Source organism: Haloprofundus marisrubri, from assembly GCF_001469955.1.
Lineage (GTDB): Archaea > Halobacteriota > Halobacteria > Halobacteriales > Haloferacaceae > Haloprofundus > Haloprofundus marisrubri.
The window spans coordinates 1-113,494 of the sequence record NZ_LOPU01000011.1 but is presented as its reverse complement, the minus strand read 5'-3'; the positions used below and the strand labels follow the sequence as shown (position 1 = coordinate 113,494).

Genomic DNA, 113,494 nt, shown 5'->3' with positions numbered 1-113,494 from the left:
GCCCTATAAGAATCACGTTTCGTACCCGCGGAACCGACTGCCTTCGAGGCGTGAGGGTCGTGATACCGTTGCACTCGGGCGGTCGCCGGGAGCGCCGGGGACGACGGGCGCGTACGCGACCCAACAGTCGACAGACGGAACCACGCCGACAGCCACGTTTTTGGGTCGAACGGTCGAATCCCGCCTATGTACGAGGTCGAACTGAAAGTCCGCGCCGACCACGACGACGTTCGAGAGCGACTCGCAGCACTGGACGCGGAGGAACTCGGCGGCGTCGCGCAGGCGGACACCTACTACGACGCGCCGCACCGCGACTTCGCGGAGACCGACGAAGCGTTCCGAATCCGACGGGAGCGCCGGACCGACGCGATGGCCGACGAGGACGCCGCCGAGACGGCGAAAGTGACGTACAAAGGACCGCTCGTCGAAGCCGAGTCGAAAACGCGCGAGGAGTTCGAAACCGGCGTCGACGACGGCGAGACGATGGCCGGTGTGCTGGAGGGACTGGGCTTCGAACCGGCGGCCGTCGTCGAGAAACAACGCGAGTACTTCCGCGTCGACGAGTACACCGTCGTCCTCGACGACGTCGACGGCCTCGGCGAGTTCGTCGAAGTCGAACGCGAAGCCGAGGAGTCCGAGGTCGAATCGGTTCGCGAGGGCGCAACGGCGGTGCTTCGAGAACTCGGACTCGACCCCGACGATCAGATTCGGACCTCGTATCTCGGACTGTTGCTCTCGAAGCGGGAGTAAAATGCCTACTCAGGCGTCGAGGACGTCCTGTAGCGCGTCGCCGAAGACGCTGAGCGAGACGACGGTGAGCGTCAGAAACACCACCGGAACCGTCGATACCCACCACGTCACCGTCGCCGCGCCCTGCGTGCCGCGGGCGATAGTCTCACCCCACGAGAGCAAGGTCATGTCGTTGAGGTTCATAAACGAAATCGCTGCCTCGACGAGGACGAGTAACGGAATCTGACGCGTCGCCGCGACGACTACCGTCTCGCGGACGTGCGGGAGGATGTGGTGTCGGACGATGCCCCACCGCTTCACGCCGGCGCTGCGGGCGGCGACCACGAACGGTTCCTCGCGCAGCGACAGCACCTCGCTGCGGACGACGCGGGCGACGCCGCCCCACCCCAACAGACCGAACACCAGCAAGAAGAGGAACAGACTCCGGCCGAACACGTAGATGGCGATGAGGTAGACGATGAACGCCGGGAGCGTCTGCTGAATGTCGACGTAGCGCATCGTCAGCGTGTCGACCCACCCACCGAGATACCCAGCCGATACGCCGACGATGGTGGCGATGGGGACGACGAACATCGACGTGACGAAGCCGATGACGACGGCGACGCGCATCCCTTCGACGACGAGCGTGAACATGTCTCGACCGTACGGTCCCGTTCCGAGCGGATGCTGGAGCGACCCCCGACAGAGTCCGTCCGTGGTCGGTCCCACACAGTTGGAGACGATGTACTCCGAGGCACCGAACCCGACCGGCGGTTGGAGAATTCGGGCCGGGTCCGCCACGGAGTCGAACAGAATCGGGCCGACGAGACCCAACACGAAGACGACGAGGAGATAACCGAAACTCACGACGGCGAGTCGGTTCTGTCGGAGTCGACTCCAGTACCGAGCAGTGCGCTCGCGGTCGGTCCAGAGCGGCACGACGACGAACAGTGTGAATCCGGCGAGCGAGGTGGCGAAGAGAAGGTCGACGACCGTCGGCCGCCACCCGGCGACGAGTGGCGCGTCTACCGGGAGCACCAGCGAGTCGTACGCGTAGATGGCGGCGAACACGACGGTGACGGCGACGAACGTGGCGGCGTTCCGCGAGAGGCCGTCGTCGGCGACTCCCGAACGAAGGTCCCAGAAGGTGTGGAGACGCGAGGCGTTCGAGACGTCCGGCGAGTCGTCGCTCGAAGGCATGTCAGACGACTGTCGCCGCAAGAAGCATAAACCATGGTGAACGATGCTGATGGAGTGATGCGACTCGCCCGCGACGAACACTCCCGACGATTGCCCGGACACCACACTGGCGATGACTAACTGGCTTCGGGTCGCTTCGCGCCTCGGGTTCGCGTTCTTCACCGTCTACCTCGTCGTCTCGTTGACGTTCGCCGTCGTCACCCTCACCGGTGACCCGAACACCGCCGCAGTGCGGTGGGGCGTCGCCGCGGGCGGGGGAGACGCCGCCGCCCAGCAAGCCGCCGTCGACGCGTATCGGCAAGCGCGGAACCTCGACGGGCCGGTCTTCGACCGGTACGTCCGGTGGATGACGAACGTTCTGACGCTCGACTGGGGGCAGTCGTACAACTTGGGCGCGCCGGTGACCACGCTCATCGTCGAGCGTGCGCCGTACACGCTGGCGTATCTCGTTCCCGGTGTTCTCGTCAGTGTCGCCGTCGGCGTCTCCGGTGGCGTGTTCGCGGCGTTCAGACACAACAGCCTCGTCGACCGGATAGTGACCTCGGTGGCGTATCTCGGGTTCGGGGTGCCGTCGTTCTGGTTGGCGCTGGTGTTCATCGTCGTCGTCGGTCCTGCACTGGGCTGGGAAACGGGATTCTCCACCGCGGAGGGCGCGTTGGGCGGCGAGAACCTCCGAGGCTACCTGTTGCCGACGGCCGTGTTTGCGACCGGACTGACCGCCGGGCAGTTACAGCACGCCCGCTCGCAGACGGTCATTCACCTGAACGCGACGTTCGTCCGCCTGCTCCGGGCGATGGGCGTCGGCCCGCGCGGGACGGTGAAACACGTCCTACGAAACGCGGCGGTGCCGCTTCTGACACTGTTCTTCTCGGATTTGTTGGGCATCGTCGTCGTCAGCGTCTACGTCGTCGAGTACGTCTTCGGCATCCCCGGCCTCGCCATGTTGAGCTACGACGCCATCTTCAACCGCGACCTGCCCGTTCTCTTGGGAACCACGTTCCTCGTCGTGTTCGTCGGCGTCGTGAGCAACCTCGTCCAGGATATGGTGTACCCTCTCGTCGACCCGCGAATCGATGGGGGCGACGGCAGTCGGTGAGCGTTCTCTCGGGTACTTCTGTCGGGTTACACAGCAGAGACTGGGCCGCGTGTGAGTGAGAGACAGTGCGATAATAACGCCCACACGGGATTACTACCGCAAGTTATAGCACCTGCGGCGAAGAACGCCGAACAATGAGCGAGCGGAACATTCGGGTCGAGGGTATCGACCGACTTGCAGTCGAAGACCAGGAAGTCGAAATCGTCGAACGAAAGGGTATCGGCCACCCGGACTCCATCTGTGACGGTATCGCAGAGAGCGTCTCGCGGGCGCTCTCGCAACTCTACTTGGACCGCGTCGGCAAGGTGCTGCACTACAACACCGACGAGACGCAGTTGGTCGCCGGAACCGCCGCGCCCGCCTTCGGCGGCGGCGAGGTCGTCGAACCCATCTACATTCTCATCGTCGGCCGCGCGACCAAGGAGTACGAGGGCGAGAAGCTCCCCGTCGGGTCGACGGCGCTGTCGGCCGCCCGCGAGTATCTCGACGAGAACATCCCGGAACTGGAGTACGGCCGTGACGTCGTCGTCGACGTGAAACTCGGCGAAGGCTCGGGCGACCTCCAAGACGTGTTCGGCGAAGAAGAAGTCCAAGTCCCAATGGCCAACGACACGAGTTTCGGTGTCGGCCACGCCCCACTCACGGAGACGGAGAAAATCGTCCTCGCGGCCGAACGCGAACTCAACGGGACGTACGCCGCCGACCACCCCGAACTCGGCCCCGACGTGAAGATAATGGGCAAACGCGAGGGTGACGAAATCGACATCACCGTCGCCGCCGCGATGGTCGACTCGTACATCGCCGGATTCGACGCCTACGACGCCGCGGTCAACCGAGTGCAGGAGTTCGTCACTGGTCTCGCCCGCGAGTACACCGACCGCGAGGTCAACGTCGAAGTCAACACCGCCGACGACTACGAGGAAGGCTCTATCTACCTCACGACGACCGGAACGAGCGCCGAGCAGGGCGACGACGGCTCCGTCGGCCGCGGCAACCGCGCCAACGGCCTCATCACGCCGAACCGGCCGATGAGCATGGAAGCGACGAGCGGGAAGAACCCCGTCAACCACATCGGCAAAATCTACAATCTCCTCTCGACGGAAATTGCCGAGAGCGTCGTCGCCGAAGTCGACGGCATCCGTGACCTCCAAGTGCGCCTGCTCTCGCAAATCGGGACTCCCATCGACCACCCACACGTCGCCGACGCGCAAGTCGTCACCGAAGACGGCGTCGCCGTCGACGACATCCGCGCCGACGTGGAGGAAATCGTCGACCGTGAACTCGCAAACGTGACCGACGTGACCCGGTCGGTTATCGACGGCGAGACGACGACGTTCTAGGCAGCGAGTTCGTTTTTACGAGTCCGAGACGAACCGGACAGTCGACGATGGGAGACAGAGAGACAGTACGGTCCTCGATAGACGCGGTCAGAAGTTCGAACAAGACCCGGTATCTCCTCGCTGTCGCCTTCATTCTCCAAGGGACGCGTACGTTTCTCCGCGTGGAGACCAGTGTCGGATATCTCATCGCCACGGTGACGCTACTTATCGGGATTCTCGCGGTGAGACACACAGTGCAAACATCGAGAGCCTGAGCCCGTCGGTCGATTTTACGAGTTCGCCTCCGCTCTGTGAACACCGCACATCAACCACCACTTGCCCTACTTGCAGGGGAAAGCACCAGAACGACCCGTCTGATTCCACTCTGTTATCGTGTCGAAACAGTCGGACAAAGCAGATACTCGATTCTCAATAAATGTCATTCGGGTCATACACGGACGGACTTCGGAGCACGACGACGGGGTTCTTCCAAAAGTACGGTCTCGCGTTCGTAATGGTCGCAAGCTACTTCGGTTCGGGGTCGGTGTTCATCGCCAGCCAAGCCGGAGTTCAGTTCGGATACGCGCTCATCTGGGCGGTCGTCGGTGGGTCGGTACTCGGATTCATCGGCCAAGACATGAGCGCACGGTTGGGAATCTCCGGGATGCCGCTGATGGAGTTTATCCGGTACAAACTGGGGACGACCGGTGCGACGATACTGGCGGCCATACTCACCATCGGCTGTATCGCGTGGACGCTCGAACTCACCGCTGCCGTCGGGATGGGAATCTCGATTCTGCTCGGCGGCGCTATCGGCTGGCAACCCTTGGCCGTGGTCACCGGCGTGCTCGCAATCCTCATCGGCATCATGGACTACGAGGGGATAGAGCAAGTCATGACGGTGATGATGCTCGGGCTGCTCGCCATCTACGTCGCCGTCGCGGGCGTGAGTTCGCCGTCGCTGACCGGCATCGCCGGCGGATTCGTCCCGTCGATTCCCGGCGGGTCGCTGACGCTCGCCGCAGCTATCGTCGGCACGACGGCGCTGTGGCCGAACTTCTTCCTCGAATCGAACCTCGTCGGCGAGAAAGGCTGGACGAGCGTCTCGGACCTGCCGGACGTTCGCCGTGACCTCGGTCTCGGCTACCTCGTCGGTGGTATCACGACCATCGCCATTCTCGTCGTCGCCGCGGCGATTCTCCGCCCGGCGGGCTACACGAACCTCGATACGTTCATCACGCCGGGTCGAGCGCTCGCGGACGTGCTCGGCCAGTGGGCGATGTACGTGTTCCTCTTCGGAACCATCGCCGCCGCGTTCAACAGCATCATCCCCATCATGTGGGCACCGTCGTACCTGTTCCAGCACGCTCGCGGTCGGCGCGCCGACCCGAGCAGCCGTGAGTTCAAACTCATCTACGCGGTCGGTGTCGGTATCGGGTCGCTCTCGCCACTGGTCCACCAGTTCGCCGGCCTCAGCGTCATCGACATGATAATCCTGTTCCCGGCGTACAACGGCATCATCAGCCTCCCCATCGCCGCAGTGTTCCTGTTCTGGGCGGTCAACGACCGGAAGACGATGGGCGAACACAAGAACAGTCTCAAGCTGTCCGTAGTGAACGCGGTGTTGGTGTTGCTCTCGATTTACCTCGCCGCCACCTCGCTACCCGGGTTCATCGAGAACCTGACCGGCGGCGGGTTCTAAGCGCCCCGGTCGATGCTCTCGACTTCGACGCTCGTACTGCTCGTCGTCGTCGCGTTTCTCGCCGGCGTCGGCATCACCGCCGTCGGCCCCGGCGGTATCTTCGTCACCGTCGCGCTGTTCGCCTTGACGGACGTGGGGTCGGCAACCGTCGCCGGAACCGCGCTGACGACGTTCGTCGTCACCGGTGTTCTCGGCAGTTACACCTACTACCGGTCCGGGGAACTGAAACGTCGGTCCGGAAAACGGCTAGCGACGCTCGTCACGGTTCCAAGCATGTTCGGGGCCGTCGTGGGGGCACTCGCGAACGCGATGCTCTCCGACGCCGCGTTCGGGTCGATGCTCACCGGCTTTACGGCACTCGTCGGCGCGAGCATCGTCTATCGTGAACGACGGGCGCTCGGGTCGTGGTGGACGGTCGACCCGGAACTGCCGGACGGCGCGGCGGCCATCGGTGTTCTCGCCTTCGTCATCGGCGTCGTCTGCGGCCTGCTCGGCGTCGGCGGTCCGGTCGTCACCGTCCCGGTGTTGGTGCTTCTCGGCATCTCGATGCTGGATGCACTCGCCGCCGCACAGGTGCAGTCGGTGTTTCTCTCGGCGTTCGCGGCGGCGACATATCTGATTCAGGGAGCGGTGTCGCTACCGCTCGTCGTTCTCGTCGGCGTTCCGGAACTCGTCGGCGTCGTCGTCGGCTGGCGAATCGCTCACCGAGTCGATGCCGGTCGGCTGAAAGTCGCTCTCGGCGTGACGCTGGTCGCGTCGGGTGTGCTCCTCGCGGCGACGTAGCCGGCGAGACCGGAACCAGTAGTCGAGAACTGCGCCGAGGTGCGCCGAGAGACAGGTGCGAACCCTCTTATCCTCCGACCGGATAGCGTCGCGTAGTGGCACTCGTGGTCCCCGAACGCGACACCGTCGTCGTCTCCTACGGCGAGATGGGCACGAAAAGCTCGAAAGTCCGCGGCCGGATGGAGCGGACGCTCGTCTCGAACCTCGACGCGATGCTCGGGTCCCGTGGCATCGACGCGGAGGTCGAACGTCGGTGGTCGCGGCCGTTGATTCGGGTTCGGAACCCAGAACAGGTCGGTGCCGCCGCCGCTGCCGCCGCGGACACCTTCGGCGTCGTCAGCGCGCGCCCCGCTGTCACCTGCGAACCGACGCGGGAGAGACTTCTCGACGTACTGACGTCGCTGACGGCCGAACACGAACCCGAGGAGTCGTTCGCCGTCCGTGTCTCCCGCGCCGGCCCGAAAGACGCCCACGACTTCGGCAGTCGGGAACTCGAACGCGTCGGCGGCGGGGTGGTAGAGAACCGAACCGGCGCGTCCGTCGACCTCGACAATCCGGACGTGACTTACCACGTCGAAGCCCGCGAGGGCGAGGCGTTCGTCTCGACGGCGGAACGGGCGGGGCCGGGCGGCCTGCCGCTCGGCACGCAAGGAACCGCAGTCGCGCTGGTCAGCGGCGGTATCGACTCGCCCGTCGCCGCGTGGGAGGTGATGAAACGCGGGTGTGTCGTCGCGCCCGTCTACGTCGACCTCGGAGATTTCGGCGGCCCGGACCACGAGGCGCGGGCGGTGTCGACGATGCGCCGCCTCGCCGACTTCGCGCCCGGGTTCGACGTCCGCCCTCGTGTGGTTTCGGCGGGTGGCCTCGTCTCCGAACTCGCAGAAGAGGTGGGCGCGACGCGGATGCTCTCGCTCCGGCGGATGATGCTCCGCATCGGCGAGGCGGTCGCACGGGAGATAGACGCGCACGCCGTCGTCACCGGCGAGTCACTGGGCCAGAAATCGAGTCAGACGGGGCCGAACTTCGCCGTCACCGACGCGGTCACCTCGCTTCCGGTGTATCGGCCGCTTTTGACGCGCGACAAGCCCGACATCGTGGCGCAGGCGCGAAAAATCGGGACGTACGACGATTCGACGCTTCCCGTGGGCTGTGAACGCGTCGCGCCGTCGCGTCCGGAGACGAACGCGGCGCTCGAAGACGTGGTGGATGCAGAGCCCGAGAAGTTGCTTCGACGGGCCGAGAAAGCGGCGAGAGCGGCGCGTATCGTCGATATCGACTGAGCTCGAAGAGTTTCACCTAGGTTCGGACCAGTTCTTCCGGCTTCACCACTGTTTTGTCATTTTCACATCACTTCATCCGACTTCAGAATCGACGGCGAGCGAAACCTCTCGTTGCGAGGTCCAGTTCCGGACCGCAATCCATTTAGCCGCTACCGGGTACCTACAGCCGTGACGCGGGTCTGTCTACTCGGCGCGCCCGAGGTGAACCTCCGGTACGAGTTGCTGTCGCGCGACACCGCGCGCGCGGCCCTTGCGACGTACGCCCTCCGCGAACCGTACCGCAACAGCCTCGAACTGGAGACGGTGAGCGTCGGTGCGGCCGTCTCGCTGTTGAACGACCTCAACTGGTATCTCGTCCGCTTCGTCGACGACGCACTCGTGCAGTCGCCGTCGGTGAGCGAGACGGAGTGGCTCTCGCGGAAGCTAGCGACCGCAGTCAGAGAAGGCGAGGTTCGCCCCGAGGAGACCGACCGCTTTCTGAAAGTGTACGGCGTCGACGGCGACGACCTGCTCGATCCGATGTATCTCGCCCGCGTCGACGGGCAACTGCCCGAGTACGACCTCTACGACGTCGACGAGACGCTGACGGTTCGCGTGACCGAAGCCGAGTTCGGCGAGTGAGTTCGGCGAGCAACCGCTGCGGACCACCCAGCAGAAACCTGCAGTTTCGCGCTCGAAATCGCCGGGTAAGCGCGACATAACCTTGGGCGGCCCCGATATACACCTGCCGAGAGCAAACCGTGAGCACGAACAGACGACAGTTCCTCCGACGCGGTACAGTGCTGACAGCCCTCGCGCTCGCCGGGTGTACGGACCGAATCGGTGTCGGTGACGACACCGCAGCGCCGTCGACCCAAGCCGAGAACACCGACCAGCCGGTACAGACGGAGTCACCGGCGCAGGCGACGCAGACCGCCGAGGAGATGAGTTGGTCCGAACTGACGCCGATGCCGGGTCCCGAGCGGACCGAAGTGGAGACAGTAGCGCTCAACGGCGAACTGTACGTTATCGGCGGCTACGTACCCGACGGCGTCACCGGCGCTGTCGCCGTCTACAACCCCGAGAACGACGCGTGGCGAAGCGTCGCGGCGCTGCCGCAGGCGCTGCACCACGTCAAAGCCGTCACCCACCAAGGGCAGATTCTCGTCTTCGGTGGCTACACCGAGGAGGAGAAGTCCGTGGCGACGACGTACGCGTACGACCCGCAGAACGACTCGTGGGAGAAACGCGCGCGGATGCCGACGAGTCGCGGCGCGCCGACGGCAGAGATGGTCGGTGGGAAGGCGTACGTCGCCGGCGGCTACACGAAAGGCGGCCTCGTCGGCGGACTGAAGGCGACACTCGAAATCTACGACCCGCAGGCCGACAAGTGGTCGAAGGGTCCCGACATGCCCACCGCCCGAAACCACCTTACCTCGGGTTCGACCGGCGGTAAACTGTACGTCGTCGGCGGACGCTCGGAGTTCGGCGAGGAGATGAGCGCCAACGAAGTGTTCGACCCGCAGGCGAACGAGTGGACGGAGTTGACGCCGATGCCGTCCGAACGCGGCGGCGTCAACGGCTGTGCGATGGGCGGGAAGATATTCGTCCTCGGCGGCGAGAAACCCGAGGGGACGCAAGCGACCGTCGAAGCGTACGACCCGCAGAGCGACTCGTGGGAGCAGTATCCGGATATGCCGGAGGGTCGACACGGCCTCGGCGTCGCCCCTATCGGCGGGCAGTTGTACGCCGTCTCCGGCGGCCCCGAACCGGGCAAAGAGTACTCCTCGACGCTGTGGCGACTGGCGGCGGAGAACTCGGCGTAGCGACGAGAGCAGCGAGAGTAACCGCGCCAACGAGAGCGACGAGTCGTCTCTCCTGTCGCCGCAACAGGTATCGCCGACACGGATGACCTAACGACATGGACGGACTCGACGCTCGGACCGTCGACGTCGACGGTACGCGGATACGGTGCTTCGTCGGTGGCGACGGGCCACCGGTGGTGCTGCTCCACGGCGGTGGTCTCGACTCGGCGACGCTGTCGTGGCGCGAGACGGTTCCCGCGCTACTCGATTCGCACACAGTCTACGTGCCCGACCTGCCGGGATACGGCAAGAGTGACGACCCGCCGTCCGGCGAGAGCGTCAGCATCGGCTACTACGTCGGCGTTCTCGCACGTCTGTTCGACGAGTGGGCGCTCTCGGAGGCGACGCTCGTCGGCATCTCGATGGGCGGCGGCGTCGCCCTCGGCTACGCGCTTGACTACCCGGAACGCGTCTCTCGCGTCGTCGCCGTCGACAGCTACGGGTTGGGCGGGACGATTCCGGGTGGAAAGGCGAGTACGGCGATGACTCGCGTTCCGTACCTGTTCGAGGCGCTCTGGTGGGTGCTCCGACGGAGTCGGTACGCGGCGAAACTGACCGTGTCGTCCATCGTGGACCGACGAAACGTCACTGCCGGATTCGTCGACGAGGTGTTCGCGGCGCTTCGAGCGCGGAACACCGACGCGTGGCAGCGCTTCCAGCGCGCCGAAGTCGGGTTCGACGGACTGCTGACGAACTACGTCGAGCGACTCCCGGAACTCCCGATACCGACACTTCTCGTCCACGGCGAGACTGACCCGCTCGTCCCCGTCGAGTGGGCGGTTCGCGCCGCGACGCTGATTCCTGACGCGGAGGTTCGCATACTGGCGGACTGTGGTCACTGGCCACCGCGAGAGCGTCCTAAACGATTCAACGAGCTACTACTGGGGTTTCTGGACGAGAATCGAGACTAGAAGAACGCGGGAGCCCACGAGAGCGGGAGAGCCTACGGCGACCCGCCGTCGTCGACGTCGGGACCGGTATCGAACATCCCCGTCGACATGTAGCGCTCGCCGCTGTCCCAGAAGACGGTGACGACGAGCGGGCAGTCGTCGTACGCTGCGGCCGCACCGCCGTCGGTTTCGATGCGGCGGGCAACGGCGTCGGGCATCTCGGGGCAGTTCAGTTCCGGCCGAGCGAGGCGTGCGGCGACCTGTTGGGCGGCGAGGTTCGACGCGCCGCTGGACTGGCCGACCAAGATGCCCTCTTCGCGGGCGAGGCGGCGACACTCGGCTTCGGCGTCGTCGAGCGAGACGGTAATCACGTCGTCCAAGAGGTCGGTGTCGAGGTTCGGGCTGACGAAGCCCGGGCCCATTCCTTGAAAACTATCGCCTTCGGGTTCTCTGCCCGAGAGCACGGCGCTGTCGTCGGGTTCGACGGCGACGACTTCCATCTCGGGGAACTCCTCGCGGAGGCGACGACCGATGCCCGACAGCGTCCCGCCGGTGCCGACGCCGGCGACGAGCGCGTCTATCTCTCTGTCTTCGACCTGTTCGAGAATCTCCTCGGCGGTGGTTCGGTAGTGTGCCTCCGGGTTCGCCGGGTTCTCGAACTGACGGAGTTGGACCATTCCTCGCTCCTGTTCGAGTTCGTCGGCACGGTCTTTCGCGTCCGAAATATCGCCGTCGACGAGTTCGAGGGTTGCGCCGTAGGCCTTCATGATACGGCGGCGCTCGGGTGACTTCGACCCAGGCATCACGATGGTGAGGTCGTAGCCTTTCGCGGCGGCGACGACGGCGAGTCCGATACCCGTGTTGCCGCTGGTCGGTTCGACGAGTTCGTCGCCCGGCGAGAGCGTGCCGTCACGTTCGGCAGCCTCGACCATCGCCAGCGCCGGGCGGTCTTTCGCCGACCCGCCGGGATTTTTCGACTCTATCTTCGCCGCCACCGTCGCCCCTTCCGGCGACTGCAGTTGTACCAGTGGCGAGCCGATAGTATCGAGGATGCTCGCGTCCATTAGCGTCGGCTAAGCGATTGTGACGTAAACCGATGGCGGACACCGGCAACGTTCGACGGGGTCTCGAACAACACGAAAAACGGTCGTGCGCGCAGAATCACCGCCAGCGAGGCGATTAAAAGCCTCCACCGCCAACGACCGGCCAATGAAACTGAACACGATGGAGCCGAACCCGACGTGGGGTCCCGCAGGCTACGAAGACGCGGTCGATGCACTCGGACAGGACGGATTGACGTTCAAAGTCTGGGGCGGCGACTGGTGTAAGGACTGCCGCCAGCAACTCCCGGATTTCGCGGCGGCACTGCGGGAGGCAGGTGTTTCCGACGAGAACATCGAGCAGTTCCCTGTGGAGAAAGGGGGCGACGGGAGCAAAACGGGACCGCAGGTCGACGAGTACGACGTCGAACTCATCCCGACCATCGTCGTGGAAAAAGACGGCGAGGAGATAGCGCGCTACGTCGAAGACGAACGGATTCCGGCCGCCGCGTACCTCGGTGAGCGACTCGAAGAAGCCGAACAGACGGCCTGAGTCACCTAATCGACTCTAGTTCTCGTCTCCGTTCTCGCTCCCGTTCTCCAGCGCCCACTCAAGCGCCGACCTGATGTCGGTCTGCGGCGGCGAGCAGGTGAAGTTCTCGCAGGCGTACACCGTCGGGTCGTCGTCGACGGCTTCGCGGCCGGCCCAGATGGGCGGTGCTTCGTCGAGTTCGAGCGTCTCCAGCCACGTCTCCAACTGGTCATCGGTTTTCGGCCGTCGGGTCAGAATCGTCGCCGGGAGATATCTGCTCGCCAGCGCCTCCCACCACTCCTCGGGAAGTTCGTCGGCGGCGACGGTGAGTTCGAGCGCTCCCCGACTGCGCTTCTCGGCGGCGAGAACGAGCGATCCGTGTTCGAGCGGACTTCCACGGAGGCGGTTCGCGTGCGTCGACAGCACCTGCTCGGCGATGTGTCCGAACTCGGCGTCCGGGGCGAAATGGTCCAAGTCGAGAAGAACGGAGACGGCGACGCCGAGACTCGACGGTGTCGACTGGTCACGGCGCTCCTGTGGCCGGGCGACGAGCGTCTCGCCGCTCTCGGGCGTGAAGTACAGCGTCTTCTCCTCGGAGTCCCAGAACTCGGCCTCGATGACTCGCGCGAGGTCCAGTGCGAACGCGAGGTGGCCGACGTCGCCGGTCGCTTGGTACAGGTCGAACGCGCCGCGGGCGAGGAACGCGTAATCTTCGAGATAGCCCGAGCCTTTCACGTCGCCCGACTTGAACCGCCGGGAGAGCCGTTTCTCGCTCTCGTCCCAGAGATGCTCGCGGACGAACGACAGCGCGTTCTCACCCGTCGTCGCGAGCGCCGGGTCGAGCGTCTGCGCGCCCGCCGCGAACCCAGAAATCATCAGACCGTTCCACCCGGCGAGTATCTTCTCGTCGCGGGCGGGGCGTTCGCGCTCCGTTCGCGCTTCGTAGAGCGCCGTTCGCGCCTCCATCAAGTGTTCCTCGACCTCGTCCTCGCCGAGGTCGTACTCGTCTGCGAGGTTCTCGACGCTCTCTGCGAGGGTGAGAACCGTCGTCCCGCCTTCGAAGTTCCCGCTCTTGGCGATGCCGTAGCGGTCGCAGACGAGGTCGGCGGTCGTCTCGTCGTCGACGGCCTCACGAACCGAGTCGGGCGTCCAGACGTAGAATTTTCCTTCCTCGCCCTCGCTTTGGGCGTCGAGCGTGCTGTAGAACCCGCCGTCGTCGTGCGTGAGTTCGCGTTCGACGAACGCCAGCGTCTCCTGTGCCACCGTCGCGTAGCGCGGTCGTCCGGTGAGGCGATAGGCGTCGAGATACACTCGGGAGAGTTCGGCGTTGTCGTACAGCATCTTCTCGAAGTGGGGGACGGTCCAGTCTCTGTCCGTAGCGTAGCGGTGAAAGCCGCCGCCGACGTGGTCGTACAGTCCTCCGGAGGCCATCGCGTCGAGGGTCTCGGTGACGACGGCCAGAGACTGGTCGCGTCCGCTTCTGGCGTACGCGCGCATCAGGAGGTCGAGACGGGTCGGTTGGGGGAACTTCGGGCCGCCGCTGCCGAACCCGCCGTACTCACGGTCCGCACTTCTGAGCGCCGCTTGGGCGGCCGACCCGAGCAGGTCGTCGGCGTCGTCGAGTTCACCCGGTTGGTCGGGGGTGTCCTCCAGTTCGTCGCGGACGGCAGCGGTCCACTGGTCGGCGCGGTTTTCGATTTCGTCTCTGTCCTCCTCCCACGACCGAGAGAGGTCCCGCAGCAGGTCCAAGAAGCCGGGCATCCCTTGGCGTGACTCCGGCGGGAAGTACGTCCCGACGAAGAACGGTTTGCCCTCGGGGGTGAGCCAGACCGAGAGGGGCCACCCGCCGCGACCGGAGACGAGTTGGCAGATGCTCTGGTAGACGCCGTCCAAATCGGGGCGTTCCTCGCGGTCGACTTTGATGGAGACGAACTCGTCGTTGAGCACCTCGGCGACGATGTCGTCCTCGAAGCTCTCGTCGGCCATCACGTGACACCAGTGACACGCCGAGTAGCCGATGGACAGAAAGATGGGGACGTCCCGTTCGCGGGCGGCGTCGAGCGCCGCGTCGTCCCACGGTTGCCAGTTGACGGGGTTGTCCGCGTGCTGCCGGAGGTACGGCGACTGTTCCTCGTCGAGGCGGTTTCGGCCCGTCGGGTCGGTCATACACTGGGGTAGGAACTACAGCGTGGAAAAGTCGTGTGCTCCGGCGAGCGACACTTTCTGTAGTCCCAAAACGAGCGCCACCTCGCCGAGTGATATACACAAATTCGCACAGAAACAGACGAATGAAGCAGCAAGGTTTACACTGTCGTGTGTAGCACATCGTCGTATGACGGAGACGGTACTTCTCATCGGTGGCGGCGGCCGCGAACACGCAATCGCCCGGTCGCTCGCGTCGGACTGCGAGTTGTACGCCTGCGCGAGCAACCGAAACCCCGGTATCGTCGCACTCGCCGACGGGTTCGAGCGAGTCGACGAGACCGATGCAGAAGCCATCGCCGACTACGCCGAGTCCGTGGAGGCGACGCTCGCTATCGTCGGCCCCGAGTCGGCGCTCGCGGCGGGCGTCGTCGACACGCTCGAAGACCGCGGCGTCTACGCGTTCGGCCCGAAGAAGATGGACGCCCGCCTCGAAACGGACAAAGCGTTCCAGCGCCGATTCATGGTCGAAAACGACGTTCCCGGCTGTCCGGAGTTCGAGACGTTCCACGACATCGAGGCCGCCTGCGCCTACATCGACCAGTACGACGGCGACGTGGCGGTCAAACCCGCCGGCCTCACCGGCGGTAAAGGCGTGAAGGTCACCGGCGACCAAGTGACCAAGGAGGAGGCGAAAAGCTACCTTCGGACCGAGAAGTACGAACAGGTCGTCATCGAGGAGCGGTTCGTCGGCGAGGAGTTCACGGTCCAAGCGTTCGTCGTCAACGGCACCGTTCGACCGACGCCCGCGGTCCAAGACCACAAACGCGCCTACGAAGGCGACGAGGGACCGAACACCGGCGGCATGGGCAGCTACAGCGACGCCCAGCACTCGCTGCCGTTCATGGACGACGACGACTACGAGGAAGCCGTCGACGTTCTCGAATCCGTCGTCTCGGCGCTGCCCGACTACCGTGGTGTACTCTACGGCCAGTTCATGCTCACCGCCGACGGCGTCCGGGTCGTCGAGTTCAACGCCCGCTTCGGTGACCCCGAGGCGATGAACACGCTGCCAGTTCTGGAGACGCCCTTTATCGACGTGCTCGTCGCCGCCCGCGACGGCGAGACGCTGCCTCCGCTCGACTTCGCGCCGACGGCGACGGTGTGTAAGTACGCGGTTCCGGAGGGGTATCCGACGAATCCCGAAGCGGGTGCGCGTATCGAAGTGGACGAGGAGCGCGTGGCGCAAGCCGGCGAGGGACTGCTGTTCTACGCGAGCGTCGAAGAACGAGAGGACGGCCTCTACACGAGTACGTCGCGGTCGTTCGCCGTCGTCGGACTCGGCGACACCATCGCGGCGGCGGAAGCCGTCGCGTCCGACGCGCTGGCAGCGGCCGGTGACGGCCTCCGGGTCCGACACGACATCGGCACGGCCGAACTGGTCCAGCGCCGCGTCGACCACGTGGGGGAGTTACGGAGTCGATAACACGGGCAAAGCCGGGTTGAACCGGTCTCGAATCCGAACCGTACCGTCGTCGTCGCCACCGGTAAGAGTGTACAACCATCGCCTCATGGACTCGATTACGTGGGGTACGTACGGCATAACAAAGCCCGTAGCTGTGAAATCCGAGGCTACATGGGACACGCATCGCCTCAAAGTAAAGTGACTCCAGCGGAAGACGGCTACATCGTTCGCCGGTACGTACCGGAAGACCGCGACGGGTTCCTCGCGCTCTACGAAGAAGTCTTCGGGAAGGCCCGAACGCCCGAGTGGTTCGACTGGCGCTACGGCGGCCCCAACACCGACGAGATTCGGATGTTCCTCGCGGAGAAAGACGGCCAAATCGTCGGTGCGGAGCCGTTTATCTCCTTCCAGATTCGCGGTGGCGACGAGACGGTGTCGGCGCTGCAGCCCGCGGACGCGATGGTCCACCCCGAACACCGACGCAACGGCCTCCTGACGCGCATCACCGAGGCTGCCATCGACTACTACACCGACAACGGCCCCTCGTTCATCTTCAACTTCCCGAACCAGGCGGCCATCGGCGCGTTCCTCAAACTCGGCTGGGTGGAGGTCGGTGAGGTGGCGACGGCATACCGCATCCAGAAGCCCTCCTCGTTCCTCAAATCCGACCGCACGAAGCGATTCGGTCCGGTCGCTGACGTACTCTCTTCGGCCGGCTACCGCGCCCGCGACGCCACGACGCTCGCCGCTGCTCGCCGACGCAGCGACGACGAAGTGACCGTGACGCGCCACGCCGAGATTCCGGCCAAGCGCCTCGCCGCGCTCTACGAGTCGGCAGTGCCGCCGCGTCTGCACGCCCCCCGAACCAAGGCGTTCTACGACTGGCGCTTCGGCAACCCGCAGTGGGACGTCGCGGCGTACTCGGCCAAGCGTGACGGCGAAATCGTCGCCAGCATCATCGCCTGCACGCAGGAGACTCGGGGCATCACGACGACGAAGATTCTCGATGCGCTGCCGATGGTCGACGCCGAAGCCGAGAGCGAAGCGTTCGACCGTATGCTCCGCGTCGCCATCGCCGACCACGAGGACGCCGACGCCATCGCCGTCGCCGAGGACACTATCCCGCCGAGCGTTCTTTCGCGACTGAATTTCCTGCGTAACGACCGCTTCCCGATGTCGATGGTCGGGTCGCCGACGCCGGTCGTCACCCGACCGCTCGTCCCCGAGGACGAAGCACAGTGGACCGTCGGCGGTCAGCATCTCGCCGACCGAAACGACTGGCGCCTCTCGTTCGCCGAGCAAGACACCAGCGTCTAAACGGCGACCGACGGGGACCGAGTGTTCCTACCGCTTTATTACTCGCCGACCGAAAGAACGCCGCGTGACAGACGAAGGAGCGGAAACGCGGTACGACCGACTCACGAGACACCCGACGCCGGGGCCCCGAAACTCCTTGCAGTCGTGGCCGTCGGCCCGTTCGCCGGTCGTCGTCGCGCGGAACTACGCCGCCATCGTCGCCGCTCGCGTCTCGCCGAGCCTTCGGGTGAAAACCTGGCTCCTCCGACGCATCGGCGTCACCGTCGGCGAGGGCGTCTCGTGGGGACTGGAGTCGACGCCGGACGTGTTCTGGCCCGACCTCGTCACCGTCGAGGACCACGCGATAATCGGCTACGACGCGACGCTTCTGTGCCACGAGTTCCTCCAAGACGAGTACCGGACCGGCGAGGTCGTCGTCGGCGAACGCGCGATGATTGGGGCGGGTGCGGTCGTTCTGCCGGGCGTCCACATCGGCGCGGATGCACAGGTCGCAGCGAACTCGCTGGTCGTCGAGGACGTGCCGCCCGGCGTCACTGTCGCGGGCGTTCCCGCCGAAGTGGTCTCGCGGGACGACGAAGCAGAGGAAGAGCGAGAGTCGGAGCGAGCGGACGAAAACGGAAGCGAGAGCGAGGAGACGAGTCGGTCGTAGCTGTCGGCAGTTCGACTGTCGAGTGGTGAATCGGTCGTAGACGCCTGAGTCAGTCGTAGACGCGGACGATGCCTTCCTCGAAGACGGCGCGGTTGGGGATGATGTACTCGCGGTTGTCCGTCTCGACGCGCGTCACCAGCATATCGACTTCTTGGACGATACCGGACTGTTCGCCGAGTTTGACTTGGTCGCCGATGGTGTACGGTTGGTTCAACAGCAGGTAGATGCCCGCCGCCGCCGACGAGAGCATGTCCTTGAACGCCAGCGACGCGAAGACGACGAGGGCGAAGGCGTACGCGCCGAGGAGGACGACGAGTGCGAGCGTGTTGATTCTGACCTGACTGAGCGCGACGAGGATGGCGAGGTAGAACACGCTGTACTTCGCAAGCGTCGGGATGAGCCCGATTTCGGGGAGTTTGACGCCGCGGAGTCGCTCGGCGACGAGCAGTTCTACCTTGTCGCCGATGAGGATGCCCACGATGAGGATGAGCAGCGCGACGAACAGTCGCGGCAGGAAGGCGACGAGTCGCGTCCAGAACGTGTCGGTGTAGCCCACGTCGGCGACGGTGAGCGCGACGACGATGGTGAGGCCGATGAGAAAGTACGTGCTGAGTTGGGCGACGATGGCGATAGTCGACGTGCCGAGCCCCTGTGCGAGGCGTTCGAAACCGGTTCCCTCGATGATACTGGGGAGACCAGCGCGTTCGAGCAGTCGGCGGTTGACCGCGCCGACGACGATGCTCAAGAGCACGCCGAGAACGAGTACGCCGAGCGCGAGCCAGATGCGCGGCGGGACGGCGTTGTAGAGCTGACCCAGCTGCGCCTGCATCTCAGTAATCCTCCGGGTCGAGTTCGAGTATCAACCGCCCGCCTTTGAACGCTCGAACGAGGCCGTCCGACTCCGAGAGCACGATGGCCGTCGCGTTGGTGTCGCGGGTTATCGCGCCACCGGCCATGTGGCGCGCACCGAGGCCTTTCGGGATGTCGACGCCCTCCGCGCCGGGTTCGAGATAGCGGTACGCCGAGACGATTTTCCCCGAGTCGGAGATGACGAACGCGCCGTCGAGTCGGGAAAACTCCTTGAGCATCACGTTGACGATGGGGTCGCCGACGTGGACGTGGCTCTTCTCGAAGGGATTGTAGCTCAGCGGCCGCGACTTGTTCATCACCTTACCGGCGTCGCCGACGACGAACAGCGCGCCGACGGGGCTACCTTTCTGCCCCTTCTTGCCCAGTTCGATGGCGACCTCGAACACGTCGCGGATGACGCTCGGGTCCGCCCGCGAGTTGGTGAAGAGGTCGTACATTCCCGAGTGCATCTTCTCGTCGGCGCGGACACGGAGTATCGTGTCGCTGTCGTCGCCGAAGGTGCCGAGCGCGCAAGCGACGACGTCGCCACTGTCGACGAGGTCCTCGTCCATCGCGCCTTCGAGACCGAAGCGCACCCGGTCGCGGACGTTCTCGAACTCCAGCGGAAGTTCGACGAACTGGTCGGCGCCGACGCTGTTCTGGGGGGCGACAACCACGAGACCCGTCTCGACGCTCTCGAAACGCTCGTAGAACGAACTGCTCGGGGAGAACAGAAACAGGCCGTCCACGTCGGCCACGAGGTCGTTCAAGAAATCAGCCAGCATTGACATTGCCCGATAACTCTCAAGGAGTGCCTATAGAAGTTGTGGCGCATGCCTACCGCCGTTTGGCGATTCGTCACATTACGTATCAAGAAATAACAGTGTTAAATTTCTTGGAGTGAGTTAATCGACTACTGGGGAGACTGTCGAACGCACAGTAGTGACACTGAATCGATAGTATTTGGCCGGTGTTTGGGAGGAATCTGATTGTGCGTGGATGAATCGAAGTAGGACGAACTAGCCCGCTTCTGTCGCGGTCACAGGGGGTGCGTAACGGGTCGTCAGTGAGGCGAACTGCCGCCGGAGTTCGTAAGTAGTCGTTCGAGTCCGATTGCCGTCTCAATAACGAGAACAGCACTCACAGCGATTCCAAACCCGATTGCGAGGAGCGTCTCCAACCGAAACAGTCCGACGCCAGTACCCCACGACCAAAGAGCTAACTGCCCTGTGGCCGCCGCCACCGCACACCCCAGAGATATTGCCGCTCGCATTGGCCGGCGAGAGAGCGAGTCCACGACATCAGCGACACCGTATCCGACTACTGCACCGCCAACGATAGCTACAGGGAGCGAAAGGAGCGGTACGGGAGTGAGTCCGTCCGAAGGACCGGCGAACACGCTGTACAGTGCGACCGTGGCGATGCCGTTCAGGAAAAATCCGACGTAGAGTAGTCCCCACGCTGTGAAAGACGGGGTTGAGACCATCGTTTTCCTCTGACCCGTCGAGAAGTCATAAACGTTCTAACTGGTATCGAACGCTCAGGAATCGAACCACCACCCCAAGCATCGGCGAGCGGTTCGGAGAACCCGAGCGAAGCCGTTCACCGAGCGCCGAAGGCGCTCGGGCCGACGAACGAATGGAAGCGCGGCTTGCCGCGCTGAAATAAGTGAGGAGTGCTTTTGGTCGAGCTTTTACCGAGCGAGAGCGCGAAGCGCTCTCGCGCAGCGTAAAAGGTCGTAGTGCGTGGGACCGGATTTGAACCACGAGGACATCGCTGCGCTCGTCCTCTGGGTTCAGAATCCGCTCTGGACGATTTTCGTCCTCGCTGCGCTCGGACAGAAAATGCGTGGGACCGGATTTGAACCGGCGGACTCCTACGAGACAGCGTCCTAAGCGCTGCGCCGTTTCCTGGCTTGGCTACCCACGCGCACCCTCCACTACTGGAAAGTACAGTAAGTAGCTGTCGTTCCGACAGAGTCACGCGGTCAGTTTATAGTCGTCCGGCAGGAACACAGAGCCATGTACCGCGCACGGGACCGCGTCGACAACGAGGAGTGGCTGGCCCAACTCGACCGGGCGGCCGACAGCCTCGAACTCGGCTCGGAGTCGCGGTCGAATGCGACCGACCTGTTTCTCACACACGTCCCCGACGAAGACCGCTCGAAACCCGCGACGGCCGCCGCGAGTCTGTACGCCGGCGCGCTCATCGCCGGCGAGGAACGCTCACAGACCGCCGTCGCCGACGCGATGGACGTGACTCGACTCTCGATACAGAAACGGTGGAAAGGAATCCTCGAAGACGCTGGCTTCCGCCCGCCGTCGTGGTGAGGTAGTCGACGGCGAACGACGACCGACAGCCGATTCGACTACTCCGGCGGCGTCTTGCCGCGGCCTTCACGCTCCGGCGTGAGGTTGCCGTGGCGGTCGATTTCGCCCGAGACGATACGTGTCGAAGAGATGCGCTCGCCGTCGTCGGCGGCGACGTGGCCGACGACTTCGATGTCGAGCGGGTCGAGGCCGCGTTCGCGTCGGATGTTGTTGACTCTCTCGCCGCCGCGTTCGGTCTCCGGCGAGACGATGAGGACATCGAATCCGGGTTCGGTGGCGATACCGGTCGGCTCCGACAGCTCTCGAACGTCGAACTCGCGGTCGTACTCGGCGGCCAACGGTTCGAGTTCGGCGAGTAAATCCCGCTTTCGGTCCTCGAACGAACGGACGTACCGCTCGACGTGGCGGGTCTCCGGTGCGAGTTCGTCGGAGGTAAGCCCGACGGTCAAATCACCGATCTCGAACGCGCGCTCGAACAGGGCGCGGTGGCCGTCGTGAACCGGGTCGAACGTGCCACCGAGCGCGACGTGCATAATCTCCGTGTCGGCGTCGGCTCACTTAAAAAGGTCGGCTTCGTCGGACGGTCAGTCGTCGGCGGGGTCGGCCGACTCGGCGGGGTTGCCGTCGACGGTAATCGTCACGGGCGTCGAGTCGTCGGGGGCGGAGTCACCGTCGACAGCGAGCTTCGAATCGAGGTTGAACACCATGTTCAACTCCGATTGAACCTGTTCGGCGACGCTTTGGACGAGTTCGCTTGGCGCGATGGCCTCGTACTCGTACGGGTTGTTGCCTGCACCGGCGCTCTCTCGTTTCTGTCGGGTGACACGCTCTTCGCCGTGAAGTTCCGCTAACGCCTCGCGGACGGTGCTTGGATAGAGACCGGTTCCCTCGGCGACTTCGTCGCTCGTGCTGTTGGGGCGCTGGCGGAGGTACACGTAGATTCGCGCCCGCGTTTCGGTGTCGAGCACCCACGCCAGCAGGTCAACGACGTTCTGGTCGAACTCGGTCGCAGCGCGGTCTGCACTGTCGCCGAGTCGGTCCCGTACCGTCGGCTGGTCTTCCTCCTCGGCCGCGGTATCGTCGCTCTGCGGCTCGTCGGGAGTGTTCTCAGCAGACATATGTCTCAGTTCGGAGGTCAGAACTACACGCGGAAAAAGCGTTTGGCTAGACGGACCACCGACAGTTCAGAGCCGCAGCAACGCACAGAGCCCGTCCATTCCTTCCTCGTCGAGAACCCGTCGCTGTCTGGACGCGCCGCTGTCGGCTTCGAGAACCGAACGGAGCCCCGAGACGCCGAGTCGGTCGCAGATGCGGTCGACAGCGGTTTCGAGGTCGACGACCGACTCGGCGTCGGTGTCGACGAAGGAGGCGTCGTGACCGTGTCGCATCGCCCGCCACTTGTTCTCGTCTAAGAGTTCCCGGCGGATGTCCGTACCGGACTCGCCGTCCTCGAAGCGTTCGGCGAGGTCGACGACCAGCGCGTGGACCGCCTCGACGAACGCCAACACCACCTCGGGGTCACGCTGGGCGTCGGGCGTCCGAACTTCGACGGTGCCGTGACCGGTGTGGGGGCGAACGTCGTACCAGAGTTCGCCGCGGTCGTTTATCGATTCGGTCTCGACCATCCGCCGCTCGAACCGTGCGTACGACTCGAAATCCGAAAATCGGGTGGGCATACCGGTGTTCGGCAGGCCCTCGAAGATTTTCGCTCGTGCCGACGCCAGTCCCGTGTCGAACCCGTCCCAGAACGGCGAGTTCGCCGACAGTGCGAGCAAGATAGGGAGATACCAGCGGAGTTCGTTGGCGACCCAGACGGCTTTGTCCGCGTCGTCGACGCCGACGTGGACGTGGAGTCCGGCGGTCGTGTTTCGGTGCTGCGGGTACTGAATGCGGTCGAGTTGGGCACGGTAGCGCGGTTTCTGGGCGTGGTCGAGTTCACGCCACTTCGCCGCCGGATGGAGGCCAGCGGCAGCGACGCCGAAGCCGTGAGTTTCGGCGTGGGTGACGAGCGCTTCGCGGACCTCGGCGAGCGCGTCCGCGGCGTCGTCGGGGCGCTCGATGAGCGGCGTCTGCGTCTCGATGGTGAACTGGAACAGTTCGTGGTCGAGACGGTCGCCGAGCGGTTCCGGGGGGTCGTCACCGTACACCAACTCGTCGATACCCGACGTGGGACGGCCGGCGTCGTCGACGATGAAAAACTCCTCTTCGATGCCGAGGGTTCCCATCCGGTCGAACGCCTCGCGCGTGCCCAACTCCTCCATTGCCCGTCTTTCGGAACCTCGAAGTAAATAGTTCGTGGAGTCGGTCGCAGACGCCGGGAGTGCGGCGCTCGCGCGCAACCGTTTTCGGGTGTTCTCGGTCGAGGCGGGTGAGGCCCGGGGCCCCACAGCGCGCTATTTCGGCCGGGCGACGATGCCGAGGTGGTCGCTGTGGAAGCGGTCCAATCGCTCGGTCTCCAGTATCTCGTAGGCGTCTTCGAGCCGAGAAACGACGCCGTCGAATACAGCACCGGGGTCGCTCGTCACGTCCTCGCTGCGGGCTTTCACGGCCATGAGCAGTCGCCCGTCGTCGGCGAGGAACTGCCGATTTCTGACTGCGACGTCAGCCTGTCCGCGCGTCGCCACGTCCTGGACGAGTACGTCGAGGTCCGATTCGACGACGTGCGTGTACGTCTCAGGTTTACGAGCGTCTTTCAGGAGTGGGAACAGGTTCTTCCGGTCTTCGGCGACGCCGACGAGGTCACGGACGGGTCGAGGCGCGAACTCGACGGCGTACGTCGGTCCGGAGAAGTCGGCGACGTGGCTTACTGTGGTACCTGACGCCGCGCCGAGATAGAGGACAGATTCGCCACCCGAGAGGCCGGTCCCCATGCCGAGTTCGAGCATCGCGCCGAGTTTCGAGCGCCCGGCGTCCCAGAGCCGCCACTCCCCATCGGTCGGTTCGCCGTACACCGTTTTCCCTCGTGTAGCGAGACGCTCACGGCCATCGAACGAGCGGCGTTCGACTCCCGTCGGAAGCTGGTTCTGAGTCATTCGTCGTCCTCCTCGGCGCGGGCACGAATCGTCTCGATTCGCTCGCGGAGTTCGTCGTGAATCTCGGGTCGTACGTCGCCGCTGTAGTGGTCGATTCGGGCGGCGATGGCAAGTTTTCCGGCGAGTGCCCGCGCGGCCGACCCGCGGTCCTGCGGGCGGGTTCCGCGAATGGCTTCGTGGACGTAGATGACGCCGTGTTTCGGCGACGACGCGCGCCCGGCGAGGTGGGCGAACAGCGCGTCCTCCGCGCCGAGTACCTGTACGGTTCCACTGGGTTTCTTCGCCAGCGAGTCGAGGCCGCCCGCCAGCGAGACGAGGCGGGCGGTGAGTACCGGACCGGCCATCTCGGCCATGTTCGGCGCGACTTCCGGGGCGCGGCGTTCGACGTACTCGCGGAGTGCGTCGCGTTCGTCGGCCAAGTCGGCCACGCGCCCGGCGAGCGAGACGACGCGCTCCTCGGTGGAGTCCTGTGGCTCCCGTTGGGCGAGTTCGCGGGCGGCGTCGACACCCATACCCGACTCCTCGAAGAGGCTTCCGGCCCACTCGCCGAGGCGTTCGGCGAGTTCGTTCGCGGTCCGCTCGGCGTCGTCCATCGCGCGGACGGCGTGCATCAGTTGCTTGTCGTCGGCGCGTTCGGCCTCCGCGGCGGCGGTTCTGGCGGCCTCGATACTCGCCGCGCGAAGGCGCTCGTAGTACTTGTCCTCGTCGGCGGCGAACCCGCTGTCGACGGCCGCGGCGGGCCAGTCGGCGGGCGCGTCGGCGCTCCCTTCTCGGATGCGCGACGCCGTCGCTTCGGTGTCGCCGGGGTCGACGCCGGCGAACCACGCGTCTTCGGTCATGCTCGGAGGTGGACGCCCCGGAGATTAAAAGGAGGCGACTCGGCGGAAACGGCGAGCCGAGACGTCGACCGAAGGGTCGTAAGAGGAACTGGAACCGGCCCTCGGCTTCAAATACGAAGACGCGACCACTCGGAACCGTGAGTTGACGAGTCGCCGCGGAGCGGTCGAGGCGGGTGTACGGCGTACCCTCCGCGTATCAGTGCTGTGGCCGTCTGTTCGCCAACTATTGGAGAGAGTCGTCTCTCAGCGTTCCGAGAGTGACGGGTAAACGTCGACACCGAATGGGGGGAACGTCTCAGCCGAACTGCTCGAACGGCTGTTCGCACTCCTCGCAGTAGTGCATCGACCGACAGAGGCCCGGCCCTTTCGGGTGGTCGCGCACCGTATTCGTCGATTCGCAGTACGGGCACTCGACGCCCGTCTCTTCTCCTCCGCCACGGGTGCTCGGGTCGAAGCGCATCAGACGCTCAACCCGAACTCCCGCAGGTCTCTCTTTCCGTCTTCGGTCACCATCTCGACGTTCCACGGCGGCGAGTAGCGGAGCGTCACCTCGGCGTCGGCGACGCCCGCGGCGAGCGCAGCACAGCGCACGTCGTTCAGAATCATGTCGCGTGCCGGGCAGCCGGTGTAGGTGAGCGTCATTTCGACGTGGGCGACATCGTCGACGACGCGGACGTCGTAGATGAGCCCCAAATCGACGATGCTGACGGGCATCTCGGGGTCCTCTACCTCGTACAGCGCGTCCCACACTTTGCGTTCGACGCCGGTCGCACTCTCGCCGGTTTTCGGGTACTGCTCGTGGGCCTCGCCGGACGAGTAGTCGGTGTAGGCGCACGCCTCCGACTCGAACTCCGAGCCTTCGAACTCGTCTGCGCTCACGCGCCCTCACCTCGAAGCGTGGTCGGTTTGTCGAAGTCGAGTTGACGGTACGTCGCCGTGAAGTCTTCGTAGAGGTCGAACCAGTCGTCGGTGTGGTCACCGTTGCGACCGGTGGTCCGCACGGGTTCGACTTCGTCGGGTTCCGGTACGTCCAAACCGAGTGATTCGAGGTACGGCACGACGATTTCGAGCCACTCCGTCCGGAGGTCCGACAGCGTCTCGGTCCGGAAGCCGAATTCGAGGATGTCCTCTTCGTGCGGACCGGGCGCAAAGAGCGTCAGCGCGTGCGGGAACAGGCGGTCGAGAGCGGCTTGAACGCGGGCGAAGCTCTCCTCGTCGCCTTCGTCTGCGAGACGGTCCAGCCAGTTCTGGGCGTGTTCGCGGTGGTACGACTCCTCGGCGAGCACCTTCCCCACTCGGTCACAGACCGGCGCGTACGACGAGTCGACGATAGCCTCCATTCGTAGTTGCTCGGCGGTGTCGTAGAGATACGTTCGAAGCATCGTGTCCGCCCAGTCACCGGACTCGGTTTCGAGTTCGACGAGCGTCGCGTGAGTCCACTCCTCTGGTGGACGCTCCCAGATGAGTTCTTCCTCCTCGTAGCCAAGGTCTTGAAGCAGGTCGTACCAGAGGCGGGCGTGGCCGTACTCGTCTTGGGCGACGTTGGCGAGCGCGAGGTCGGATTCGAGCGTCGGCGCGTAAATCTGCCACTCGATGTAGCGTTCGGCGGCGACGTACTCGTCGTCGGCCATCCGAAACAGCAGTGCTTCGAGCGCGTCTCGTTCCTCGTCGCCGAGGTCCGACGGCCCGCTGAACTGGCTCACGACTGCGCCTCCTCCTGTTTTTTCGCGGCTTCACGTTTCTTGGCCGCTTCTCGCTGTTCGTCCTCGCTCTCTTCGACTTCGGCGGCGAAACTGGCGTCGACGTTGTTGTACGTCATCGCCCAGCGGTACGCTTTGTCCGTCGTGCCGCCGAACTTGGCGTCCTCGGTGTCGACTTCGCCGATTTCGTCGCGCGGGACGACCCAGAGGCTGTTGGTCTGCATGCGGCGGCCGTGCTGAATTTGGGCGAACATCAGCGCCATGTCGCGGTCCGGCGCGTGGACGTTGCCGCAGTGCTGGTGGTACTTCCCGGGTTTCTCCTGTCTGAACACTTCCCAAATCATCTCAATCGGCCGCCTGCGGGGTCGTGCCCGCCGAGCTTTGCTCCCAACCGTCCATCGCTTCGCGCACCCACGACACTGCTTCGTGGCGCTGGCGACGCGAGCCGATCTGTTCGTAGCTGCCTTCGTAGTCGTTTTTGGCGATAGTCCAGAACTCGTCCCAGTCGAGGTCCTCCTCGACCACTCGGTACTGGCCGTTCTCCTCGTCGTACTCGATTCTCGGCTCGTCGGGGATTTCGAGGCCGTACTTCTCGGCTTTCGGGATGTACGCGTTCAAGAAGGCCTGCCGGAGTTCGGAGTTCGAGACCGTCTTCAGACCCACCTGCTGGGCGAAGTCGTTGTGCGTGCTCTCGCTGTTCATCGGGCCGAAGAACTGGAGAATGCGCGGCCACCACGTGTCGAACACTTCCTGGGTTCGCTCCTGGTTGGCTTTCGACGAGCGCATCAGTTCCCGAAGGATGTCCTCGCCGTGTTTGACGTGGAAGCCCTCCTCGAAGCACACCTTGTCCATCGCGTGTGCGTACGGCTCCCACGACGTACTCTTGAGCGTCGCCTGTCGGCGCATCGCGCCGCCGTCGACGAAGAAATCAATCATCGGCGCTTCGTACCACGAACTCACCGGGTAGTGAAAACAGTTGAGGAACTTCCCGTCGCCGCGTTCGAGTTCGTCCAACATCTCCTCGCGCGTCTTCACACCGAGCGTCTCGGCGGCGCGGTAGAGCAACTGCGCGTGGCCGATTTCGTCCTGCGTCTTCGCCGTGCAGGCGAGTTTCCGGTCGAGACTCGGGGCCATCCGAGTGAACGCTTTGTCGAGGTAACCGCCCATCACCTCGGAGTTCGCGTGGAACTGAATCATCCGCGTCGCCGCCTTCCGGTACTCCTCCGGCATGTCGTCTTTCGGGCTGAACTGCCGCGGTCCGGCCCGTGCTTTGACGGTGTCGAGGTCCATAGACGTTCGTTATAGATTCTCCGGTATACGCGTTCACCCGTCTATAGGCGGCATTTATATGTCGGTTCGGTTCGACAGAGAGTCGATGCGCGAAGAGTGTCTGGTCGTCGAGTTCCGCGTCACCGGCGACGACTGTCCGTTAGCGGCCGCCTCGCGGGCGACGAACACGACCATCGAGTGCGAACCGCCACAGTTGCGCGGCGACGGCAACGTTCTCTTGCGATTTGGCGCGGCGACGAACGACGAACTCGCGACGACGCTCGACGACGACGAACGACTGCGCTATCTCCACCGCGCGACTGCCGAGGGACGAGACACCTATCGTTGTCTCTCGAAACAGCCCTGCATCGTCCACGAACTGACCGACGTGGGCTTCGTCGCCGAAGCGCTGACCTACCGCGACGGTGAGGAACGGTTCACCGGTGCAGTCGTCGGCTACGACGTACTGCAGGGGGTGTTGGCCGCCGCGGGCGAAGCCGTCGGCGTCACGCTCGAACGGGTGTATCCGCTCGGGCCACAAGCGGAGTCGGCGGCGACACGATGGGACGTGACGCCCGCTCAAGAGGCGGCGCTGCGGACCGCGCTAGAGATGGGCTACTTTTCGGTGCCGAAGGCGACGACGGCGGCTGAGGTTGCCGAGAGATTGGGAATCAGCAAGTCGGCGTTTCTCGAACGGCTTCGGCGAGGGCAGGCCGGACTGCTCGGACAGGCTCTCGGAAGAAGTCGAGAGAGTTAGTCGTCTGTGGGCGTCGAACTGGGTTCAGAGATAGTCGTGTCCGCCGTTGTGGTCGTCTCGGCCACCCCGGCGTCCGCCTCCGCGACACGCCACTGGAGTGTCACCTCGTACGTCTGCCTGTCACCTTCGTCGTCCACCCCGTTCTCTCCCTCGTCGAACACTCGTTCAGTGACGTTGAGCGTCCCGGTTTCGGACATCCGAGGACGGCCGGGTGTTCCACCAGTTTCGGTCGGCTCCATCTCCTCGTAGCGGCGAGCGACGTCTTCGCGGAGTCGCCGCAGATATCTCGCCGCTTGGTCGCGGTTCAATCGGTCTTCACGCATCGTCTTCTCGGCGGTCGACGCTGTACCTCTTCCACCGCCGTCGACACGCGCGTCTCCGACGGCCGTACCTCCGACGTAGCCGCCGACGACGGCGTTGATAACCGCGCCGAGCAGTAGGAGCAGGCCGGCGAAGTACAGCCACGTGACGAGCAGAACGATGCCACCGAGGAGACCGTAGGCGTCGGTCTTCCCGGAGGCGGCGACGTACACCTGAAACAGCGCTTGCAACACCGCCCACCCCGCCGCGGCGGTGACGAGTCCCGGAAGTACGTTTCCGATAGAGACGTCGACGTTCGGAAACACGTAGTACAGCGGGAAGAACGCGACACTGAGTGCGACGACCAGAAACAGCGGATTCAGGATGCCGATGGCGAGTCGCTGCGCGAGTGCTGCGAACGCCGACCCCGTCGTCACCATCGCAACGACGGCGACCGAGAGCGCCGCGAAGACGACGAAGCCGTCGCGGAAGCGGTCGAACACGCTGTCCTCGTCGTCGGTTTCGTAAATCTCGGCGAACGCGGTGTCGAGGCCGCGGAATATCTTCAGCGTCCCCCAGAGGAGCACGACGATACCGACGAGTGAGAACCCGGTGCTGTCGTCGGCCTCGCGGAGCACCTCCCGCAGCGTGTCACCGACACCGGGAGCGAGATACGTCGCCGCGAGTTCGATGACCCGGCGTTCGAGCGCACCGCTGCCGACGACTGACACCGTGAGAACGAGCAGCAATAGGAGTGGAAGCAGCGAGACGAACGCATTGTAGGCGATGCTGCCCGCCATGAACGCGACGTTCTTCGCGCGGACCTCGGCGGCGACCTGAGAGGCAGTCGTTCGGATACGGGACCGGCGAAGACTCATCGCTGCCGTATCCAGAGGAAGCGGCAACCGATGCTCGAAACGGGGTCGGTCACCGCTTCGGAACCGTCGAGTGTCGTGCCACGCCCTTCATGTCGCGGCGTTTCGAACTCGGGACCGTCGAGTGCATCGTCGCCCGGCCGCTGGAGCGACCCTCGCCGCCGCCGATATCGACCAAGTCGTCGTCTTCTTCGGCTTCTTCCTCCTCGGTATCTGCTTCCTCTGTGTCGTCGACCGACTCCTCGCCATCGGCCTGCATCTGTTCGACGCTGGCTTTCAGGGAGTCCGCGGCTTCGTCGAGTTGCGACTGAAGCGACTCGGTCAGAAGCGACCCGACACCCGAGTCGTCCGCTTTCTCACTCGATTCGGTGTCCTCTGTCTCGTCGATATCTTCGGCGTCTTCGACAGAGTCCGGTTCTGCGTCGTCGTCATCGGGTTCGGGTTCTTCGTCTTCGTCCGCCTCGGCGGGTTCGCCCTCCGATTCGTCGGCCAACGCTTCGATGTCGTCGGTCAGTTCGGTGAGTCGTTCACGGAGGTCACCGAGTGCGCCCTCGTCGTCAGTGTCGGCGTTCGAGAGCGCGAGAACCGTCTGGAGGTCGAGTACCGACTCCTCGCCGCCGACGGCGAGGGCGTTCGGAATCGTCTCGACCTGCTCGCCGTCCTCGTCGGTGAGGCCGACGGCTTCGATGAGGTCGACCGTCTCCGTCTCGTCGACGAACGCCGCTGCTTCCTCGGCAAGTTCGCGGAGTCGGTCGTCGCGTTCGTCGTCGTCCGCCGAGAGTGCCGCTTTCACTCCGTCGAGCAGTCGGTCGACCGTCTCGGCGGCCTCGCTCATTCGTCGTCGCCTCCGTCGCTCTCGGCATCTTCGTCGCCGCTTTCGCCGTTTTCGCCGCTTTCACCGTTCTCGTCCGTCGACTCCGTCTGTTCGTCGAACTTGTCGACGAGATCTTCGACGAGTTCCTCGCGGCTCTGGTTGGCCTTGATGTCGGCGTCTTTCGCCATCGACTGCAGTTCGCGGTACGACACGGTTTCGAGCAGGTCGCGATACGTCTCGCGGCGCACGTCGCTGAGGTTGTCCGGCACGGCGTCGGAGGCGCGGGACTCGGCCTCGTCGGCGACATCTTCGGCCGTCTCCTCGGCGCTCTCGGCGGCGTCGGCGGCCTCGTCGGTCGCCTTCTCCGCAGTGTCGGTCGCTTTTTCGGCCGCGTCTTCGGCGGTATCTGTCGCCTCGTCTGCGGCTTGCTCAGCAGTATCTGTCGTTTCCTCTGCCGCCTCCTCGGCAGTGTCGGTCGCTTCTTCGGCGGTCTCTTCTGCCGTTTCGGATACTTCTTCGGCCGTCTCCTCGATTTGGCTCGGTTCCGAAACGGCGTTCTGAAGCATCTCGGCGCTCGATTTGACCGCTTCTTCGGACCCCAGCGAGTTCAGGATGGCGTCTTTGAGCGCCTGCTTGACGTCCGCGAGAATTTCGAACGGCTTCTTCCCGGCCTCGACGCCTTCGCTGACGGTGTCGTCGACCGTCCGGCCGAGGCGACGACCGAGTTCGCGGCCCAGTCGACTGCCGAGTTTTCGACCGACGCTCTCGCCGACTTGACGACCGTCTATCTGGTCTTCGACTTCGTCGGCGACGACGCTCTGTAGCGACGACGAAGACGACGAGTCACTGTCACTCATCGTCGTCACCTCCGAGAAACCGACCGAGTGCGTCTTCGACGACGCGCTCGCCGAGGAGCGCACCGAGTGCTGAGCCGAGAAGCGCGCCGAGCACTTCGCCGCCTCGGCCACCGAGTCGCTCCCCGAGTGCGTCGTCGTCTTGGATGCCGTTCCACTTGGTATCTGATAGTAACTCGTCGTAGTCGAGAGTGGCCAGCAGTTCGGTTAGATTGAGACGACCGAGAAGCGACGAGTCGCTCACGACTCCTCGTCCTCCTCGTCTGTGTCGTCCGCGGCATCGCTCTCTTCGCCGTCGCCCTCGTTCTGGCTTTCCTCGCTATCGTCCTCGTCTGCCTCGCTCTCCTCGTCTTCGTCGGTGTCCCCGAACAGTTGGTTCACCACCCCGACGATGAGTTGGACCGCAATCTCTTGGAGCGGAAGCTCCTTGGCGGCGGATTTGAGCGTGTTTTTCGTCGCGTCGGCCGCCGACGAGAGTGCCCCGCCTTCGCCGTCTTCGCCTTCGCCGCCGAACGACGGGAGCAGGTCGTCGAACTCCGGCAGCTCCGGCAGTCCCGGGAGTTTGTCGGTGATGTTGCCGAGACCGTCGTCGAGCAATCCGGCGACCGCAGCCAGTAGGTTTCCGACGAGGTTACCGTCGCCTTCCTCCGCCGAGAGGTCGAGAACGACGTCGTCGAGGTCGATTTGAAGTCCTAAGAGGTCGAGATGCAGACCTTCGAGGTCCAAGAACAGCACGCCGGTTTCGTCGTCGCCGCGCATCGCCTCTTGACGCTGGTCGGAGGCGTCCTTCTTCTCCTTGGCCGTCTGTGACGGGAACTCCGCGTCTTCTCCTTCAGCCTCTCTCTCCTCGTTCTCGCCTTCGGCTTCCTCTTTCTCTTCGGACGTCTCTCCGTCCTCGGTCCCTTCGTCGGTCGACTCCGTTTCTTCCTCCGTTTCCTCGGTGGATTCGGACGCGTCCGATTCGCCGCCCTCGTCAGTCTCTTCCGCCTCTTCGGCCTCCGCGGACTGTCCACCGTCCGGCAGTACTCTACGCTCGACTTCGTCCCTCGCAACCCCTCTGACTCGCTCCGCTGCGCGTTCCGAATCCATTGCTTTGTGAAAAGTCCACAGCGCCGTGTATGGTGATTCGGCTTGCCATAGCAAGCAACGCAAACCCGAGGGTTCTCGCTGGAAAACGAGCAGACAGCCGATGACGAACGAAGAGACGGTTTGGGCGCTCACCGCAGAACTGGTTCTCGATAGTCGGAAGCGGACGTTCGGAGTCCGGTCGCGCCCGAACGACGCCCGATTCAGGGTTCGGTCTTTATCATGAACTTCATGTCGCCGGCGAACACCGTCTCTCCCTCTTGATTCGTCATCTCCGAGTCGATGACGACGAGGCCGGCGTCGTCACGGCTCGAAAACGGCTTGGTCTCGACGACTTCCAAGTCCAGTGAGATGGTGTCGCCCATCTTGACCGGCGCGGGGATGTCCATGTAGTTCATTCCGAGGAAGGCGACGACGGTGCGTTCGAGAAAGCCACAGCGGAACACCAACCCGGTGGCGAGAATGAACGTCATCGGGCCGTGGGCGACGCGTTCGCCGAAGTACTCGTCGTCGGCGTAGTGGCGGTTCGTGTGCAGTTCGGTCCAGTCGCCCGACAGCGCCGAGTGCATGACGAAGTCCGTCTCCGTCACGGTTCGCCCGGCGCTCTCGAACGTCTGTCCGACCTCGTACTCCTCGAAGTACTGTGGTTCGTAGCTGTATGGCACGTCCCCAGATTCTCCTATCGATGATAAAAATTTGTGTACTATTACTTGCCCAACCCATGATAACATTTAACACAGTAGCGAAACCATTGGAGACGATGACGGAACGTTCAGTGTTCGTCTGCGAGCAGTGTGAGCAACGAGTGACGCAGCGCTCGTACTACGCACTCTGCCCGGAGTGCGGCGGTGGCCTCCGGTCGGCGACCACGTAAGCGCCCCGCGTCCCGGACGCGAGGCGCGCAAAAACGCCTATTGCGCTCACGCTCGAACTCTCCTCGATGACGCGCGACGACAGTGACGTGACCGAGAACATCGATGCGGCCGACGACCCTACACGTATCCGCTCTATCGCCGTCACGGGCGACGACGTCGTCGCCGCGTTGGAGGCGCGGCGTCGGAAAGGCGTCCCTGCCGTCCTGCGCGTGACGCCGCCGTTCGCCGGCCGGATGCGCGCGCGTCTCCACGTCGCCGGCGGCGAAGGAAACTACGGGGATTACGGTGAGACGACCGCTCCGATTCATCTCGGTCCCGAGCGGTTGGTGGCGGCGGTCCCACCGTTTCCGGACCCCGACGACACCGAAGACCGCCTTCGAGCGGCTGGCGAGTACTCCGTCGACGCTCACCGCACCGAACACGAAGCGGCGGTCCAGCGGTGGCGCGAGACGGCGAAGGAGGCCGTCGTCGATGCGGTGGCACTCGAACTCGACGAGGGTGAAGGTAGCCACGAAATCGCGGTGAAACGACTGGGCAGAGGGTGAGAAGAGGCGGCGTCGACTTCCGAGAGGGAGACAGGCTATTCGACCGGTTCGAAGCGGTGTCGGACGACTTCGGTGTCGTCGTCCCACTCGAAATCGTCGTGAGCGTGTTCGAGGCGCTTGCGGTAGGCGTCCAAGTCCTCCGAGCCTTCGGCGCGGGCGTCTTCCTCGGAGAGGTCACCGAGCGTCCGGGTATCGACGGCGACTACCTCGAACCGCTCGCCGTCGACCTCGAACGTGTCGCCACTCTCGGCGTAGGCGTGGCCGCGGTGCAGTTGCGTCACTCGGCCGTCGGCGACCATCGACTGGAGTCGCTCGGTCGGCAGTACGTTCGCGGCGTCGATTTCTGCCATACCCACCTTTGGGCGGGGCCGAAGAAAAGCGACGGGGCCGCGCGGTCTGCGACCTCGTCAGGTTCGAAGCGGCGAATCGCTTTTGCTCCGGGGGCGGCCATGCTCACGCATGGACAGTTACAGACGCGGCCGCGACGCCAACCGCGGCGGCGACGGCGCGAGCGAGCGCCGCCTAGTCGCGCCGTACCGCAAACTCGTGCTCCTCATCTGGGGACTCGGCATCCCGCTTCTCGTGCTCTCGATTCCGTTCGGCGACGGGTCGGGGTTGGTGGTGATGCTCATCACGCACCTGTTCATCGCCGGATTCCTCCGAACGGACATCAAGGCGATGCGCCGACAGGGGTACGACTGGGGCTGGACGCGACATCTCTGGTTCGGCGCGGCGTTCGCGCTGCCACTCGTTGCTCCCATCTACTATCTCTACAGCGGACGCGTCGTCCGTGCCGAGAACGAGCGCCGGCGCGAGAAGTACGGCTCCAAAGGCGAAGGTGGCGATAGCGGTGACGACGGGGGTTCCGGAGAGATGGTCGCAGACCCCGACCCGGACCCGACGGCGACACCCTCCGACTCCTGAATCGACTTCGCCGACGACGTGACCTCAGCGGTGGTCGAAAACGCGTTTTACTTTTCCCGTCTCGGTTCGCTCGATGCCGCCCGGCGGCGCGATGTCGAGCGAGTCTGGTGACAACGAGAGCACCGTTTGAAGCCGGTCACGGAGTCGTGCGGCGAGTTCTTCGTCGTCACCGTCGAACGCCTCGCTTCGCTCGACGGTGACGTCGATGGTGTCGAGTTGGCCGTCGCGGCGCAGGTCGATGCGATAGTACGGCGCGACTTCGTCGAACTCCAAGACGACCGACTCGATTTCGCTCGGGTAGACGTTGACGCCGCGGACGATGAGCAGGTCGTCGCTTCGGCCGGTAACGTGCGACATCCGAACCATGGTCCGCCCGCAGTCGCAGGGTTCGCGCGTCAGCGTCGCCAAATCTCCCGTCCGGTAGCGCAGGACTGGAACGGCTTCCTTCGTCAGCGTCGTGAAGACGAGTTCGCCCTCCTCGCCCTCGGGGAGCGGGTCGCCCGTCTCCGGGTCGACGACTTCCGGATAGAAGTGGTCCTCCCAGACGTGGAGTCCGTCTTTGGCCTCGCACTCCATCGAGACGCCGGGGCCGACGATTTCGGACAGGCCGTAGATGTCGAGCGCCGTCACGTCCAGCGCCTCCTCTATCTCCGCGCGCATCGGCGCGGTGCAGGGTTCCGCGCCGATGACGACCGTCGAGAGGTTCCACTCGCGGGGGTCGATTCCCTCTTTCTCGGCGGTTTCGGCGAGGTAGAGCGCGTACGACGGCGTACAGGTCAACACGTCGGACCCGAGGTCCGACAGCAGTTCCAACTGCCGGCCGGTCTGGCCGCCGCCGATGGGGATGACGTTCGCACCGAGCGTCTCACAACCCATGTGGATGCCGAGGCCCCCGGTGAACAGACCGTACCCGTAGGCGTTCTGGACGGTGTGACCCGGTTCGACGCCGGCGGTGACGAGCGACCGCGCCATCACCTCGCCCCACAGTTGGAGGTCGCCTTCGGTGTAGCCGACGACTTTCGGCTTGCCCGTCGTGCCGGAGGAAGCGTGGATGCGCCGCAAATCCTCGCGGTCGACGGCGACGAGACCGGTCGGGTAGTGGTCGCGGAAATCCTCTTTACCGGTGAAGGGCAGAAGCGAGATGTCGTCGATACCGTCGATATCGCCGGGGGAGACGCCGGCGTCGTCGAGGGCATCGCGGTAGAACTGAACGTTCTCGTAGGCGTGTTCGACGGTCGTTCGAAGGCGCTCGTCCTGCATCGACCGCATCTCGTCGCGGTCGGTGCGTTCTACCTCATTGTAAACCATGATACTTCGCTCGAAGAGGCGATACAAAACGGTTACTCCGAGCGGTCGGCCTTGCCTCCTTACTTGGGTTTCCAGTCCATCTTTATCGACACCGTCTCGCGGTTGCCGCGGAGAATCGCCGAGCGTTCGCGGACGCTCAACTCGAAGGCGATTTTCTCGCGGGGATTGAGCGTCACCGTCTTGTTGCCGACTTTCACGTCGAAGGCGTCGCCCTCGCGGAGTTCTTGGGCGAGTTCTTCGAGTCGCGCCGCGGCGTCTTCTCGGCTCATCTGCTCTGCGTCGAGTGTGACGTCGACCATGCACGTTCGGTAGGACACCAGCAGTAAGTAGCCGACCACTCTCATTGCATCTGACAGTTTCGTGTTCACAGGTCGTCGCGGTTCGTCGTTCAAAATCGGTGAACCCGCAGCAATGGGAATGATTTAATCGTCGACCCGAGCCACATCGTTCATGAACGTCTGTGTACTTGGTGCGGGGACGATGGGCCACGGTATCGCACAGGTGAGCGCGATGGGCGGCCACGATGTGACGCTCCGTGATATCGAGACGGACCTCGTCGACGACGGCCTCGCGGCCATCGAGTCGAACCTCGACGGCGGCGTCGAACGCGGGAAGGTAAGCGAGAGCGAGCGTGAAGAGACGCTGTCGCGGCTGACCGGAACGACGGACCTCGCCGAGGCCGTCGCCGACGCGGACCTCGTCGTCGAAGCAGTGCCCGAAAACGAGGACCTGAAACGCAGTGTCATCGCCGAAGCAGCGGAGCGCGCGCCCGACGAGGCCGTGTTGGCGACGAACACCTCGTCGCTTCCGGTGACCAGCATCGCAAGCGCGCTCGACGACCCCTCACGCTGCGTTGGGCTTCACTTCTTCAACCCGCCGCACATCATGCGCTTGGTCGAAGTCGTGCTGGCCGAGCAGACGAGTTCCGAAATCCGGGAGTTCGCCGAGTCGTTCGTCGACGGAATCGACAGGACGGCCGTCGTCGTCGAGGACACCCCCGGGTTCGCTACTTCTCGACTCGGTGTCGCCCTCGGCGTCGAGGCGGTTCGGATGGTCGAGTCGGGCGTCGCCAGCCCACGCGACATCGACGCCGCGATGGAACTCGGCTACAACCACCCGATGGGCCCGCTGGAACTCGGCGACGTCGTCGGGTTGGACGTTCGCCTCGACATCCTCGAACACCTCCGCGAGGAGTTGGGCGAGCGGTTCCGCCCGCCGACGCTGCTGCGCAAGAAGGTCCGTGCCGGGAAACTCGGCAAGAAGACAGGAGAGGGATTCTACGTCTGGGAGGACGGCGAAATCGTCGGCGTCTCGGGGGAAGACGATGAGTGAAGAACAGTCGAGCGTCGAATCGGTGGCCGACGCCGAGTTCGTCCGCGTCGAACACGGCGAGTACGGCGACGGCGTGCTCACCATCACTATCGACCGACCCGATGCGCGAAACGCGCTGAACGCACAGGTCCGGTCGGAACTCACCCGAGTGTTCGAGGCCGTCGAAGACGACGAGAAGGTGCGGGTCGTCGTACTCACCGGTGCCGACGAGGCGAACGCGTTCGTCGCCGGCGCCGACGTGAAGGAACTCCGCGAGCGAACCGCCGTCGAGCAACACGAGGTGAGCAAGCGACCCCGAATCTACGAGACGGTCGCCGGATGCTCGAAACCGGTCGTCGCCCGTGTCAACGGTCACGCGCTCGGTGGCGGATGTGAACTCGCACAGGCGTGCGACGTGCGACTGGCCCGCGAGGACGCCAAACTCGGCCAACCCGAGATAAACTTGGGCCTCATCCCCGGCGGCGGCGGCACGCAGCGCCTGACGCGACTCGTCGGCCCGGGGCAGGCGCGGAAACTCGTGCTCTCGGGCGAACTCATCGATGGAGCGGAGGCCGCGGAGATAGGGTTGGTTGAGGAGGCACATCCGGCCGACGACCTCGACGAACGGGTGTCGGAGCTCGCCGGAAAGATGGCGTCGAAGAGTCCGCTCGCCGTGGCGCGAGCGAAGGAGGCGCTCCGGGCCGCGACGCGGATGGACCTCGATTCGGGGCTGGCCTACGAGTCCGAACTGTTCGTCGGCTTGTTCGACAGCCACGACAAGAACGAAGGTATCGACGCGTTCTTCGAGAACAGAGACCCCGAGTGGCGCGGCGAGTAGCGAGGCGAATAGGTGAGCGAGGGAGGCGACAGGGGCGCTCGCCGAGTAGTCGACACCGGCGACAGTCCAGCCGGGAAGCTTATGGCACTGAACGAGAGAGACGAGTGCCATGAGACAGACGAGACGCGAAGTGGCGACTGCAGCACTCGGCGCGCTGGTCGCGTCGAGCGGGTGTCTCGGATTCGTCACGGGACAGGAGTCGCTCTCGTTCGAGGCGGACCCCGCGGTGGCACAGGAGTCGGTGGCGAACGACACCGGGTACGAACTCGACGGCACCGAAGCCCAGACCATCACGCGCGAGTTCAGCGCCGCCGGCCAGACCCGCAACGTCGAAGTGACGAACCAGATTTCGACGTGCGAAAAAACCCTGAGTCTGAGCCTGCTCGGCGAGCAGAAACTCGGCGTGTTCGCCGCCATCTCCTCACCGGCCGTCGAAATCGCCGGGCGGACGCTCAACCCCATCAGAGAGTTCAGCAACGAGCGACTCGTGCAGTTGCTGACGAGTCAGTACGAAGGGTTGAGTAACGTCAACGAAGTGAACTCACAGACCCTCCGGATGCTCGACAAGGAGACACGGGTGACGAAGTACGAGGCGACGTCGACGGTGGAAAACGAGGAGATTCCGGTGTTCATCCACGTGACGAAAGTGCGCCACGAAGACGACTTCGTCGTCGCTCTCGGCGTCTACCCCCAGCAGTTGAGCGGCGAGGAGTCGAACATCGTCTCGCTCATCGAGTCGGTACAGCATCCGGCCTGAGACGAGCGTCGACTGAACTGTCCGTACCGGAGTCGTCGGCGGACCCGAACCCGAGGATTGATTCTGAATCAAATCGCTGAATTTTTTGTCGCCTCGAGTGTCGGCGGGAGGCAACACGAGAAACCGAGAGCGGGTGCTGGGATGCTCAAACCCCACCGTCAGGTTTATACGTTAAGAACTGGCCTCCGAACATTCTCATAATATGAACACTCACGAATTCGGCCGTTTAAAGCCGTTATTCGGCCGAATTGAGCGAAGCATTTATAACACTTGCGGCCTTACAGAGGGTAAGGACCGACTCCGGCGCATTCTCCATATTTCTCCTTCCCCGGACAGCGGTCCGCCACCAACACGAGGACCATAACATGACCGACACCACCATCCGTACGTACAGCGGCGAAACGGAAACAGAACGAGAACGAGAAAACGAGTCGGTACGCACCTGTCCCGAGTGTGGCGGCCGACTCGTCAGCGACACCGAACACGGCGAGACGGTCTGCCGAGACTGCGGACTCGTCGTCGAAGAGGACTCCGTCGACCGCGGCCCCGAGTGGCGCGCGTTCGACAGCGCAGAGCGCGACTCGAAGTCCCGCGTCGGTGCACCGACCACGAAGATGATGCACGACAAGGGACTGTCGACCAACATCGGCTGGCAGAACAAAGACGCCTACGGCAACTCGCTGTCGTCGCGTCAGCGCCAGCAGATGCAGCGCCTTCGCACGTGGAACGAGCGCTTCCGCACCCGCGACTCCAAGGAGCGCAACCTGAAGCAGGCGCTCGGCGAAATCGACCGGATGGCTTCTGCGTTGGGCCTCCCGGAGAACGTCCGCGAGACGGCCTCGGTCATCTACCGCCGCGCGCTCAACGAGGACCTGCTGCCGGGGCGCTCCATCGAGGGCGTCGCCACCGCGAGCCTCTACGCCGCGGCTCGACAGGCTGGGATGCCCCGCAGTCTCGACGAGATTGCGGTCGTCTCCCGCGTCGAGAAGATGGAACTCACCCGGACGTACCGCTACATCGTCCGCGAGCTAAAACTCGAAATCCAGCCCGCCGACCCCGAGCAGTACGTGCCCCGGTTCGCCTCGGCGCTCGACCTCTCCGACGAGGCCGAACGCCGCGCTCGCCAACTGCTCAAGACCGCCAAGGAGAAGGGTCTCCACTCGGGTAAGTCGCCGGTCGGCCTCGCGGCCGCCTCGGTGTACGCTGCGGCGCTGCTGACCAACGAGAAGGTCACGCAGAGCCAAGTCAGTGACGTCGCCAACATCAGCGAAGTCACCATCCGAAACCGGTACAAAGAGCTGCTGGAAGCGGAAGACGCGGGCCTGTTCGCGTAAGTGTGTGAGAGCGGCACAAACCTTTATTGAAGCCGCTCCCGTCGGTCAGTCGTATGGTCGAAGCGTTCGTCCGCCTGTTGTGCCCCGAGTGTGGAAAAGACTGGGAGTCCGGACCCAGTGATTTGCCCGGCCACCGCGCGAACTTCAGTTGTCCCAACTGTCACGCCACGCGCCGGTTAGCCGAGTTCATGCGGACCGAGTCCGACCTGAACACGGTCAAGCAGTTCGAGTAGCGTCTCCGCGGTGTCGTCTTCTTCGCGCCAATCCGACGAGTGACGACGTTCTCGTCGTCACAGAGCGTTCTACTCGCCCGTCGGCGAGAGCGCGCCGCACGCGTCGCACTTCAGCATCGTCGTTCCCTGTTCGTCGACGAGACGCGTATCCGGTAGGCCGCACTCCGGACAGGTGACGAACGCTCCGGTGTATTCGTCGACGGCGCGGCCGATACGGTCCTCGCGGAAGTCACCGGTCAGACGGGCGCGGCCACTCTCGTCGATGTGCCCGCTCGTTCCCAGTTCGTTCTGGAGGAATTTCAGGATGTGTGACTCGTCTCGGCCGAGTGTGTCGACTACCGACTGGAAGTTTTCGAACACTGTCACGTTTCCTTCCGGGCGGACGTTCGGGTCCGGGACCTCGAACCGACTCCCCTCACTTTCGATATCAGGCGACTCCTCGAGTGCCTTGTCGAGTTGGTCGTCGTAGTCCATATTTCACAGGTGTATCCGCCGACGGTAAAACGTTCACGCCCCGGTTTTCGAGTGTTATACTGAAGTACCGGTATCGAAGGGTAGAGAGTCTCTCACACAGTACTGTGTTAACGAGACTCAAGATAGTACTATAAGCATCGAGTATCAACGGGAATTTGCTCATGAAGAAGCAGGAGCTCATTCACCTTCACGGCCTGCTTGCAGAGGTACGTAGCCAGCAGGAACACTGGAAAGACACCGAACTCGACCTTACCGAATACAACGAACTTGGCGTTCGGCCGACATCTATTCACAAGTCGAAAACCGACCACAAGGCCGCCGTATTCAAACTCGCCAAAGGAATCACGGGTTCGATGGAAGAGACCGAACCGGAAGCAGTCGCACCGAAAGCCGACTGAACCGTCGACTGCAGTTCTCTCAGAAGTTACGACCGCTCAGCCGTCGCTCTCTTCGTCTACCATCTCTTCGAACTCCGGCAGCAACTCGTCGTCTCCGTTTTCGGGGTCGTCCGAGACGTCCTCGGCCTCGCTGGCATCGTCGTCCTCGTCGGGGATGACCGTCACCTCCAGTACCTTCAGCGGGATGTTGTCCAGTCGCTGTCCGATTTCCTTGCGGGCGATTCTCGACGCGTGCTCCTCGCGTTCGACGTTGAAGACGGTCATCTCCAGTTCGAGAGCGACCAGCGCCTCGTCGGCGGCGATGAACGCCGGGGGAAGTTCGTCGCCGGACGGCGACTGTCGGGTTCCCATGTTGATTTCGACGTAGTTGAGGTCCGGATTGAGCATCTCGCCGGTCTTCGAGATGGCGATTCGGACCGCTTCGTCCGTCGTCGCCACGTCGTAGACGGGCACGGCCGCCTCTACGACGACTCTACAATCCATAGTGAGTAGTGGTAACCCACCGAAATGCATAGATTTTCGCCCGGCGCGACGTGTCCGTCACGGCGAACGGACAGTCACGCGTACACCGTGTACCGCGCTCTCGTAGTCCGTGCCGGCGCGGTCAGACCTCGCCGCCGGCGCGCAGGTAGTAGAACACGTACGTCTGGGCGTAGCCGGCGTAGTCGCCGCCGAAGCGCTCGCGTATCGCCCGCGACGTCTCGCGGTAGTTGCCGCGTTCGCAGTCGGGGTAGTGGTCGGCTATGGCCGTCTGAATCCACGTGTCCAGCGGCACGGCTTCGAGAAAGCCCAACGAGAACAGCAGCACGCAGTCGGCCACCTTGTCGCCGACGCCGACGAATCTGGTCAAGGAGTCGCGGGCGTCCTCGTAGTCGAGGCTGAGCGCTTCGTCGGGGTGGGCTTCACCCGTGGCGACCATCTCCGCACTGCGCTGGACGTAGCCGGCGCGATAGCCGAGTTTTAGCTCCCGAAGTTCGTCCTCGGTCCGTTCGGCCAGCTGCGCGGGCGTCGGAAACGCGTGGTACGTCTCGCCGTCGAACTCGACTCGGTCGCCGAACTCGCGCGCCATCGCCATCTGCATCCCGTGGATACGCGAGACGCGCATCTGTGCCGAGCAGATAAACGAGATGAGACAGGCGAACGGCGGGTCGCGGACGAGGCGCATCCCGCGATACTCGTCGTACGCCCGCCGGAGGAGCGGGTCGTCCGGCGTCGAACCCAAAATTGTGTCTAAGTCGTCGTCGAGGCGGAGCAGGTGCGTAAGAAGCGGCACGGCGTCGACGTTCGACTCCCACTCCAGTGTTCCAGTATCGGCGTCGCCGACCTGTCGGACGCGGAGGACCGCCTGCTCGTCGCTCAGTCCGTCCATTGGGGGGACGACCGTCTCGTACCAGTGGTCGCCGCCGTGGGCGACCATCGTCTCGTACATCCCGCCGTCGGCGCGGTCCCACAGATACGACTGACCGCTCTCGACGGTCGCTTGTAGGTCGAACTCCCCGGCCAAGTCGTCGAGCGGAATCGCGCCTCGCTCCATCGTCTCCCCGTTGGTTCCCGCAGGCTTGCGGGTTTCGATGTTCGACAGCGGCGGGCGGCGGCGGACAGCGAGGCTATTCGGCGTCCTCTCCACCCGCCGCGTCGGCGACGGCCCCGGCGAGGACGCGCGTCGCCGCCGCGCAGTCGTCCCAGTCGGTCCACTCGCGCGGGTTGTGCGAGATGCCATCGTGCGAGGGCGCGAACAACAGCGCCGCGTCGGTGACGTCGGCGACGTGCATCGTGTCGTGCGCCGCACCCGAGTGCATGTCCATCGTCTCGATGCCGGCGGCCTCGCCAGCGGCGTGAGCGGCCTCCCGCAGTCGGTCGGCCATCGGCGTCGGTTCGAGGTCGAACGGTCGCTCGAAGGTGGTGTCGACGCCGCGTTCGGTCTCTAAACGGGTGAGGCTCTCGCGCGCCGCACCGACGATAGTCTGCATCGACCGATACTCGACGTCGCGGACGTCGACGCCCATCTCGACGCGGCCGGGGACGACGTTCGTCGCGTTCGGCGAAACCGAGAGCGAACCGACGGTTCCAACCGCGGAGTCGCTCGACTCGTCGACGACGCTGTTCGCTGCCCGCTCCACGTCGAGGACGAACTCGGCGGCCGCCGCGAGCGCGTCGGTTCGCTCGTCCATCGGCGTCGCACCCGCGTGGTTCGCCTCGCCGAGAATCGTCGCCTCGCAGTGCGTGATGCCGGTGATGGTCGTCACGACCCCGACAGGAATTTCGGCGCGTTCGAGTTGGGTGTCCTGTTCGATGTGGAGTTCGTACCACGCGTCCCAGTCGCCGGCGTCGAGCAGACCCTCGCCGCGGAAACTGATATCGTCGAGCGCCTCCTCCAAAGTCACACCCTCGTCGTCTTCGAGCGCGAGCGCCTCCTCGACCGTGCGCTGTCCGACCGACACCGACGACCCGAGCAACCCGTCGGCGAACCGCTGGCCTTCCTCCTCGGTGAAGGAGACGACGACTATCGGACGGTCGGGTTCGAGTTCGGCGTCCTGCATCGCGCGAACGCTTTCGAGCGCGGCGTACACCCCGAGCGGTCCGTCGAAGATGCCACCCTCCGGCACCGAATCGAGGTGGCTGCCGAACGCGACGGGCGCGGCGGTTTCGTCCGCCGAGTCGGGCGACCAAGTTCCAGAAATGTTTCCGATAGCGTCGATTTCGACGGCGAGACCGGCGTCTTCGAGTCGTCCGACGAAGTACTCGCGGGCCTTCCTGTTCGCGTCGGTGCCGCAGAGGACGGTTCGGCCACGACCAGTCTCCGCGTTCACGTCGCCGAACTCGGCGTTCGCTTCGATGTCCGCCCGGAGGCGGTCTGTGTCGACCTGCATGGACGGGTGATTGCGGTAGAACGGTATGTGGTTTCCCCCCGCGGCTATCCGTGCGGGTCTGTGCGCCGGTTCGTATTTGAGACTTTGACAGACAGAAGACTCATAATGTCCGGTAAGCCAACCGTTCGTCATGGGAACGACGGAGGTCACTCGTGCCGGGTCGATGCGCAAGCGCGTCGGCGTGGGTGTCGCCATCGTCGTCGCACTCGCGGTGCTCGTCGGGGTCTCCGGGGTGAGTTGGCGCGAAATCGTCGGAGAGTTACGGACGATGGACCCGCTGCTTCTGGGCGTGGCGCTCGTTGCGAGCCTTCTCGCGCAGTTGGCGTGGAGCAGTTCGACGCTGCTGTTTCTGCGGACAGTCGAACCGACAGTGCCGACTGGGAGGGTCCGACTGGGCTATCTCACCGGGACGTTCGCCAAGCAGGTTCTGCCGTTCGGCCACGCCGGGGGTGTCCCGCTGATGGCGTACGTGCTCGCCGAGGAGATGGACCTCGAGTATCGCGGGACGTTCGCCTCCGTCACCGCGAGCGAACTGGTCGTCTTCGTCGCGTCGCTCGTCGTCGCCGCCGTCGGCTTCGGGTGGTTCGTCGTCGCCGACGGTGTCGCCTCCGGAACGGAACTCGTCGTGTTCGGACTCGTCGCCGTCTTGGCGCTCGTCGCCCTCGCAATCGCCGGGTTCGTCAAGCGGCGAACCGCGTTCCGCCGCGTCGTCCACGGCGTCGCGTCGGTCGGTCGGACCGTGTTTCGACGCGCCGGTCCGCGACTCCAGCAACGGCTCGCACCCGAGGCGGTCGACCGCGGCCTCGACGAGTTCTTCTCGACGTTCGACCGCGCGACCAGCGACCGCAGGACCGTCGTGTGGGCGGCAGTGTACGCCGCCGTCGGCTGGGTGTTGTTCGCACTGCCACTCTACTTGGGGTCGCTCGCTGTCGGCCAGTCGCTCCCGTTGGCGCTCGTGCTGTTCGTCGTTCCGGCCGCGGGGTTGGCGACGCTGTTGCCGACGCCCGGTGGGTTGGGTGGAACCGAAGTCGGACTGACGGCCGCTGTCGTCGTTCTCGCCGAAGTCGGTCTGGAGACGGCCGCCGCAGCAGTGCTCGTCTATCGGCTCTGTTCGTACTGGTTTTTACTCCTGATTGGCGGCGCGAGTTCGCTGTTTCTCTCGGTCGGTCTGCGGGAGCTTCGGTGACCTAACGTACTGACTCCGCTTCGAGAGCGGACATCTGTCGGTCTCCGAACGGTTTATCCGAGTCTACTCCGAGCACGAGAGTACGCGATGGCCTCCTCCACCATCCCCGAGCGTGTCGGCAGCGTCAGCGACTTCACCGGGTTCGTCCCGACGCTGTTGGTGAATCTCGTTCCTCTCGTCGGCCTCGTCGCCTTCGGGTGGGAACCGGTCACGCTGGTCGTCATCTACGCCGTCGAACTGTCGGTGTCGATTCTGCTGACGAGTCTGAAAGCGCCGTTCGCGCAGCGGCGGGCACCCGCCGACCGAGAGGGTGTGCTGGACGTCGCCGAGAGCGAGTTGACCGAGAAACGCGGGCGTATCGAACTGGTCGACTGGCTACCGCCCGTCTATCTTCGAAATATTCCGTTCACGACGGCCGTCTTCGGTGGGTTCGCCATGCTCTCGATGTTCATCGGCGTCGGCCTCGCGTCGACGCTCGACACCTCGGGGGTTACGTTCTGGGAGGTGGCGGTCGGTGCCGGGTCGCTCTCGCTGGGCCAACTGCTGGAGACGAAACGTGGCTACTTCGACACCCGACGTTACGAGCGCGTTTCGCCGTACTCGGTGGTCGAAACACCGGTTCGAGAGGCGTTCTTCTTCGCGTTCGTGCTGTTTTCAATCCCTATCCTCGGCGCTCTCGGGCCCGGGAGCGGTGTCGCCGCGCTGGGTATCGTCGTCATCATCAAACTGCTCGTCGACTGGTCGGCGTTCCGAGCGACCCACAGCGACGACGGCGGGCGACTCACGCAGTGGCTCGCCGGTCCCGACGAGGTCGACCGCGCTGTCGAACCGGTCGACGTTCCCGCCGGAGCACCGACCGCCCGAGCGTCGACAGACCGGGAAAGCGTCGCGTGGACCGGCGTCCTCGGTGTACTCTTTCCCGAAGCACCGGTGTACGCGACGTCGTTCGGCTTTCTCTGGCTCGCCTTCTTCGCCGTCGTCGGCGGCGACAACGTCTCGCGGACGGTGGTGCTCGCCTCGCTCGTCACCGTCGTCGTACTCTACGTACTCGCACTCGCGGTGAGCGTCGGGTCGCACTACCTCCACTACGGCCCGATGGAGTACCGCCGCTACGACGAACGCATCGTCGCCTACGACACGTGGCTCGCCGAACCGCAGTGGTCGGTGCCGGTCGGCGGGTTCCGCGACGTGGAACTGGTCGACGACCGATTACCCGACCGATTGCTGGCGACGCGGACGTTCGAGTGTACGACCGGATGGGGCGACGACGAGGCGGAACGGTATCTCGGGCCGGTTTCGAACCCCGAGTCGTTCACCGACGAGTTCGCGCTCTCGGTGCGGACGACCGACCTCGACCCGATGAGTCGGCCCATCGCAGCGACGGCGCTGCTCGTCGCCACCGGACTCGTCGCGGCACCGCTCGTCTTTCTCGTTGGGGGCGCGTCGGTCGGGGATACGCTGACCGTGGGGATGTGGGCAGCGTTGCTGTTACTGATTCCGTACGGCCTCTGGAGTCTCGCGTACTGAACGAGAGGAAGAACCGGAAGCGAGTCGACTCCGATTCGACGAGGCCACTCGTGACTCTCGAACCCACGGTTCCGTAATCAGATGAGTTCGGGAACGAGTAACACGATAATCCCCACGGTACACGCAACGAGTCCCCAGAACAGCAGATTCCCGATGTCGAACTCGTTCGGAGAGTTCGTGAGCACTTCGTATACGGATGCGACCATCAGACAGATTCCAAAGACTCCCTGTAAGATGAGGGGTACACTCGAACGTCCCTCGACGACAGCTAAGACTCCCCGCAATCCGAACAGTGCGCCGTAGATTGCGAAACACGCATAATAGACGTAAAATCGATTCACGAATTAGAAGTGGAACCTCGGTAACATGAGTATCGGGGTGTTTCCTCCGAGGACACTTCCCGGGCAGCACAGCCCCACCAGACGTCATGAGGTGGCTTCGGACGACCCGGGGACGGCCGTGTGTCCGCTTGCGGCGCGGTCAACTCACCGAATCGTGAAGTCGGTCACGTCCCGCAGTCGCTGGGCCACTCCGTCCTCCAACCCGTCGTGCGTACACCGCCACGACCAGTTGCCTTCCGCGGTGCCGGGCGTGTTGAATCTGGCCTCGGAACCGAGGCCGAGCAGGTCGGGAACCGTCGTCATCGCCAGCACCGCCTCGGAGTTCCAGACGGCTTCGATGATGGACCAGTTGATTTCACTGCCGTCGACGCCAAGGTTGTAGTGCAGACAGTCTTTCTGGTCGTCGGGGAGACTGTGGTAGTAGCCGACTGTCGTGTCGGTGTCGTGGGTGGCGGTGTAGCCGATGCTAGTGTGCGGGTAGTGCATCGGTTGGTTCATGTCGCCCTCGCGGCACCAGTCGGCGTAGTGCGGCACGCGCATGCCGGGGAACTCGAAGTTGTCGCGGAAGGCAGCGAGTTGCTCGTCGATGAAGCCCAAGTCTTCGACGACGAACGGGAGGTCACCGAACTCGCGTTCTATCGTCTCGAAGAAGTCGTAGCCGGGCGCGTTGCGCCACGACCCCGCCGCCGGGTCGTCGGCGTCGGCGGGAATCGCCCAGTACTCGTCGAATCCTTTGAAATGGTCGAGGCGGGCGATGTCGACGAGGTCGAACAGTCGAGAGAAGCGACGACGCCACCAGTCGTAGCCCGTCTCGCGCAGGTGGTCCCAGTCGTACAACGGATTACCCCAGCGCTGGCCGCTGTCGCCGAACTGCGGCGGGACGCCCGCGACGGCGGCGGGTTCGTTGTTCTCGTCTAAGTCGAACGCTTCGGGCGACGCCCACACGTCCGCGCTGTCGAGCGCGACGTAGATGGGCAGGTCGCCGACGAGCGAGATGTCGTGGTCGGCGGCATACGATTTGAGGTCACGCCACTGTTCGTCGAACAGGTACTGGCAGAACGCGTGGTAGCGACGCTCGGCTTCGAGGTCGTTTCGGGCCTGTTCGAGTGCGTCCTCGTCCCGCGTCTTCAACTCGCTGGGCCAGTCTATCCACGCGACGTGGTCGTGCTCTTCTTTCAGCGAAATAAAGAGCGTGTAGTCGTCGAGCCACGAGGCCTCTCGTTCGCGGAACGCCTCGAACGCCTCGTGGTCGTCGTCGGACCCCTCGGAGTCGAAGCGCTCGAACGCGGTTTCGAGCAGCGGGCGTTTGTACTCCGAGACGCGGTGGTAGTCGGTCTCGTGCGGGTTGAACTCGGGGACGGGTTTGAGGTCGTCGTCGGTGAGCCACTCGACCTGTCTGAGGTCGACAAACAGGGGGTTGCCGGCGAACGCCGAGAACGACTGGTACGGCGAGTTACCGTGTGCCGACGACGTCGGTCCGAGCGGACAGACCTGCCACAGCGACTGGTCTGCGTCTGCGAGAAAATCGACGAATGCGCGTGCGCCGTCGCCGAGGTCACCGATACCGTGCGGGCCGGGGAGCGAAGAGACGTGGAGAAAGACGCCGCTTTGTCGGTCGAATCGCATGAGAGACAGTTCCGGCTTCTGTGATTTAACTGTACGGCCGCCGGGGGACGACCGACGTCGAATAAATTCCTTTCGCTACCCCGGTAGCGCGGGTCAAAAACACTTATCCCCGTCCCTCGGTTTCGTCCGTTCATGAGTGATATCGTAGTGACCCTGCCGGACGGTTCCGAACTGTCTCTCTCCGCGGGGTCCACGGTTGAGGACGCCGCCTACGAAATCGGGCCGGGCCTCGGCAAGGACACCGTGGCCGGCGTCGTCGACGGCGACCTCGTCGACAAGGAAACGGAACTCGAAGACGGGTCGGAACTCGTCATCGTCACCGACGGCTCCGACGAGTATCTCGACGTGCTCCGGCACTCGGCCGCGCACGTCTTCGCACAAGCACTGCTCCGGCTCCGCCCGGAGGCGAAGCTGACCATCGGCCCGTGGACGGACGAGGGATTCTACTACGACGTGACGAACGTCGACCTCGACGAGTCGGACCTCCGCGAGATAGAAGAGGAGATGGCCGACATCGTCGCCGAGGACTACGACATCGAACGAAAGACGATGAGCCGTGAGGAGGCGTTCGACTACTACGAGAACAACCGATTCAAGCAGGACATCCTCGACACCGAGGCCGCCGACGAGGAGGAGATTAGCTTCTACGAGCAGGGTGAGTTCGAGGACCTGTGTAAAGGCCCGCACGTCGAATCGACGGGCGAAATCGGCGCGTTCAAACTCCTCAACATTTCGTCCGCCTACTGGCGTGGCGACGAGTCCAACGAGACGTTGACGCGCGTCTACGGCACGGCGTTCGCCGACGAAAAAGAGCTAGAGCAGTTCGTCGAACGCCGCGAGGAGGCCGCCGAACGCGACCACCGGAAACTGGGCCGCGAACTCGACCTGTTCTCCATCGACGAGGTGACGGGGCCGGGCCTGCCGCTCTACCACCCGAACGGCAAGCGCGTTCTCGACGAACTCGCCGACTTCGCCAAGGGTCTGAATCTCGACGCGGGCTACGACCCCGTCGAGACGCCGCATCTCTTCCGGACGGAACTGTGGAAGAAGTCGGGTCACTACGAGAACTACGTCGACGACATGTTCCTCCTCGACGTCAACGACGAGGAGTATGGCCTCAAACCGATGAACTGCCCGGGGCACGCGACCATCTTCGACCAGAAGTCGTGGAGCTACCGTGACCTCCCGGTTCGCTACTTCGAGGACGGAAAAGTCTACCGCAAAGAGCAACGCGGAGAACTCTCCGGCCTCTCCAGAGTTTGGTCGTTCACCATCGACGACGGTCACCTGTTCGTCCGCCCCGACCAGATAGAGGAGGAAATCAACCTCATCATCGACAACATCCTCACGGTGTTCGAGACGTTCGACCTCGACGCCGACGTGGCGCTGGCGACGCGCCCCGAGAAGTCGGTCGGCAGCGACGAAATCTGGGAGAAAGCCGAGACGCAACTGAAAGCCGTGCTCGACGACGGCGACATCGACTACCATCTGGAGGAAGGCGACGGCGCGTTCTACGGCCCGAAGATAGACTTCGGCTTCGAGGACGCCCTCGGACGGAGTTGGGACGGTCCGACGGTCCAACTCGACTTCAACATGCCCGAACGCTTCGACCTCACCTACACGGGCGAGGACAACGAGGACCACCGCCCGGTGATGATTCACCGCGCGCTCTACGGCAGTTACGAGCGCTTCCTCATGGTGCTCATCGAGCACTTCAACGGGAAGTTCCCACTGTGGCTCGCACCCGAACAGGTTCGGGTGCTGCCCATCAGCGACGACAACCTCGACTACGCCGAAGAAGTCGCCGAGGAACTCCGCGAGGAGGGCCTCCGCGTCGGCGTCGAGAACCGCTCGTGGACCATCGGGCGCAAGATTCAGGACACGCACACCGACCGCGTCCCGTACATGATAATCATCGGCGACAACGAACAGGAGGCCGGAACGGTCTCGGTCCGCGACCGCAAAGAGCGCGAGGAAAACGACGTCGACCGCGACGCGTTCCGCGCGCACCTCCGCGAGGAACGCGACGACAAACGCGTCGAACCCGACTTCCTCGACTGAACGGGAAGCGGGCGGTCCATGCCCGGCCGGTAGGTTGTGGGTGGGTCATCGGCCGTTAACTGGCAGAGATTTGACATCGTGGGAGTCGTCCGGCGACCGGCCGATTTTCTGACCAGTATTAAAGTGATACTGTCTGACTAAGTTATATGTAGTGGACGCTCTACTAGCGACTGTGTCGCAGCGTATGCGGTCGATAGTCTTCGGAACTGACGAACGTTTGACGCGTTTAGCGGCCGTCGTGTCAGTCGTCTTCGCGGTCGGAGTCGTGACCTACGGGTTCGTCGACCCGACGGCGCTGGGCGGACTGACGCTTTTCTCGGTCCCGACGCTGCTCGGAACGGTGGTCGGCGTCGCCGCACTGACGCGCTACAGTGCTCGCGGCGGCGGTGCCGGCGGCGTGTGGATTGCGGTGTTTTCGGTAGCGTTCGCGCTGTCGCTGCACGGTCAGCAACTGCTCGGGGTCTCGGCCGGCATCGGCGACGTCTCGACGGCTACCGTTTTCGCTCGGGCCGTCGGCTACGCCGGCAGTCTCGCGGCCGTCGTCGGCAGTCTGCTGTTCGCCGGCGGCGTCGCCATTCGTCGCTACGAACGGTCGGTCTCACGTGGCGACGTGACGCCGTTGTCGTTTCTGCTGGACGTTCGGCGTGGCAGTGCGGCGAGGGAGTACGACTGGGTGACGGGTGCGCTCGCCGTCGTCGGGACGGCGTCGCTCGTCGTTGCCGGGGAGATGCTCCCGTGGAGCAGCGCCATCTACACCCTCGGCATCGCCACGCTGTTGTTCGTCGCATTGTACGCACAGATACGGAGATGGAAACCGACGAGTCGGCTCGGCGTACTCTCGCTCGGCGTCGTCCTGTTGGCGGCGCATCTCTCGCAGTTCACGCATCCGGCGCTGTTGAACGGCGTCGTCGTGGTACTCACACTCGCGGTGGTCGGCTACGCCGCCGCACAAGGAGAACACGTCGCCGTCTGCGTCGCTATCGGTATCGCGCTGTCGTCGCTACTCGGCATCGCGTGGGCGGCCCAGTCGGTGGGTGCGTCGTTCGGTGACGTGCTCGCAGTGAGCGTCGAACACGGCTTCGGCCCCGGTGTCGTCGTCGGCATCGTCGGCTACGCGCTCGGATGGGCCCTCCGACCCGACGAACTCAGTGGGGGACGGGAACACTCGAACCAGCAGGCCGACGCGTCGTCCCGAAGCGGACATAAGGCCGTTGGCGACGACTGAACGGGCGACTTTGCTGTTTTTTGGTTTCGGGTATTTCTGGTTTCTCCGTTCTCCCCGTTCTCAACCCTCTTACCACTCGGTCAGCGCACGAGCGCCGGTTCCGTTGTGGTAGACGAGGACGCCGAGCATCGTCAACACGCCCGTAATCGCGGACGCCCCGCCGACGTAGAACACCCACGCCATGCCGACTTCCGCCATCAGCCACCCGCCGAGCAGCGGGCCGATAACGCTGCCGGGTCGCCAGACGAGTTCGCGGATGCCGAAACTCGACGCGACGCCCTTCCCGCCACTGCCCTCGTCGGCAAACAGCGCCATACTCGCCGGTTCGCGGAAGCTGTCGGCGATGCCGAGCAGTCCCGAGAGGACTGCCAGCGGAAGGAACGCCGGGGTCAGCGGGCCGAGAAACGGCAGGTCGGTCGGTACGCCGAAATACGTCCCGATTTCGGGTGAAAAGGGTACAGCGAGCGCGATGAGACCGTAGAGGCCACCGCCGAAGAAGACGAACAGCGCGCGGCCGTAGCGGTCAGAGAGTCGACCCGTATGCGGTTGCAGGAGCATGTTACAGAACTTCTCGGTGGTGACCGTGACGCTCACCGCCAGCGCCCCGTAGGCCAGTCCGCCACTGGCCATGGAGACACCCGCGTAGATGGGAACCCACGTCCGGACGAGCGTCACGGCGACGGCGTACTGGGCACGGAAACTGGAGATGGTGACGATGCGGCGGTTGAGCGCGAGGTCCGAGAACGGAAACCCCTTCACGCGAGTCTTGTCGGGCGAGACGAAAATCCAGACGATACCCGTCGCAACCGAGAGCAACACGACGATGAGCGAGAAGATGGGCGTGAAGCCGAGCAGTTCGTACAGCGCACCGGCGCTGAGACTGCCGAGCACCGACGCCGCGAAGTTGGCGGCGTTGGCCTTGCCGATGTGGTTCGCGCGGGTTCCCTCGCTGGCGAGTTCGCCCACCAGCGACAGCGACATCAGCGACGCACCGGTGACGGCGACGCCCTGTAGTGCGCGAGCGAGAATGAACAGCAGACTCGCACCGGGGACACTGGTGTCGATGAGTGGGAACAGCGCGTACGCGACGATGCCGACGAGAAGCGACCCCAAGAGTACGTACCGCTTGTCGAAACGGTCGCCAGCCCACGCCAGCGGGACGACGGCGACGGTCTGCGCGAGCGTAAACCCGGTCGTGTACATGCCGATGACGAACCCGGCGCTGAGCGTGAGGCCGAGAATCGGGACGGCGAAATCCTGCGGATTCAGGAGGTCGATATACTCCGGGAGGAGCGTGATGAGCGTGATGAACCCGAACCCACCGGCGAACCGCGTGAGATAGAGTCCGTAGAACTGGAGTCGCTTGGATTCCACGGAGAGGGATGGGGTAGACCGGTGAAAATGCGTTTCGATTCGTAGGTCACTGGCGTACCCACCCCGGTTTCTCGCTACGTGTGAACAGCACCCATGGTATATACATCGCTCTGCTGTAGGCACCCGTAATGGCGGTCGACGAGCACCCGACAGTCGAGGCGTTCGAGACGTATCTCGCGTCCGGGCCGGACGTAGCACCCGACGTGGACGAGTACGCCGCGTTCGCGGCGGCGCTCCGTGAAGCCCTCTCCGGCGAGGTACGGTTCGACGAGTACAGTCAACTGCTGTACGCGACCGATGGAAGCATCTACCGGGCGCGGCCGGCGGGCGTCGTTCTCCCGCGTACGGTCGAAGACGTGCAGGAAACAGTCAAACTCGCCGCCGACCACGACGTTCCGATTCTGCCTCGCGGTGCCGGGTCGTCGCTGGCGGGGCAGGCGGTAGGACCCGGCTGTGTCGTTCTCGACTTCTCGAAGTACATGGACCGCGTGTTGGATATCGACCCCGGGGCCAAACGCGCACGAGTGCAACCCGGCGTCGTCCAAGACGACTTCGACGACGCGCTCGCACCCCACGGACTCAAGTTCGCGCCCGACCCGGCCTCCTCGAATCGGGCGACGGTCGGCGGCGGCATCGGCAACAACTCGACGGGCGCACACTCGGTTCGCTACGGCATCACCGACGCCTACACCGAGGAACTCGACGTGGTTCTCGCCGACGGGTCGCTGATTCACACGAGAGATGTGATACTCGACAGCGAGGAGTGGCGAGCGTTGGTGGAGAAAGACGACCTCGAAGCCCGTATTTACGAGACGGTCAGGCAACTGGTCGAGGAGAACAGCGAGGAGATACAGTCTCGATATCCCGACCTCAAGCGCAACGTCTCGGGTTACAATCTGGACAAAGTCGTCCGGGAGCGAGACGACGGCGAGCAAGTCATGAATCTCTCGAAACTTCTCGTCGGCGCGGAGGGAACGCTCGGCGTCGTCGTCGAAGCCGAGTTGTCGCTCGTGACGAAACCCGAGGAGACGGCGCTTGCGGTGTACTGCTTTTCGGACCTCGTGGACGCGATGGCGGCGGTTCCCGCGGCGCTGGAGTTCGAGACGAGCGCCGTCGAACTGATGGACGACGAGGTGTTTCGGCTGGCCCGCGACTCCGGCGAGTTCGCCGAGTACGCCGCGCAGATGCCCGAAGGCACCGCGGCGGCGCTCATGCTGGAGTTCGACTCGGAGCTACACGACGACTTTCCCGCGGCTATCGAGCGGACGAACGAGCGCTTCCTCGTCGACGGCGAGGCGTTCGACGTGGTCGAGGCGTACAGCGACGAGGCGCAGGGCCGACTCTGGAAACTCCGGAAGGCGGCGATTCCGCTGCTCATGTCGCTGCCGGGCGACGCGAAGCCGTACCCGTTCATCGAGGACGCGACAGTGCCTCCGGAAGAACTCGCCGAGTACGTCTCGCAGTTCGAGCAGGTGTTAGACGACCACGAGACCTCGGCGGCGTACTTCGCGCACGCGGGCGTCGGAACGTTGCACATCCGCCCGATTCTCAACCTCAAAGACGGCGAGGATATCGAGACGATGCGGTCGATTTCCGACGCCGTCACGGACCTCGTACTGGAGCATCACGGCTCCTTTTCGGGTGAACACGGCGACGGCCTCGCGCGAACCGAGTTCAACCCGAAGATGTACGGCCCGCAGTTGTGGGCGGCGTTTCAGGAGTTGAAGACGGCGTTCGACCCCGACTGGCGGATGAATCCGGGGAAAGTCGTCTTCGAAGACGACAATCCGACCGACATGCGCCAGTCGCTTCGCTACGGTTCCGAGTACTTCTCGACGGAGTGGGAGACGAGTCTGGACTTCGACGAACACGGCAGTTTCTCGGAACTCGTCGAACTCTGTAACGGGTGTGGAACCTGCCGACAGACCGGCAGCGACACGATGTGTCCTACCTATCGAGCGACGCGCGACGAGGCGGCGACGACTCGCGGGCGGGCGAACCTCCTGCGGGCGGCTATCACCGGCGAACTTGACGAAGAGGAACTGTACTCGGAGCGATTTCAGTCGGAGGTGTTGGACCTCTGTATCGGCTGTAAGGGCTGTGCGAACGACTGTCCGACGGGCGTCGACCTGGCGAAACTCAAAGCAGAAGTCAAACACCAGTACCACGAGCAGGAGGGAAGCGGCCTCCGAGAACGGCTGTTCGCCAACATCGACCGTCTCGCTGCGGTCGGCAGCGCGACTGCGCCGGTGTCGAATCTCGCGCCGAAGCTACCGGGCGCACGTCCACTGCTGAACCGAGCGCTCGGGCTCGCTGCGGACCGCGAGTTGCCGAGATTCACTCGCAACTCGCTCGAACGGTGGTTCGACGCGCGTGAGCCGAAAGTCTCTATCGAAGAGGCCGACGAGAAAGTCCTCCTCTTCCCCGATACGTACACGAACTACGTCTACCCCGAAGCGGGGAAAGCCGCAGTTCGAGTGCTGGAGGCTGCGGGCGTCTACGTCGAACTCGCCTCCGACACGGTTCCGAGCGGCCGAGCGGCGTACTCGGGCGGGTTCGTGAGTCTCGCCCGCGAGCGGGCGGCCGAAAACGTCGCTGCGCTCCATCCGTACGTCGAGAAGGGCTGGTCGGTCGTGTTCGTCGAACCCTCAGACGCCGTGATGCTGCAAGACGAGTACACGGACCTGCTCTCCGGCGACGACGTGCTGCAACTGGGCGCGAACGCCTACGGCGTCCTCGAATATCTCGACACCTACCGATTGGCCGAGCGACTGGCGTCGCCGGCGGTCCGCCAACGCCTCACGTACCACGGCCACTGCAACCAGAAGGCGTTGAACAAGGACCACCACGCGGCGAACGTCCTCCGGAGCGTCGGCTACGACGTCGACCACCTCGACTCTGGATGCTGTGGGATGGCCGGGTCGTTCGGCTACGAGGCCGAACACTACGGACTCTCGCAGTCTATCGCCGACATCCTCGTCGACCAAGTCGACGACAGCGACGGCGACACCGTCGTCGCATCCGGTGCGTCGTGTCGGACACAACTCGGCGACAGAGACGACGTGGACGACCCGGCACACCCCGTCGAACTCGTCGCGGCCGCGCTGGAGTACGCGGGCAAGTAGCCGAGTCGGAGAGAATTGAAACTCAACACGCGAAGAAGCGGCATCGTGTGACGACCACCCATGTCTTTTTCTCGCAGTCGGTGAAACCGAGAGGTATGTCCGACGCGCCCGACGTGGACGAACTGACACCGCCGCAGCGAACACTGATGGGACCGGGGCCGAGCGACGTGCATCCGCGCGTGCTCCGGGCGATGAGCACGCCGCTGGTCGGCCACCTCGACCCGTCGTTCATCGACATCATGAACGAGGTACAGGAGCTGCTTCGCTACACGTTCCGCACCGACAACCAGTGGACGATTCCCGTCTCCGGGACTGGGTCGGCGTCGATGGAGGCGGCCATCGGCAACCTCGTCGAACCCGGCGATACGATGCTCGTGCCGACGAACGGCTACTTCGGCGGCCGGATGAAGAGCATGGCCGAGCGAGCGGGCGGCGAGGTCGTCGAAGTCGAGGCCCCGTGGGGTGAACCGCTGGACCCCGCCGACGTTCAGGCGGCGTTCGACGAACACCAGCCAGATATCTTCGGCTTCGTCCACGCCGAGACGAGTACCGGCGTGCTCCAGCCGAACGTCCCGGAACTGACCGACATCGCGCACAGCCACGACGCATACGTGGTCGCCGACACGGTCACCTCCTTGGGTGGCGTCGAGTTCCGCGCCGACGAGTGGGACGTCGACGTGGCGTACTCCGGTCCGCAGAAGTGTCTCTCCTGTCCGCCGGGAGCGAGTCCGTTGACGCTGAACGACCGGGCGATGGACAAAGTACTCTCGCGCGAAGAACTCACTCGCTCGTGGTATCTGGACCTCTCGCTGTTGGAAGGCTACTGGGGCGACGACCGGTCGTACCACCACACCGCGCCCATCACGAACGTCTACGCGCTGCGTGAGGCGCTTCGACTCGTCGCCGAGGAAGGAATCGAAGAACGCTGGGACCGCCACCTACGCGTCGCTGGGGCGCTCAAATCGGGGGTCGAGGCGATGGGACTGGAGATGAACGCCGCCGACGACTACTGGCTGCCGAGTCTCAACGCCGTTCGCGTCCCCGACGGGGCCGACGACGGCGAAGTCATCTCGTATCTGCTCGAACAGTACGACCTCGAAATCGCCAGCGGACTCGGTGACCTCGACGGCGATATCTTCAGAATCGGCTGCATGGGCCACTCGGCGAACCCGAAGAACGTCACCTACCTGCTCGCGTCGCTGGCGGACGCGCTGGACGCACAGGGGGTCGACGTCGACGGCGACGAAGCACTGGACGCCGCAGCCGCGCAGCTACGCGGATAGTTCGGGTGTTCGACTCGGGACAAAACAGAGCGCGACGGCGCTACGAAGCGCGGTCGCCTAACTCGTCGACACTGTCGCCGGTCATCTCGGACAGTGCGCTACTTTCGCTGCCGCAGGGACAGCCCGATTCGGTACCGATTATCTGGACCGACCCATCGTCGGGCTTTCTGGCGGCGTAGACGCTGTTGCACTCGTGGCAGCGACACAGCGTCCGATTCACTGCATCTGCACCTCTGCTGCCTCGACGACGGCGAGTGCGTTCGCCGTTGACGGCGTCGAGGTGACGACCCGGTCGTCGGCGTCGTACGTCACTAAACCGGCGTCGTCGAGTTTCGGGAGATGCGTGTGGACGAGCGAGAGTTGGAACGTCTCGGTGTCACTCTCGTCGGTCTCGTCGGCCAGCATCTTCGCCAGTAGTTCGACTGGGTATCTATCGTCGGCCTGTTCGACGACACCGAGAACGCGGCGGCGGCGTTCGTCGGCGAGGGAGTCGAACAGCTCTGTGTGCGTCTTCTCGTTCTCCGCGTCAAGCGGAGTGTGTACGCTGGACATTGTGATTCACCATGGAGTACATAGTTACTCTGTAAGCGAACCACGTATGAGGGCGTGACGGGGCCGTGTCACGATGACAAAGCGCGGTCGTTTCCCCAAACACGTGCTGTGTTAGGGTGTACGCGTACTGTGTAATTGTGTGTCGTCCAACCCATTCTCACTACCCGACACTTATGAACCTATTGCTTGTTTAGTTTGAGACCGTATTGAAATTTTGCACGTGCGGCGTCTCAGAGTTCGATTTCGGAGAGGTCAGCTTCTAACTCGCCGACGTGGTCGTTGTACGCGTCGACGAAGGCGGCGAAATCGTCGGCGTGTTCGCGGACGTCGGGGGCCGACGGCGGTTCGTACTGCGAGACGAGATACGTGCCACCCTGTCCGCCGACGCGAAGGTACGAGACACGCGAGTTTTCGCGTTTGAGTTCCCAGCGCGCGCCGTTGACGCGCGCCGAAAACGTCCCGTAGTCGGTTCCGTCGTAGCGGTGGAGTTCGCCCGCGATGGCGTCGGCGACGTCGCGGATGCGTTCGACGAGGCGGTTCCGTTCGGTGACGACGGACTCCGTTCTCTCTATTTTCGGGAAGTCGCTTCGGACGTCGTCGAGGACGCCTTCCAGCGACCGGACGTAGCGGTTGTACGACTCGACGAACGCGTCGTAGTCGGTCATCGCGCGGTGGAGAGCGGACGGTTCCGGCGGTTGCTTCGTCGAAACGACGTACACGTCGTCGCCGGAGCGGCCGCTGAAGCGGAGATACTCGAGGTCACCGGCCTCATACTTCAGTGTCCACTCGCCTGCGTCGGTTTTGAACGCTCGCTGACCGTAGTCGCCCCCTTGGAGGAGTGCGAGTTGCCGGGCGATTTGGCCGGCGTGCGAGCGGACCGCTTCGACGGTGTCGTCGCGGTCGGCTACGATGTCGTCTGTGGAGTCGGCGTCGGGGAACTCGGTCACGGTGATTCGGGTAGGTGAGTGGTGGGTATAACCACTGCGTGTCGGGTGTGAATGAACCGGAGGGAGTGAGCGAACGCGACGCGGTTGCGAGTGTCGCCCGGAACTTGAGTAAAGCGGACGGACCGATGGGATTTGAACCGCTGACACTTCGCTCCCTGCGGTCGCTCGTGTCTTGGTTCAAATCCTCCGTGACCGTTTCGCTCCTCACGAATGACTCGCACACGCTACGCGGTGCTCGTCGGTTGGTTCGTCGCAGAAGCGGGCCGGGAGGGATTTGAACCCCCGACCGACGGATTAAGAGTCCGTCGCTCTCCCTAACTGAGCTACCGGCCCTCATCACCACCTTTCGAGGGTACGCTAAAAGGCGTTTCCTTTCGAGGTGGCGACATCGCCGTAGACTTGGGCGTTTCGTCGGATATCCCCCGTGAGCGACTCGCCGAACACGAACCATGTTAACATTAGTCATACCCAATAATTTAGCTGGATGGTTCAAGAGTGCTCGACCCTTCGATACAGGTGGCGAGCGGGTGTCCGTTCGCTCGCTCTGCGGCGGCCGTGGCGCCGGTGTAATTGTGTGTCATCTCGCCACGGCCGTCGTTACAGAGCTGGTGTGTCAAGGCCACGGTGTTCTCGTGGTCACTCTCGTTCCCGGAGCGGCGCGTCCGAGATACGTCCGCAGGGAGACAAACGAATGCTGTTAAGTGCCGTCCGCGGGTAGATGAGATACTGATGAGTTCTGAGGTCAGCATCTCCTCGATGTCTACGTACGCTATCTTGGGATGCGGGAGCGTCGGGCATGCCGTCGCGGACGAACTCGCGGCCGGAGGAAAGGACGTTCTCATCCTCGACAAAGACGAGAGTCGCGTCGAGGCCCTCCGCGACCAAGATTTGAACGCGCAGATACAGGACATCCGGGAACCGGAAGTCGCGTCGGCCATCGAGGACCGCGACGTCGTCCTCATCCTCTCGTCGGACGTCGAGGCGAACAAAGCCGCCGTGTCGGCGATTCGAGAACGCGGCGGCGACCAGTTCGTCGTCGTCCGCGCCTCCGACCCCGTCTCCGAGGACGAACTGACCGAACTCGGTGCGGACGTGGTCATCAACCCCTCGACGGTCATCGCCGACTCGGCGCTGCGCACGCTCGAATCCGGCGAGTTGGAGTACAAAGCCCGGCAGTTGGCCGACGTGCTCGTCGCCACCGACGGCGAGTTGGCCATCCTCACCCACGACAACCCCGACCCCGACTCCATCGCCAGCGCCGTTGCGCTGAAACAAATCGCCGAGGAGTACGGCGTCGACGCCGACATTCTCTACAACGGCGACATCGGCCACCAAGAGAACCGAGCGTTCGTCAACCTGCTCGGTATCGACCTGTTGTCGCGCGACGAGGCTAGGACATTGTCACAGTACGGCGCTGTCGCACTCGTCGACCACATGAAGTCGGGCGATTTCGACGTGGAAGTTCCCATCGACATCTTCATCGACCACTACGAACCCGACCGGGAGTTCGACGCGACGTTCACCGACGTGCGCCCGAACGTCTCCTCGACGTCGACCATCCTCACGAAGTACATCCAGGAGTTCGACCTCAGCCCCAGCGAGGAGGTCGCAACGGCGCTTCTGTACGGTATTCGCGCGGAGACGCTGGACTTCAAGCGAGACACCACGCCCGCGGACCTGACGGCGGCGGCGTATCTGTACCCCTTCGCCAACCACGACACGCTCGAACAGGTCGAGTCGCCGTCGATGTCGCCCGAAACCCTCGACGTCCTCGCCGAAGCCATCCAGAACCGCGAGGTTCAGGGCAGTCACCTCGTCTCGAACGCGGGGTTCATCCGTGACCGCGAGGCGCTGGCACAGGCGGCCCAACACCTGCTGAATCTCGAGGGAATCACGACGACTGCGGTGTTCGGTATCGCCGAGAACACCATCTACCTCGCCGCGCGCTCGAAGGACATCCGGATGAACATCGGCAACATCCTCCAAGACGCGTTCAAAGACATCGGCGAAGCGGCGGGCCACTCCACGCAGGCGAGCGTCGAGATTCCGCTCGGCATCTTCACCGGCATCGAGACGAGCGAGGACAACCGCGACACGCTGTTGGCACTGACCGAGGAGGCGGTGCGACGAAAACTGTTTCAGGCGATGGGCGTCGAGGGCGGCGAGAGCGGAAACGGCAGCTAACTCAGACTGCGACTTCGGTCTCGTCTTCCGGTTTCTTCAGGCGTTCGATGACGTCGTTGATGAGGATGACGTCGCCGACGGCGCGGACCCAGCGGTAGGGGATGAGCACGCCCTTCCCGCGTTGGATACGACCTTCGAAGAGTTCTCGGTTCAGTTCGGCGAGTGCGAGTCCCGTGACGACCTCTTGGTCGAGGTCGAGGCGAACGTCTTCGACTTCGCCGACGTACACGCCGTTGTTGGAGTAGACCTCCCGGCCGACGAGCGTCGTGATTTCTTGTGGCGTCCCGTCCATACTCGCCCTCATGGATGCCCGGGTCTTTAATGTTCGTAGACCGCCAGCGTCGGCGTCGCACGCCGGACGGACGCTCGTCTGACGACCCCAAAAAGAGTCAGTATCACGGTTTGTTACTCGTTGCCGTACTGTTCTCACGCGGTGAATCTCGGAGTGAACGACTTTTGTCCGGACGCCGTTAGTGGGGGCGTGACCCGAAAGCAAGCCAGTGACGACCGACAAGACGCCCTCCCAATGGTCTCGCGGCGAACGACCCTCCGTGCGGCCGGCGCAGCCGCCGTCGGTGCCGTCACCGCGCTCGCGGGGTGTGCGACCGGTGGGGCAGAACCCGACGGAACGCCGGCGGACATCGAAACCGGCAGTACCGACGAGTCGACCGAGACCGACGCGCCCGAAGAAACCGAGACAGAAACCGCCGAACCGACGGAGACGGCGACCGAAACCGAGACTTCGTCCGTGGACTGGGAGTCGTGGTTCGCGCCGACCGATAACCACGACGGGTTCGAAGACCACACCGGCGAGAGCGAAGTGACGGTGATGGTCGGTGCGGACGGCATCGAAGGGCCGCACGCGTTCGAACCCACGGCGATTCACGTCTCGCCGGGAACGACCGTCGTCTGGGAGTGGACCGGTGGCGGCGGCACTCACGATGTCGTCGACGAAGCGGGTGCGTTCAAAAGCGAACTCGTCGCCGACGAAGGCCACACGTTCGAGCAGACGTTCGACGAAGTAGGCGCGACGCAGTACTTCTGCACTCCGCACAAGGCGATGGGGATGCGCGGCGGCATCATCGTCGAAGAGTGACCGAGCGCGTCGTGTTACGCTAGAGAATACGACTTCGGCGACGTGACGTACCGCGGGACGACTCAGCGCAGTGCGACGAGTTCGACCGGATGCTGCGTTGGCCGCGACAGCAACGCGTCCAGTTGTTCGAGACAGGAGGTCCCCGAGGCGACGACGGTTCGTTCGGCCACGTCGCCGGCCTCGAACTGCTCGCGGATGGGTTCGCCGACGTCCATGCTCAGTTCGTAGTACTCGGATTTGTAGCCGAACGACCCGGCCATCCCGCAGCACTCCGTCTCCGAGGTGACGACGTCGTAGCCGAGGTCTTCGAGCACCGCGACGGTGTACGATTCGAGGCCGAGCGTCCGCTGCTGACAGTGGCTGTGGTAGGCGACGCCGGTGTCGGACTCGTCGTATCCGGGCGTGTCGGCCCCCGTGAGAAGCGTCGATTCGGCTCCGGCGTACAGCAGTCCGTAGACGTACTCCATCACCTCGTAGCTGTGCATGTCGAGCCGTTCGAACGATTTGGGCGCGAGGAACTTCTCGTACTCGCGGCGGAACATCGCCAGGTCGGAGGGTTCGACGACGACGACGTCTCTGTCGGCGTCGATGTGTTCGGCCAGCGCCGCGTACACGTCGTGGGCGTGGCGTTCGGCCGTGGACACCATCCCCTGCGAGAGCGGTGCGCGTCCACTCGACGGCGCGTCGGGGACGACAACGTGGACGCCGAGCGCTTCGAGCGTATTCACCGCCGCCTTCCCGCGTTCGACGTGGACGTGGTTCGTGTACAAGTCAGGATAGACGACCGCCTCCCGGCGCGCTCTCGCCGCCGGCACTTTCGAACCACCTCGTGCCTCGAACCACGCACGGAACGTCTGTCGGCGGAACTGCGGGAGTTCGCGTCGTGGGTCGATACCGACCGTCTTCGCCAGCAGTCGCCGCGCCGGACGCGTTCCCGCCACCCAGTTCGAGACGGGGGCGGTCGCACTCCCGAGTTTCGCAATCGTGGAGAAGTTCCCGAAGAATCGCTTGCCTAAGTCGAGGCCGCCGGGTTCGGCGTCGGGCGTCAGCCCCTCGACGAGGAAGTCGAGTTTTCCGCTCTCGCCGCGGTTGATGCGGTCTCTGACGACGGTGTTTATCCACGGAATGTCGATTTTCACCGGACAGGCGTTCACACAGCGTGAACACCCAGTACAGAGGTCGTTGAACTCCGCGGCGGTGTCCAAGCCTTCGATACCGGCTTCCCACCCGGTGGCGATGCCGCCGGAGTACGTCTCACCGCCGAAGACGTGCCCGCCGACGCTCTGGAAGTTGCCACAGGAGTTCGCACACGCCGAACACCGGATGCAGTAGAGCGTCTCCTTCAACTGTTCGTCCTCGCGCATCGCCATCCGGCCGTTGTCGACGAGGACGAGGTGGAACTCGCGGTCCACCTCACCGTCGGCCATCGGCGTGTCCGGCATCTCGAAATCGACCGTCGGCGAGTCGGTCGGCGGCGTGAAAAGTGAGATATAGGAGGTGATATCCTGACCCGTGCCGGAGCGGCCGATGAGTTCGGCGAACGGCTGAAAGTCGGTCACCGAGGGGACGATTTTCTCGACGCCCGCGACGGCGACGTGCGTGTCGGGGACGACGACGGATTTTCTCGCGTTGCCCTCGCTCGTGACGAGCATCAGAGTCCCGGAGTCGGCAGCGATGAAGTTCGCGCCGGTCATCCCCACGTCGGCCTCAGCGATACGCTCGCCCAGTTTCTCGCGGGCGAACATCGTCAGTTCCTCGGCAGTTTCGAGCGACTCTTCTGGATTGAACGTCGCCTCGAACAACTCGGCGATTCCCTCGCGGGATTTGTGGATTGCGGGCGCAACGATGTGTGAGGGCGCTTCGTCTGCCAGTTGCAACACCCACTCGCCGAGGTCCGTCTCCACCACGTCGATGCCTGCTCCTTGGAGTTCGTCGTTGACCTCCAGTTCCTCCGTCGTCATCGACTTGCTCTTGACGAGCGTCTCGGCCTCTCTGTTCTCGGCGACGTCCCGAATATAGCGATTGGCGTCGTCAGCGTCGTCGGCGACGTACAGGTGGCCGCCGTTGGCTTCGACCGACTCGCGTAACTGCTCGACGAGTTCGGGCAGGCGCTCGATGGCGTCCTCCTTGATGGCGCGGGCGCGGTCTTTCAGTTCCTCGTACTCGTCGAGGTTCTGGACCGACTCGTACCGGCCGGCGTTGAACCCTCGCGTTCCTTCGGCGACGGCGTCGCCTTCGGTGGCCAAGAAGTGCCGGATTCTCGCCGCTTTCTCCTCACGGGTCGAACTCATTCGAGCACCACCACGTGGACGGCTTTGGGTCCGTGTGCGCCCTTTACGAGCGCACCCATGTCGGCCGTCGCACTCGGCCCCGTGGCGACGACGGCACTGTCGCCAGCGGCGGTCCACTCGGCGAGGCGCTCGAACGCCTCGGGCATTCCTGCCACGACGTCCTCGGCGCGGACGACGGCGACGTGGACGTCGGGAAAGAGACTCACCTGTTCGGTAGCGTCGGGTGTCGCGCGAATCACGACGCTTCCGTAGTCGGCGACGGCGAGTTCGGCGGCCGTGACGCCGGTTTTCGCCTCGCGCAACTCTCGGGGCGTCGGTCGAGTCCGAATCCAGTCAGGGAGTGAAGAACCGTCGAACGGCAGCGGTGCGCCGACGACTGGGTCGAGCGTGACCGACGCGAGCGTCTCCTCGAACGCCTCGGGTGTGGTCCGCGTCGAGTCGACGTCGAGTCGCCGCAGGGACTGTTCGAAGGTCGATAGCGTGCCTGCACTCATGTCACCACCTAGCGTGGGCGGTTTCATTGTGTTTTCGGTTGTTACGAGTGTGAAACGAATAGAGAGCTGCAGAGAATCGACCGACGAGCACGCGGAAACCGTCCTGCCGCCTCCCGACGTTTATAGTACGGTACCACACAACACATAGACAATGGCATCTCACTCCTCGCCGTCTCCGCCCGAGGATTCACCGGGGGACGCGGACCCCGCAGCGGATGCGGCGGCCGACTACGACTATCAGAGCGACGACGTCGACCGACCGGGTGTCGTCCGTGACCTCGAGTCGCGCGTCGACGGCGACGTGCGGTTCGACAGTTACACCCGACAGCTGTACGCGACGGACGCCTCAGCCTACGAGATGACGCCGGTCGGCGTGGTGTTTCCGACCTCGACTGCCGACGTAGCGGCGGTCGTCCGCTACTGCGCCCAACGCGAGATTCCCGTCCTCCCGCGCGGCGGGGGGACGAGTCTCGCCGGTCAGACGGTCAACGAAGCGGTCGTCCTCGATTTCAGTCGATACATGGACGGCGTCGTCTCTATCGACCCGAACGGGGAGAAGGCGACGGCGCAGGCGGGGGCGATACTCGGCGAACTCAACGTCGAACTCGCGCCGCACGACCTCAAGTTCGCTCCCGACCCGGCGTGGGGTGACCGGAGCGCCATCGGCGGCGCTATCGGCAACAACTCGACGGGCGCGCACTCGCTGAAGTACGGCAAAACCGACTACTACGTCGAAGCAGTCGAAGCCGTCCTCGCCGACGGCACCGTGACGAGATTCGGCGAGATTGCCGTCGACGAACTCCGCGAGAAAGCCGACCCGGAATCGAGCGCTTGGGGCGAGTCCGGCCCCGAGAGCGACCTTTTGCCACGAATCTACGCCGAAGTCGTCCGCATCCTCGACGAGGAGAGCGAGGAAATCGACGAGCGCTACCCGGAGTTGAAGCGCAACGTCTCGGGGTACAACCTCGACATGCTCGTCGACGAGGCCCGCGGCGAGCGTCGCACGCCGGACGACTCGGGCGTCGACCCCGACAGCGAGGAGGGGATGGTCAATCTCGCGCGTCTGCTCGCCGGGAGCGAGGGAACCCTCGCCGTCGTCACCGAAGCGACCGTCTCGCTGGAACCCGTGCCGAACACGAAATCGGTCGCGCTTCTCACCTACGAGAGCGTCGCCGACGCGATGGAAGACGTCGCGCCGATTCTCGAACACGGCCCCGCGGCCGTCGAGGTGATGGACGACGTGTTGCTCTCACTCGCCCGCGACACCGCAGAGTTCGCCGACGTAGTCGGGTTGTTGCCCGATGGAACCGACTCCGTCCTGCTCGTCGAGTTCTACGCCGACGACGACGACCACGGCCGCCAGCAGGTCGCAGACCTCGTCGCCGACAGAGTCGACAGGGAGTTGTCGACGGCCGACCCTTCGCCCGGCGCAACCGAAAGAACAGAAAAAGAGCGGTACGCCGTCACCGCGATGGAAGCCCACGACGCCGACACGATAGCGAAGTTCTGGAAGATGCGCAAGTCCGGGCTTCCCATCCTCCTGTCTCGGACCTCCGACGCCAAACACATCGCCTACATCGAAGACACCGCGATTCCCGCCGAGAATCTTCCGTCGTTCGTCGCCGACTTCCAGGAGATTCTCGACGAACACGACACGTTCGCCAGTTACTACGCCCACGCCGGCCCGGGCGTTCTCCACATCCGCCCGCTGACGAACACCAAGACGATAGACGGACTCGCGGAGATGGAGGCCATCGCCGACGCCGCGACGGACCTCGTCGTCGAGTACGGCGGGTCGGTGTCGGGCGAACACGGCGACGGACGCGCGCGCACCCAGTGGAACCGGAAACTGTACGGCGACCATCTCTGGAACGTGTTTCGTGACCTGAAGACGGCGTACGACCCCGACTGGATTCTGAATCCGGGCAACATCTGTGGCGACGTCGATATGACCGAGAACCTTCGCTTTTCGCCCGACTACGAGTTCGACGCCGGCTTCGACCCGGCGCTGAACTGGGAGAACGAGAACGGTCTGCAGGGGATGGTCGAACTCTGTCACGGCTGCGGCGGTTGTCGCGGCGGGCAATCGACGGTGGGGGGTGTGATGTGTCCGACGTACCGCGCCGCCGACGAGGAGAGTCTCTCTACGCGGGGCCGGGCGAACATGCTCCGACAGGCGATGAGCGGCGAATTGAGCGAGGAAGAACAGTTCGACGTGGAGTTCATGCACGAGGTGATGGACCTCTGTATCGGCTGTAAGGGCTGTGCGAAAGACTGCCCGAGCGAGGTCGATATGGCGAAACTCAAAGCCGAAGTGACCCACGAACACCACAAGCGCCACGGGGCGAGCCTCCGTGACCTACTGTTCGCCAACATCGGGACACTCTCGTCGCTCGGGTCGCGGTTCGCGCCGCTGTCGAACTGGGCGACGAAAGTCCCGGGCGCGCGGACGCTCGTAGAGAAGACGATAGGAATCGCCGCCGACCGGACGCTGCCGACGTTCCACGCCCAACCGTTCGCGGCGTGGTTCGACGAACGCGGCGGGGCACGGGTCCCCGAGTCGCAGGCGCGCCGAAAGGCACTGGTAGTACCCGACACGTACACGAACTTCAACCACCCCGACGCCGGAAAAGCCGCCGTGAGAGTGCTCGAAGCCGCCGGCGTCCACGTCGAAGTGCCGAGCAACGTTACCGACAGCGGTCGACCGGCGTTCTCGAAAGGGTTCCTCGGCAAAGCCTCCGATATCGCCGAGTCGAACGTCGCCGAACTCGCGCCCAGCGTCCGAAACGGCTGGGACGTGGTCGTCGTCGAACCCTCCGACGCCGTCATGTTCCAGTCCGACTACCTCGAGTTGCTCGCGGACGCACCCACGGAGGCGACGGAGCCGACGAAAGCCGAAGAGCGCGCACCCGAGGAGACGCCCGACAGCGATGTCGGCGTTGTCGCCGCCGGGACCTATGGCATTTTAGAGTACGTCGACACGTTCCGTCTCGACGAGGAGATGAGCTTTGCCGACGGCGGGACGCCCAGATTCCTCACCTACCACGGCCACTGCCACCAGAAGGCGACGAAGAAAGACCACCACGCCGTCGGCGTGCTCCGACGGGCGGGCTACGAAGTCGAACCGCTCGACTCGGGATGCTGTGGGATGGCCGGGTCGTTCGGCTACGAAGCCGAACACTACTCGATGAGCGAGCAAATCGGCGGGATTCTCGCCGAGCAGGTCGAACAGACCGGTGGCACCGTCGTCGCGCCGGGCGCGTCCTGCCGGACGCAACTCGGCGATTTGGCGACCGACGAGGAACCGCCGCACCCCGTCGAAACGCTCGCCGAGGCGCTGAGTTAGTCGGCTACAGTTCGTCCAACACCGCGCCGAAAGCGTCGAGACCGGCGCCGACCTCCTCGGGTGCGCGGCCGAGCGAGAGTCGAAACGACGCGGTGTCGTCGAAGAACCGGCCGGGAACGACGAGGATGCCGGCGTCCCACGCCGCCGCCGAGACGACGTCGCCGTCAGCAGCGTCGTGCGAGACGAACGCGTAGCTACTGCCGTCGTGGACTTCTCCGGAGAGGTCCGACCGCTCGGCGACGAACGTGGCGAGTCGGTCGTGGTTTCGCGCCAACATCGCTCGTGCGTGTTCGGTGAGAGTCGCCTCGTTGTGGAGCGCTCGCCGGGCCAGCGCCCGACTCGGCGAGGCGACGGCCGGAACGTGCAGCAGCGCCTGTCGAGCGCGTGCGACGAACTCGGTGGGACCGACGAGCCACCCGATTTTGAGTCCGCCGAGTCCGTAGAACTTCGTGAGCGACCCCGTGACGACGGTGTTTGGAAGCCCTGCCGCCGTGACGCCGCCGAACGGTCGCGGACCGTCGTTCGGTCCGGTCTCCTGCCCGTCTTCCGCCGAGACGAACGGCGCGTACACCTCGTCGACGAGAAGGTACGCTCCCGCGTCGGCGACGTTCTCGGCCAGTTCGGCGAGCGTCTCGCGGGGGGCGAGACGGCCGCTCGGGTTGTGTCGATTCGTCACCGTCACGAGCGCCAACTCGTCGTCGAATGCGGCCGACACTCGCTCGGGGACGAGTCTGTATTCCTCGGACGCCGGTCGGGCGAACCGGCTGACCCGCGCACCGAACGCCCGCGGGGTTCGGACGAGTGGCTGGTAGCCGGGGCGTTCGACGAGCACCTCCGGCGACTCGGCCGTGTTGGGACCGTCGCTCGCGAGTCCGAGCGCAGTCGCTACGGCCACCAAGTTAGCGTGTGTCGCACCCGCGGTGACGAGGACACGGTCTTCGGAGACGCCGTAGCGGGTCGCAATCTGTGTTTCGAGCGTCGTCTCGGCTGGTGGGTCGTCGATGCCGTCGAGGACGGCCGGCACCGTCTCGGAGGGTGGTGAGGACGCCGTTCGTCGGAGGTCGCTAGAGCCGAGGTCGAACGTCGCGGCCGCCGGTCGACCGACAATCCAGTCCAGATACGGCATCGGTGGGAACATCTGCGCGCATCTACGCAGGGCACCCGAAAGAGCTACTGGTCGGACCGAATCGGCATAGCCGTCGCCTCGGTCCACCACTTCTCGAACACCGATTCGGCCCATTCGACGGCGGCGGAACTGTCGTTGCCGATGAACGCGTACGCGCCGGTGTCGCCGTACAACAGCGCACTCACCTTGGGACCCGTCGGCATCTCCGCGCAGACGAGGCTGTACGGCGGGGTCGAACTCGTCTGTCTGATGTGGAGTCGGCCGGTCGAGAGCGCCTCCTGTAATCTCTCGTCGTACACGGAGACGAGACGTTCGACGACGGCCTCGGAGAGCGCGAGTTGGGCGCTCATCCCCTCGTCGGTGATGCGGTCGTGGTAGATTTCGACCTGTTGTGGAAGGACTGCAGGACCGATTGCTCGAACGCGGTTGGCCCCGGAGACCACCTCACCGTAGCGGGTGACCGGTTCGTGTGGGGAGTGTTTCTCGGCGTAGACGACGTCAGCGCCGTTCAGAAATGCCGTCTCGAACTCGGTGTTCGGGTGGAGGGTGTCGAGTGCGTCCAACGATTCGACGATACCGTCGAGACGCGACGTAAACGAGTCGTACTCGGTGAGGACGAGTTCGCCGGCGAGCGTCCGTCGGTAGCCGTTGTCGGTTCGCTCGACCAGTCCCTGTCCTTCGAGTTCTCGAATCGCTCTATCGACCGTCGAACGCGAGACTGAGAGCTGTGTGACCAGTTCTGCCTTTCGGGTCCCCTCGTCGAGTGCGCGGAGGACGTTCCCGCGCCGAGCGACGGCCGCCATTATCTCTGAGGGACCCAACTGACTCATCAGGTAGTGAAGCCCGGACGATAAACAAAAGCGTTCGGATGCGACATATAGTATATAAAAGACCGACGGATTTATATATTTACTGTCGCCGAATGCAGAGAACCAACGACAGGTGATGTAAATACACCCCCTCTCGTAGCATTCGATGCCGGGGTGCCTCTGACAACCGGCATTTCGTCGGCTACCGGCTCTGCCCGGACTGGTGGCCGACGGGGGGGAGATTTCGGTTCGACTGGCGCGCAAACCTGCCCGGATTGCCCGCCGGTCACCGTTTCTCCCGATGTCTCATCGATTCATTTCTCCGAGCCCACAGCATCTTGGTGCGCTCGCATCGCTGCCCGCCGAGCGGCGTCGACGGTCGGCCACCGCGCGAGATGCGACGTACACTCACAGTCCGACGACCCGAAGCCGGGTATCGGTCCGTCACCGAGTGCGGCCGCGACGGCGCACTCGACGTCTCGCGGCGTGGTGACGACGTCGCGCACCGACGCTTCTGGATGGCCGAGCAGGTAGTCGACGTGCCAGTGGCGAACGTCTCGCTCGCCGGAAGCCACCTCGCGGTGTCTATCGACACGAGCGAACCCGCCGGTGCCGAGCGCGCTGCCCGTGTAGGTGTAGCCGCCGGCGAGCACGTCGACGGCACCGAGCGCACCGACTTTCAGCCGAATATCGCTTGTCAGTTCGACGACGAGCGTGTACGTGCCGCCGATAGCTGTTTCGTCGGCGTCGATGTCGCCGGAATCGGTCTCCTCGACGTTCGCTCCGTTCCGGTTCCTCCCGGGGTCGTCGGTCACGCCGACTCCAGTTCTTCGGGACGGTCCGCTGCGGCGGCGACGAGCGCCTCGAACTGTTCGCGCGCTTCGTCGGTCAACGGGTAGATGTCGTGAACGTCGGCAGGGTCGCGACCGCGGTCGCTGGCCGCGCCGACGGCAGCGGCGATGCGGTCGTAGTTGTCGCCGACGAGCGAACTGACGATATCGGGAGTTCCCGCTCTGTCGGCGAGTTCTTCGGCCGCGGAGCGACCGGCGTACGCACGACCTCGGCGGGCGTCGACGAGCACCATCGCAAACGGCGTGTCGCCGAACTGCGCCTCCAAGGCGTCTTGGGCGGCGTCGTCGTACCACGAAATCGCGCCGATATCGTCGAGTCGACGGAGCGCGCGGGCGGCGACGGAGCAGTACGGACACTCGCCGTCGTAGATGAGCACCGCGTCGTAATCGGCCATATTTGAGGTTAGGACCGGCGGAACAAAACCCCGTTGACCACCGCCTTCGGCGAGGAGTCTATGTCTCTTCGGTCCTAACCCGCGGCGATGACACGGCAGGTCGAAGCCACCATCGACATCGACGCGCCGCCCGAACAGGTGTGGGACGCGCTCGTCGGGTTCGAGGAGTACGGCGCGTGGAACCCGCTGGTTCGACGCATCAGAGGGCGGCCGGAAGTCGGTGGGCGACTGAACGTCCTGCTCACGCAGCGACGGATGCCGCCGGTGTTCACCCGACCCGTCGTGAGCGCCGTCGTCCCCGAGCGGGAACTGCGGTGGACGACCGAACCGCCGATTCCGGGCGTCATCGACGCCGAACACGCGTTTCGGCTCGACCCCAAGGGTGAGAGGACCCGATTTACCCAGCGCGAGTGGTTCCGCGGTGCGCTCGCGGACGTCGTCGTCGACCGCCTCGGCGACCGACTGGTAGACGGATTCGACGAGATGAACCGCGCACTGAAACGGTACGTAGAAGGCCGACAGACGGTCGAGATAGCGGTCTCAGAGGGAGACCACCGCAACCGTTAGGCGCGTCGGCCACCGACCGCGAGTGTGGACGAGTTCATCGGGTGGCTTCGGGACCGGCCGTACTATCAGGGACAGATAGCCGACCACCGGACGGTCCCGGCGCGGAACCCCGAGTTCGCCGATATCGACCTCGAACCCAGACTCCAGTCGGCGCTCGAATCCCGAGGCATCGACCGTCTCTACCGCCACCAGGCCGAAGCGGTCGACGCCGTTAGAGACGGGAAAAACGTCGTCTTGGCAACACAGACCGCGAGCGGGAAGAGTCTCGCGTACACTGTGCCGGCGTTCGAGCGCGCGATGGACCACGGCGGACGGACGCTGTATCTCGGTCCGCAGAACGCACTCGTCGCAGACCAAGCCGAAACCTTAGAGGAACTCGCTCGGGACCTCGGCTTCGGCAGTCGCGTCTCGGTCGCGCAGTACACCGGCCGGCTCTCACAGTCCGAAAAACGAGACGTACGGGACCGCGCACCGACCGTGTTGCTGTCGAACCCCGACATGCTTCATTACGCGCTGTTGCCGCACTCACACCGGCTCTGGGAGTGGTTTTTCTCCTCGCTGGAGACGGTCGTTATCGACGAGGTTCACGGCAATCGAGGCGTTTTCGGCAGCCACGTCGCGTTGACGCTCCGGCGACTCAACCGCATCTGCGAGCGGTTCGACGCGGACCCGCAGTTCGTCTGCTGTTCGGCGACCATCGGCAACCCCGTCGAACACGCCGCACGCATCACCGGGCAGGAGGAATCGTCGTTCGCGTTGGTCGACGAAGATACCGCGGCGACGGGCGAGAAACACTGGGTGCTGTGGAACCCGCCGGAGTACGAAAGTCAGGGTCAAAAAAGCGGGCGACGCAAGTCCAATCACACCGAGACGAAGAGCCTGTTCGTCGATTTGGTGGCCAACGACTACCAGACGCTGGCGTTCACCCGCGCCCGGCAGGCCGCCGAGCGGTACGCGACCGACAGCAGCAAGGAACTCCGTCGGCGCGGAGAGCGTGACCTCGCGCGACGAGTGCAAGCGTATCAGGCGTCGCTCAAGCACGACACTCGAAGGGATATCGAATCGCGGTTGCACGACGGCGACCTCAGGGGTGTGTGGAGTACGAACGCACTCGAACTCGGCGTCGACGTCGGCGGACTCGACGCCGTCATCCTCGATGGCTACCCCGGCACGCGGATGTCGGCGTTCCAGCAGGCGGGGCGGGCAGGCCGCGGTTCGGACGCGGCACTGGTCGTTCTCGTCGGCGGCGAGGACCAACTCGACCAGTATCTGCTGCGGAACCCCGACGAGTTGTTCGAAGGAAATCCCGAAAAAGCGGCGTCGGACCCCGAAAACACCGAACTGCTCCCTGACCACGTCGCCTCCGCGGCGGCCGAAAACTGGCTTTCCGTCGACGACGAACGCGTGTTTGGGCCGCCGTACCCCGATATCGTCTCCGACCTCGAATCCTCGGGCCGACTGGACCGCCGCGACACGGCGCAGGGAACGAGGTGGATTCACAGCGGCGAGGGGAGTCCCCAACACTCGATGAGTCTCCGGACCATCGAGCGCCGCGAAATCGACCTCGTGGTCCGCGACCGAAACGAGGTGGTCGCGTCGCTGTCCTTTTCGGACGCACTGCGCGACGCACACCCGGGCGCGGTGTACCATCATCAAGGACAGTCGTACGAAGTAATCGACCTCGATTTGGAACGCGATACCGCCGAGTTGCAGGCGACGTGGGCGGATTACTACACACGCGTGCTGACGGACAAGGACATCGTCGTCAACGAGGATATCTTCGAGAAACCGCTGTCGGCGCGACCCGATACTGCTGTTCGATTCGCCGACGTGACGATGACGGAGCAGATAACCGGCTTCGAGCGCCGCGACCCGAAGCGTGGCGAAGCCATCGGCCAAGAGGGGTTGGACCTGCCGGAGACCACTCTCCGAACCAAAGCGTTGTACTTCACGGTCCCCGGCGACGTCGAACGCGAGATGCGCGAGGCGGCCGGCGACTGGGGGTTCAACGGCGGCATCCACGCCGCCGAACACGGGATGATTTCGCTGTTCCCGCTCACGTTGCTCTGTGACCGCGCGGACATCGGCGGCCTCTCGACGCCGTACCACGACCACACCGGCCAGAGCACCATCTTCATCTACGACGGCTATCCGGGCGGCGTCGGTCTCACACGCGGCGGCTACGAACAGGTGGAGACGCTGATGAAGCGGACCGCACGTCTCATCGACGACTGCGACTGCGCCGACGGCTGTCCGGCCTGTGTCCAGTCGCCGCACTGCGGCAATGCGAACGAACCGCTATCGAAAGCACCAGCGGTTCAGTTGCTCGACTCGCTGACCGATGGTTCAGATAGCTGAGATTTGAGTCGGCGACACGTCGGGTCGATACGCTCGTGAGTCGTCATTTAGGGCGGAGTCACGGAGGCTCCGTTACCCGGTTTTGCGACTGTTCAGACTGTTTTCGCGGTTAAAAGGTGAGGTCGACGCGTCGACTGTCGAGTGCATGGCACGACAAACGGTGTTGTCGACCTCCAGAAAGTCGTGCTTTCTGAACAGTCATAAGTCTTTATAGAATACAACGGCGTCTGACGTACTCTCCATCGACAGGTAACGACAACCGCCAAATATCTCCAGATATCCGGACGGATTTTACACCATTTGAACAGAATAAACAGTATGTTTGAACGTCCTAAACGGCCGAATCCGACGCATCCAGCATCGTCTCGAACGAGTCGACGCGTTCTCGAATATCGTCGAGTCGCTCGCGTGCGCTGTCGGGTCCTTGATACGCTTCGAGCGACCGAAGGCGGTTCTCGATGCCGACGAGGAGGGCGTCTATCTCGTCGTCCCAGTCTGCGCCTTGGATGTTGGCGAACAGGTGGACGAACATCCACCATCCGGCGGAGACCGCAGCGTCGTCGTCCGCGACGGCGGGAACCGGTCCGTCGAACGTCTCGTACCACTCCTTGGCGGCGCTGGTGGCGAGAAACGGCGCGTGCGCCGCGACGTCGGGTCTGTCACCCGCGAATCGGTCGGCGGCGATGCTTTTCGCATCCGTCTCTTGGGCTTCGACGCACCACGAGTCGACGAACGACGACTCTCGGAGGTCGTTCCACCGGTCGCGTTCGTGGTCGACGACGGTCTCGAATTCGCCTTCGATTGCCATGCGTATCTCGCCGCCGGGCAAGTCGGGGTCCGCACCGTACCGGAATGCGCGGATTCGGTGGTCCGCGGAGAGTTCGGCAGAGTCGTCGAGGCGGTCCATCGCGGGGAAGACGTACTCGCGGAGCAGGCGAACTTCGTCGTCGGCCGTCGGAACCGAGAAGACGACCATCGCAATACCGGGCATGGCAAAAAACGCGGACGGGCGACTGATATACTTTCAGTCGTTTGACCGCTTATCCGACTGCAGAACGAAAAGAGAGCGGTTCCGCGTCCGACTCAGGGCGTCCGCGACCAGACGACTGCGTCGCCGTTCGAGAGACGGATGCCGCCGGGTGTCTCCTCGGCGTCGAGTGACTGCAGTTCGACTTCCCAGTCGCCGGTCGGCAGGTCGGGAACGTCGAGCGACCCGGGGAACACCTCGATAGGGACGCCTTCCATGTTGGCGGCGAACAGCAGTTGTTCGTCGCCGTCGGGTGACTCGCGGAAGCCGTAGTACAGCACTGTCCCGTTGGTCGGGTGGCGGTAGTCGAAGAAATCTCCTTCGGCGAGGTCCGCGCGAAGCCACGGCCGGCGCTGGCGGAACTCCCGAACTTCGAGGTCGAACGCCGTCCGCTCGGGGTCCTGTTCGTCGGCGTGCGCCGCGAGGTTGGCGAAGTCGTGAACGTCGCGCATCCACGCGTAGCCGAACGCTTCGAGGTCGTCGGCCGAAAGCTCCGAGAAGGGCGTGTCGAGCGCCTGCAGCATCGTCGCCATCGTATCGAGGTCGTAATCGGTCGCTTCGACGGCCGACGACAGCGCCCGGATGAACGTCCGCAGGTCGCCGAGGTCAGTGAAGCCGAGTTCCTTCAGTCGCTGGAACTGCGCGTCGTCTTCGAACTGCTCGGGGCGAATCTGCCAGTCGACGAAGTTCGACTCCTCGGAGACGACTTTCACGTTCCACGGCGCGTCCGTGTCGCGGACGAATCCCCACGGTGCGCGCATGTTGGCGTGTGCGAAGTCCATCGGGACGCCGGGCATAAATGCATGGAAGAGCGCCGTCGACGCCGCGTTGTCGTAGGCTTCGTCCAGCGTCTCGGGGAGCGTCTCGCCCAGATACGGGTTCACCGGCGACTGGTTGAACTCCGCAGAGGCATCGATTTGGGTGCCCCGGCGGATGGTGTCGTGGTTGGCGACGCCGGTCAGCCACTGGCCGCCGAACTCGGCGACTTCGCGGACGCGCCACCACTTCGTCGCCCAGAAGGTGAGAAGCGCGGGCGTGTTGTGCGCGAACGTGATGGGCGACCACTGAAACGAGTGGGGGTGCTGTTCGATGAGCGCCCGGTACGTCGAAGCGAGTTCCCAGTCCTCTCTGGGCCACGGGCGGCCGTCCTCGTAAATCATCCACGGGCGGTAGGTCGTTCCACCGACTTCTTGAACGACGGCGTCCATCTCCGTGAGGAACGCGTCGTCGTGAATCATCTCGTCTTTCTCCTCGTCGTAGTAGGTGAAGTCCTGTGCGCCGTCGACGCGGATGCCATCCGCACCGAAGTCCATCTTGCGGCGCTGCATCTCCAGCAAAATCGCGCGAACCGTCGGTTCGGTGTAGTCGAGATGCTGGCCGTACATCCCCGGTCCCTCGAAGTAGTAGTCGTTGAGGAGTTCGAGGCCGCCGTTGTCGGCGTGGCCGAGGGCGATGTCGAAGACGACGCGAATCGGCCGCGGCAGGTTGTGGAGCGTAGCGATGAACTCGACGAGTTCGTCGGGACGGCCGGTTTCGAGAATCGCGGGATTCACCGCCGAAAAGCCGGCGACGACGATGTCGTAGCCCCAGTTTATCATGTCGGGGCGTTCGGCGCTTACCGAAACGGATTCGCTTCTCTCACTCTCGTCCGATTCGGCGCGTTCGGCGTCCTCGGGTCGGAAGTACGGCTCTCGGTCTTCGTTTTCGGTCAGCGGTTCGACCGGCATCACCTGCACCGCGTCGTAGCCTGTGAAGTTGCGCTCGGCGGGCGTGAGTTGCTCGCCAGTTTCCCACTTGCGACCGATTTCCTCGTACGTGCGCGCGAGACCTGCGAGGGACCCCGCTTCGCTCGACGTGCCGGGGTGGAGTTCGAGCATACTCACCGCGGGGTCGACGCGGGGCAGGCCGTCGTGTTCTGTCGTCGAAATCGGTTCGTCGTCGGTGCCCAGTTCCTCGAAGTACTCGCGGTCGGCGCGGACGGCGTCGAGGCGGTCGAGGTCGTACACCTCCGCGGGCGCGAACACGCCGAACGGCACCGACACCGACAGCGGGTCCTGTATCTCGTGCCACTCGTTTTCTTCCTCGTAGACGAGTTGATAGAGCGACCCCAGTTGCGCTTTCGTGCCGGGTCGGACGCCCTCGACGACGCCCCAGTGGTACGCGCCGTTGCGTTCGAGCGGAACGCGTTCGCGGTGGAACTCGTGGGTTTCGGTCTCCGTGTCGAAGGCGACGTGTCCCGATTCGGTCGGCGTCAGTAGTTCGAGGTAAACGTCGGACTCCGAGACGCCGTCGTCGACGAGTTCGGGCGTCCAGAAGCCGAACTCGGCGCGGCCCGCTTCGGCGGGCGACGCGTGGTGGTCTCTGTCGCCGACGACGTGTGCACCGAGACGCGTGACGAGTTCTTTCGCGGCCTCGAACGGGTCGTCGTGGCGGTCTTCGACGCTTTCGTGCCACGCGAGTAGCTCGGCCGTCTCGTCGGAGAGCAACCGCGCGGGCGTCTGTTCACTCATCGCTCGTCACTCGTCCACCGGGAGGACCGCGACGTGGTCGACGTACAGGCCGTGTTCGTCGGCTTCGAGCCTCTCGCCGGAGACGACGTCGTGGTTCTCGACGGAGACGCCGAACTCGACGGGCGCCGGTTCCGCGCCGAAGTTCAACGCGACGACGTACTTCTGTCCATCCTCGCGGGCGAACGCGACGACGCGGTCCGACTCGGCCTCGTAGTCGATACGGCTGAACTCGCCGTCGTAGCGCAGTGCGTCCGTCTCGTTGCGCGTGTCGATGAGCGACTCGTAGTACGCTCTGAGGTCTTCGTTCGCGTGTTCCCACGCGAGGGCGTCGCGTCGGCCCAGTTGACCGAGTTCCTGGCCGCCGTACAGCATCGGGACGCCCGGCAGCGTGAACAGCGCCGCGCCCGCGGCGTACGCCTCAGGGTCGCCGCACTCGACGATGTATCGAGTCTCGTCGTGATTTTCGAGGTAGAGCATGAACGACGCGTGGTCGGGGAAGCCGACTTCGGTGCGCTGTTCGACGGCGTCGAGGATGGCCTCGGCGGGTTCAGCGCCGCGACCGACCTGCCGGAGCGTGAAGTACAGCGTCGTGTCGAAATGCATGTCGAACGCCAGGTCGTGGAAATCCGCGATGTACGGAATCGTCTCGTCGAGGAGCAGGAACTCGGGGTCGCGCGTCTTGAGGCGTTCGTGGAGTTCCGTCCAGAACGGGCGTGAGACGGCCCACGCCATGTCACAGCGGAACCCGTCGGCGATTTCGGCCCACGTGTCCACGGCGTCGAGCAGGTGTCGTCTGACTTCGAGGTTCGTGAAGTCGAAGTTGGCGATTTTCTCCCAGTCGAAGTAGGTTCCGGGTTCGCCGCTCTCTTGCCACTCGTACCAGTCGTAGTACTCCGACTCCGGATTCTTGTACGCGTCCTCGTAGAACGGATGCTGACGCGCCGAGTGGTTGAGCACGAGGTCGAACAACACTTTCATCCCGTGGTCGTGGGCGGCGTCGACGAACTTCTCGTACTCCTCGCGCGTGCCGAGGTCCTCGGCGATGTCGAAGAAGTCGGTGATGTTGTAGCCGTGTGGCGCGTCGTCGTTCTGCAACACGGGCGTCAGCCACAGGCAGTCGACGCCCAGTTCTTCGAGGTAGTCGAGTCGCTTCGTGAGCGCCTCGAACGTGTTGTCTGCCTCCTCGTCGTCGGAGGCGAACCCGCGGACGTAAATCTCGTACAGCGTCACGTCCGTCGACCACGCCGGCGGGTCGTTCAAGCGGACGATGGAGATGTCGGCGTCGGCGTCCGCCGAGGAGTGGCCCTCGACGTCGACGCGACCGGACGAGGAGATTTCGCCGCGTTCGATGGCGACGGCGTCGGGGACGCTGTAGGACTCGCCGACGGCGACGGCGTGAACGCGCGTGAGTTTCGGCAGCGCCGAGACAGGAATCCGAAGCTCCCAGCCGTCGACGGTCACGTCTCGCTGGCTGAGGTCGTCGCGGTCGTCGACGAGGAACTCCACGTCGAGCGACTCGCGCGGTTTGTTGCTGTTGGGGTTCGTCTGCGGGTCCGCGCGGATAACGACGGTGTCGCCTTCGACTGCGCCGTGCAGTTGGATTCGTGGTCGGCCGCCGCCATCGCCACCGCCGGAGCCAGCGCCCGACCCGGAACCGGTAACGTCGCCGCTCTGTCCGGTCGGCCGCGCGGAGCCGCTAGCGAAGCCGCTCATCCCGCTCACGCCGCCGCCGGTTCCGGCGGGCGCGAGTTCGCCGGGGAACGCGCGAATCGTCTGTCGGTGCGTGCCGTCGGGTGCGTCGAGTTCGACGACGTACGTGCCGGGCGCGTCGGGCGTGATGAACTCGACGGGGTCGTCGCCGAGCGAGACGTCACTGGTGAGCGGTGCGGATTCGACGCGCCAGCGGTACGTCGCGTCGGGGTCTGGGTCGGTCGGTGCGAGTTCGAGCGTTCGTCCAGCCGCAGTGAATCGCGGCGGACCTGGGTGGTGCATACGCGTGCTATCGCACCCGGCAACATTGACTTTACGCCCGTCCGAACTGTTGCCGCGCCCGAAGAGTGACGGGAAATTGAGGTGTCGTGGTTGCGCCACGAGCGACTGCCACCAACGCTTATGCTATTTCGTCTCGCTTCTCCTCCATGAGACTCCGAACCGCGTTGAACGATTACAAGCGAAATCGTGGCGCGCGTTTTCCGGAGGAGTGTCCGACCGCGAACGGGGCCTTTTCGGCGCACGGAGACCGTTTGGTCTACGTCGACCCCCGCGGACGCCTCCGAGATTATTCGTCTTCACTTTCCGGGCTTTACGGTATCGACCGGTCGCGTTTCGGCATCGAAACCGACGACGGAACGCGTTGGTTCGACGAACTCGACGCCGTCCGTCAACACTACTACCGCGAGACGAACGTCGTCGAGACCGAGTACGACGCGGGCGCGTACACCGTCCACCAGTACGACCTCACGCTCGGCCGAGCACACGTCACGCACGTCGAACTCCGCGGCGCGATACCTGCAGACGCGCATCTGACCGCGTTTCTGACGTTCGCACCCGAGGGTAGAGAGACGCGCGTCGGCCGCCTCATCCACGAGACGGCGGGCCCGAACGGCACGAAAGCCGTGGAGGTGTTCCACCGCACCGAACACGACTACGTCACTGCGTCGACGGGTATCACGGACGTGCGCGGGCAGATTCCCGAACGCTTCGACGAGATGCTCTCGGGCGACTCGTTCGACTTCCCCCGCGAAGCCGTGTTGAACCGCTACGAGGACACTCACCTCAGCGGCGACATCGTCGTCTCCGCGCCGTTCGAACGCGAGGGCCGCGCCGCCCGAACCACGTACGTCACGCAACTGTCCGACCACAACGAGTTGACTCGCGAGCAGGCGCTGGCGGACCTCAGCGACTGTGCGCTCTCGCACGCGACGGCCGACGATTTGCGCGAAGCAGGCCGGATGCGCGCCGAAGTGTACGTCCCCGACGGCGCGCCGAACGCCCGCGTCGTCCGTTCTGACCTCCGGGCGCTGTCACTTCTGACCGCGCCGACGGGCGCACACATCGCCGGACCGGAGTTCGACCCGTTCTACGCGCATTCGGGCGGGTACGGCTACACGTGGTTCCGCGACGACGCCGAAGTCGCCGCGAACCTGCTCGAAAGCGACGAACTGCTCGATTTAGACGTCGACGACCAACTCCAGCGGAGCGTCGGCTTCCTCTGTGACACCCAGCAGGACGACGGGTCGTGGGCGCACCGCGTCTGGGCCGTCGACGGGTCGCTCGCGCCGGGGTGGGCACACGGCCGCGTCGAAGGCGGCGACAGCGACGAGTACCAAGCCGACCAGACCGCGAGCGTCACGCTGTATCTCGCCACGTACCTACGAAAGCGCGGCAGACGGCTGAGTTCCGCCGAACGCCGAAAAGTTCGAGAGAGTATCGACCGCGCGGTGACCGCGATGGACGAGACGCTCGGCGACGACGGCCTCCCGATTCGCTGTCAGAACGCCTGGGAGAACATGAGTGGACGCTTCACGCACACGGCCGCGACGTTCCTCGAAGCGTACGCCGCCGTCGCGCGCGCGCCGGTCACAGACGACCTCTGCGACCACGCGGAGTCGCAAGCCGAGGCGGTCGCAGCGGGCCTCGACGACCTCTGGCTGGAAGACGAGGGCCACTACGCGCTCCGTCTCGACGGCAAACATCACGACCCCCGACTCGACTCCAGTACGCTGGCGCTCGTGGACGCCTTCGACGAGTACGGTCACCTCACCGACCTCGACGATAGGGAACTCGACCGACTTCGCGACCACGTCGGCGAGACGCTCGACGGCCTCTACCGAAACCCCGAGGGAACGCCCGTCGCTGGTCTCGTCCGCTTCGAGGACGACACGTGGCGACGCGGCGACCAAGAACCGCCGAAGGTGTGGTCGGTGTCGACGGCGTGGGGAGCCAACGCCGCAGTCAAACTGGCGGTGCTTCTGGGTCGCTTCGGCTTCGACGGCGAGGCGTTCCTCGTGCGCGCGGAAGGACTGTACGAACTCCTGTTGCCCGAGGGTCCCTTCGCCACCGAGGCCGGCTATCTCGCAGAGCAGGTGTTCGACGACGGGACGTTCGACAGCGCCACTCCGCTCGGGTGGTCGCACTCGCTGCGACTCGTGACGACGGCGCTTCTCCGCGAAGTCGACGCGCTTCCGGTGAGTACACCCGCGCCCTCGGGTCCCGAGGAGTGGCCGCGGTGGACCACCGGCGAGAAGTACGGCGTCGGCACCGTCGCCGACCACGGCAGCGAGGACCCCTCCCGCGTCTGGTTTACGCTCACCGAAGGCGCGCTGACGGAGGTTCGCTTCCCACGCGTCGACCTGATGAACCTGCGGACGCTCGATTTCCTCGTCGTCGACGCCGACGAGGAGTCGAGTTACACGGCGAGGACGTACAACGAGACGCGCCGCGACGACGCCGCCGAGACGATAGAACGGCGTGCCGAAATCGTCGAGGAGGACGCACTGGTGTTCCGCCACACGGTCGCCGAACGCGGCGACGGCCGTGGCCACGAGTGGGAACTCGTCGTTGAGTACGCCGCCGACCCCGAACACGACGCGCTGGTGGTCGACGTCTCGTTCGAGGCCCAAGACGGCCACGAGTACCAGTTGTACACCGTCGCGGACAGTTCGCTGACCAACACCGGGGCGAAAGACCGAGGGATGCGACTCGGCAAACCCGGCAGCTACCACCTCGTCGCCCGCGACGCCGGTGCGTACGACGTTGGCGACCCGCTGCTCACCGACGCAGAGGGCGAACCGTACAGCGTCGCACTGGCGCTCGCGGCGGCGAACCGCTTCGAGTGGGCCACCGTCGGCGTCGCTGGTTCGGAGTATCTTCACGGACTGTTCTCGGGCGGTGAGCAACCCGAGTCGCACTCGCGCGTCGACGACGAGAACATCGTCCTCGTGGGCCGGGTCGGCATCGGAACCGACCTCACGGAGACGCTCGCGCTCGGCTTCGGTGAGAACGCCGACACGGCCGCAGCGCTCGGTGAGGCGGCAGGCGCGCTGACCCGCGGCTACGAGACGGTTCGAGCGGCGTATCTCGACTCGTGGGAGCGGTTCCTCGAACCGAAGGAGTTGCCCGCGAGCGTCGTCGACGACGACGACCTCAGAGCGCAGTACAAGAGCTGTCTCATGGGGCTTCGCGCCGTCGAGGACAAGACGTTCTTGGGTGCGGGTATCGCCTCACCTTCGGTACCGTGGGGCGAGGCGGTCAGCGCCGAGGAGGCGAAAGGCTACGGCTACAACTTCGTCTGGTCGCGTGACCTCTACCAAGTGTTCACCGTGTTCGAGGCCGTCGGCGACCTCGAAACGGCCGAAGACGCGCTGGCGTACATCTACAACTACCAGCAGGACGACCACGGGTTCATCCCGCAGAACTCCTATCTCGACGGCCGCACCCGCTGGGGCGGCGAGCAGATAGACAACATCTCGTTCCCGCAGGTGATGGCGTACCAGTTGTTCGAGGACGGTCTTCGCTTCGAGGACACCGACTACGAGTACGTCAACGTCAAGCGCTCGGCGGACTACGTTGCGCGCAACGGTCCCGCAACTGCACAGGAGCGCTGGGAGGAGGAGGCGGGCTACTCGCCGTCGTCTATCGCCGCCGAAATCGCGGGTCTCGTCTGTGCGGCCGCCATCGCGACCGACGAGGGCCGAACCGACGATGCGCTGGTCTGGTTGGCGTTCGCCGACGACTGGACCGCCAACGTCGAGAAGTGGACTGCGACAGAAACGGGAACCGAACTCCACACGCACACGCCGTACTACGTTCGGGTGACCCGTGACGGCGACCCCGAAGCAGGCCACCTGCGAACGCTGGCGAACGCGGGGCCGACGCTCGACGAGCGTGAAATCATCGACGGCGGATTCCTCGAACTCACGCGCCTCGGCATCAAGCCGTGGGACGACGAGGTGGTTCGCAACTCGGTGACCGAAGTCGACGAGACGATTCGCGTCGACACGCCGTACGGCCCCGCCTTCTACCGCTACAACGGCGACGGCTACGGTGAGCAAGGCGGCGACGAGGAGGGCGCACCGTGGTCCATCGAGACGAAAGGTGAGGGACGACTCTGGCCTATCTTCACCGGCGAACGCGCCGAGTACGAACTGCTCGCCGGCACCGAAAGCGGACCGCTAGCGCCCGAAAACCTGCTCAAGACGATGGCGGCGTTCGCCAACAGCGGCCGGATGCTCGCCGAGCAGGTGTGGGACCGCGACCAAGAGACCGACTACAACTGGGAGTTCGGCGAAGGAACCGGCTCCGCGACGCCACTGGCGTGGAGTATGGCGCAGTTCGTCCGTCTCGCCCACGGTATCGACGCTGGAGAACCGGTCGAGATGCCGACGGCCGTCGCCGAGCGCTACCTCGAATCCGACCGACCCGAGGGACCGTCTGTTCGCGTCGACACCGACTTCCGCGGCGACGCGATTTACGTCAGCGGCGAAACCGACGCCGCCGTCGTCGTGGTCCGGACCGACGAGGGGACCGAACTCGTCGAACCCGAAGACGGGAAATACGAGGCGACGGTCGACGTCTCCCACGGGGAAAACCAGATAATCGTCGCGGCGGCGTCCGATTCGAACTTGACTGTCGCGGGGACGACGGTGAAGCGGTTCACGCTCTAAGCGGCGAAACGAACCGGGAACGAACCAGACGTTCGGTCGTTCCCGGCGTTCAGTCATCTCCGACGTTCGGTCGGGGCGTCCCGCTGCGCGCCTGTTTCTCGCGGACGTAGACGTAGGCGAAGAAAGCGGGGATACCGGGCAAGAACCCGGCGAAGAACAACGCCGTCACACCGAGTGCCCACGCCGGTGCGTACGCCATTCCGTGATTTTTCGCGTCGTAGTAGACGAACAGACCAGCGCCTATCGGGACGGCGAGAATCAGGAGGATAATCGTCAGTTCGGGACCGCCCGGTAACGCGCCGAACAGCGGGGTTGGAGGGACCATAGCTCCGAAATGACAGGGGTGGTGAATAAGTCTTGTCTACAGGCCGATGACTTCGCCCCCTCCCCTGACCAAGTCGACGACGATGTAAAACGGAATCATCCATAGTAAGATGAGGGCGATGAAGACTGCCACTGTGACGACTGGGTGACTCTCGCCCGACCCCGTCTGTAGAAACGTCATCACGACGAACCACAGCGTGGCGAGTCGGACGAGTTCGTCTCTGTTCATGCGACACTCCGGTTACGCAGTGAGCGGATTCGATTCGACGAGTCGGCAGCTGTGGAGAGCATACGCCTCAGTTCTCACGATAACCGACAAATTCGTTCTGGTCACAGACGTCGTATAAAACAGTACCGCGGGCATGTGTCACACACTCCGAGTACGATTAAGTGACAACCGAGTATACAGACGAGTGAGACGCCCCCGCTGGCGTCCACACACGGAGGACACAACCCATGCCACTTCCAAAAATCCCGACCGACGCCGTTCCAAAGCGCACGCTCGGTTGCGCGTTCGGCGAGTGGGTCGGGGTCCTCCGCGTCTCACTCCTGCCGATGGAGTCGCGCGGGAACTAACCCCGCTCGACTCCGTCGACGCGCGCTACCATCGAGAGCGACTGGTCTCGCCATCGCCGGTCCCCACGCCGCTTCGGCCCTCACTTCCGGCCTCGCTCTCGTCGCCGCGTCTGTCCAGTTTCCGACCACCGATACCAACCAGAGAACGATGTACACGACGTCACAACACCGCAGTACCGCCCGGACGACCACCACGACCACCGCCGACCCCACGTTTACCGTCACCGTTGCGCTCGCCGTCGCTCCCTTTGCGACGGCCGTTGCACTGTCGTACGCGGCGTTCACCGCCGTCTTCGCCGTCGGTGTCGTCACGACGCTCGCGTTCGTCGTCGCCCGCCGTCAACTGGCGGAGACGACGAGTCGCCGAACGGCCGCGCTCGAACGCAGCACTCGTGCGTGAGCGTGCCAGTGCAGGCATCCGTGTACGAGCGTGCCCGTTCGTGACTGTAACCCGCGTGCGAGCGAACGTGCCGCCACGGACGACCTTTTGTTTCTCACGCCCGTAGTGTCGACACCGATGGCCGTCTACAAGCGACGAGTTCGCGTCGCCGCGCCGCTCGACGAGGTGTGGGAGTTTCACTCCCGAATCGAGGGACTGGAAGCGCTCACCCCCGAGTGGATGGGACTCACCGTCGAGGGCGTCCGCGGCCCCGACGGCGAGGAGGACCCCGACGTTCTCGACACTGGAACCGAGATTCGAATGGCGATGCAACCGCTCGGCGTCGCGCCGAAACAGCAGTGGACCTCCGTTATCGTCGAACGCGAAGCGGATGGCGAATCGCCGTGGTTCCGTGACGAGATGGCCGGTGGGCCGTTCCCGAAGTGGGTCCACACCCACGAGTTCTACGGTGACGGCGACGAAACGATAGTGTCGGACACCGTCGAGTACGAACTCCCCGGCGGCGAACTCGGGCGGGCGATGAGTCCCTTTGGGCGAGTTGGCTTCGAACCGATGTTTCGCTATCGCCACGAGAAGACGAAGGAACTGCTCGGGTAGCGGCGTCGCTTCGGCGGGGCTGTTTAGCTGGCGTCGCCGTTGCGGTGGTGGTGAAGTTCTCGTGGGAGCGTCGCCGTCGTGTGGCGTCGCCCCGCAGGATTTTGTCTCGGGACGCCGAACCGTCGGTATGGACATCTCCGTCGTCGACGTCGACCACGTCGCCATCCGCGTCACCGACCTCGAACGCGCGCTCTCGTTTTACCACGATTTGCTCGGCATGGAGATACGGGACCGCGAACGCTTCGAGGCGGGCGAAGTGCCGTACGTCGCCGTCGTCGCCGGCGGCCGACACATCCATCTCGTGCCGACCGACGAGGACGAAAAAATCGACGTGGGCGGCGAACACATCTGTCTGCTCCTGCGCTCAAAGGAGATGGAGACCGAAGGCGAAATCGAGTCGCTGCTCTCGGAACTCCGAGAGCGGGGCGTCGAAGTCGAGGAAGACGAACCGTACAAACGGTACGGAGCGTACGGCCGCGACTGGGCGGCGTACGTCCGCGACCCCGACGGTCGGCGGGTGGAGTTGAAACTCCACTGAGAAAACAGGAGTACAGAACCTCAGGAGTCGGCGATGGCCGTTTCTTCGGTTTCCTCAGTCGCCTCGGTCGTCTCGGTCGTCTCGGTCGCCGCGTCGCCATCGTCGTTGCCTCCGCCCGAGGCCGTAACGTAGATACCGCCGAGAACGACCGCACCACCGGCGAGCGTCACGGGCGTCGGCACCTGCGAGAGGAGCACCAGCGCCAGCAACGTGCTCCCCACCGGTTCGCCGAGCAGTGAGACGCTGACGACGCTGGATTCGAGGTGCGCGAGCGCCCAGTTGATGACGGTGTGGCCGAACAAGCCGGGACCGAGTGCCATCGCGGCGAACAGTATCCACTCGCGGGCGGGGTAGTCGAACAGCGGGAGGCCACGAGAGACGGTCAACACGAACAAAACCGCCGCACAGGCAGCGTAAACGACCGTCACGTACGGAAACAGCGCGACGCGCTGTCGCATCGAGCGACCGGCGAGAACGTATCCCGCTGCGGTGACCGCGCCGACGACGGCGAGGGCGTTGCCGTACAACGGGTCGTCGCCGACGACGGCCGCACCCGTGAGAAAATCGCCGAGCGACATGACGACCATGCCGACGAGGGCGATGGCGATGCCGACGACGGTTCGACCGGTGACGCGTTCGTCCAGCAGCGCCCACGCGCCGAGGGCGACGAACAGCGGTTGCGCCTGCACGAGCGTCACGCTCGCGGCGACGGAGGTCCAGTTGAGACTCTCGAACCACGAAGCGAAATGCAGCGCCAGCGCTGCGCCTGCGATACCTGCGAACAACAGGTCGCGGCCGCCGATGCGTGCGAAGTCGCCGCGATTTCGCGTGACGGCGACCGGCGCGACGAGAACGAGCGTGAACAACACTCGATAGAAGGCTTTGACGAGACTCGGCGCGTCGCTCCACGTCACCAGAATAGCGCTCGTACTGACTGCAAGAACCGCGACGGCGAGGCCGGCAAGCGGCGAGACGCGGGTGTCGGTGACGTGGTCCACGGAAAGAGGTGTCGGCCCGCGAAGGTAGCCGTTGTGGAAACGGCGAACACGACGCTCGGTGCTACGCTTCGGCGCGGGTGACCGACGCCGACTCCGCCGAGACGATAGCGAGGCCGGCCACCGCTCCGTCGGCGACGGAGACGAGCAGTCGGGTCTGTGGGTCGGCTTCGGGGTCGCGCGCCGCCGACCCGACGGCGTAAACGTGTGCCATCGAGGTACGGCAGTCGTGGTCGATGGAGAGCGTGCCGTCGGCGTCTCGGTCACAACCGACATCGGCGGCGAGCGACCGGTCCCCGCCACACGCGAAGACGACGTAGTTCGCGGCGTAATCCTGTCGTTCGGTGCTAACGGTGAACTCCGAGCCGTGGGTTTCGACCAGTTCGACCCGCTCGTCGCGGAAATCGACTCCAAACTCGCCGACCCGTGACCGGGCACGAGCGAGAAACGCCGACCCGTCGACGTCGTCGTAGCCGAGGTACGCGGGAATCGATACCTCTCGGAGCGGACTCTCGCCCGTATCGAACACCGTCGTTTCGAGGCCGTGTTTCGACGTGAGCAGCGCCGTGCTCAGCCCGGCCGGGCCGCCGCCGAGTACTGCGACGTGTGCCATACGTGAACTAAAGCCACAGAAGGAGATAACGTCTCTCCGACCGTCCGAACGTTTATTTCGTCGGCTTTCGACGACGTTCACGATGGTTGATACGCTGTGGCTCTGGGCAGGTGCGCTCGTCGGGGTCACACTCGTCGTTTTCTTTCTCGACAGACGCGGCGCGTTGCCCGACTGGGTCGAGGTGATGGGTCCGTTCGTCACGCTTCACACCGTCGCCGGCAAGCGCCTTCTCGACCGGTTCGCAACGCCGCAGCGGGCGTGGCGGGTGGCGGGAACCGCGGGCGTCGTCGGCGCGGCCCTCGCGTCACTCGGTCTGTTTGCCCTCGTGTTGTTCGCAGGCTACGCCGTCGTCGCCGGGCGCACGACGAGTCCGGTGACGGAGCCACGAAACGTGTTGGCGATACCCGGCGTGAACGACTTTCTCCCGCTGGCGGCGGCCCCGGCTATCGTCTTCGGCCTTCTCGTCGGCATCGTCGTCCACGAGGGCGGCCACGGCCTGTTCTGCCGGGTCGAAAACATCGACATCGACTCGATGGGGGCGGTGTTTCTCTCGGCGATTCCTTTCGGCGCGTTCGTCGACCCCGACGACGAGAGTGCCGAGCAGGCTGGAAACTGGGCGATGAGTCGCGTCTTCGCCGCCGGTGTCGCCGCCAACGTCGTCACGACCGTCGTCGTTCTCGTGCTACTTTTCGGCCCCGTTGGTGGCGCTATCGCCGCCGCCCCCGGTGCGCCCGTCGATGGCGTGGTTCCCGGTGGTCCCGCCGACGTCGCCGGCGTCGACGCCGGCGACCGAATCACGGCCGTCGACGGGCAGCGAGTGAGTTCGGCTTCCGGCCTCGACTCGGCGCTGGCGAACACCGATGGGACGTTCACGCTCGAACTGAACGGCGACGACGCGGATGCTCGGCGAACGGTCAGCGTCGAGCGAGCGGTGACGGTGACCAGTGTCGTCGCCGGCGATACAGATACCGGGAGTGGTGTCTTCTCGACCGAACTCGCCGCGGGTGAGGTCGTCCGCTCGGTGAACGGCGAGTCGGTGCGGACCGACGCCGAGTTCCGCGAGGCGCTCGCAACGAGCGAAACCGTCACCGTAACGACGGAGAACGGAGTCGAATCGACGTTCCCTGCGGGGTCGCTCGGCACCGTTGTCGCTGACGGAGCGTTGGCCGAGGCCGGAGTTTCGGCGGACGCGTCGGTGGTCGTTACCCGATTCGACGGCGAGCGAGTCGTCTCGTCGGCCGACCTTCTCGCGGCGCTCTCGGAGACTGACCCCGGAGAGCGTGTTTCGGTCGTCGCGTACGCCGACGGCGAACGACGGACGTACGACGTGACGCTCGGCGGCAGTGGCAGTGGCGGTGCTGACGGCGTCGAACAGGGCGTTCTCGGCGTTCGCCCGGTTTCGGGTGTGAGCGGGCTGACGACGACGGATTTCGGCGTCTCTACCTATCCGACGGCGTCGATACTCGCACATCTCACCGGTGAGAGTTGGAACGGAAGCGCGTGGGGTGTCGTCGAACTGTTGGTGTCGCTCACGCTCCTCCCGCTTGCGGCCGTCGCCGGCCTCGAATCGGCGAACTTCGCGGGCTTTTCCGGCGACGTGGCGAACTTCTACGTCGTCACGGGACCGCTCGAACCGCTTGGCGGCGCGGTGTTCGTCGCCGCAAATCTCCTCTTCTGGTCGGCGTGGTTCAACGTGCAGTTGGCGGTGTTCAACTGCATTCCAGCGTACCCACTCGACGGCGGAAAGTTGCTGTACACGGGCGTCGACAGCCTCCGAACGAGATTCGAACAGGGGGAGGCAGCGTCGTGGACGGCGAAGATTCCGATGGCGGTGACAGGCGTCGTGAGCCTCGTGATGGGCGTCGCCGTCGTGCTCATGGTAGTCGCCTCCTGAAGCCGGTCACCTCACCTTCGCTACTCGATTTTTCGCCCGTGAATCAGCACTTTGAGATTCGAGAACGCGACGACTGTTCCGTCCGTTCTGCGTTCGATTTCGTACAGTTCCGTCGCCATCTCGGACGCAGTTCGGAGCCGTCGTTGGAGTTCCTCGCGGTCGTCGGCCGACACGTCGGTTCGGTCGGCCCACGACTCGAAGTCGAGACGGCGCTTCAGTCGTTCCGTGGCGTCGACTTCGATTCCCGCTGCCTCGAACCAGTCGCACCACTGCGATTCGGTGGAGAGCGAGACGTGTGTCGAGTCGCGCAGACGTTCGATATCGTCGAGAAACGCCGCGAGGTCGTCGTCTTCGGGAACGATGTTGTCTTCGAAAGCGAGGGGCCGCCGGGTTCGAGGACGCGGGCGACCTCCGAGACGAACGCCTCGGGGTCGGGGAAGTGGTGGGCGGCGATACGACACGTCACCGCATCGAACGAGTCGTCTGCGAACGGGAGGCGTTCCGCGTCGGCGACGACGCCCGGGAGGTCGAACTCGCGGGTCGCGGTGGCGACCATTTCGGGCGTGAGGTCGGTGGCGACGACGTCGCCCGCACTCGCGGCGGCGACTGCTCCGGCGGTGTGTCCGGCCCCCGTCGCCACGTCGAGCACGCGGGTGGCGTCCGTACACCACTCGGCGAGCGTCGCCAAGTCGTCGCCCGCGCGGTGGGCGTCGCTGTCGAAGTACGCGGACGCAGCGTCGCCGAACGACCGCGCGTTGTCGCGTTTTCGGTCCGCGTTCTCGGTCATGTTTGGGGGGTTTAGATAGCGACTGAAAAGAAATAGCGAGTGCGGCAGGGTTCGCCGGGTGAGGAGAACGTAACCGCTCAGTCGACGTACTGGGGTCGCTCGGCGTACTCGATAGGGTCGCGGACGCCGACGTTCTGGAACGCTTGGAGTCGGTACGCACACGAGTCGCACGTGCCGCAAGCGGGTTCTTCTGCTCTGTAGCAACTCCACGTGTGTTCGAAGGGAACGCCGAGTTCGACGCCGCGTTCGGCGATGTCGGTCTTCGAGTCCTCGACGAACGGCACGTCTATCGAGATTTCGGTCTCGGGTTTCGTCCCCACGTCGACCATCGCCTCGAACGCCTCGAAGAACTCCGGGCGGCAGTCGGGGTAGCCCGAGTAGTCCTCGGAGTGTGCGCCGACGAAGACGGCTTCGCAGTCGTTGGCCTCGGCGTAGGAGACGGCCATCGACAGCAGGTTCGCGTTGCGGAACGGGACGTACGTGTCCGGAATCTCCTCGTTTTCCATGTCGGCGTCTTCGACGGCCATCGTGTCGTCGGTGAGACTGGACGCGCCGATGTGCTTCAGGTGGTCGGTTTCTATGTGCAGGAAGTCGCGCGCGTCCATCTCCTCGGCGAGTTTCGTCGCGCAGTCGTACTCTCTCGTTTCGGTTTTCTGGCCGTAGGAGGTGTGCAGAAAGTAGAGGTCGTAGCCGCGTTCTTTCGCCTCGTAGGCGGTCGTCGCGCTGTCCATCCCGCCGGAGACGAGGACGACGGCGCGCTTTTCGGCCGCCTCGTCGGAGGGTCGCTGTTCGTCTGCGGTCGAATCGTCGCTTGCGGTGTGTTCGGTGTCGTCGGTCATGAGTAGTCAGAGTCGTCGGGTGCGGTGTGTTCGGTGTCGTCAGTCGTGGACGGTCACTTCTCGGGGGCGTCGTTCCAGAGGTCGACGTGGATGCGCGGGGTGTAGCGGTAGCCGTGTTCGAGTGCGAGGTCGGCGACGAGTTCGCGAGTGTCGTCTAACTGCTCGCGGGTCTGTCCTTCGGGCATCAACAGCACGTCGTCGTCGTAGATGGGCATGTTCGCCGCATCGCGGAGGTCGGCGACGAGCGACTCGATTTCGGCCATATCCTCGCGGCCGGTAACGACGAACTTGAGTTGGAAACCGTGGCGGTCGACGAGCGTCGCCAGCGCGTCGAGGTCGATACGCCGATTTTCGTGTTTTTCGGCCCACTCGCCGTCGCCTTTCGGGTCGCGGTCGGGCGTCGGGGTGCTGCTTTCGAGTTTCGGGCTGATACTCGCCAAATCGACCGGTGCGTCGGGGACGATGGTTCCGTTGGTCTCGACGGTCGTATGGTAGCCACGGTCGGCGAGTTCGCGGAGCAAAACGGTCGACGTATCGTGAATCAGCGGTTCGCCGCCGGTCAACACCACGTGGTCGGCGTCGAACGACTCGATTTCGGCCAGAATCTCGTCTAAACCCATCCAAGCGTGCGTGGGTTCCCACGAAGTGTGATAGGAGTCGCAGAACCAGCAGCGGAGGTTGCAACCGCTGGTTCGGACGAAGACACTGGGGACACCCGCGAGTTTCCCCTCGCCCTGTAGCGAGACGAACAACTCGTTGATGGGTAGGGCGTCGCCGTCGGGTTGGCCCACTCTGGTCGTGTCGGCGTCGGTATCGTCGACGTCTGAGGAAACCGGCATCGTCAGAAACCGCTGCCGCAGAGTTCGCTCGTCTCGCTCACTTCGACGGCGATGTCGCTGACGGTGTCGGGGAGCGCCGCGGCGAGTTTCTCCTCCAAGACGACGCTCATCACTTCGGCGGTCGGCGGCGCGTCGAGAACGACCGTCGCGTCAGCGTCGCCGGCGGCGTCGAACGCGTCGACCAGCGGGTCGCCGTCTTCGAGCAGGAACATGTGGTCCCACTCGTCGATGACCGCCGTAACCTCGCCTTTGTCGACGACCCACCCCTCCTCGGTCAGGTCGCCGACGAGACGAATCGAAATCTCGTAGTTGTGACCGTGCGGCCGACTGCACTTTCCGTCGTGGTGCAGCAAGCGGTGGCCCGCGCTGATGCGGATAGGTCGGTCGCGGCCGATGTGGAGGACTCGCTCGCCCGCACGCGAGGCGAGCGTCTCTCGGTCGTCTCCGAGTGCACTCTGAGTCATATCTCAAGAATACTGTGTCGGCTATAAATACGTGGCGTCAGCTCGGCCGGAGCGACTCTCGGTAGCAGGAAGCGACGCGAACCACGGGGGACAGTTTACGATTTGTACAAATCGTAGAATTTTTCGAGAGGTCCCGTCAGTCGAGCGCCGGTTCGTACTCGTGGAACCGCTCGCGCCACTCGCTCGGGACCGACGTGGGTCGTTTCGTCTCGCGGTCGACGACGACCTGCGTCGTCTCGGCGGTGGCGACGACGTCGTCGGTACGGAGTTCGTACTCCATGGTGAAACTGGAGTCGCCGACGGAGGCCACTGAAACGCCGACGGTGAGTTCCTCGTCGAAAGTGACCGGTTTTCGGTAGTTGAGTTCGAGATTCGCAACGACCATCGGAAGGTCGTCGGCGGTGAGGTCGAGTACGTCGCGGAGATACCGGATGCGCGCCTGCTCGCAGTAACTGGCGTAGACGGCGTGATTGACGTGTCCGAGCGGGTCGAGGTCCCGGAACCGCACTTCGATGTCGGTCTCGTGGGCGAGCGTTGTCATCGCCGAACCTGTGCCGGCCAGTGGGTAAACGGCGGCGATTCGTCCGACGGATGACGCAGCGAGGGGGTAGTCGCGTGAAGACGTTCGGGCGAACCTTCGTGTTCGTGGCATTCCAACGGTCGTCATGGACGATTCCGCCGAGGATACCTCGGAGAACCCAAACGTCTCGCACGGGGACGACGGCCTCCGCGTCACCGTTCGTCACGGCGACGGAGAGTCGATGCTGCGGGCGACCCGCGGTGCAAATCTCCGTGACCTCCTGCTCGAAAACGGGTTCTCGCCGTACACGGTGCTCACCGAGCGACTGAACTGCGGTGGCCGGGGTCTCTGTGCGACCTGCGGCGTTCGCCTCGAAGACGGCCCGTCGCCGACACACTGGCACGACTCGCTCGCCGAGCGGTTCGGTTACCCGCGACTGTCGTGTCAGATAGCGGTCGACGACGACCTCACCGTGTCGATTGTCGAAGACAAACTCGTCTGGGGTGGGCGAGAGTAGCGTTGCTACTGCCGAAATCGAGAACGGCCGTGGCCCGGGAGAACGAAGTTAGTAGTCTGCGGGGTCTATTTCCTCGCCGTTGAGGTAGACCGTCGCGTCGCCGTCGAACTGGGTGAACGAGATATCTTCCTCGGCCGAGGTTACTTGCGGACTGGAGAACCGATACGCGTCGGTTCCGCCGGCGGTCGCACCCGCTCCCTGTCCGGCGGAGACGGTGTCTTCGTCGTCGTAACTGGGGTTGAGACTCAGACCGGTCCCGTCGACTTCGGTCGTCTTGATGACGTCACCGGAGACACGGAACGCGTACTCGGTGAGGTCCGACCCGCCGGTGATGGCGAGGTGGTGCGGAAGTTCGTCGGCGTAGTCGGCGGGGTCTATCTCCTCTCCGTCGAGGTAGACCGAAGCCGCACCATCGACGCCGACGTTCGTCAGTTCGCCGGTGAAAACATACGCGTCCGCGCCGCCGGCGACGCCGCCACAGGCGGAACTCCCCGAGACGTAGTCCTCGTCGTCGACGGTGGCACTGCTGAACGGCGCGTCACCCGTCTCGGTCGTCTGTTCGAGCGAACCAGTGGTGGTGACGCGGTAGTAGGAGACGTCACTGCTGCCGCCGATGACGAGGCGATGCTCGGTCTCGGGTTCGGGTGCGACCACGTCGCCGGTTTTGAACGTCTGCGTTTCGCTCTCGGCGTAATCGCTCTGTTCTTTCATCGCCCAGGTGTCGAGTTCCGTCCACGCGGTGGCGGTGTACTCGGTGTTCGGAGCGAGGCCCGTGACGACGGTTCGGGCCGTCGTCGGTTCGTCGTACGGGTCGTTCCGTTCGGTGGTGTACACCGGGTCGCCGGAACTCGACCCCGAGATGGGAGAGACCGACGCCCCGACGCTATACTCGGCGGGTTCGTCGGGAGAGACTTCGTAGTCGATTGTCGCCGTCGTCCCCGAGACGTCGACGCCGAGCAGTTGCGGTGCCGGAGCCTCGGTCTCCGGCCCGAGACGTACCGAGTCGACGCTGTAGTAGTCGGAACCGGCTTTCACGAACGCGTAGCAGGCGTACGGCGCTCGGTTCAGCGAGACGACTTTCGAGACCGTCTTCTCGCCGGAGGCTTCGTTGAACCAGTGCGTGGCGATATCGACGGTCCGGTCGTTGTAATTTTCGACGATGAACCCGATTCTGTCGACCTCGTCGTCCGGGTCGGTGACGCTAATCGTGACGTTGAGTTCCAACCCGTCGGTAAAGGAGTCGACGACTTCCGCGTCGACTGTCGGGTGGCTGTCGATGTTCTGTGCACCTTCGAGGTCCGCTGCCGAACCGAGTCCCGTACTGGCGAGCGCTGCGCCCGCGCCGAGTGCGAGGACTTTCCGGCGGGAAGGGTCGAATTTCATATCGCTGCAACGTGCCGGTTCACAGATTGTCAATATAATCGTAAGGACGAACAGATTGAGATGAATCTCAAATGGTTATGTAGTAACACATTTCTGATAGGCTGAGTATTATGCGAGTTAAAATTGTATTCTGTCCAGTTTCGTCGGCGCAAAAACCCGTCCTCACCACCTGTTTCAAACAGTCACAGACGATTCCGATGCACGCCTGTCGGTGACGTGCTGGGCTCTGTGCGGTCCGAGAGGTTAGCTGGTCGATGTTGTCCGCAGGAACAGTCCGCTCTCCCCGTCCTCGTGAACGTAGTGAACGAGGGCTCGTGACGAGCGGAGCGAAGTCACGGCGATTTGAACTCCCGAAGACATTCCGGGTCGCTCACTCCGTTCGCTCCCGGGCTGTGACTTCTGTGCTCAATCCGGGTCGACCGGATTCGTCCGAAAAGTCCGCTCTCCCCGATTTGAACGGGGGGCAAGCCGATCTACAGTCGGCTGCTCTGCCAGGCTGAGCTAAGAGCGGTACCTGAAGATAGGTCGACTGTCGAACTTAAGAATTGTCATCCCGCTCGGCCAGCAACCGCTCGACGGCGCGGTCGAGGTCGGCGACGACGGCCTCCAGTTCGGGTATCGTCGCCCGGTTGTACTCACGTTTGCTCACGTCGACGTGGCTGGGGACGATATCGTGCGCGCGCTCGGAGCAGTCCGCGATTCGGTCGAACAAGGGGTCGTCGCGCCACGTGGGAAGATAGAGCTTCGAGACGGCCGCTTTCGACAGACTCGACTTACCTTCGCCGCCGAGTTCGCGGAGACAGCGCTGGTACGGCGCGGAGTTGAGCAGTCCACAGAGCAGGTGTGCCTCCCGGCGGTCGTCGGTGGCGACGAACATACAGTGGTCGCCGGGTACGACCGTCTTCTGGCCCAGCTCCGGGTCCGAAACGGTCGAGACGACGACGAAATGTGGCTTGAAGCCGAGGCGACACCAGACGACCTTGTAGTCGGCCCACGTGTACGGTCCCAGTCCGAAGAGGTTGTAGAACGGGCCGCCGTCGAACCACGTCGACGCCCGTCCGTCGAGTGTCTCGCGGTTGGCGTCGAGATAGTCGTACGTCCGAGGTGTCTCGTCGGCAACTCGTGGTTCGTTCTCCTCGTTCGTCTGTCGCTGCGGAACCAGATGTCGGTCGTAGCCGAACAGACCGAATTTGACGACGTGTTTCGACCGTAGGTACGGGTAGACGTGGTCGGGTTCCAGCACAGAGAGCGTCTCGTCGTCGACGGAGAACACCGACTTCGCGTCGTCTTTGAGGCCGTGTCGAATGTCGTGGGCGCACTGACCGAGCGCCGCGCGTTCGGCGTCGACGCGGACCCACGACCCTGCGGGGTCGTCGCCGTCGACGGGAACGAGCGCCGTCTCCTCGGTGGTGAGAGACCGGCGCATCGAATCGAGACTGGCGAACTCGGGAGACAACTCCGAACGCGGCCGCCACGTCCGGAGACTCACCGGAAACGTGGTGTCGGCGTCGGCGGCGAACTCGTACAGCGCCGCGGCCGCGCGCACTTGGCCGCCGAACGGAGCGAGGTCGCCGAAGTCCTCTACGCTCCGCAGCGAGAGCAGTCGGTCGCCGACGCGAAGTTGTCGAAGCAGTCGCCCCGCCGGACCGTTCCGAAGGTCGCGTTTGAGAACGAACGCCGCGCGGCCACCCTCGCGGAGATAACGCTCGATACAGACCCAGACGAACGGCACCGACAGGTCGTCGTTGGCGTGGCCGAGCAGTCGTTCCGCCCCCCGACGCGGCAGGAGACCCAAGCGGTCGATGTGCCGTTCGCGCCACTGCGCCCGCGCGTGCTCGCTGAGTCGTTCCCACGTCAGCCACGGCGGGTTGCCGACGAGGAGGTCGGCGCGGAGGTCGGTCGTCGGTATCGATGACGAGGATTGAGTCGCCGAAGTTGCCGAAGTCGCCGAAGTCGCCGAAGTCGCCTGAGCCGAGTCCTTGTGCAACCCGAGCGAGTCACCAAAGTAGACAGGTAGTTCGACCGACGACGACTCCGCCGAATCCGCAGTGTCCCCAGACTCCGCAGCTTCGAGCAGCGGTGTCAACGCGAGGAGGTACGCGAGACGCGCACAGCGGACGGCGACGGGGTTGAGGTCGACGCCGACGACGGTCGACGTGATTCGGTCGAGCGCTTCTTTCGGCGTGTGTTCTGCGAGTGCCGCCCGCTTTCGGTCGATAGCGGCGACGAGAAAGATGCCGGCACCGCAAGCCGGGTCCAGCACAGTTTCGTCGGCGCAGTCGGCTCCGAGTGCCAGTTCGGCGAGGCCGCGCGGCGTGTAGTACTCGCCGAGTGCGAGTCGCGCGCGACGAGCGACGACGCGTTCGTACAACTCCCCGACTGCTGCAGGGTCGAACGAAGCGAACGTATCGGCGTCTGCGGACTGGATGCGGGCGAGATGCTTCGAGTCCGCAGCTTCGAGGTCTTCTTCGACGTGACAGTGGACGGCGTCGAACGCCGCCGCGTAATCGGCGTCGACGCCGACGGCGTCGGGGGCCGCGGGCGAATCACAGTCGACGTCGAACGCGGACTCGACTCCAGCGCGAAGCGCCGACACCGCAAAGTCCGCCGAGAGTACGTCGAGAAAGGCGGCGCGTTCGACCGACTCCGGGCCGTCCACAGCGTCGCCGGTGGTGCTGTCGTCGTCTTCGTCGAACACCGCGCCGTGATGGTGTCGAACGAAGCGCGTCCACTCGTCCATCGCGTCGACGACGGCGTCGTCGTCCGAGCGGAGACGCTCCGACGCAGCAGCTCTGTACACCCCACACAGTCGTTCGGCGGACGCCAGCAGCGGTTCGCTCGGCATCCGGTCGGTCACGGTCGCTGGCGATACGTTGGCGAGGTTGCGTCCAGAAGCGACGCCGGGCCGGCGGGCGAATCAGGAGTCACAGTTCCCGTAGACGGTCTGAGGGAGGTGACTTAACCGTGGTTACACCGCTCGAAAAAAGAGCGCGAGGCCCGCGCATCTCGTGTCGGCGCCCCGAGTGCAGAGCGTTGATTACGCCGCCGCGCACTGGGTTCGCCATGGCCGACGAGCGACAGGCGACGTTCGGGTCCGACGGAAGCCTCCAAGCGGACACCACACCGGAAGCCACGGGAGAGAACGACTTCGGCGACCAGAAAGAGGAGAACGAAACCGACGGCGGCTACAGTCGATACGTCGTGTCGAGTCTGCTCCAGAAGGCCGTCCGACGCTCCGACGAGGAAGTCGCCGCGTGGGCGGCGTGGGAACTCGCGCGCTCGGGGTTCGGCTGGAACCTCTGGGACCGCCTCAACCTCTACGTCGTCGAAGACCTCCGCGCCGGCGACGAGGTGGCACTCACCATCGAGCGCTACGAGGAACTCGCCACCGAGCGCTGGGAGACCGACTCGTGGAAAGGCCGCCTCTGTGCGATTCACGCTGCGCTCGCGGCGGCGCGCGCACCCTCGACGCGAGAGGCCTCTAACGCCGACGAGTACTTCCGCAAAGTCGCCGAGGAACGCGCCGCAGCGCGCGACCGCGGCGAAGACCCCGCCCACGACTTCCCGGTCGGTGACCTCGAAGTCGGCGAGAAATTCGACGCCATCTTCGACGGTCACACCGGCGAAGGCTCGAAACGCGGGCGGGGCACGGAGTTCTTCAAGACTCGGGGGGCACGCGTCGGCCCCGAAGGCGAGAACGAGTTGAGCGCCCGCTGGCAGCGACTCGCGATGGTGTTGGACGACATCGACTACACGGAAGCACAGATTCGCCGCGCCGTCGAACCGGTCGACCCCGACGCGCGGTGGGACGAACCGGATTCGTTCTGACCGGGCCTGTCGGTCCTGAGGGCGAGAGTGAGATGATTTCGGGACGCTCAGTCCCACAGCGCGTACATGTCGTCCTCCGGCGGCGACGTGAGGAACTCGTCGCCGAGGCGGAGGCCAGACGCTTCGTGGGTGGTGTCTTCTGGTCGCTGGACGACCCCGATTTCGGCCGCGTCGATGCCCGCATCAGCCAGCGTCGCGAGTGCGTCGTCGGCGTCGTTTTCGGAGACCGTTGCGACGAGCGCACCCGAACCGAGGATACGAAGCGGGTCGACGCCCACCGCATCGCAGAGTCGACGGGTTTCGGGCCGGACCGGAACGTCCTCGGGGTCGACCGAGAACACGACGTCACTGGCGACGGCCATCTCGGAGAGACCGGCGGCGACGCCGCCTTCGGTCGGGTCGTGCATCGCCGTCGCAAACGGTTCGAGCGCCGCCGCGTCGGGGATGACGCTCAAATCGTCGAAGAACGTCGTCGCGTCGGTAACGAGGTCCGAGGGAACGTCGAGGTCGGCGGCGAAGTCGGTGGCGAGGACTGCCGTGCCCTCGACACCCGCGGCTTTCGTGAGGAGGATTCGGTCACCCGGTTCCGCGCCGCCGGTCGGGACGTATCGGTGGGCAGTGCCCGCACAGGTGAGCGAGAGGAGCGGACGAGAGAGCGCCGAAACGGACTCGGTGTGGCCGCCGACGATGGTGATTCCGAGGCGGTCGGCCTCGGCGTCGAGTTGTGCGGTGATGGAGTCGAGCAGTTCGTGGTCCTCGTCAGGGAGGAGAATCGTGCAGGTCAGCCACTCGGGAATCCCGCCGCAGGCGGCAACGTCGTTCGAGACGATGGCGACGCCGAGCGTCCCGATTCGCTCTGCAGCCAGTGAGATGGGGTCGCTGCTGAGGACGAGCGTCTCGTCGCCGACTCGCACGGCGGCGGCGTCCTCGCCGAACGCCGGGCCGACGAGCAGGTCGTCGTTGGGCGCACCCGTGCGCGAGAAGACGTAGGCGGCGAGGTCGTCGGGCGTGAACTTGCCGGTCATGGCCCACACTGCGGAAGGGGAAGGTATGTGTCTTCCCGTCGCCGGTGAGAGGCAGCGACGGCCGATAGGAGCCAGCGACGAACGAGTACAGAAGCAGGTCGTCGCCACCGACGGGCTAAAGTTCCGATGGGCGGAGAGACGAGTATGTTACTCACACCCGGTCCGACGGCAGTCCCCGAACCCGTCCGCCGCGCGATGGCGCGCGAGCAACCGAACCCCGACATCGAGGAACGGTTCCGCGTCCGCTACGAGGATTTGACTCAGAAACTCGCCGAGGTGTACGACGCCGACCACGACGTCGTCGTTCCCGGTGGCGAGGGCATCTTGGGGTTGGAGGCCGCCATCGCGTCGCTCGTCGAACCCGGCGACCGAGTACTCTCCGTCTCAAACGGCCTCTACGGCGACGGCTTCGCCGACTTCGTCGAGTCGTACGGCGGCGAACCGACCGTCGTCGGGGCCGACTACACCGACTCGCTCGACGTGGCGGGCGTAGAGGCGGCGCTGGACGGAGCAGCCGACGAGAACGACCCGTTCAAACTGGCGACGATGGTCCACTGCGAGACGCCGACGGGGACGCTCACCAACCTCGACCCCGTTCTCGATGCGCTTTCGGACCACGGCGTGCTCTCGGTCGTCGACGCCGTCTCCTCGCTCGGTGGCACGCCGGTACCGACGGAGCGAATCGACGTCTGTCTCGGCGGGTCCCAGAAATGTTTCAGCGCCCCACCGGGGTTGACGACGGCGGCCATCAGCGACGAGGCGTGGGAAGCGATGGAGGTCCGCGACCCTTCGTCTCTGTACACGAACTTCCTGCCGTGGCGCGACGTGAGCGGAGGCTTTCCGTACACGCATCTTGCCGCGAACGTCGCCGCACTCGACGCTGCCGTCGACCTGCTTCTCCAAGAGGGACTCGACGCCGTGTACGGTCGTCACGTCGCCGCCGCGGAACTGTGCCGCGAGCGCGGTGAGAAACTGGGACTGGACCTGTTCGCCGAGGATGCTCGACCGTCGCCGACGGTGACGGCGTTTCACGTCCCGGGACGGGCGACCGACCTGCAAAAGACGCTGGCCGACGACCACGACGTGGTTCTCTCGACGGGTCTCGCGGACCTCGCCGACGACATCCTTCGAGTGGGTCACATGGGCTACGGGGCGGATACCGAGAAAGTCGACCGTGCGATGGACGCGCTCGAAGCGGTGCTGTAACGGTTCTCACTCCCAAGAACCGTTCTCGCCCCGAAGTACTTCTCTCTCGTCTGTTTTGCGACATTGGTTACATGATTAGGCCCCGTGATTATACGTCTGGGAACTTTCTAGAAGACACGGAGATGAGAAATAAACATGACCGGGCACCCCGACGCGGACGACGCGAGAGACGTTAGTTACGACCCCGAGAGAGGCTGCTACAGCGTCGAGTTCGACCCCACCAGAGACGCACCGAGCGTCGAAATTATCGTTGCGATGTCGACAATCGAAGACAGACGCACCGACGACATCGAACCGCTGTACGAGGTCATAGACCCCGACGCGCTCGATATGGTTTTTCGGCGTGGCTCGGAGGTGACCGCCGAACGAAACGGTCGGCTCTTGTTCGCCTTCAACGGACGAGAGGTGGTCGTCTACGGTGACGGTCGAATCGATATCTCTCTCACCGACGCCGAAATCGAACGCGAGCGACACGGTGAGTCCGGGCACGACGAATCGGTATCGACCGAGAGCAGTAGCGAATCGACATCCTCCAAAGGCGATAGCGAATCGACAGCCTCCGAAAACGACGATACGTAGTCCAGCAGGGTCAGCGAAACAGTCGGAGGCTACTGCTCGTCGCCGCCGGTGGGCCACGCACCCGATTCGCGGACGCGGATCCCTTTTTCGGCGAGGTGGCGGAGTTGTCGTTCGGCGAAATCCTCCTCGGGTGACCCGCGGGTGGCGAGTACGTACATGATAGCGTTACCGACGGGGCGCATCGTCCGGCCGGCACGCTGTGCGCCCTGTCGCCGCGACCCGCCGAGACCCGAGGCGACGACGGCGAGTTCGGCGTTCGGCAGGTCGATGCCCTCGTCGCCGACGCGGGAGATGACGAGCGTTCGGATATCCCCGTCGCGGAACTGCTGGAGGAGTTGCTGACGGCGGTAGTGCGGCATCTCGCCGCTGATAAACGGCACGTCGAGCGCCTCGGCGATGGCGTCACCCTGTTCGAGCCAGTCGACGAATATCAGGGCTTTCGCGTCGAGATGCTGGCCGCGAAGGTGGCGAATCTCGTCTATCTTCGCCGGGTTGTGCGCGGCGAGTTTGTATCGCTCGCGGCCGTCGGCGCTGCGGTACTCGTTTTCGGCCATCTCGTCGGTCCACGGGACGTAGCGAATCTCGACTTCCGGTTCTTGGACGAACCCGGCGTCGAACAGTTTGCTCCAGTCGGTGCCGATGGGCGGGCCGACGAGCGTGAAGATGTCCTCCTCCTTGTCGTCCTCGCGGATTGGCGTCGCCGAGAGACCGAGTCGATGCTTGGTTTGGAGGTCGGCGCTCCGCCGGAAGACTCGACTCGGGATGTGGTGGACCTCGTCGTAGACGATGAGACCCCACGCGCGCGAATCGAACAGTTGCCGATGTCGGTCCATCCCCGCGGTTTGGTAGGTGGCGATGGTGACCGGCCGAATCTCTTTCGTGCCGCCGTGGTACTCGCCGATTTGGTCGGCCGTGAGCGACGTGTGTTCGAGCAGTTCGTCTCGCCACTGACCCGCGAGTTCACGACTCGGGACGAGAATCAGCGTTTCGCCGCCAACGGCCGCGAGCACGCCCATACCGGCGATAGTCTTACCGCTTCCCGGCGGGCCGACGAGAACGCCCGAGCGCTGGTCGGTGAAGCGGTCGACCCAGTCCTGTTGGTAGTCGCGCAACTCGACGTTGAGGTCGATTTCGAGGGGGTCGCCGGTGTCGAGGTCGCGTTCGTCCTTGACGGGATAGCCCGCTTCGTAGAGAATCCGTTTGATGGCCGCTTCCTCACCCTCACGAACCCAGCTTTCGGTGTCCGAGATGGGGGCGTGTAGATGCTGCTCGGAGAGTTTCTCGCGGGCGACGTTGCCCATCAAATCCTCGTTGACCGACTGCAGGACGACGTAGCCGTCCTCGTGGGTTCTGAGCGTGAACTGGTGGGCGCGTTTCCACTGCCGTTCGGCCCACTCCTCGAGATGTGGCGAGCGACGCGGGAACACCGAGCGCATACTCCGACGCAAGCCCTCGAACTCGTCGAAGGGCGCCTGCCAGACGTCTTCGGTTCGAATCGTGTAGAGGTAGCCGCGTTCGTCGGCGTCGCCGCCGGTGGTATCGACGAGGTGGGCGAACTGCGACAGTTGTGCGCGGGTGTACTGCTCAGGTCTGTCGACGACGATTTCGCGGCGTTCCGGAAAGAGGATGATTCTCTCGCGCGTGGCGACGTCGCCCCACCGCGTCGGGTACCAGACGACGGGGTCTGACTCCACGTCGACGCGTTGGACGGTTCCGGCGTCCGAGAGTGCGTCCAGCGCCTCCGCGGCGTCCGCCTGCGAGATGTCCAGACGGCGGGCGACCTGCTGGGCGGTTGCGACGGGGCGGCCTTCGGCTTGGAGTGCGTCGTAGAACGAGTCGAGTGTGACGGGGTCGTCGGGGTCAGCAGGGTCGTCGGGGTCGACAGGGTCGGCGGAACCGGCAGAGTCGTCGGAGTGGTCGGCGTTTTCGGAGTCGACAAAGTCGCCCGAATCGATGGAGTCGTCGCCATCGCTGAGGGCATCCACATCGGACCTACCGGCGCTCGACTGGTTCGACGCCGCGTCTCGATGGGGTTGGTCGCCGTGGTCGTCGGTCATCGTCAGCGATACGCGCGCGGGCCGAAAACCGCTTGCGACTCTCTGATGATTCCGCTCTCTCGGATGACTCGGGTGTCCGACGACGCCGACGACTCGGTTCACAGATACGTCTGAGGTGGCCCGCGAAACCGTATTCAACGAGCGACCCAAAAGGTAGCTAATGAGAAAAGGCGTCGTGAGCACGCGGGAGACTCTCTTGACGTACGGTGAGGACTGCTGTGTCCGAGCCGGCTACGCGGTTCGCCGTCCGGAGAGCGGACGCGAACCCGACGCTGTCGCCGAGACCGAAATTAGCGACCAATCGTTTTCGGACGGGCGACCCCGGTTCGCTGGACAACCGTTTTTCGACGGTGGACCAGTCGCCATCGAACCGCTCGACACCGACGAACTGACGCCGACGACGGTGCTCTCGCGGCACGCAGACAACCGCAGCCAAGGACGAAAGACGCTGTTCGTCGTCCCACCAGCCGACCGGAGTCGGCTCACAGGTGCCTCTCAGGTACCGTGGACGACAGGCGAGTCGAAATCGACGACTAGCGAGTCGAACTTGGCGACTGACGAGTCGAACTTGGCGACAACCGAACCGACGCTGACCGACGAGTCTTTCGCGTCGACGGTGGTCGAACTACTGTCGGTGCCAGTCGGCGTCGAAACCGACGGCAGTGAGCGCGTGTTCTACAACGGGCCCGACCGAATCGCACTTCCCGACGACCGAGCCGAGTCGGAGCAATCGGAAAGCGGAGACGGGAACGACGGAGACGGTGACCTCGACCAGAACGTCGGGCGAACGGGTGGGTACGCGCTGTGTGCGGTTGCAGAACCGGACGCCCGACTCGAGTGGCGAGAGGAACTGGGTGGTGGTGCCTCGCGCGATGAAAGCGAGACGCGCATCGTACTTCGGGCCGACGGTGAGGTCGTTGCGGCCGTCGACGAACTCGCCGACCTACGCTGCCCGCCGGCGTCGGTGTTTCCGTACTCCTATCGACGAGGAGCGGACAAACGGATGCACGTCCGCGACCCCGAGGGCGTCGTCGTCGGGTCGTTCAACGGCGTGACCGACATGCGACAATCGGGCTTCGAACCGGTTCCGATGCCGCTGGTTCCCGAACACCTGTTCGCCGAATCACTCGATGGAACGTGGGCCGTCGTCGTCGCTGCCGCGACAGCATCTCACTTGTACACCAGTGGCGGCGTCTACTCGTTGGAAGCAGCCTTCGGCAACGGATAACGCAGTGAACGGTGCGGTGGGCCAGGCGAGAAAGTGGATGGGCGAGAAAGTGGATGGGCGAGGAAGTGGATGGGCGAGGAAGTGGATGGGCGAGGAAGTGGATGGGCGAGGAAGTGGATGGGCGAGGGAGTTGACGGGTGAGGAAGTGGATGAGTGGCGAACTGAGAAACCCGAGAGAACAGAGTCGACTGGAGTCGAATAGAACAATCGGTTAGCTCGGATGCGGTCCTCTCTGGGCGAGTGTTAGTCGTTTCAGTCGAACACTTATCCAGGAGGGAGTTCACGCCGGTGACGCTGGGCGAGTCGACCGTAGACGGGTTCGAGGTCGGCTTGGTTGACCCACTCCGGGAGTTCGTCGAGGGAACTGTAGCCGTCGAGATAGTGGTACTCGAACGGTTTGTCCGCGTAGTTTCGTAGCGCTTCGATGGGCCGACCATCGACGGTGGCGACGAACATCCGTCCGTCGGCGTCGATATGAGGGGTCACCTCGTGTTGGAGGTAGAGTGCGACGGCGGCGAGGGCGCTCGCAAGCGGAACTGGCCCTTTCGTGAGCTGCCACGTTACGTTCCGGTCGGTGTACTCGACAGTTGCGAGATAGCCGTCGGCGACGCCGAAACACTCAACGACGGTGCCGGCCTTTCGCCATCGAACGTCGTTTCGCGTGAGCCAGACGCGCTGCCACGAACGATTCGGTCGCTGGGAACCGAGTCGACTTTCGGCCCAGTCGGTCCCCGAGCGAATCGACTCGACGAGCGGAGCGGCAACGCGGCGAACTGTCCGCCGTGTTCGTATCGCTGTTCTCCCGAATGCTGGTTTTCGCATAGTGAGTCTCCCGCCTCCGAAGGATGTCCAACGTCGTCGGACGATATCTTACGTTCGTCCCCAAAGTAGTTATATCTCCGCTTGTGAGGCCTCTGCAGGAAATTCAGGAACTATTGAAAGTCACCTTTTGAGACTAATCGGGTCAGAGAACGGAAGCGATAGCGAACGGCCAGCTAGTTGCGTCGTGAAAGGACCCGGAGACAACTGGAGGCTCACTTCGTACCTGCAGACGTTCCGGTTAGCCCGTTCAGCCTCGGTGACACACGGTCGTCAACAGTTGCTGTTTCGACCGGAATCGGTTCCTGCAGTCAGAACACTCGACGTGACCGTCGCCGGCGGCAGTAGTGAGACGGTGGTCACCCATCTCGAACGGGCGTCCGACGATTCGCGGTCGGATGCGCGACGGGATTCGACGTTCCGGGTCGTCGCTGAGCGCCGCCCTGAGACGAATCGTGTGTACGTCGTCGACGGTCCACCGGTCGGACTGCATCGCGGCGTTCCAGTCGGCGATTTCGGTCCACGCGGTAACGATGACCGGAGAGGTCGTTTCGGTGTCGCCAACGACGACGATGAATCGGATGCCCTCGCGTACGAGGGCGAACCGCCATCCCTCCGTTCGGTTCCATCGGAGTTGCCCGTACTCGATGGCGTCGCTTACGACGGTGAGTGAGACGTACCGACCCGGCTGTCGAAGTCGCTCACGGAAGTGGTCGGTGAGCGCATAGAGAGTCGGGTCTCTGAGCGGAGGGTCGTGTGGCGTCCGTTTCGAGCGGGTGCTCGGCGATTCGACGCGTTGACCGCCGTGTCGAGTGGCCACTGTTGACACGTATGTCACCGCTGGGTATTGACTGTTACGCCCGTCGGCACAGGCTGAAAGACGTCCAGAGCGCCCAGGACTGCTTGAGAGGCCACAATAGATATCTATACTGGTGCGTAGGGTCGGCTCTGAGGAGACACTGGTAGAGACTCACACCGCGTTTCCGGTGAATAGATGTCTCGAATTGGTGGGTCAGCGTTGACACTGGTGGTGTCGACGATGATTGTGGTGTCGACGATGATTGTGGTGTCGACGACGATTGTGGTGTCGACGACGCTTATGGTATCGACGACGCTTATGGTATCGATGTTGCTGACACCATATCACTAACAAGTAGTGCTATTTTCGACTGTGCTACCTGGACTGCTGAGCACGTGTCGGCATCTGCGATGTGATGCTTATTGACACCGCGTTTCCGGTGAATCTCGGGCGGATTCGATGGCATTGGACAGGACACCGTGTTTCCGATGAAACGTGAACTGAGTGGATAGCAGGGGCGGAGAAGGTCGGTTCTGACGGGTCCGGCTCAGGGACACCTTGTTTCCGGTGAAAACGGTGTGTAGTCTGCGCTGTGTGGGCGTACAACCTACACCGCGTGATAGGGATATGGGTAAGCCAGAGATTCACACACCGTGTTTCCGGTGAAAGAGTGACAGCCCCAGAACCGATACGAATCACCGAAACCACAGTGTAGATGATTTGGAACGAACCACGACTCCGTCGAAAGACCAGCGGGATTTGTGTACGAACGGTCAGATGCGCGCGGACACACCACGTTTCCGGTGAACGATGTTGTGGACGCGTCGAGTAGGTCAGCAGAGCGGTCAAGCGAGTTCTCACGAGTCGGGTACCGGCATGAATTTCTGGTATCTGCCATCGATATCTGAGTAGATGACCTGTTGATTTATTTGGTAGGAGTGACAAAAGTCCAGTAAACTGGTTGCATTACAGATAAAGTGAGGTTGCGAACGTGTTCGACGGGAATCGGTGGTTGTGTGGCCAGTCTGTATAGCGCTGTCGAGGCACGAGTTCTACGTGACGTACACGACTCGGGTTGTTCGTATCGAGAGTTTCTAACACGACTGTTCTCCCCAGTCCGACCGTTCTACTCGCTCTGGCCGGTCTGCTCGCTCTGGCCGGTCTGGCTGCCGTGCTTGCCCGCTACCATGCTTGTCCGACTGCCGTGCTCACCCGACTACCTTACCCATCCTGCTCGGTCTGCTCAGTTTCGCTACTCCACTTGTCTGGACACATCTCCTGTAGGGGGTCGCTCGACTCCGAGGGAGAGAGAACCTCCTCGGCAGGAATCCGAGGTTCGCGCCGTTCGATGAACCAGTCTGATTCTTCGGGGCCTGATTCTCGTGGCGGGGGGTCACCTCGTTTCCGGTGAACCTCAACCCCTGTTTCGTGTGGACACTCTCCCCCGTTTCACCCCCGTTCACCGGAAACGTGGTGTGTGTGTCGACGACCGGAAACCCGAAACCATTTCACCGGAAACGTGGTGTGCTCGGGTATGCCGGACGCAGGGGACGACCTCTTCACACGCGAGGACCCGATATTCGCCAACAAAGAGTTGCTCGAAATCAGCCACTTGCCGGGCGAAGGCCGCATCGTCGGCCGCGACGACGAGATATCGGACCTCGCAACGGCGGTCAACCCTGCTATCTTCGGGCAGAGCCCCAGCAACGTGCTCATCTACGGGAAGACGGGTACCGGAAAGTCGCTCTGTGCGAAGTACGTCTCTCAGCGACTCGTCGAGACGGCGAGCGAAGAGGCGGTCAACGCGACGTTCGCGTACGTCGACTGCGCGCAGGACACGACCGAAACGCAGGCCGTCCAGACTATCGCAGACAGCGTCAACCAGTCCGAACTCACCGATATCAAAGTTCCCGACAAGGGACTCAGCACCGCGACGTACTACAAACGGCTTTGGCGGATTTTGGACGCGACGTACGACGTCGTCCTCATCATTCTCGACGAAATCGACAAACTGGAGAACGACGACATTCTCATGCAACTCTCGCGCGCGGGCGAGGCCGGAAAGATACAGAACTGCAAACTCGGCGTCATCGGAATCAGCAACAAGATTCAGTACAAAGACCGCATGGACGAACGGGTCAAGAGCAGTCTCTGCGAGCGTGAGTTCGTCTTCCCACCGTACGACGCCAACCAACTCCGTGACATCATGGACGCTCGCAGCGATGCGTTCCGAGACGGCGTCCTCGACCCGTCGACGATTCCACGGGCGGCGGCGCTCGCAGCGCGCGAACACGGTGACGCGCGGAAGGCGATAGACATCCTCCGTTACGCCGGCGAAATTGCGCAGTCGAACGGCGCGCCCACTGTCAAGGAAATTTATGTCACGCAGGCGCGCGAGCGCGCGGAGACCGACCGCTTCCGCGAACTCATCCGTGGGTCGACTCCGCACTCGCGATACGTCTTACAGGCACTGGCCGTGCTCTCGCTGTCGAACCAGCGGAAAGACGGGTTTCGGACCAGTCGCGTGTACGAGATTTACGAGAGTATCTGTCGACAGGAGGGTTCCGACAGCCTCTCGCTGCGACGCGTGCGCGACCTGCTGAAGGAGCACGCGTTTCTCGACATTATCGAACAGTCGAAACACAGCGGCGGGAGCGCCGAAGGCAGCTACACGAAACACCAACTGCTCGAAAATCCCGAAGTCGTTAAAGAAGTGTTGACCGAGAACGGCGATTCGTAGCCATCTCGTCGTCTTATCCCGAACGTGTGGAGGACCGAATTCGGTTCAGCGAGTGGTGACTGCATTTGGCCCGTAGTGGGTGGCTATTATATATTTTACCACTGGATACGTGATTGAAAACATCACGTGTGATTGGGTAGGTCACACACCGTATCGAGTCGGTAACTCACCCAAGGATGTCGCTTCGCCGACCCCTCGTCCTCGTAGCCACCGAATTACTCGTCTCCGGGACTCGTGACTGCTGTCGGAGCGGGTTCGACCTCTCGTGCCGTCTCACGGACGCGTTCGTACTCGTCTCTGACCCACTCGACCAGTTCGTCGTCGTTGCCGTCGAGCGATGCTACGAGGGTTCCGTGGTCGTACGCGCCGAGCCACGCGTAGTCGTCGAACAACGCGAGTCCGGTCTCGACCGGCGTCGGAGAGAGGTACAGCGAGAACTGGTCGAGTTCGGAGGCTCTGTCGGCTGCCTCGGGGTCGACGCTCGTCGATGCTTCGAGAACGGACTCGTCGACGACGAGTTCCATCTCGGTTTTCGGACCGATGACGCCCGCCGCTGCTTCGTTGAACGTTCGACTTACGATGGGCGTTATCCCTCGAAACCTGTCGACTGGGTCTCTGTCGAGTACGGAGACGAACCGGTCGATGGGGCTGTGAGGGTTCTCCGGCGTCCCTGCAGTCACTGTTGCCCGCTGGAGTACCTTTGGAGAAAGGTCGGTGAACGACTTACCGACGTTGGCTGCGAACGGAGCGATGCGGCTCGCGTCTTCGCTCGCTTCGACGAGTGCGTGGTACTGGTTCAACACCAGTTCGCCTCCGAGCGTGAGGTGGTACTGCGGGGGGCACTTTTCGACCCAGCCTCGGTCCGCGAACCCGGCGAGCGCTCGCTGTACCGTCTCACGCGTGCACGGGCACGTCTCCGCGAGTTCCATCGGGCGCTGTGGAGTCCGTTGGAGCTGTTCGAGTACGGCGACCCGGCTCGCCGACCCGACGAGAAATGCGACATCCTCGCGTGCGGTCATCTACCGGTTCTATCGGACGCCTGTATATGATGGTTTTGTCCGTGTCCGCCTGTCCGGTCACCCAGGTCGGGCTCGTTATCCGTGTGGTGGATGCAGTCGGGGAACCGTCGTCGGCGATGTTAGCCGAGTAGGCCGAGGTTCTGAATCCGTTCGACGATCTCCTCGACAGCCGTCTCGGCGTCGTCGGTACGCTTGCCGCCGGTGATGACGATTTTTCCGCTTCCGAACAGCAGGATAACGACCTCGGGGTGGTCCATCCGGTAGACGAGGCCCGGGAACTGCTCGGGTTCGTACTCGACGTCTTCGAGCCCGAGCCCGATTGCGAGAGCGTTGAGGTTGAGGTTGTGGCCGAGATCGGCGCTCGAAACGATGTTCTGAACCGTTATCTCGGGGCTGTCTTCGACGGGGATGCGAAGCTCTCGGAGTTTCTCGAAGATGATTCCGAGTGCTTCGTGCACGTCGTCGATGCTCTTGGCACCGGTACAGACGATTTTCCCGGACCGGAAGATGAGTGCGGCCGCCTTCGGATTCTGCGTCCGGTAGACGAGGCCCGGGAAGTTGTCGGGGTTGAAGTCTGCCCCGGGAAGGTCCTCCGCGAGCGCCTCCAGGTCGAGTTCTTGTCCAATACCAGTCGATGCGACTACGTTCTGTATCTCGATTGAGTCTGCCGGCGTCGTCATTGTTCGCTCTGGTTTCCTCGCCCCGGCCTTATAAACCGACACGAATCTTGTCTCACACATGCGTGCGAATGATAATATTACTATCGCGTCGACCCGCTCCGCAACCGCCGGACGCTGAATTCTCGCACTGTACGAGAAACTGGCCAATCGTGTGAATATGACTACCATGTTGGACGGTAACTCGAATTTGTGGTTATTTTTCGAATATAGAGCCGAATCAACAGTCTTAAGTTCTACGTACCACTCAATAGAAATGCAGCAAGACGCGATGTGGTTCGGTGGCCGTTCAAGCCGGTCACCAATCACGGACCGCCAACGAGGTTCGATGGGTTTATACCCCCGAATCACATTGGTTCAGGTCCGAAGGAAATGAGGATTCCGCCCCTGCGGTCCGCCGTACACGACGGAATCTGATGTGAGCCAACGTAGTTCGGTGACACCCGACCGACCGACGGTCCCGTCACCGAACTCGGACCATGCAATACTTACACAACGGTGATTCGCTCTCGTCAGAGAGCAAATCCCGCCACCCCCTGACCCACCAGGGTCAGGAACATTCCGGTTGATCCTGCCGGAGGTCATTGCTATCGGGGTCCGATTTAGCCATGCTAGTTGTACGAGTTCAGACTCGTAGCGGATAGCTCAGTAACACGTGGCCAAACTACCCTACAGAGAACGATAACCTCGGGAAACTGAGGCTAA

The 113,494-nt window shown here is 64.1% G+C and carries 106 protein-coding genes, 3 tRNA genes, 1 rRNA gene and 2 pseudogenes; 47 read left to right on the top strand and 65 right to left on the bottom strand.

Annotated elements, in window-relative coordinates; translation table 11 throughout:
* Positions 1–186: 186 nt before the first annotated feature.
* A complete protein-coding gene (gene cyaB / locus AUR64_RS02385; RefSeq protein WP_058580349.1) occupies positions 187–750 on the top strand; it encodes a class IV adenylate cyclase in 564 nt (187 codons plus the stop codon).
* 9 nt (positions 751–759) lie between these two features.
* Here the strand turns inward: cyaB and AUR64_RS02380 are convergent, their stop codons facing one another.
* On the bottom strand, positions 760–1,929 hold the full coding sequence (locus AUR64_RS02380; protein ID WP_058580348.1) for an ABC transporter permease: 1,170 nt from the start codon (positions 1,927–1,929) through the stop codon (positions 760–762).
* Between the two features lie 112 nt (positions 1,930–2,041).
* Between AUR64_RS02380 and AUR64_RS02375 the strand changes: the two genes are divergently transcribed.
* The 8 genes from AUR64_RS02375 to AUR64_RS02335 all read left to right on the top strand — a co-directional run bounded on the left by AUR64_RS02375 (position 2,042) and on the right by AUR64_RS02335 (position 10,864).
* Positions 2,042–3,025 carry an ABC transporter permease gene (locus AUR64_RS02375; protein WP_058580347.1) on the top strand — a complete coding sequence of 328 codons (984 nt, stop codon included), beginning with the start codon at positions 2,042–2,044 and terminating at the stop codon, positions 3,023–3,025.
* A gap of 134 nt (positions 3,026–3,159) precedes the next feature.
* Positions 3,160–4,365, top strand: coding sequence for a methionine adenosyltransferase (locus tag AUR64_RS02370; protein ID WP_058580346.1), 1,206 nt, complete (start codon positions 3,160–3,162; stop codon positions 4,363–4,365).
* Positions 4,366–4,780: 415 nt separating this feature from the next.
* Positions 4,781–6,046 (top strand): NRAMP family divalent metal transporter, encoded by a 1,266-nt coding sequence (locus AUR64_RS02360; RefSeq protein ID WP_058580344.1) that lies wholly within the window; start codon positions 4,781–4,783, stop codon positions 6,044–6,046.
* A 12-nt stretch (positions 6,047–6,058) separates the two neighbouring features.
* The gene (locus AUR64_RS02355) at positions 6,059–6,829 is read left to right on the top strand and encodes a sulfite exporter TauE/SafE family protein (protein WP_058580343.1); all 771 of its coding nucleotides are present in this window, start codon (positions 6,059–6,061) and stop codon (positions 6,827–6,829) included.
* Between the two features lie 104 nt (positions 6,830–6,933).
* Positions 6,934–8,109, top strand: a complete 1,176-nt coding sequence (locus AUR64_RS02350) for a tRNA sulfurtransferase (RefSeq protein ID WP_394326096.1) — start codon at positions 6,934–6,936, stop codon at positions 8,107–8,109.
* Positions 8,110–8,277: 168 nt separating this feature from the next.
* Positions 8,278–8,730 (top strand): DUF5804 family protein, encoded by a 453-nt coding sequence (locus tag AUR64_RS02345; RefSeq protein ID WP_058580342.1) that lies wholly within the window; start codon positions 8,278–8,280, stop codon positions 8,728–8,730.
* 119 nt (positions 8,731–8,849) lie between these two features.
* Positions 8,850–9,914, top strand: a complete 1,065-nt coding sequence (locus AUR64_RS02340) for a Kelch repeat-containing protein (RefSeq protein WP_058580341.1) — start codon at positions 8,850–8,852, stop codon at positions 9,912–9,914.
* Between the two features lie 95 nt (positions 9,915–10,009).
* A complete protein-coding gene (locus tag AUR64_RS02335; protein WP_058580340.1) occupies positions 10,010–10,864 on the top strand; it encodes an alpha/beta fold hydrolase in 855 nt (284 codons plus the stop codon).
* A gap of 32 nt (positions 10,865–10,896) precedes the next feature.
* Here AUR64_RS02335 and AUR64_RS02330 read toward each other — a convergent pair whose 3' ends face one another.
* Positions 10,897–11,907, bottom strand: a complete 1,011-nt coding sequence (locus AUR64_RS02330) for a PLP-dependent cysteine synthase family protein (RefSeq protein ID WP_058580339.1) — start codon at positions 11,905–11,907, stop codon at positions 10,897–10,899.
* Between the two features lie 145 nt (positions 11,908–12,052).
* Here AUR64_RS02330 and AUR64_RS02325 point away from each other — a divergent pair, with 145 nt between their 5' ends.
* Positions 12,053–12,436 carry a TlpA family protein disulfide reductase gene (locus tag AUR64_RS02325; RefSeq protein WP_058580338.1) on the top strand — a complete coding sequence of 128 codons (384 nt, stop codon included), beginning with the start codon at positions 12,053–12,055 and terminating at the stop codon, positions 12,434–12,436.
* Between the two features lie 15 nt (positions 12,437–12,451).
* Here AUR64_RS02325 and AUR64_RS02320 read toward each other — a convergent pair whose 3' ends face one another.
* Positions 12,452–14,581, bottom strand: coding sequence for a thioredoxin domain-containing protein (locus AUR64_RS02320; RefSeq protein ID WP_058580337.1), 2,130 nt, complete (start codon positions 14,579–14,581; stop codon positions 12,452–12,454).
* A 166-nt stretch (positions 14,582–14,747) separates the two neighbouring features.
* Between AUR64_RS02320 and purD the strand changes: the two genes are divergently transcribed.
* From purD to AUR64_RS02305, 3 genes are all read left to right on the top strand, one after another.
* Positions 14,748–16,043, top strand: coding sequence for a phosphoribosylamine--glycine ligase (purD, locus tag AUR64_RS02315; RefSeq protein ID WP_058580336.1), 1,296 nt, complete (start codon positions 14,748–14,750; stop codon positions 16,041–16,043).
* A 177-nt stretch (positions 16,044–16,220) separates the two neighbouring features.
* A complete protein-coding gene (locus AUR64_RS02310; protein WP_058580335.1) occupies positions 16,221–17,339 on the top strand; it encodes a GNAT family N-acetyltransferase in 1,119 nt (372 codons plus the stop codon).
* Positions 17,340–17,403: 64 nt separating this feature from the next.
* Positions 17,404–17,988 carry an acyltransferase gene (locus AUR64_RS02305; RefSeq protein WP_082230554.1) on the top strand — a complete coding sequence of 195 codons (585 nt, stop codon included), beginning with the start codon at positions 17,404–17,406 and terminating at the stop codon, positions 17,986–17,988.
* Between the two features lie 49 nt (positions 17,989–18,037).
* On the opposite strand, the gene AUR64_RS02300 is transcribed toward AUR64_RS02305, so the two are convergent.
* From AUR64_RS02300 to AUR64_RS02285, 4 genes are all read right to left on the bottom strand, one after another.
* Complete coding sequence (locus tag AUR64_RS02300) at positions 18,038–18,826, bottom strand: mechanosensitive ion channel domain-containing protein (RefSeq protein WP_394326095.1); 789 nt, start codon at positions 18,824–18,826, stop codon at positions 18,038–18,040.
* Positions 18,819–19,628: a diadenylate cyclase DacZ gene (gene dacZ / locus AUR64_RS02295; protein ID WP_058580332.1), complete on the bottom strand. Its 810-nt coding sequence runs from the start codon at positions 19,626–19,628 to the stop codon at positions 18,819–18,821. Before dacZ ends, AUR64_RS02300 begins: the two co-directional genes overlap by 8 nt.
* Positions 19,629–19,900: 272 nt before the next feature.
* Positions 19,901–20,323 carry a hypothetical protein gene (locus AUR64_RS02290; protein WP_058580331.1) on the bottom strand — a complete coding sequence of 141 codons (423 nt, stop codon included), beginning with the start codon at positions 20,321–20,323 and terminating at the stop codon, positions 19,901–19,903.
* A gap of 359 nt (positions 20,324–20,682) precedes the next feature.
* Positions 20,683–20,766: transfer RNA gene (locus AUR64_RS02285), tRNA-Leu, on the bottom strand.
* A 92-nt stretch (positions 20,767–20,858) separates the two neighbouring features.
* Between AUR64_RS02285 and AUR64_RS02280 the strand changes: the two genes are divergently transcribed.
* Complete coding sequence (locus AUR64_RS02280) at positions 20,859–21,167, top strand: cyclin (RefSeq protein ID WP_058580330.1); 309 nt, start codon at positions 20,859–20,861, stop codon at positions 21,165–21,167.
* Between the two features lie 38 nt (positions 21,168–21,205).
* Here AUR64_RS02280 and AUR64_RS02275 read toward each other — a convergent pair whose 3' ends face one another.
* From AUR64_RS02275 to paaA, 10 genes are all read right to left on the bottom strand, one after another.
* A complete protein-coding gene (locus AUR64_RS02275) occupies positions 21,206–21,700 on the bottom strand; it encodes a phosphopantetheine adenylyltransferase (protein ID WP_058580329.1) in 495 nt (164 codons plus the stop codon).
* 51 nt (positions 21,701–21,751) lie between these two features.
* The gene (locus AUR64_RS02270; protein ID WP_058580328.1) at positions 21,752–22,285 is read right to left on the bottom strand and encodes a helix-turn-helix domain-containing protein; all 534 of its coding nucleotides are present in this window, start codon (positions 22,283–22,285) and stop codon (positions 21,752–21,754) included.
* A gap of 66 nt (positions 22,286–22,351) precedes the next feature.
* Positions 22,352–23,428, bottom strand: coding sequence for a glutamate--cysteine ligase (locus AUR64_RS02265; RefSeq protein WP_058580327.1), 1,077 nt, complete (start codon positions 23,426–23,428; stop codon positions 22,352–22,354).
* 132 nt (positions 23,429–23,560) lie between these two features.
* Positions 23,561–24,199 carry a fibrillarin-like rRNA/tRNA 2'-O-methyltransferase gene (locus AUR64_RS02260; RefSeq protein ID WP_058580326.1) on the bottom strand — a complete coding sequence of 213 codons (639 nt, stop codon included), beginning with the start codon at positions 24,197–24,199 and terminating at the stop codon, positions 23,561–23,563.
* Entirely contained in the window at positions 24,196–25,038 is an 843-nt protein-coding gene (locus AUR64_RS02255; RefSeq protein WP_058580325.1) for an NOP5/NOP56 family protein, read from the bottom strand. Before AUR64_RS02255 ends, AUR64_RS02260 begins: the two co-directional genes overlap by 4 nt.
* 295 nt (positions 25,039–25,333) lie before the next feature.
* Entirely contained in the window at positions 25,334–25,498 is a 165-nt protein-coding gene (paaE, locus tag AUR64_RS20845) for a 1,2-phenylacetyl-CoA epoxidase subunit PaaE (RefSeq protein ID WP_169794650.1), read from the bottom strand.
* Positions 25,498–25,917, bottom strand: coding sequence for a 1,2-phenylacetyl-CoA epoxidase subunit PaaD (gene paaD / locus AUR64_RS02250; protein ID WP_058580324.1), 420 nt, complete (start codon positions 25,915–25,917; stop codon positions 25,498–25,500). Before paaD ends, paaE begins: the two co-directional genes overlap by 1 nt.
* Complete coding sequence (gene paaC / locus AUR64_RS02245; RefSeq protein ID WP_082230557.1) at positions 25,914–26,669, bottom strand: 1,2-phenylacetyl-CoA epoxidase subunit PaaC; 756 nt, start codon at positions 26,667–26,669, stop codon at positions 25,914–25,916. Before paaC ends, paaD begins: the two co-directional genes overlap by 4 nt.
* Before the next feature lie 68 nt (positions 26,670–26,737).
* Positions 26,738–27,082 carry a 1,2-phenylacetyl-CoA epoxidase subunit PaaB gene (gene paaB / locus AUR64_RS02240; RefSeq protein WP_058580322.1) on the bottom strand — a complete coding sequence of 115 codons (345 nt, stop codon included), beginning with the start codon at positions 27,080–27,082 and terminating at the stop codon, positions 26,738–26,740.
* Between the two features lies 1 nt (position 27,083).
* Positions 27,084–28,028: a 1,2-phenylacetyl-CoA epoxidase subunit PaaA gene (gene paaA, locus AUR64_RS02235; protein ID WP_058580321.1), complete on the bottom strand. Its 945-nt coding sequence runs from the start codon at positions 28,026–28,028 to the stop codon at positions 27,084–27,086.
* Positions 28,029–28,113: 85 nt separating this feature from the next.
* On the opposite strand from paaA, the gene AUR64_RS02230 reads away from it, so the two are divergent.
* Positions 28,114–28,764, top strand: a complete 651-nt coding sequence (locus tag AUR64_RS02230) for a helix-turn-helix domain-containing protein (RefSeq protein WP_058580371.1) — start codon at positions 28,114–28,116, stop codon at positions 28,762–28,764.
* Here the strand turns inward: AUR64_RS02230 and AUR64_RS02225 are convergent.
* The 6 genes from AUR64_RS02225 to AUR64_RS02200 all read right to left on the bottom strand — a co-directional run bounded on the left by AUR64_RS02225 (position 28,761) and on the right by AUR64_RS02200 (position 33,358).
* Positions 28,761–29,942 carry a YihY/virulence factor BrkB family protein gene (locus AUR64_RS02225; RefSeq protein ID WP_058580320.1) on the bottom strand — a complete coding sequence of 394 codons (1,182 nt, stop codon included), beginning with the start codon at positions 29,940–29,942 and terminating at the stop codon, positions 28,761–28,763. The genes AUR64_RS02230 and AUR64_RS02225 overlap by 4 nt on opposite strands.
* Before the next feature lie 49 nt (positions 29,943–29,991).
* Positions 29,992–30,774: a hypothetical protein gene (locus AUR64_RS02220; RefSeq protein WP_058580319.1), complete on the bottom strand. Its 783-nt coding sequence runs from the start codon at positions 30,772–30,774 to the stop codon at positions 29,992–29,994.
* Positions 30,771–31,610, bottom strand: coding sequence for a hypothetical protein (locus AUR64_RS02215; RefSeq protein ID WP_155120476.1), 840 nt, complete (start codon positions 31,608–31,610; stop codon positions 30,771–30,773). Before AUR64_RS02215 ends, AUR64_RS02220 begins: the two co-directional genes overlap by 4 nt.
* Positions 31,603–31,851 (bottom strand): hypothetical protein, encoded by a 249-nt coding sequence (locus AUR64_RS02210; RefSeq protein ID WP_058580317.1) that lies wholly within the window; start codon positions 31,849–31,851, stop codon positions 31,603–31,605. The genes AUR64_RS02215 and AUR64_RS02210 overlap by 8 nt, the downstream gene beginning before the upstream one ends.
* Positions 31,848–32,696 (bottom strand): hypothetical protein, encoded by an 849-nt coding sequence (locus AUR64_RS02205; RefSeq protein ID WP_058580316.1) that lies wholly within the window; start codon positions 32,694–32,696, stop codon positions 31,848–31,850. The genes AUR64_RS02210 and AUR64_RS02205 overlap by 4 nt, the downstream gene beginning before the upstream one ends.
* 200 nt (positions 32,697–32,896) lie before the next feature.
* On the bottom strand, positions 32,897–33,358 hold the full coding sequence (locus AUR64_RS02200; protein WP_058580315.1) for a MaoC/PaaZ C-terminal domain-containing protein: 462 nt from the start codon (positions 33,356–33,358) through the stop codon (positions 32,897–32,899).
* Between the two features lie 95 nt (positions 33,359–33,453).
* On the opposite strand from AUR64_RS02200, the gene AUR64_RS21115 reads away from it, so the two are divergent.
* Complete coding sequence (locus tag AUR64_RS21115) at positions 33,454–33,567, top strand: hydrogenase maturation nickel metallochaperone HypA (protein WP_240479571.1); 114 nt, start codon at positions 33,454–33,456, stop codon at positions 33,565–33,567.
* Between the two features lie 66 nt (positions 33,568–33,633).
* The gene (locus tag AUR64_RS02195; RefSeq protein ID WP_058580314.1) at positions 33,634–34,113 is read left to right on the top strand and encodes a hypothetical protein; all 480 of its coding nucleotides are present in this window, start codon (positions 33,634–33,636) and stop codon (positions 34,111–34,113) included.
* A gap of 35 nt (positions 34,114–34,148) precedes the next feature.
* Here the strand turns inward: AUR64_RS02195 and AUR64_RS02190 are convergent, their stop codons facing one another.
* Positions 34,149–34,463, bottom strand: a complete 315-nt coding sequence (locus AUR64_RS02190) for a hypothetical protein (protein ID WP_058580313.1) — start codon at positions 34,461–34,463, stop codon at positions 34,149–34,151.
* Positions 34,464–34,734: 271 nt separating this feature from the next.
* Here AUR64_RS02190 and AUR64_RS21360 point away from each other — a divergent pair.
* A pseudogene (locus tag AUR64_RS21360) lies at positions 34,735–34,923 on the top strand (hypothetical protein); the annotation flags it as partial.
* Between the two features lie 138 nt (positions 34,924–35,061).
* Here AUR64_RS21360 and paaK read toward each other — a convergent pair.
* Both paaK and AUR64_RS02175 read right to left on the bottom strand, forming a co-directional pair.
* Positions 35,062–36,345: a phenylacetate--CoA ligase PaaK gene (gene paaK / locus AUR64_RS02180; RefSeq protein WP_058580312.1), complete on the bottom strand. Its 1,284-nt coding sequence runs from the start codon at positions 36,343–36,345 to the stop codon at positions 35,062–35,064.
* 59 nt (positions 36,346–36,404) lie between these two features.
* On the bottom strand, positions 36,405–36,644 hold the full coding sequence (locus tag AUR64_RS02175; protein ID WP_058580311.1) for an amphi-Trp domain-containing protein: 240 nt from the start codon (positions 36,642–36,644) through the stop codon (positions 36,405–36,407).
* Positions 36,645–36,795: 151 nt separating this feature from the next.
* Here AUR64_RS02175 and AUR64_RS02170 point away from each other — a divergent pair, with 151 nt between their 5' ends.
* The 5 genes from AUR64_RS02170 (at position 36,796) to AUR64_RS02150 (ending at position 40,818) form a co-directional block, all read left to right on the top strand.
* Positions 36,796–37,677 (top strand): 3-hydroxyacyl-CoA dehydrogenase family protein, encoded by an 882-nt coding sequence (locus AUR64_RS02170; RefSeq protein WP_058580310.1) that lies wholly within the window; start codon positions 36,796–36,798, stop codon positions 37,675–37,677.
* Positions 37,670–38,494, top strand: coding sequence for an enoyl-CoA hydratase/isomerase family protein (locus AUR64_RS02165; protein WP_071391193.1), 825 nt, complete (start codon positions 37,670–37,672; stop codon positions 38,492–38,494). Before AUR64_RS02170 ends, AUR64_RS02165 begins: the two co-directional genes overlap by 8 nt.
* Before the next feature lie 109 nt (positions 38,495–38,603).
* Positions 38,604–39,251 (top strand): DUF6517 family protein, encoded by a 648-nt coding sequence (locus tag AUR64_RS02160; protein ID WP_058580309.1) that lies wholly within the window; start codon positions 38,604–38,606, stop codon positions 39,249–39,251.
* 365 nt (positions 39,252–39,616) lie between these two features.
* On the top strand, positions 39,617–40,585 hold the full coding sequence (locus AUR64_RS02155; RefSeq protein WP_058580308.1) for a transcription initiation factor IIB: 969 nt from the start codon (positions 39,617–39,619) through the stop codon (positions 40,583–40,585).
* 53 nt (positions 40,586–40,638) lie between these two features.
* Positions 40,639–40,818, top strand: coding sequence for a DUF7836 family putative zinc-binding protein (locus AUR64_RS02150; protein WP_058580307.1), 180 nt, complete (start codon positions 40,639–40,641; stop codon positions 40,816–40,818).
* 69 nt (positions 40,819–40,887) lie between these two features.
* Here the strand turns inward: AUR64_RS02150 and AUR64_RS02145 are convergent, their stop codons facing one another.
* Positions 40,888–41,292 carry a translation initiation factor IF-2 subunit beta gene (locus tag AUR64_RS02145; protein WP_058580306.1) on the bottom strand — a complete coding sequence of 135 codons (405 nt, stop codon included), beginning with the start codon at positions 41,290–41,292 and terminating at the stop codon, positions 40,888–40,890.
* Positions 41,293–41,453: 161 nt separating this feature from the next.
* Here AUR64_RS02145 and AUR64_RS02140 point away from each other — a divergent pair, with 161 nt between their 5' ends.
* Positions 41,454–41,690: a UPF0058 family protein gene (locus tag AUR64_RS02140; protein WP_058580305.1), complete on the top strand. Its 237-nt coding sequence runs from the start codon at positions 41,454–41,456 to the stop codon at positions 41,688–41,690.
* Between the two features lie 36 nt (positions 41,691–41,726).
* Here the strand turns inward: AUR64_RS02140 and AUR64_RS02135 are convergent, their stop codons facing one another.
* From AUR64_RS02135 to AUR64_RS02125, 3 genes are all read right to left on the bottom strand, one after another.
* Entirely contained in the window at positions 41,727–42,173 is a 447-nt protein-coding gene (locus AUR64_RS02135) for a DUF555 domain-containing protein (protein WP_058580304.1), read from the bottom strand.
* A gap of 121 nt (positions 42,174–42,294) precedes the next feature.
* On the bottom strand, positions 42,295–43,224 hold the full coding sequence (locus tag AUR64_RS02130; RefSeq protein WP_058580303.1) for a DNA-3-methyladenine glycosylase 2: 930 nt from the start codon (positions 43,222–43,224) through the stop codon (positions 42,295–42,297).
* A gap of 73 nt (positions 43,225–43,297) precedes the next feature.
* Positions 43,298–44,560, bottom strand: a complete 1,263-nt coding sequence (locus AUR64_RS02125) for a M20 family metallo-hydrolase (RefSeq protein WP_058580302.1) — start codon at positions 44,558–44,560, stop codon at positions 43,298–43,300.
* Positions 44,561–44,690: 130 nt separating this feature from the next.
* On the opposite strand from AUR64_RS02125, the gene AUR64_RS02120 reads away from it, so the two are divergent.
* A complete protein-coding gene (locus AUR64_RS02120) occupies positions 44,691–45,746 on the top strand; it encodes a lysylphosphatidylglycerol synthase transmembrane domain-containing protein (RefSeq protein WP_058580301.1) in 1,056 nt (351 codons plus the stop codon).
* Between the two features lie 87 nt (positions 45,747–45,833).
* Entirely contained in the window at positions 45,834–47,273 is a 1,440-nt protein-coding gene (locus AUR64_RS02115) for a DUF6498-containing protein (RefSeq protein WP_058580300.1), read from the top strand.
* A 77-nt stretch (positions 47,274–47,350) separates the two neighbouring features.
* On the opposite strand, the gene AUR64_RS21205 is transcribed toward AUR64_RS02115, so the two are convergent.
* Together AUR64_RS21205 and malQ are read right to left on the bottom strand one after the other, a co-directional pair.
* Positions 47,351–47,479, bottom strand: a complete 129-nt coding sequence (locus AUR64_RS21205; protein WP_276203526.1) for a hypothetical protein — start codon at positions 47,477–47,479, stop codon at positions 47,351–47,353.
* A 279-nt stretch (positions 47,480–47,758) separates the two neighbouring features.
* Positions 47,759–49,240 (bottom strand): 4-alpha-glucanotransferase, encoded by a 1,482-nt coding sequence (malQ, locus tag AUR64_RS02110; RefSeq protein ID WP_058580299.1) that lies wholly within the window; start codon positions 49,238–49,240, stop codon positions 47,759–47,761.
* A gap of 132 nt (positions 49,241–49,372) precedes the next feature.
* Between malQ and thrS the strand changes: the two genes are divergently transcribed.
* The gene (thrS, locus tag AUR64_RS02105; protein ID WP_058580298.1) at positions 49,373–51,301 is read left to right on the top strand and encodes a threonine--tRNA ligase; all 1,929 of its coding nucleotides are present in this window, start codon (positions 49,373–49,375) and stop codon (positions 51,299–51,301) included.
* 238 nt (positions 51,302–51,539) lie between these two features.
* Complete coding sequence (locus tag AUR64_RS02100) at positions 51,540–52,526, top strand: hypothetical protein (RefSeq protein WP_155120474.1); 987 nt, start codon at positions 51,540–51,542, stop codon at positions 52,524–52,526.
* 69 nt (positions 52,527–52,595) lie between these two features.
* On the opposite strand, the gene AUR64_RS02095 is transcribed toward AUR64_RS02100, so the two are convergent.
* Positions 52,596–53,900, bottom strand: coding sequence for an MFS transporter (locus AUR64_RS02095; protein ID WP_058580296.1), 1,305 nt, complete (start codon positions 53,898–53,900; stop codon positions 52,596–52,598).
* Positions 53,901–54,028: 128 nt separating this feature from the next.
* Between AUR64_RS02095 and AUR64_RS02090 the strand changes: the two genes are divergently transcribed.
* Positions 54,029–57,025 (top strand): FAD-binding and (Fe-S)-binding domain-containing protein, encoded by a 2,997-nt coding sequence (locus AUR64_RS02090; protein ID WP_058580295.1) that lies wholly within the window; start codon positions 54,029–54,031, stop codon positions 57,023–57,025.
* Between the two features lie 95 nt (positions 57,026–57,120).
* On the top strand, positions 57,121–58,308 hold the full coding sequence (locus AUR64_RS02085) for a pyridoxal-phosphate-dependent aminotransferase family protein (RefSeq protein WP_058580294.1): 1,188 nt from the start codon (positions 57,121–57,123) through the stop codon (positions 58,306–58,308).
* A 40-nt stretch (positions 58,309–58,348) separates the two neighbouring features.
* Here the strand turns inward: AUR64_RS02085 and AUR64_RS02080 are convergent, their stop codons facing one another.
* From AUR64_RS02080 to AUR64_RS02065, 4 genes are all read right to left on the bottom strand, one after another.
* The gene (locus tag AUR64_RS02080; RefSeq protein WP_058580293.1) at positions 58,349–58,528 is read right to left on the bottom strand and encodes a hypothetical protein; all 180 of its coding nucleotides are present in this window, start codon (positions 58,526–58,528) and stop codon (positions 58,349–58,351) included.
* Positions 58,525–58,860 (bottom strand): DUF7344 domain-containing protein, encoded by a 336-nt coding sequence (locus tag AUR64_RS02075; protein ID WP_058580292.1) that lies wholly within the window; start codon positions 58,858–58,860, stop codon positions 58,525–58,527. Before AUR64_RS02075 ends, AUR64_RS02080 begins: the two co-directional genes overlap by 4 nt.
* 230 nt (positions 58,861–59,090) lie before the next feature.
* Complete coding sequence (locus AUR64_RS02070) at positions 59,091–59,807, bottom strand: hypothetical protein (RefSeq protein WP_058580291.1); 717 nt, start codon at positions 59,805–59,807, stop codon at positions 59,091–59,093.
* Positions 59,808–60,066: 259 nt separating this feature from the next.
* Positions 60,067–60,140, bottom strand: a tRNA-Lys gene (locus AUR64_RS02065).
* A 396-nt stretch (positions 60,141–60,536) separates the two neighbouring features.
* Here AUR64_RS02065 and AUR64_RS02060 point away from each other — a divergent pair.
* Positions 60,537–61,991: a DHH family phosphoesterase gene (locus AUR64_RS02060; protein WP_058580290.1), complete on the top strand. Its 1,455-nt coding sequence runs from the start codon at positions 60,537–60,539 to the stop codon at positions 61,989–61,991.
* A 1-nt stretch (position 61,992) separates the two neighbouring features.
* Here the strand turns inward: AUR64_RS02060 and AUR64_RS02055 are convergent, their stop codons facing one another.
* The gene (locus tag AUR64_RS02055) at positions 61,993–62,283 is read right to left on the bottom strand and encodes a PRC-barrel domain-containing protein (protein ID WP_058580289.1); all 291 of its coding nucleotides are present in this window, start codon (positions 62,281–62,283) and stop codon (positions 61,993–61,995) included.
* A 189-nt stretch (positions 62,284–62,472) separates the two neighbouring features.
* Between AUR64_RS02055 and AUR64_RS02050 the strand changes: the two genes are divergently transcribed.
* Entirely contained in the window at positions 62,473–63,087 is a 615-nt protein-coding gene (locus tag AUR64_RS02050) for a halocyanin domain-containing protein (RefSeq protein ID WP_058580288.1), read from the top strand.
* A 62-nt stretch (positions 63,088–63,149) separates the two neighbouring features.
* Here AUR64_RS02050 and AUR64_RS02045 read toward each other — a convergent pair whose 3' ends face one another.
* Both AUR64_RS02045 and AUR64_RS02040 read right to left on the bottom strand, forming a co-directional pair.
* On the bottom strand, positions 63,150–65,378 hold the full coding sequence (locus AUR64_RS02045; protein WP_058580287.1) for an LUD domain-containing protein: 2,229 nt from the start codon (positions 65,376–65,378) through the stop codon (positions 63,150–63,152).
* Positions 65,375–65,872 carry a LutC/YkgG family protein gene (locus AUR64_RS02040; RefSeq protein ID WP_058580369.1) on the bottom strand — a complete coding sequence of 166 codons (498 nt, stop codon included), beginning with the start codon at positions 65,870–65,872 and terminating at the stop codon, positions 65,375–65,377. The genes AUR64_RS02045 and AUR64_RS02040 overlap by 4 nt, the downstream gene beginning before the upstream one ends.
* A gap of 151 nt (positions 65,873–66,023) precedes the next feature.
* Here AUR64_RS02040 and AUR64_RS02035 point away from each other — a divergent pair, with 151 nt between their 5' ends.
* Entirely contained in the window at positions 66,024–69,218 is a 3,195-nt protein-coding gene (locus AUR64_RS02035; protein WP_058580286.1) for an FAD-binding and (Fe-S)-binding domain-containing protein, read from the top strand.
* A 4-nt stretch (positions 69,219–69,222) separates the two neighbouring features.
* On the opposite strand, the gene AUR64_RS02030 is transcribed toward AUR64_RS02035, so the two are convergent.
* The 4 genes from AUR64_RS02030 to AUR64_RS02015 form a co-directional block, all read right to left on the bottom strand.
* On the bottom strand, positions 69,223–70,356 hold the full coding sequence (locus AUR64_RS02030) for a pyridoxal phosphate-dependent aminotransferase (protein ID WP_058580285.1): 1,134 nt from the start codon (positions 70,354–70,356) through the stop codon (positions 69,223–69,225).
* 32 nt (positions 70,357–70,388) lie between these two features.
* Positions 70,389–71,174 (bottom strand): helix-turn-helix transcriptional regulator, encoded by a 786-nt coding sequence (locus AUR64_RS02025; RefSeq protein ID WP_071391192.1) that lies wholly within the window; start codon positions 71,172–71,174, stop codon positions 70,389–70,391.
* Positions 71,175–71,467: 293 nt separating this feature from the next.
* Positions 71,468–71,884 (bottom strand): GIY-YIG nuclease family protein, encoded by a 417-nt coding sequence (locus AUR64_RS02020; RefSeq protein ID WP_082230556.1) that lies wholly within the window; start codon positions 71,882–71,884, stop codon positions 71,468–71,470.
* Between the two features lie 80 nt (positions 71,885–71,964).
* The gene (locus AUR64_RS02015; RefSeq protein ID WP_058580283.1) at positions 71,965–72,399 is read right to left on the bottom strand and encodes a DCC1-like thiol-disulfide oxidoreductase family protein; all 435 of its coding nucleotides are present in this window, start codon (positions 72,397–72,399) and stop codon (positions 71,965–71,967) included.
* Between the two features lie 87 nt (positions 72,400–72,486).
* Between AUR64_RS02015 and AUR64_RS02010 the strand changes: the two genes are divergently transcribed.
* Both AUR64_RS02010 and AUR64_RS02005 read left to right on the top strand, forming a co-directional pair.
* Positions 72,487–72,966 carry an SRPBCC domain-containing protein gene (locus AUR64_RS02010; RefSeq protein WP_058580282.1) on the top strand — a complete coding sequence of 160 codons (480 nt, stop codon included), beginning with the start codon at positions 72,487–72,489 and terminating at the stop codon, positions 72,964–72,966.
* Between the two features lie 24 nt (positions 72,967–72,990).
* Positions 72,991–75,324 (top strand): DEAD/DEAH box helicase, encoded by a 2,334-nt coding sequence (locus tag AUR64_RS02005; protein ID WP_058580281.1) that lies wholly within the window; start codon positions 72,991–72,993, stop codon positions 75,322–75,324.
* Positions 75,325–75,655: 331 nt separating this feature from the next.
* Here the strand turns inward: AUR64_RS02005 and AUR64_RS02000 are convergent, their stop codons facing one another.
* The 3 genes from AUR64_RS02000 to malA all read right to left on the bottom strand — a co-directional run bounded on the left by AUR64_RS02000 (position 75,656) and on the right by malA (position 80,853).
* A complete protein-coding gene (locus AUR64_RS02000) occupies positions 75,656–76,315 on the bottom strand; it encodes a hypothetical protein (RefSeq protein WP_155120472.1) in 660 nt (219 codons plus the stop codon).
* A gap of 92 nt (positions 76,316–76,407) precedes the next feature.
* The gene (gene gghA, locus AUR64_RS01995) at positions 76,408–78,861 is read right to left on the bottom strand and encodes a glucosylglycerol hydrolase (RefSeq protein ID WP_058580279.1); all 2,454 of its coding nucleotides are present in this window, start codon (positions 78,859–78,861) and stop codon (positions 76,408–76,410) included.
* 6 nt (positions 78,862–78,867) lie between these two features.
* Positions 78,868–80,853, bottom strand: coding sequence for an alpha-amylase MalA (gene malA, locus AUR64_RS01990; RefSeq protein WP_058580278.1), 1,986 nt, complete (start codon positions 80,851–80,853; stop codon positions 78,868–78,870).
* A gap of 146 nt (positions 80,854–80,999) precedes the next feature.
* Between malA and AUR64_RS01985 the strand changes: the two genes are divergently transcribed.
* A complete protein-coding gene (locus AUR64_RS01985; RefSeq protein WP_058580277.1) occupies positions 81,000–85,526 on the top strand; it encodes a glycoside hydrolase family 15 protein in 4,527 nt (1,508 codons plus the stop codon).
* A gap of 49 nt (positions 85,527–85,575) precedes the next feature.
* Here AUR64_RS01985 and AUR64_RS01980 read toward each other — a convergent pair whose 3' ends face one another.
* Positions 85,576–85,851, bottom strand: coding sequence for a hypothetical protein (locus AUR64_RS01980; RefSeq protein ID WP_058580276.1), 276 nt, complete (start codon positions 85,849–85,851; stop codon positions 85,576–85,578).
* Positions 85,852–85,887: 36 nt separating this feature from the next.
* On the bottom strand, positions 85,888–86,079 hold the full coding sequence (locus tag AUR64_RS01975; RefSeq protein ID WP_058580275.1) for a hypothetical protein: 192 nt from the start codon (positions 86,077–86,079) through the stop codon (positions 85,888–85,890).
* Between the two features lie 495 nt (positions 86,080–86,574).
* On the opposite strand from AUR64_RS01975, the gene AUR64_RS01970 reads away from it, so the two are divergent.
* The 3 genes from AUR64_RS01970 to AUR64_RS01960 all read left to right on the top strand — a co-directional run bounded on the left by AUR64_RS01970 (position 86,575) and on the right by AUR64_RS01960 (position 87,961).
* Positions 86,575–86,826 carry a hypothetical protein gene (locus AUR64_RS01970; protein WP_058580274.1) on the top strand — a complete coding sequence of 84 codons (252 nt, stop codon included), beginning with the start codon at positions 86,575–86,577 and terminating at the stop codon, positions 86,824–86,826.
* Positions 86,827–86,943: 117 nt separating this feature from the next.
* A complete protein-coding gene (locus tag AUR64_RS01965) occupies positions 86,944–87,423 on the top strand; it encodes an SRPBCC family protein (protein ID WP_058580273.1) in 480 nt (159 codons plus the stop codon).
* A 127-nt stretch (positions 87,424–87,550) separates the two neighbouring features.
* Entirely contained in the window at positions 87,551–87,961 is a 411-nt protein-coding gene (locus tag AUR64_RS01960) for a VOC family protein (RefSeq protein WP_058580272.1), read from the top strand.
* Between the two features lie 20 nt (positions 87,962–87,981).
* On the opposite strand, the gene AUR64_RS01955 is transcribed toward AUR64_RS01960, so the two are convergent.
* Together AUR64_RS01955 and AUR64_RS01950 are read right to left on the bottom strand one after the other, a co-directional pair.
* Positions 87,982–88,959, bottom strand: a complete 978-nt coding sequence (locus tag AUR64_RS01955; RefSeq protein ID WP_058580271.1) for a DMT family transporter — start codon at positions 88,957–88,959, stop codon at positions 87,982–87,984.
* Between the two features lie 61 nt (positions 88,960–89,020).
* Entirely contained in the window at positions 89,021–89,569 is a 549-nt protein-coding gene (locus AUR64_RS01950; protein ID WP_058580270.1) for an FAD-dependent oxidoreductase, read from the bottom strand.
* Between the two features lie 82 nt (positions 89,570–89,651).
* On the opposite strand from AUR64_RS01950, the gene AUR64_RS01945 reads away from it, so the two are divergent.
* Positions 89,652–91,463, top strand: a complete 1,812-nt coding sequence (locus AUR64_RS01945) for a site-2 protease family protein (RefSeq protein WP_058580269.1) — start codon at positions 89,652–89,654, stop codon at positions 91,461–91,463.
* A gap of 20 nt (positions 91,464–91,483) precedes the next feature.
* On the opposite strand, the pseudogene AUR64_RS01940 reads toward AUR64_RS01945, so the two are convergent.
* The 5 genes and pseudogenes from AUR64_RS01940 to AUR64_RS01920 all read right to left on the bottom strand — a co-directional run bounded on the left by AUR64_RS01940 (position 91,484) and on the right by AUR64_RS01920 (position 94,933).
* Positions 91,484–92,250 (bottom strand): annotated as a pseudogene (locus AUR64_RS01940) (class I SAM-dependent methyltransferase).
* Positions 92,251–92,327: 77 nt separating this feature from the next.
* On the bottom strand, positions 92,328–93,089 hold the full coding sequence (gene queC / locus AUR64_RS01935) for a 7-cyano-7-deazaguanine synthase QueC (protein ID WP_082230552.1): 762 nt from the start codon (positions 93,087–93,089) through the stop codon (positions 92,328–92,330).
* A gap of 53 nt (positions 93,090–93,142) precedes the next feature.
* Positions 93,143–93,928: a 7-carboxy-7-deazaguanine synthase QueE gene (locus tag AUR64_RS01930; RefSeq protein WP_058580268.1), complete on the bottom strand. Its 786-nt coding sequence runs from the start codon at positions 93,926–93,928 to the stop codon at positions 93,143–93,145.
* Between the two features lie 2 nt (positions 93,929–93,930).
* Positions 93,931–94,392 carry a 6-pyruvoyl trahydropterin synthase family protein gene (locus AUR64_RS01925; protein WP_058580267.1) on the bottom strand — a complete coding sequence of 154 codons (462 nt, stop codon included), beginning with the start codon at positions 94,390–94,392 and terminating at the stop codon, positions 93,931–93,933.
* 136 nt (positions 94,393–94,528) lie between these two features.
* Complete coding sequence (locus AUR64_RS01920; RefSeq protein ID WP_058580266.1) at positions 94,529–94,933, bottom strand: acyl-CoA thioesterase; 405 nt, start codon at positions 94,931–94,933, stop codon at positions 94,529–94,531.
* Between the two features lie 124 nt (positions 94,934–95,057).
* On the opposite strand from AUR64_RS01920, the gene AUR64_RS01915 reads away from it, so the two are divergent.
* Entirely contained in the window at positions 95,058–95,429 is a 372-nt protein-coding gene (locus AUR64_RS01915; RefSeq protein WP_058580265.1) for a 2Fe-2S iron-sulfur cluster-binding protein, read from the top strand.
* 48 nt (positions 95,430–95,477) lie between these two features.
* Here the strand turns inward: AUR64_RS01915 and AUR64_RS01910 are convergent, their stop codons facing one another.
* The 3 genes from AUR64_RS01910 to AUR64_RS01900 all read right to left on the bottom strand — a co-directional run bounded on the left by AUR64_RS01910 (position 95,478) and on the right by AUR64_RS01900 (position 99,657).
* Positions 95,478–96,812, bottom strand: coding sequence for a hypothetical protein (locus AUR64_RS01910; protein WP_058580264.1), 1,335 nt, complete (start codon positions 96,810–96,812; stop codon positions 95,478–95,480).
* 437 nt (positions 96,813–97,249) lie between these two features.
* Positions 97,250–97,323: transfer RNA gene (locus tag AUR64_RS01905), tRNA-Tyr, on the bottom strand.
* A 27-nt stretch (positions 97,324–97,350) separates the two neighbouring features.
* Positions 97,351–99,657, bottom strand: a complete 2,307-nt coding sequence (locus AUR64_RS01900; protein WP_058580263.1) for an N-6 DNA methylase — start codon at positions 99,655–99,657, stop codon at positions 97,351–97,353.
* 218 nt (positions 99,658–99,875) lie between these two features.
* Here AUR64_RS01900 and AUR64_RS01895 point away from each other — a divergent pair, with 218 nt between their 5' ends.
* Positions 99,876–100,640 (top strand): hypothetical protein, encoded by a 765-nt coding sequence (locus AUR64_RS01895; protein WP_058580262.1) that lies wholly within the window; start codon positions 99,876–99,878, stop codon positions 100,638–100,640.
* A gap of 47 nt (positions 100,641–100,687) precedes the next feature.
* On the opposite strand, the gene AUR64_RS01890 is transcribed toward AUR64_RS01895, so the two are convergent.
* Positions 100,688–101,665 (bottom strand): AIR synthase family protein, encoded by a 978-nt coding sequence (locus AUR64_RS01890; RefSeq protein WP_058580261.1) that lies wholly within the window; start codon positions 101,663–101,665, stop codon positions 100,688–100,690.
* 144 nt (positions 101,666–101,809) lie between these two features.
* On the opposite strand from AUR64_RS01890, the gene AUR64_RS01885 reads away from it, so the two are divergent.
* The gene (locus tag AUR64_RS01885) at positions 101,810–102,871 is read left to right on the top strand and encodes a pyridoxal-phosphate-dependent aminotransferase family protein (protein WP_058580366.1); all 1,062 of its coding nucleotides are present in this window, start codon (positions 101,810–101,812) and stop codon (positions 102,869–102,871) included.
* A 135-nt stretch (positions 102,872–103,006) separates the two neighbouring features.
* Entirely contained in the window at positions 103,007–103,450 is a 444-nt protein-coding gene (locus tag AUR64_RS01880; protein WP_058580260.1) for a HalOD1 output domain-containing protein, read from the top strand.
* 29 nt (positions 103,451–103,479) lie between these two features.
* Here the strand turns inward: AUR64_RS01880 and AUR64_RS01875 are convergent, their stop codons facing one another.
* Entirely contained in the window at positions 103,480–105,507 is a 2,028-nt protein-coding gene (locus AUR64_RS01875) for a DEAD/DEAH box helicase (RefSeq protein ID WP_082230551.1), read from the bottom strand.
* Positions 105,508–105,667: 160 nt separating this feature from the next.
* On the opposite strand from AUR64_RS01875, the gene AUR64_RS01870 reads away from it, so the two are divergent.
* Positions 105,668–106,735 carry a hypothetical protein gene (locus AUR64_RS01870; RefSeq protein WP_058580259.1) on the top strand — a complete coding sequence of 356 codons (1,068 nt, stop codon included), beginning with the start codon at positions 105,668–105,670 and terminating at the stop codon, positions 106,733–106,735.
* Positions 106,736–106,999: 264 nt separating this feature from the next.
* On the opposite strand, the gene AUR64_RS01865 is transcribed toward AUR64_RS01870, so the two are convergent.
* The gene (locus AUR64_RS01865; RefSeq protein WP_058580258.1) at positions 107,000–107,557 is read right to left on the bottom strand and encodes a hypothetical protein; all 558 of its coding nucleotides are present in this window, start codon (positions 107,555–107,557) and stop codon (positions 107,000–107,002) included.
* 247 nt (positions 107,558–107,804) lie between these two features.
* A complete protein-coding gene (locus tag AUR64_RS01860) occupies positions 107,805–108,374 on the bottom strand; it encodes a hypothetical protein (protein ID WP_058580257.1) in 570 nt (189 codons plus the stop codon).
* A gap of 1,513 nt (positions 108,375–109,887) precedes the next feature.
* Between AUR64_RS01860 and AUR64_RS01855 the strand changes: the two genes are divergently transcribed.
* On the top strand, positions 109,888–111,093 hold the full coding sequence (locus tag AUR64_RS01855) for a Cdc6/Cdc18 family protein (RefSeq protein WP_058580364.1): 1,206 nt from the start codon (positions 109,888–109,890) through the stop codon (positions 111,091–111,093).
* 215 nt (positions 111,094–111,308) lie between these two features.
* Here AUR64_RS01855 and AUR64_RS01850 read toward each other — a convergent pair whose 3' ends face one another.
* Both AUR64_RS01850 and AUR64_RS01845 read right to left on the bottom strand, forming a co-directional pair.
* Positions 111,309–112,112 carry a helix-turn-helix transcriptional regulator gene (locus AUR64_RS01850; protein WP_058580256.1) on the bottom strand — a complete coding sequence of 268 codons (804 nt, stop codon included), beginning with the start codon at positions 112,110–112,112 and terminating at the stop codon, positions 111,309–111,311.
* A 119-nt stretch (positions 112,113–112,231) separates the two neighbouring features.
* Positions 112,232–112,792 carry a TATA-box-binding protein gene (locus AUR64_RS01845; protein WP_058580255.1) on the bottom strand — a complete coding sequence of 187 codons (561 nt, stop codon included), beginning with the start codon at positions 112,790–112,792 and terminating at the stop codon, positions 112,232–112,234.
* Between the two features lie 555 nt (positions 112,793–113,347).
* Between AUR64_RS01845 and AUR64_RS01840 the strand changes: the two genes are divergently transcribed.
* Positions 113,348–113,494, top strand: a 16S ribosomal RNA gene (locus AUR64_RS01840); the annotation flags it as partial.

Coding starts and splice junctions, on each gene's coding strand:
- cyaB (WP_058580349.1), top strand. CDS start 187: ATGTACGAGGTCGAACTGAAAGTCCGCGCCGACCACGACGACGTTCGA.
- AUR64_RS02380 (WP_058580348.1), bottom strand. CDS start 1,929: ATGCCTTCGAGCGACGACTCGCCGGACGTCTCGAACGCCTCGCGTCTC.
- AUR64_RS02375 (WP_058580347.1), top strand. CDS start 2,042: ATGACTAACTGGCTTCGGGTCGCTTCGCGCCTCGGGTTCGCGTTCTTC.
- AUR64_RS02370 (WP_058580346.1), top strand. CDS start 3,160: ATGAGCGAGCGGAACATTCGGGTCGAGGGTATCGACCGACTTGCAGTC.
- AUR64_RS02360 (WP_058580344.1), top strand. CDS start 4,781: ATGTCATTCGGGTCATACACGGACGGACTTCGGAGCACGACGACGGGG.
- AUR64_RS02355 (WP_058580343.1), top strand. CDS start 6,059: ATGCTCTCGACTTCGACGCTCGTACTGCTCGTCGTCGTCGCGTTTCTC.
- AUR64_RS02335 (WP_058580340.1), top strand. CDS start 10,010: ATGGACGGACTCGACGCTCGGACCGTCGACGTCGACGGTACGCGGATA.
- AUR64_RS02330 (WP_058580339.1), bottom strand. CDS start 11,907: ATGGACGCGAGCATCCTCGATACTATCGGCTCGCCACTGGTACAACTG.
- AUR64_RS02325 (WP_058580338.1), top strand. CDS start 12,053: ATGAAACTGAACACGATGGAGCCGAACCCGACGTGGGGTCCCGCAGGC.
- AUR64_RS02320 (WP_058580337.1), bottom strand. CDS start 14,581: ATGACCGACCCGACGGGCCGAAACCGCCTCGACGAGGAACAGTCGCCG.
- purD (WP_058580336.1), top strand. CDS start 14,748: ATGACGGAGACGGTACTTCTCATCGGTGGCGGCGGCCGCGAACACGCA.
- dacZ (WP_058580332.1), bottom strand. CDS start 19,628: ATGTCAATGCTGGCTGATTTCTTGAACGACCTCGTGGCCGACGTGGAC.
- AUR64_RS02290 (WP_058580331.1), bottom strand. CDS start 20,323: ATGGTCTCAACCCCGTCTTTCACAGCGTGGGGACTACTCTACGTCGGA.
- AUR64_RS02280 (WP_058580330.1), top strand. CDS start 20,859: ATGTACCGCGCACGGGACCGCGTCGACAACGAGGAGTGGCTGGCCCAA.
- AUR64_RS02275 (WP_058580329.1), bottom strand. CDS start 21,700: ATGCACGTCGCGCTCGGTGGCACGTTCGACCCGGTTCACGACGGCCAC.
- AUR64_RS02270 (WP_058580328.1), bottom strand. CDS start 22,285: ATGTCTGCTGAGAACACTCCCGACGAGCCGCAGAGCGACGATACCGCG.
- AUR64_RS02265 (WP_058580327.1), bottom strand. CDS start 23,428: ATGGAGGAGTTGGGCACGCGCGAGGCGTTCGACCGGATGGGAACCCTC.
- AUR64_RS02260 (WP_058580326.1), bottom strand. CDS start 24,199: ATGACTCAGAACCAGCTTCCGACGGGAGTCGAACGCCGCTCGTTCGAT.
- AUR64_RS02255 (WP_058580325.1), bottom strand. CDS start 25,038: ATGACCGAAGACGCGTGGTTCGCCGGCGTCGACCCCGGCGACACCGAA.
- paaE (WP_169794650.1), bottom strand. CDS start 25,498: ATGCGCTTCGACCCGAGCACCCGTGGCGGAGGAGAAGAGACGGGCGTC.
- paaC (WP_082230557.1), bottom strand. CDS start 26,669: ATGGCCGACGACGAGTACGTCGCCGCCGAACGCTACATCGAGTGGCAG.
- paaB (WP_058580322.1), bottom strand. CDS start 27,082: ATGATTTGGGAAGTGTTCAGACAGGAGAAACCCGGGAAGTACCACCAG.
- paaA (WP_058580321.1), bottom strand. CDS start 28,028: ATGGACCTCGACACCGTCAAAGCACGGGCCGGACCGCGGCAGTTCAGC.
- AUR64_RS02230 (WP_058580371.1), top strand. CDS start 28,114: ATGCGCGAAGAGTGTCTGGTCGTCGAGTTCCGCGTCACCGGCGACGAC.
- AUR64_RS02225 (WP_058580320.1), bottom strand. CDS start 29,942: ATGAGTCTTCGCCGGTCCCGTATCCGAACGACTGCCTCTCAGGTCGCC.
- AUR64_RS02220 (WP_058580319.1), bottom strand. CDS start 30,774: ATGAGCGAGGCCGCCGAGACGGTCGACCGACTGCTCGACGGAGTGAAA.
- AUR64_RS02215 (WP_155120476.1), bottom strand. CDS start 31,610: ATGAGTGACAGTGACTCGTCGTCTTCGTCGTCGCTACAGAGCGTCGTC.
- AUR64_RS02205 (WP_058580316.1), bottom strand. CDS start 32,696: ATGGATTCGGAACGCGCAGCGGAGCGAGTCAGAGGGGTTGCGAGGGAC.
- AUR64_RS21115 (WP_240479571.1), top strand. CDS start 33,454: ATGACGGAACGTTCAGTGTTCGTCTGCGAGCAGTGTGAGCAACGAGTG.
- AUR64_RS02195 (WP_058580314.1), top strand. CDS start 33,634: ATGACGCGCGACGACAGTGACGTGACCGAGAACATCGATGCGGCCGAC.
- AUR64_RS02190 (WP_058580313.1), bottom strand. CDS start 34,463: ATGGCAGAAATCGACGCCGCGAACGTACTGCCGACCGAGCGACTCCAG.
- paaK (WP_058580312.1), bottom strand. CDS start 36,345: ATGGTTTACAATGAGGTAGAACGCACCGACCGCGACGAGATGCGGTCG.
- AUR64_RS02175 (WP_058580311.1), bottom strand. CDS start 36,644: ATGGTCGACGTCACACTCGACGCAGAGCAGATGAGCCGAGAAGACGCC.
- AUR64_RS02170 (WP_058580310.1), top strand. CDS start 36,796: ATGAACGTCTGTGTACTTGGTGCGGGGACGATGGGCCACGGTATCGCA.
- AUR64_RS02165 (WP_071391193.1), top strand. CDS start 37,670: ATGAGTGAAGAACAGTCGAGCGTCGAATCGGTGGCCGACGCCGAGTTC.
- AUR64_RS02160 (WP_058580309.1), top strand. CDS start 38,604: ATGAGACAGACGAGACGCGAAGTGGCGACTGCAGCACTCGGCGCGCTG.
- AUR64_RS02155 (WP_058580308.1), top strand. CDS start 39,617: ATGACCGACACCACCATCCGTACGTACAGCGGCGAAACGGAAACAGAA.
- AUR64_RS02150 (WP_058580307.1), top strand. CDS start 40,639: ATGGTCGAAGCGTTCGTCCGCCTGTTGTGCCCCGAGTGTGGAAAAGAC.
- AUR64_RS02145 (WP_058580306.1), bottom strand. CDS start 41,292: ATGGACTACGACGACCAACTCGACAAGGCACTCGAGGAGTCGCCTGAT.
- AUR64_RS02140 (WP_058580305.1), top strand. CDS start 41,454: ATGAAGAAGCAGGAGCTCATTCACCTTCACGGCCTGCTTGCAGAGGTA.
- AUR64_RS02135 (WP_058580304.1), bottom strand. CDS start 42,173: ATGGATTGTAGAGTCGTCGTAGAGGCGGCCGTGCCCGTCTACGACGTG.
- AUR64_RS02130 (WP_058580303.1), bottom strand. CDS start 43,224: ATGGAGCGAGGCGCGATTCCGCTCGACGACTTGGCCGGGGAGTTCGAC.
- AUR64_RS02125 (WP_058580302.1), bottom strand. CDS start 44,560: ATGCAGGTCGACACAGACCGCCTCCGGGCGGACATCGAAGCGAACGCC.
- AUR64_RS02120 (WP_058580301.1), top strand. CDS start 44,691: ATGGGAACGACGGAGGTCACTCGTGCCGGGTCGATGCGCAAGCGCGTC.
- AUR64_RS02115 (WP_058580300.1), top strand. CDS start 45,834: ATGGCCTCCTCCACCATCCCCGAGCGTGTCGGCAGCGTCAGCGACTTC.
- AUR64_RS21205 (WP_276203526.1), bottom strand. CDS start 47,479: ATGGTCGCATCCGTATACGAAGTGCTCACGAACTCTCCGAACGAGTTC.
- malQ (WP_058580299.1), bottom strand. CDS start 49,240: ATGCGATTCGACCGACAAAGCGGCGTCTTTCTCCACGTCTCTTCGCTC.
- thrS (WP_058580298.1), top strand. CDS start 49,373: ATGAGTGATATCGTAGTGACCCTGCCGGACGGTTCCGAACTGTCTCTC.
- AUR64_RS02090 (WP_058580295.1), top strand. CDS start 54,029: ATGGCGGTCGACGAGCACCCGACAGTCGAGGCGTTCGAGACGTATCTC.
- AUR64_RS02085 (WP_058580294.1), top strand. CDS start 57,121: ATGTCCGACGCGCCCGACGTGGACGAACTGACACCGCCGCAGCGAACA.
- AUR64_RS02075 (WP_058580292.1), bottom strand. CDS start 58,860: ATGTCCAGCGTACACACTCCGCTTGACGCGGAGAACGAGAAGACGCAC.
- AUR64_RS02060 (WP_058580290.1), top strand. CDS start 60,537: ATGAGTTCTGAGGTCAGCATCTCCTCGATGTCTACGTACGCTATCTTG.
- AUR64_RS02055 (WP_058580289.1), bottom strand. CDS start 62,283: ATGGACGGGACGCCACAAGAAATCACGACGCTCGTCGGCCGGGAGGTC.
- AUR64_RS02045 (WP_058580287.1), bottom strand. CDS start 65,378: ATGAGTTCGACCCGTGAGGAGAAAGCGGCGAGAATCCGGCACTTCTTG.
- AUR64_RS02040 (WP_058580369.1), bottom strand. CDS start 65,872: ATGAGTGCAGGCACGCTATCGACCTTCGAACAGTCCCTGCGGCGACTC.
- AUR64_RS02035 (WP_058580286.1), top strand. CDS start 66,024: ATGGCATCTCACTCCTCGCCGTCTCCGCCCGAGGATTCACCGGGGGAC.
- AUR64_RS02030 (WP_058580285.1), bottom strand. CDS start 70,356: ATGTTCCCACCGATGCCGTATCTGGACTGGATTGTCGGTCGACCGGCG.
- AUR64_RS02025 (WP_071391192.1), bottom strand. CDS start 71,174: ATGAGTCAGTTGGGTCCCTCAGAGATAATGGCGGCCGTCGCTCGGCGC.
- AUR64_RS02015 (WP_058580283.1), bottom strand. CDS start 72,399: ATGGCCGATTACGACGCGGTGCTCATCTACGACGGCGAGTGTCCGTAC.
- AUR64_RS02010 (WP_058580282.1), top strand. CDS start 72,487: ATGACACGGCAGGTCGAAGCCACCATCGACATCGACGCGCCGCCCGAA.
- AUR64_RS02000 (WP_155120472.1), bottom strand. CDS start 76,315: ATGCCCGGTATTGCGATGGTCGTCTTCTCGGTTCCGACGGCCGACGAC.
- gghA (WP_058580279.1), bottom strand. CDS start 78,861: ATGAGTGAACAGACGCCCGCGCGGTTGCTCTCCGACGAGACGGCCGAG.
- malA (WP_058580278.1), bottom strand. CDS start 80,853: ATGCACCACCCAGGTCCGCCGCGATTCACTGCGGCTGGACGAACGCTC.
- AUR64_RS01985 (WP_058580277.1), top strand. CDS start 81,000: ATGAGACTCCGAACCGCGTTGAACGATTACAAGCGAAATCGTGGCGCG.
- AUR64_RS01980 (WP_058580276.1), bottom strand. CDS start 85,851: ATGGTCCCTCCAACCCCGCTGTTCGGCGCGTTACCGGGCGGTCCCGAA.
- AUR64_RS01975 (WP_058580275.1), bottom strand. CDS start 86,079: ATGAACAGAGACGAACTCGTCCGACTCGCCACGCTGTGGTTCGTCGTG.
- AUR64_RS01970 (WP_058580274.1), top strand. CDS start 86,575: ATGTACACGACGTCACAACACCGCAGTACCGCCCGGACGACCACCACG.
- AUR64_RS01965 (WP_058580273.1), top strand. CDS start 86,944: ATGGCCGTCTACAAGCGACGAGTTCGCGTCGCCGCGCCGCTCGACGAG.
- AUR64_RS01960 (WP_058580272.1), top strand. CDS start 87,551: ATGGACATCTCCGTCGTCGACGTCGACCACGTCGCCATCCGCGTCACC.
- AUR64_RS01950 (WP_058580270.1), bottom strand. CDS start 89,569: ATGGCACACGTCGCAGTACTCGGCGGCGGCCCGGCCGGGCTGAGCACG.
- AUR64_RS01945 (WP_058580269.1), top strand. CDS start 89,652: ATGGTTGATACGCTGTGGCTCTGGGCAGGTGCGCTCGTCGGGGTCACA.
- queC (WP_082230552.1), bottom strand. CDS start 93,089: ATGACCGACGACACCGAACACACCGCAAGCGACGATTCGACCGCAGAC.
- AUR64_RS01930 (WP_058580268.1), bottom strand. CDS start 93,928: ATGCCGGTTTCCTCAGACGTCGACGATACCGACGCCGACACGACCAGA.
- AUR64_RS01925 (WP_058580267.1), bottom strand. CDS start 94,392: ATGACTCAGAGTGCACTCGGAGACGACCGAGAGACGCTCGCCTCGCGT.
- AUR64_RS01920 (WP_058580266.1), bottom strand. CDS start 94,933: ATGACAACGCTCGCCCACGAGACCGACATCGAAGTGCGGTTCCGGGAC.
- AUR64_RS01915 (WP_058580265.1), top strand. CDS start 95,058: ATGGACGATTCCGCCGAGGATACCTCGGAGAACCCAAACGTCTCGCAC.
- AUR64_RS01910 (WP_058580264.1), bottom strand. CDS start 96,812: ATGAAATTCGACCCTTCCCGCCGGAAAGTCCTCGCACTCGGCGCGGGC.
- AUR64_RS01900 (WP_058580263.1), bottom strand. CDS start 99,657: ATGCCGAGCGAACCGCTGCTGGCGTCCGCCGAACGACTGTGTGGGGTG.
- AUR64_RS01895 (WP_058580262.1), top strand. CDS start 99,876: ATGGCCGACGAGCGACAGGCGACGTTCGGGTCCGACGGAAGCCTCCAA.
- AUR64_RS01890 (WP_058580261.1), bottom strand. CDS start 101,665: ATGACCGGCAAGTTCACGCCCGACGACCTCGCCGCCTACGTCTTCTCG.
- AUR64_RS01885 (WP_058580366.1), top strand. CDS start 101,810: ATGTTACTCACACCCGGTCCGACGGCAGTCCCCGAACCCGTCCGCCGC.
- AUR64_RS01880 (WP_058580260.1), top strand. CDS start 103,007: ATGACCGGGCACCCCGACGCGGACGACGCGAGAGACGTTAGTTACGAC.
- AUR64_RS01875 (WP_082230551.1), bottom strand. CDS start 105,507: ATGACCGACGACCACGGCGACCAACCCCATCGAGACGCGGCGTCGAAC.
- AUR64_RS01870 (WP_058580259.1), top strand. CDS start 105,668: ATGAGAAAAGGCGTCGTGAGCACGCGGGAGACTCTCTTGACGTACGGT.
- AUR64_RS01865 (WP_058580258.1), bottom strand. CDS start 107,557: ATGCGAAAACCAGCATTCGGGAGAACAGCGATACGAACACGGCGGACA.
- AUR64_RS01855 (WP_058580364.1), top strand. CDS start 109,888: ATGCCGGACGCAGGGGACGACCTCTTCACACGCGAGGACCCGATATTC.
- AUR64_RS01850 (WP_058580256.1), bottom strand. CDS start 112,112: ATGACCGCACGCGAGGATGTCGCATTTCTCGTCGGGTCGGCGAGCCGG.
- AUR64_RS01845 (WP_058580255.1), bottom strand. CDS start 112,792: ATGACGACGCCGGCAGACTCAATCGAGATACAGAACGTAGTCGCATCG.